Annotated in this window: 120 protein-coding genes, 3 tRNA genes and 2 pseudogenes; 67 read left to right on the forward strand and 58 right to left on the reverse strand. The window is 64.2% G+C overall.

Features of this window, described 5'->3' with window-relative positions:
* The 5 genes from FYC77_RS07795 to FYC77_RS07815 all read left to right on the forward strand — a co-directional run.
* Positions 1-420: transposase (locus tag FYC77_RS07795; RefSeq protein ID WP_238386835.1), on the forward strand; the 420-nt coding region annotated here is incomplete at its 5' end.
* Between the two features lie 215 nt (positions 421-635).
* Positions 636-1,475: a lipoate--protein ligase family protein gene (locus FYC77_RS07800; RefSeq protein ID WP_149080950.1), complete on the forward strand. Its 840-nt coding sequence runs from the start codon at positions 636-638 to the stop codon at positions 1,473-1,475.
* Positions 1,476-1,635: 160 nt separating this feature from the next.
* The gene (locus FYC77_RS07805; protein WP_149081080.1) at positions 1,636-2,505 is read left to right on the forward strand and encodes a deoxyribonuclease IV; all 870 of its coding nucleotides are present in this window, start codon (positions 1,636-1,638) and stop codon (positions 2,503-2,505) included.
* Positions 2,506-2,619: 114 nt separating this feature from the next.
* Positions 2,620-2,931, forward strand: a complete 312-nt coding sequence (locus FYC77_RS07810) for an ASCH domain-containing protein (RefSeq protein ID WP_149080951.1) — start codon at positions 2,620-2,622, stop codon at positions 2,929-2,931.
* Positions 2,932-3,012: 81 nt separating this feature from the next.
* A complete protein-coding gene (locus FYC77_RS07815) occupies positions 3,013-3,879 on the forward strand; it encodes a class I SAM-dependent methyltransferase (RefSeq protein ID WP_149080952.1) in 867 nt (288 codons plus the stop codon).
* Positions 3,880-3,942: 63 nt separating this feature from the next.
* Here FYC77_RS07815 and FYC77_RS07820 read toward each other — a convergent pair whose 3' ends face one another.
* The 3 genes from FYC77_RS07820 to FYC77_RS07830 all read right to left on the reverse strand — a co-directional run bounded on the left by FYC77_RS07820 (position 3,943) and on the right by FYC77_RS07830 (position 5,890).
* The gene (locus FYC77_RS07820; protein WP_394349016.1) at positions 3,943-4,239 is read right to left on the reverse strand and encodes an SUI1 family translation initiation factor; all 297 of its coding nucleotides are present in this window, start codon (positions 4,237-4,239) and stop codon (positions 3,943-3,945) included.
* A 399-nt stretch (positions 4,240-4,638) separates the two neighbouring features.
* Positions 4,639-5,349 carry a DUF7095 family protein gene (locus FYC77_RS07825; protein ID WP_149080954.1) on the reverse strand — a complete coding sequence of 237 codons (711 nt, stop codon included), beginning with the start codon at positions 5,347-5,349 and terminating at the stop codon, positions 4,639-4,641.
* Between the two features lie 67 nt (positions 5,350-5,416).
* Positions 5,417-5,890 carry a DUF4442 domain-containing protein gene (locus FYC77_RS07830; RefSeq protein ID WP_149080955.1) on the reverse strand — a complete coding sequence of 158 codons (474 nt, stop codon included), beginning with the start codon at positions 5,888-5,890 and terminating at the stop codon, positions 5,417-5,419.
* A gap of 166 nt (positions 5,891-6,056) precedes the next feature.
* Here FYC77_RS07830 and FYC77_RS07835 point away from each other — a divergent pair, with 166 nt between their 5' ends.
* A complete protein-coding gene (locus FYC77_RS07835; protein WP_149080956.1) occupies positions 6,057-6,791 on the forward strand; it encodes an alpha/beta fold hydrolase in 735 nt (244 codons plus the stop codon).
* A gap of 252 nt (positions 6,792-7,043) precedes the next feature.
* Complete coding sequence (ncsA, locus tag FYC77_RS07840; protein WP_149080957.1) at positions 7,044-8,003, forward strand: tRNA 2-thiolation protein NcsA; 960 nt, start codon at positions 7,044-7,046, stop codon at positions 8,001-8,003.
* A gap of 131 nt (positions 8,004-8,134) precedes the next feature.
* On the opposite strand, the gene FYC77_RS07845 is transcribed toward ncsA, so the two are convergent.
* The 4 genes from FYC77_RS07845 to FYC77_RS07860 form a co-directional block, all read right to left on the reverse strand.
* Positions 8,135-8,674 carry a DedA family protein gene (locus tag FYC77_RS07845; RefSeq protein ID WP_149080958.1) on the reverse strand — a complete coding sequence of 180 codons (540 nt, stop codon included), beginning with the start codon at positions 8,672-8,674 and terminating at the stop codon, positions 8,135-8,137.
* A gap of 196 nt (positions 8,675-8,870) precedes the next feature.
* On the reverse strand, positions 8,871-10,055 hold the full coding sequence (gene ftsZ, locus FYC77_RS07850; RefSeq protein ID WP_149080959.1) for a cell division protein FtsZ: 1,185 nt from the start codon (positions 10,053-10,055) through the stop codon (positions 8,871-8,873).
* A 2-nt stretch (positions 10,056-10,057) separates the two neighbouring features.
* Positions 10,058-10,237 carry a ribbon-helix-helix domain-containing protein gene (locus tag FYC77_RS07855; RefSeq protein ID WP_149080960.1) on the reverse strand — a complete coding sequence of 60 codons (180 nt, stop codon included), beginning with the start codon at positions 10,235-10,237 and terminating at the stop codon, positions 10,058-10,060.
* 193 nt (positions 10,238-10,430) lie between these two features.
* A complete protein-coding gene (locus FYC77_RS07860; protein ID WP_149080961.1) occupies positions 10,431-11,012 on the reverse strand; it encodes a double zinc ribbon domain-containing protein in 582 nt (193 codons plus the stop codon).
* A 130-nt stretch (positions 11,013-11,142) separates the two neighbouring features.
* Here FYC77_RS07860 and FYC77_RS07865 point away from each other — a divergent pair.
* Positions 11,143-11,216, forward strand: a tRNA-Tyr gene (locus tag FYC77_RS07865).
* A 516-nt stretch (positions 11,217-11,732) separates the two neighbouring features.
* Here the strand turns inward: FYC77_RS07865 and FYC77_RS07870 are convergent.
* The 4 genes from FYC77_RS07870 to FYC77_RS07885 all read right to left on the reverse strand — a co-directional run bounded on the left by FYC77_RS07870 (position 11,733) and on the right by FYC77_RS07885 (position 14,577).
* A complete protein-coding gene (locus FYC77_RS07870; protein WP_149080962.1) occupies positions 11,733-11,948 on the reverse strand; it encodes a hypothetical protein in 216 nt (71 codons plus the stop codon).
* 233 nt (positions 11,949-12,181) lie between these two features.
* A complete protein-coding gene (locus tag FYC77_RS07875; protein WP_149080963.1) occupies positions 12,182-12,775 on the reverse strand; it encodes a hypothetical protein in 594 nt (197 codons plus the stop codon).
* Positions 12,772-12,969, reverse strand: a complete 198-nt coding sequence (locus tag FYC77_RS07880) for a hypothetical protein (RefSeq protein WP_149080964.1) — start codon at positions 12,967-12,969, stop codon at positions 12,772-12,774. The genes FYC77_RS07875 and FYC77_RS07880 overlap by 4 nt, the downstream gene beginning before the upstream one ends.
* A 381-nt stretch (positions 12,970-13,350) precedes the next feature.
* Positions 13,351-14,577 carry a bifunctional DNA primase/polymerase gene (locus FYC77_RS07885; protein WP_162354499.1) on the reverse strand — a complete coding sequence of 409 codons (1,227 nt, stop codon included), beginning with the start codon at positions 14,575-14,577 and terminating at the stop codon, positions 13,351-13,353.
* A gap of 849 nt (positions 14,578-15,426) precedes the next feature.
* On the opposite strand from FYC77_RS07885, the gene FYC77_RS20385 reads away from it, so the two are divergent.
* Entirely contained in the window at positions 15,427-15,591 is a 165-nt protein-coding gene (locus FYC77_RS20385) for a hypothetical protein (RefSeq protein WP_202911789.1), read from the forward strand.
* A gap of 108 nt (positions 15,592-15,699) precedes the next feature.
* Here FYC77_RS20385 and FYC77_RS07890 read toward each other — a convergent pair whose 3' ends face one another.
* Both FYC77_RS07890 and FYC77_RS07900 read right to left on the reverse strand, forming a co-directional pair.
* Positions 15,700-16,722 (reverse strand): tyrosine-type recombinase/integrase, encoded by a 1,023-nt coding sequence (locus FYC77_RS07890; RefSeq protein WP_149080966.1) that lies wholly within the window; start codon positions 16,720-16,722, stop codon positions 15,700-15,702.
* A 660-nt stretch (positions 16,723-17,382) separates the two neighbouring features.
* Positions 17,383-18,057 carry a TIGR00266 family protein gene (locus tag FYC77_RS07900; RefSeq protein WP_238386837.1) on the reverse strand — a complete coding sequence of 225 codons (675 nt, stop codon included), beginning with the start codon at positions 18,055-18,057 and terminating at the stop codon, positions 17,383-17,385.
* Positions 18,058-18,312: 255 nt separating this feature from the next.
* On the opposite strand from FYC77_RS07900, the pseudogene FYC77_RS20645 reads away from it, so the two are divergent.
* The 11 genes and pseudogenes from FYC77_RS20645 to FYC77_RS07955 all read left to right on the forward strand — a co-directional run bounded on the left by FYC77_RS20645 (position 18,313) and on the right by FYC77_RS07955 (position 26,688).
* Positions 18,313-18,688, forward strand: a pseudogene (locus tag FYC77_RS20645) (DUF5789 family protein).
* A 99-nt stretch (positions 18,689-18,787) separates the two neighbouring features.
* Positions 18,788-19,399: a translation initiation factor IF-2 subunit beta gene (locus tag FYC77_RS07910; protein ID WP_149080968.1), complete on the forward strand. Its 612-nt coding sequence runs from the start codon at positions 18,788-18,790 to the stop codon at positions 19,397-19,399.
* 159 nt (positions 19,400-19,558) lie between these two features.
* A complete protein-coding gene (locus tag FYC77_RS07915) occupies positions 19,559-20,245 on the forward strand; it encodes an HAD family hydrolase (protein ID WP_238386839.1) in 687 nt (228 codons plus the stop codon).
* A 73-nt stretch (positions 20,246-20,318) separates the two neighbouring features.
* Positions 20,319-21,365, forward strand: a complete 1,047-nt coding sequence (cbiB, locus tag FYC77_RS07920; protein ID WP_149081081.1) for an adenosylcobinamide-phosphate synthase CbiB — start codon at positions 20,319-20,321, stop codon at positions 21,363-21,365.
* Positions 21,362-22,120 (forward strand): adenosylcobinamide-GDP ribazoletransferase, encoded by a 759-nt coding sequence (locus FYC77_RS07925; RefSeq protein ID WP_202911790.1) that lies wholly within the window; start codon positions 21,362-21,364, stop codon positions 22,118-22,120. Before cbiB ends, FYC77_RS07925 begins: the two co-directional genes overlap by 4 nt.
* On the forward strand, positions 22,120-22,734 hold the full coding sequence (locus FYC77_RS07930) for an NTP transferase domain-containing protein (RefSeq protein WP_149081082.1): 615 nt from the start codon (positions 22,120-22,122) through the stop codon (positions 22,732-22,734). Before FYC77_RS07925 ends, FYC77_RS07930 begins: the two co-directional genes overlap by 1 nt.
* 1 nt (position 22,735) lies before the next feature.
* Positions 22,736-23,791 carry a nicotinate mononucleotide-dependent phosphoribosyltransferase CobT gene (gene cobT / locus FYC77_RS07935; RefSeq protein WP_149080969.1) on the forward strand — a complete coding sequence of 352 codons (1,056 nt, stop codon included), beginning with the start codon at positions 22,736-22,738 and terminating at the stop codon, positions 23,789-23,791.
* Positions 23,781-24,833: a threonine-phosphate decarboxylase CobD gene (cobD, locus tag FYC77_RS07940; RefSeq protein ID WP_149080970.1), complete on the forward strand. Its 1,053-nt coding sequence runs from the start codon at positions 23,781-23,783 to the stop codon at positions 24,831-24,833. The genes cobT and cobD overlap by 11 nt, the downstream gene beginning before the upstream one ends.
* Before the next feature lie 112 nt (positions 24,834-24,945).
* Complete coding sequence (locus FYC77_RS07945; protein WP_149080971.1) at positions 24,946-25,764, forward strand: adenosylcobinamide amidohydrolase; 819 nt, start codon at positions 24,946-24,948, stop codon at positions 25,762-25,764.
* 209 nt (positions 25,765-25,973) lie between these two features.
* Positions 25,974-26,381: a hypothetical protein gene (locus FYC77_RS07950; RefSeq protein ID WP_149080972.1), complete on the forward strand. Its 408-nt coding sequence runs from the start codon at positions 25,974-25,976 to the stop codon at positions 26,379-26,381.
* Positions 26,382-26,484: 103 nt separating this feature from the next.
* Positions 26,485-26,688: a hypothetical protein gene (locus tag FYC77_RS07955; protein ID WP_149080973.1), complete on the forward strand. Its 204-nt coding sequence runs from the start codon at positions 26,485-26,487 to the stop codon at positions 26,686-26,688.
* A gap of 30 nt (positions 26,689-26,718) precedes the next feature.
* On the opposite strand, the gene FYC77_RS07960 is transcribed toward FYC77_RS07955, so the two are convergent.
* Positions 26,719-27,345, reverse strand: a complete 627-nt coding sequence (locus FYC77_RS07960; RefSeq protein WP_338016486.1) for a nucleoside-triphosphatase — start codon at positions 27,343-27,345, stop codon at positions 26,719-26,721.
* On the opposite strand from FYC77_RS07960, the gene FYC77_RS07965 reads away from it, so the two are divergent.
* Positions 27,344-28,390 carry an amidohydrolase family protein gene (locus tag FYC77_RS07965; RefSeq protein WP_149080974.1) on the forward strand — a complete coding sequence of 349 codons (1,047 nt, stop codon included), beginning with the start codon at positions 27,344-27,346 and terminating at the stop codon, positions 28,388-28,390. The genes FYC77_RS07960 and FYC77_RS07965 overlap by 2 nt on opposite strands.
* A gap of 34 nt (positions 28,391-28,424) precedes the next feature.
* Here the strand turns inward: FYC77_RS07965 and FYC77_RS07970 are convergent, their stop codons facing one another.
* A complete protein-coding gene (locus FYC77_RS07970) occupies positions 28,425-28,631 on the reverse strand; it encodes a hypothetical protein (RefSeq protein ID WP_149080975.1) in 207 nt (68 codons plus the stop codon).
* 70 nt (positions 28,632-28,701) lie between these two features.
* On the reverse strand, positions 28,702-29,430 hold the full coding sequence (locus FYC77_RS07975) for an SDR family NAD(P)-dependent oxidoreductase (protein ID WP_149080976.1): 729 nt from the start codon (positions 29,428-29,430) through the stop codon (positions 28,702-28,704).
* Between the two features lie 146 nt (positions 29,431-29,576).
* On the opposite strand from FYC77_RS07975, the gene FYC77_RS07980 reads away from it, so the two are divergent.
* From FYC77_RS07980 to FYC77_RS07990, 4 genes are all read left to right on the forward strand, one after another.
* The gene (locus FYC77_RS07980) at positions 29,577-30,305 is read left to right on the forward strand and encodes a hypothetical protein (RefSeq protein ID WP_238386841.1); all 729 of its coding nucleotides are present in this window, start codon (positions 29,577-29,579) and stop codon (positions 30,303-30,305) included.
* A gap of 121 nt (positions 30,306-30,426) precedes the next feature.
* Positions 30,427-30,912: a DUF456 domain-containing protein gene (locus FYC77_RS07985; RefSeq protein WP_149080977.1), complete on the forward strand. Its 486-nt coding sequence runs from the start codon at positions 30,427-30,429 to the stop codon at positions 30,910-30,912.
* A 180-nt stretch (positions 30,913-31,092) separates the two neighbouring features.
* Entirely contained in the window at positions 31,093-31,257 is a 165-nt protein-coding gene (locus FYC77_RS20390) for a hypothetical protein (RefSeq protein ID WP_202911792.1), read from the forward strand.
* A 125-nt stretch (positions 31,258-31,382) separates the two neighbouring features.
* Complete coding sequence (locus FYC77_RS07990) at positions 31,383-32,252, forward strand: carboxypeptidase-like regulatory domain-containing protein (protein ID WP_162354500.1); 870 nt, start codon at positions 31,383-31,385, stop codon at positions 32,250-32,252.
* Between the two features lie 53 nt (positions 32,253-32,305).
* Here FYC77_RS07990 and FYC77_RS07995 read toward each other — a convergent pair whose 3' ends face one another.
* From FYC77_RS07995 to FYC77_RS08005, 3 genes are all read right to left on the reverse strand, one after another.
* A complete protein-coding gene (locus FYC77_RS07995; RefSeq protein WP_149080979.1) occupies positions 32,306-33,463 on the reverse strand; it encodes an MFS transporter in 1,158 nt (385 codons plus the stop codon).
* 128 nt (positions 33,464-33,591) lie between these two features.
* The gene (locus FYC77_RS08000) at positions 33,592-35,319 is read right to left on the reverse strand and encodes a glutamate--tRNA ligase (RefSeq protein WP_149080980.1); all 1,728 of its coding nucleotides are present in this window, start codon (positions 35,317-35,319) and stop codon (positions 33,592-33,594) included.
* 268 nt (positions 35,320-35,587) lie between these two features.
* On the reverse strand, positions 35,588-36,241 hold the full coding sequence (locus tag FYC77_RS08005; protein ID WP_149080981.1) for a ribonuclease HI family protein: 654 nt from the start codon (positions 36,239-36,241) through the stop codon (positions 35,588-35,590).
* 468 nt (positions 36,242-36,709) lie between these two features.
* Here FYC77_RS08005 and FYC77_RS08010 point away from each other — a divergent pair, with 468 nt between their 5' ends.
* Positions 36,710-36,904, forward strand: a complete 195-nt coding sequence (locus FYC77_RS08010; RefSeq protein WP_149080982.1) for a cold-shock protein — start codon at positions 36,710-36,712, stop codon at positions 36,902-36,904.
* Between the two features lie 152 nt (positions 36,905-37,056).
* On the opposite strand, the gene idsA3 is transcribed toward FYC77_RS08010, so the two are convergent.
* Complete coding sequence (gene idsA3 / locus FYC77_RS08015; protein ID WP_149080983.1) at positions 37,057-38,127, reverse strand: geranylfarnesyl diphosphate synthase; 1,071 nt, start codon at positions 38,125-38,127, stop codon at positions 37,057-37,059.
* 1 nt (position 38,128) lies between these two features.
* A complete protein-coding gene (locus tag FYC77_RS08020; protein ID WP_149080984.1) occupies positions 38,129-39,481 on the reverse strand; it encodes a ribonuclease J in 1,353 nt (450 codons plus the stop codon).
* 399 nt (positions 39,482-39,880) lie between these two features.
* Here FYC77_RS08020 and FYC77_RS08025 point away from each other — a divergent pair, with 399 nt between their 5' ends.
* Entirely contained in the window at positions 39,881-42,199 is a 2,319-nt protein-coding gene (locus FYC77_RS08025) for an amino acid permease (protein ID WP_149080985.1), read from the forward strand.
* A gap of 118 nt (positions 42,200-42,317) precedes the next feature.
* Positions 42,318-42,974, forward strand: coding sequence for a hypothetical protein (locus FYC77_RS08030; protein WP_149080986.1), 657 nt, complete (start codon positions 42,318-42,320; stop codon positions 42,972-42,974).
* 19 nt (positions 42,975-42,993) lie between these two features.
* On the opposite strand, the gene FYC77_RS08035 is transcribed toward FYC77_RS08030, so the two are convergent.
* Together FYC77_RS08035 and mvk are read right to left on the reverse strand one after the other, a co-directional pair.
* Positions 42,994-43,746 (reverse strand): isopentenyl phosphate kinase, encoded by a 753-nt coding sequence (locus tag FYC77_RS08035; RefSeq protein WP_149080987.1) that lies wholly within the window; start codon positions 43,744-43,746, stop codon positions 42,994-42,996.
* Positions 43,743-44,726 (reverse strand): mevalonate kinase, encoded by a 984-nt coding sequence (mvk, locus tag FYC77_RS08040; protein WP_149080988.1) that lies wholly within the window; start codon positions 44,724-44,726, stop codon positions 43,743-43,745. Before mvk ends, FYC77_RS08035 begins: the two co-directional genes overlap by 4 nt.
* A gap of 156 nt (positions 44,727-44,882) precedes the next feature.
* Between mvk and FYC77_RS08045 the strand changes: the two genes are divergently transcribed.
* From FYC77_RS08045 to FYC77_RS08065, 5 genes are all read left to right on the forward strand, one after another.
* Positions 44,883-46,169: a hypothetical protein gene (locus tag FYC77_RS08045; protein WP_149080989.1), complete on the forward strand. Its 1,287-nt coding sequence runs from the start codon at positions 44,883-44,885 to the stop codon at positions 46,167-46,169.
* A 121-nt stretch (positions 46,170-46,290) separates the two neighbouring features.
* Positions 46,291-46,635 (forward strand): ArsR/SmtB family transcription factor, encoded by a 345-nt coding sequence (locus FYC77_RS08050; protein ID WP_149080990.1) that lies wholly within the window; start codon positions 46,291-46,293, stop codon positions 46,633-46,635.
* On the forward strand, positions 46,636-46,947 hold the full coding sequence (locus FYC77_RS08055) for a DUF7521 family protein (protein ID WP_149080991.1): 312 nt from the start codon (positions 46,636-46,638) through the stop codon (positions 46,945-46,947).
* A 112-nt stretch (positions 46,948-47,059) separates the two neighbouring features.
* Complete coding sequence (locus FYC77_RS08060; RefSeq protein WP_149080992.1) at positions 47,060-47,989, forward strand: thiamine-phosphate synthase family protein; 930 nt, start codon at positions 47,060-47,062, stop codon at positions 47,987-47,989.
* A gap of 86 nt (positions 47,990-48,075) precedes the next feature.
* Entirely contained in the window at positions 48,076-49,281 is a 1,206-nt protein-coding gene (locus tag FYC77_RS08065; protein WP_149080993.1) for a LolA family protein, read from the forward strand.
* Positions 49,282-49,332: 51 nt separating this feature from the next.
* Here FYC77_RS08065 and FYC77_RS20865 read toward each other — a convergent pair whose 3' ends face one another.
* The 14 genes from FYC77_RS20865 to FYC77_RS08130 all read right to left on the reverse strand — a co-directional run bounded on the left by FYC77_RS20865 (position 49,333) and on the right by FYC77_RS08130 (position 55,921).
* Positions 49,333-49,458 (reverse strand): hypothetical protein, encoded by a 126-nt coding sequence (locus tag FYC77_RS20865; RefSeq protein WP_255455267.1) that lies wholly within the window; start codon positions 49,456-49,458, stop codon positions 49,333-49,335.
* Positions 49,459-49,572: 114 nt separating this feature from the next.
* On the reverse strand, positions 49,573-50,373 hold the full coding sequence (gene rpsB / locus FYC77_RS08070; protein ID WP_149080994.1) for a 30S ribosomal protein S2: 801 nt from the start codon (positions 50,371-50,373) through the stop codon (positions 49,573-49,575).
* A complete protein-coding gene (eno, locus tag FYC77_RS08075; RefSeq protein ID WP_149080995.1) occupies positions 50,370-51,581 on the reverse strand; it encodes a phosphopyruvate hydratase in 1,212 nt (403 codons plus the stop codon). Before eno ends, rpsB begins: the two co-directional genes overlap by 4 nt.
* Positions 51,578-51,763 (reverse strand): DNA-directed RNA polymerase subunit K, encoded by a 186-nt coding sequence (locus FYC77_RS08080; RefSeq protein WP_149080996.1) that lies wholly within the window; start codon positions 51,761-51,763, stop codon positions 51,578-51,580. The genes eno and FYC77_RS08080 overlap by 4 nt, the downstream gene beginning before the upstream one ends.
* Position 51,764: 1 nt before the next feature.
* Positions 51,765-51,959, reverse strand: a complete 195-nt coding sequence (locus tag FYC77_RS08085) for a DNA-directed RNA polymerase subunit N (RefSeq protein WP_149080997.1) — start codon at positions 51,957-51,959, stop codon at positions 51,765-51,767.
* Positions 51,960-51,971: 12 nt separating this feature from the next.
* Complete coding sequence (locus FYC77_RS08090; RefSeq protein WP_149080998.1) at positions 51,972-52,370, reverse strand: 30S ribosomal protein S9; 399 nt, start codon at positions 52,368-52,370, stop codon at positions 51,972-51,974.
* Positions 52,364-52,813: a 50S ribosomal protein L13 gene (locus tag FYC77_RS08095; RefSeq protein ID WP_149080999.1), complete on the reverse strand. Its 450-nt coding sequence runs from the start codon at positions 52,811-52,813 to the stop codon at positions 52,364-52,366. Before FYC77_RS08095 ends, FYC77_RS08090 begins: the two co-directional genes overlap by 7 nt.
* A complete protein-coding gene (locus FYC77_RS08100) occupies positions 52,810-53,163 on the reverse strand; it encodes a 50S ribosomal protein L18e (protein ID WP_149081000.1) in 354 nt (117 codons plus the stop codon). The genes FYC77_RS08095 and FYC77_RS08100 overlap by 4 nt, the downstream gene beginning before the upstream one ends.
* A 201-nt stretch (positions 53,164-53,364) precedes the next feature.
* Positions 53,365-53,449 (reverse strand) — tRNA-Leu (locus FYC77_RS08105).
* A 128-nt stretch (positions 53,450-53,577) separates the two neighbouring features.
* The gene (locus tag FYC77_RS08110) at positions 53,578-54,327 is read right to left on the reverse strand and encodes a DNA-directed RNA polymerase subunit D (RefSeq protein WP_149081001.1); all 750 of its coding nucleotides are present in this window, start codon (positions 54,325-54,327) and stop codon (positions 53,578-53,580) included.
* Between the two features lie 4 nt (positions 54,328-54,331).
* A complete protein-coding gene (locus FYC77_RS08115) occupies positions 54,332-54,721 on the reverse strand; it encodes a 30S ribosomal protein S11 (protein ID WP_149081002.1) in 390 nt (129 codons plus the stop codon).
* Between the two features lies 1 nt (position 54,722).
* A complete protein-coding gene (locus FYC77_RS08120; RefSeq protein WP_149081003.1) occupies positions 54,723-55,244 on the reverse strand; it encodes a 30S ribosomal protein S4 in 522 nt (173 codons plus the stop codon).
* Complete coding sequence (locus FYC77_RS08125; protein WP_149081004.1) at positions 55,244-55,765, reverse strand: 30S ribosomal protein S13; 522 nt, start codon at positions 55,763-55,765, stop codon at positions 55,244-55,246. The genes FYC77_RS08120 and FYC77_RS08125 overlap by 1 nt, the downstream gene beginning before the upstream one ends.
* Before the next feature lie 73 nt (positions 55,766-55,838).
* Positions 55,839-55,921: transfer RNA gene (locus FYC77_RS08130), tRNA-Ser, on the reverse strand.
* A gap of 148 nt (positions 55,922-56,069) precedes the next feature.
* Between FYC77_RS08130 and FYC77_RS08135 the strand changes: the two genes are divergently transcribed.
* From FYC77_RS08135 to FYC77_RS08145, 3 genes are read left to right on the forward strand one after another with little or no spacing between them, the layout of a single operon-like run.
* Entirely contained in the window at positions 56,070-57,098 is a 1,029-nt protein-coding gene (locus FYC77_RS08135; protein WP_149081005.1) for a DUF4129 domain-containing protein, read from the forward strand.
* On the forward strand, positions 57,095-59,089 hold the full coding sequence (locus FYC77_RS08140) for a DUF58 domain-containing protein (protein ID WP_149081006.1): 1,995 nt from the start codon (positions 57,095-57,097) through the stop codon (positions 59,087-59,089). The genes FYC77_RS08135 and FYC77_RS08140 overlap by 4 nt, the downstream gene beginning before the upstream one ends.
* Complete coding sequence (locus FYC77_RS08145; protein WP_238386843.1) at positions 59,086-59,763, forward strand: DUF7519 family protein; 678 nt, start codon at positions 59,086-59,088, stop codon at positions 59,761-59,763. The genes FYC77_RS08140 and FYC77_RS08145 overlap by 4 nt, the downstream gene beginning before the upstream one ends.
* Positions 59,764-59,838: 75 nt before the next feature.
* On the opposite strand, the gene moaA is transcribed toward FYC77_RS08145, so the two are convergent.
* Positions 59,839-60,843 (reverse strand): GTP 3',8-cyclase MoaA, encoded by a 1,005-nt coding sequence (moaA, locus tag FYC77_RS08150; RefSeq protein WP_149081007.1) that lies wholly within the window; start codon positions 60,841-60,843, stop codon positions 59,839-59,841.
* A 266-nt stretch (positions 60,844-61,109) separates the two neighbouring features.
* Here moaA and FYC77_RS08155 point away from each other — a divergent pair, with 266 nt between their 5' ends.
* Entirely contained in the window at positions 61,110-61,322 is a 213-nt protein-coding gene (locus FYC77_RS08155; RefSeq protein WP_149081008.1) for a hypothetical protein, read from the forward strand.
* A 122-nt stretch (positions 61,323-61,444) separates the two neighbouring features.
* On the opposite strand, the gene FYC77_RS08160 is transcribed toward FYC77_RS08155, so the two are convergent.
* The 3 genes from FYC77_RS08160 to FYC77_RS08170 form a co-directional block, all read right to left on the reverse strand.
* The gene (locus FYC77_RS08160) at positions 61,445-62,911 is read right to left on the reverse strand and encodes an RtcB family protein (protein WP_149081009.1); all 1,467 of its coding nucleotides are present in this window, start codon (positions 62,909-62,911) and stop codon (positions 61,445-61,447) included.
* Between the two features lie 122 nt (positions 62,912-63,033).
* A complete protein-coding gene (locus FYC77_RS08165; protein WP_202911793.1) occupies positions 63,034-64,137 on the reverse strand; it encodes a DoxX family protein in 1,104 nt (367 codons plus the stop codon).
* A gap of 154 nt (positions 64,138-64,291) precedes the next feature.
* A complete protein-coding gene (locus tag FYC77_RS08170) occupies positions 64,292-64,741 on the reverse strand; it encodes an archease (protein ID WP_149081011.1) in 450 nt (149 codons plus the stop codon).
* A gap of 368 nt (positions 64,742-65,109) precedes the next feature.
* Here FYC77_RS08170 and FYC77_RS08175 point away from each other — a divergent pair, with 368 nt between their 5' ends.
* From FYC77_RS08175 to FYC77_RS08210, 8 genes are all read left to right on the forward strand, one after another.
* On the forward strand, positions 65,110-65,586 hold the full coding sequence (locus tag FYC77_RS08175) for a GNAT family N-acetyltransferase (protein ID WP_149081012.1): 477 nt from the start codon (positions 65,110-65,112) through the stop codon (positions 65,584-65,586).
* Positions 65,587-65,790: 204 nt separating this feature from the next.
* Positions 65,791-66,078, forward strand: coding sequence for a hypothetical protein (locus FYC77_RS08180; protein ID WP_149081013.1), 288 nt, complete (start codon positions 65,791-65,793; stop codon positions 66,076-66,078).
* Positions 66,079-66,147: 69 nt separating this feature from the next.
* Complete coding sequence (locus FYC77_RS08185; RefSeq protein WP_149081014.1) at positions 66,148-66,519, forward strand: helix-turn-helix domain-containing protein; 372 nt, start codon at positions 66,148-66,150, stop codon at positions 66,517-66,519.
* Positions 66,520-66,741: 222 nt separating this feature from the next.
* Positions 66,742-67,854: a hypothetical protein gene (locus FYC77_RS08190; RefSeq protein WP_149081015.1), complete on the forward strand. Its 1,113-nt coding sequence runs from the start codon at positions 66,742-66,744 to the stop codon at positions 67,852-67,854.
* 6 nt (positions 67,855-67,860) lie between these two features.
* Positions 67,861-68,445: a cupredoxin domain-containing protein gene (locus FYC77_RS20650; RefSeq protein ID WP_238386844.1), complete on the forward strand. Its 585-nt coding sequence runs from the start codon at positions 67,861-67,863 to the stop codon at positions 68,443-68,445.
* A 104-nt stretch (positions 68,446-68,549) separates the two neighbouring features.
* A complete protein-coding gene (locus tag FYC77_RS08200; protein WP_149081016.1) occupies positions 68,550-69,062 on the forward strand; it encodes a YkgJ family cysteine cluster protein in 513 nt (170 codons plus the stop codon).
* Between the two features lie 113 nt (positions 69,063-69,175).
* Positions 69,176-69,460, forward strand: a complete 285-nt coding sequence (locus FYC77_RS08205; protein WP_076609512.1) for a translation initiation factor eIF-1A — start codon at positions 69,176-69,178, stop codon at positions 69,458-69,460.
* 401 nt (positions 69,461-69,861) lie between these two features.
* Complete coding sequence (locus FYC77_RS08210) at positions 69,862-71,709, forward strand: DUF2339 domain-containing protein (protein ID WP_149081017.1); 1,848 nt, start codon at positions 69,862-69,864, stop codon at positions 71,707-71,709.
* A 1-nt stretch (position 71,710) separates the two neighbouring features.
* Here FYC77_RS08210 and FYC77_RS08215 read toward each other — a convergent pair whose 3' ends face one another.
* Positions 71,711-72,409: an SDR family NAD(P)-dependent oxidoreductase gene (locus FYC77_RS08215; protein ID WP_149081087.1), complete on the reverse strand. Its 699-nt coding sequence runs from the start codon at positions 72,407-72,409 to the stop codon at positions 71,711-71,713.
* Between the two features lie 315 nt (positions 72,410-72,724).
* On the opposite strand from FYC77_RS08215, the gene FYC77_RS08220 reads away from it, so the two are divergent.
* Genes FYC77_RS08220 through cruF form a run of 3 tightly spaced genes read left to right on the forward strand, consistent with a single transcriptional unit; the run spans position 72,725 to position 76,001 of the window.
* Positions 72,725-74,266: a phytoene desaturase family protein gene (locus tag FYC77_RS08220; RefSeq protein ID WP_149081018.1), complete on the forward strand. Its 1,542-nt coding sequence runs from the start codon at positions 72,725-72,727 to the stop codon at positions 74,264-74,266.
* Positions 74,267-74,275: 9 nt separating this feature from the next.
* Positions 74,276-75,145, forward strand: coding sequence for a prenyltransferase (locus FYC77_RS08225; protein ID WP_238386845.1), 870 nt, complete (start codon positions 74,276-74,278; stop codon positions 75,143-75,145).
* Positions 75,138-76,001, forward strand: coding sequence for a bisanhydrobacterioruberin hydratase (gene cruF, locus FYC77_RS08230; protein WP_149081020.1), 864 nt, complete (start codon positions 75,138-75,140; stop codon positions 75,999-76,001). The genes FYC77_RS08225 and cruF overlap by 8 nt, the downstream gene beginning before the upstream one ends.
* Positions 76,002-76,068: 67 nt before the next feature.
* Here the strand turns inward: cruF and FYC77_RS08235 are convergent, their stop codons facing one another.
* Positions 76,069-77,025: a phytoene/squalene synthase family protein gene (locus FYC77_RS08235; protein ID WP_149081021.1), complete on the reverse strand. Its 957-nt coding sequence runs from the start codon at positions 77,023-77,025 to the stop codon at positions 76,069-76,071.
* A 212-nt stretch (positions 77,026-77,237) separates the two neighbouring features.
* Here FYC77_RS08235 and FYC77_RS08240 point away from each other — a divergent pair, with 212 nt between their 5' ends.
* The 4 genes from FYC77_RS08240 to FYC77_RS20135 all read left to right on the forward strand — a co-directional run bounded on the left by FYC77_RS08240 (position 77,238) and on the right by FYC77_RS20135 (position 79,097).
* On the forward strand, positions 77,238-77,813 hold the full coding sequence (locus FYC77_RS08240; RefSeq protein WP_149081022.1) for an HTH domain-containing protein: 576 nt from the start codon (positions 77,238-77,240) through the stop codon (positions 77,811-77,813).
* A 187-nt stretch (positions 77,814-78,000) separates the two neighbouring features.
* Complete coding sequence (locus FYC77_RS20395; RefSeq protein WP_202911794.1) at positions 78,001-78,162, forward strand: hypothetical protein; 162 nt, start codon at positions 78,001-78,003, stop codon at positions 78,160-78,162.
* A gap of 61 nt (positions 78,163-78,223) precedes the next feature.
* The gene (msrB, locus tag FYC77_RS08245) at positions 78,224-78,649 is read left to right on the forward strand and encodes a peptide-methionine (R)-S-oxide reductase MsrB (RefSeq protein ID WP_149081023.1); all 426 of its coding nucleotides are present in this window, start codon (positions 78,224-78,226) and stop codon (positions 78,647-78,649) included.
* A gap of 274 nt (positions 78,650-78,923) precedes the next feature.
* Positions 78,924-79,097, forward strand: a complete 174-nt coding sequence (locus FYC77_RS20135) for a hypothetical protein (RefSeq protein WP_162354501.1) — start codon at positions 78,924-78,926, stop codon at positions 79,095-79,097.
* An 82-nt stretch (positions 79,098-79,179) separates the two neighbouring features.
* Here the strand turns inward: FYC77_RS20135 and thrS are convergent, their stop codons facing one another.
* Positions 79,180-81,132, reverse strand: a complete 1,953-nt coding sequence (gene thrS / locus FYC77_RS08250; RefSeq protein WP_149081024.1) for a threonine--tRNA ligase — start codon at positions 81,130-81,132, stop codon at positions 79,180-79,182.
* A gap of 360 nt (positions 81,133-81,492) precedes the next feature.
* Between thrS and FYC77_RS08255 the strand changes: the two genes are divergently transcribed.
* Together FYC77_RS08255 and FYC77_RS08260 are read left to right on the forward strand one after the other, a co-directional pair.
* Positions 81,493-82,203, forward strand: a complete 711-nt coding sequence (locus FYC77_RS08255; protein WP_149081025.1) for an HAD family hydrolase — start codon at positions 81,493-81,495, stop codon at positions 82,201-82,203.
* Positions 82,200-82,841 (forward strand): class II aldolase/adducin family protein, encoded by a 642-nt coding sequence (locus FYC77_RS08260; RefSeq protein WP_149081026.1) that lies wholly within the window; start codon positions 82,200-82,202, stop codon positions 82,839-82,841. The genes FYC77_RS08255 and FYC77_RS08260 overlap by 4 nt, the downstream gene beginning before the upstream one ends.
* Before the next feature lie 21 nt (positions 82,842-82,862).
* On the opposite strand, the gene pyrE is transcribed toward FYC77_RS08260, so the two are convergent.
* Positions 82,863-83,393 carry an orotate phosphoribosyltransferase gene (gene pyrE / locus FYC77_RS08265; RefSeq protein ID WP_149081027.1) on the reverse strand — a complete coding sequence of 177 codons (531 nt, stop codon included), beginning with the start codon at positions 83,391-83,393 and terminating at the stop codon, positions 82,863-82,865.
* 104 nt (positions 83,394-83,497) lie between these two features.
* On the opposite strand from pyrE, the gene FYC77_RS08270 reads away from it, so the two are divergent.
* Complete coding sequence (locus FYC77_RS08270; protein WP_149081028.1) at positions 83,498-84,502, forward strand: alpha/beta hydrolase; 1,005 nt, start codon at positions 83,498-83,500, stop codon at positions 84,500-84,502.
* Between the two features lie 81 nt (positions 84,503-84,583).
* Positions 84,584-84,862 (forward strand): DUF5808 domain-containing protein, encoded by a 279-nt coding sequence (locus FYC77_RS08275; RefSeq protein WP_149081029.1) that lies wholly within the window; start codon positions 84,584-84,586, stop codon positions 84,860-84,862.
* A gap of 107 nt (positions 84,863-84,969) precedes the next feature.
* Here the strand turns inward: FYC77_RS08275 and FYC77_RS08280 are convergent, their stop codons facing one another.
* Positions 84,970-86,637 carry an NADH-quinone oxidoreductase subunit D gene (locus tag FYC77_RS08280; protein WP_149081030.1) on the reverse strand — a complete coding sequence of 556 codons (1,668 nt, stop codon included), beginning with the start codon at positions 86,635-86,637 and terminating at the stop codon, positions 84,970-84,972.
* 85 nt (positions 86,638-86,722) lie between these two features.
* Between FYC77_RS08280 and FYC77_RS08285 the strand changes: the two genes are divergently transcribed.
* The 5 genes from FYC77_RS08285 to arsM all read left to right on the forward strand — a co-directional run bounded on the left by FYC77_RS08285 (position 86,723) and on the right by arsM (position 90,404).
* Positions 86,723-87,373, forward strand: a complete 651-nt coding sequence (locus FYC77_RS08285; RefSeq protein WP_149081031.1) for a helix-turn-helix domain-containing protein — start codon at positions 86,723-86,725, stop codon at positions 87,371-87,373.
* A gap of 41 nt (positions 87,374-87,414) precedes the next feature.
* Entirely contained in the window at positions 87,415-88,278 is an 864-nt protein-coding gene (locus FYC77_RS08290) for a hypothetical protein (protein ID WP_149081032.1), read from the forward strand.
* 131 nt (positions 88,279-88,409) lie between these two features.
* On the forward strand, positions 88,410-88,958 hold the full coding sequence (locus FYC77_RS08295; protein WP_149081033.1) for an XTP/dITP diphosphatase: 549 nt from the start codon (positions 88,410-88,412) through the stop codon (positions 88,956-88,958).
* Between the two features lie 222 nt (positions 88,959-89,180).
* On the forward strand, positions 89,181-89,567 hold the full coding sequence (locus FYC77_RS08300) for an ArsR/SmtB family transcription factor (RefSeq protein WP_149081034.1): 387 nt from the start codon (positions 89,181-89,183) through the stop codon (positions 89,565-89,567).
* 18 nt (positions 89,568-89,585) lie between these two features.
* A complete protein-coding gene (gene arsM, locus FYC77_RS08305) occupies positions 89,586-90,404 on the forward strand; it encodes an arsenite methyltransferase (protein WP_149081035.1) in 819 nt (272 codons plus the stop codon).
* 32 nt (positions 90,405-90,436) lie between these two features.
* On the opposite strand, the gene FYC77_RS08310 is transcribed toward arsM, so the two are convergent.
* The 5 genes from FYC77_RS08310 to FYC77_RS08330 form a co-directional block, all read right to left on the reverse strand.
* Complete coding sequence (locus tag FYC77_RS08310; protein WP_149081036.1) at positions 90,437-90,910, reverse strand: DUF7384 family protein; 474 nt, start codon at positions 90,908-90,910, stop codon at positions 90,437-90,439.
* Positions 90,903-91,082: a hypothetical protein gene (locus FYC77_RS08315; RefSeq protein WP_149081037.1), complete on the reverse strand. Its 180-nt coding sequence runs from the start codon at positions 91,080-91,082 to the stop codon at positions 90,903-90,905. The genes FYC77_RS08310 and FYC77_RS08315 overlap by 8 nt, the downstream gene beginning before the upstream one ends.
* Positions 91,083-91,163: 81 nt before the next feature.
* Positions 91,164-92,267, reverse strand: a complete 1,104-nt coding sequence (locus FYC77_RS08320; protein ID WP_149081038.1) for a putative sulfate/molybdate transporter — start codon at positions 92,265-92,267, stop codon at positions 91,164-91,166.
* A gap of 127 nt (positions 92,268-92,394) precedes the next feature.
* A complete protein-coding gene (locus tag FYC77_RS08325) occupies positions 92,395-94,014 on the reverse strand; it encodes a methyl-accepting chemotaxis protein (RefSeq protein ID WP_149081039.1) in 1,620 nt (539 codons plus the stop codon).
* Positions 94,011-94,610 carry a heme NO-binding domain-containing protein gene (locus tag FYC77_RS08330; protein ID WP_149081040.1) on the reverse strand — a complete coding sequence of 200 codons (600 nt, stop codon included), beginning with the start codon at positions 94,608-94,610 and terminating at the stop codon, positions 94,011-94,013. Before FYC77_RS08330 ends, FYC77_RS08325 begins: the two co-directional genes overlap by 4 nt.
* Positions 94,611-94,824: 214 nt before the next feature.
* Here FYC77_RS08330 and FYC77_RS08335 point away from each other — a divergent pair, with 214 nt between their 5' ends.
* Together FYC77_RS08335 and thiD are read left to right on the forward strand one after the other, a co-directional pair.
* Positions 94,825-95,832, forward strand: a complete 1,008-nt coding sequence (locus FYC77_RS08335) for an AIR synthase family protein (protein WP_149081088.1) — start codon at positions 94,825-94,827, stop codon at positions 95,830-95,832.
* A 112-nt stretch (positions 95,833-95,944) separates the two neighbouring features.
* A pseudogene (gene thiD, locus FYC77_RS08340) lies at positions 95,945-96,766 on the forward strand (bifunctional hydroxymethylpyrimidine kinase/phosphomethylpyrimidine kinase); the annotation flags it as partial.
* A gap of 94 nt (positions 96,767-96,860) precedes the next feature.
* Here the strand turns inward: thiD and FYC77_RS08345 are convergent.
* Both FYC77_RS08345 and FYC77_RS08350 read right to left on the reverse strand, forming a co-directional pair.
* The gene (locus FYC77_RS08345) at positions 96,861-97,877 is read right to left on the reverse strand and encodes a GNAT family N-acetyltransferase (protein WP_149081042.1); all 1,017 of its coding nucleotides are present in this window, start codon (positions 97,875-97,877) and stop codon (positions 96,861-96,863) included.
* Between the two features lie 197 nt (positions 97,878-98,074).
* Positions 98,075-99,331, reverse strand: a complete 1,257-nt coding sequence (locus FYC77_RS08350) for a prenyltransferase/squalene oxidase repeat-containing protein (protein ID WP_149081043.1) — start codon at positions 99,329-99,331, stop codon at positions 98,075-98,077.
* Positions 99,332-99,529: 198 nt separating this feature from the next.
* Here FYC77_RS08350 and FYC77_RS08355 point away from each other — a divergent pair, with 198 nt between their 5' ends.
* Positions 99,530-100,648, forward strand: coding sequence for a DUF354 domain-containing protein (locus tag FYC77_RS08355; protein ID WP_149081044.1), 1,119 nt, complete (start codon positions 99,530-99,532; stop codon positions 100,646-100,648).
* A 427-nt stretch (positions 100,649-101,075) separates the two neighbouring features.
* Here the strand turns inward: FYC77_RS08355 and FYC77_RS08360 are convergent, their stop codons facing one another.
* The 3 genes from FYC77_RS08360 to FYC77_RS08370 all read right to left on the reverse strand — a co-directional run bounded on the left by FYC77_RS08360 (position 101,076) and on the right by FYC77_RS08370 (position 104,293).
* Positions 101,076-102,398, reverse strand: a complete 1,323-nt coding sequence (locus FYC77_RS08360) for a hypothetical protein (RefSeq protein WP_149081045.1) — start codon at positions 102,396-102,398, stop codon at positions 101,076-101,078.
* Positions 102,395-103,495, reverse strand: a complete 1,101-nt coding sequence (locus tag FYC77_RS08365; RefSeq protein ID WP_238386847.1) for a polysaccharide deacetylase family protein — start codon at positions 103,493-103,495, stop codon at positions 102,395-102,397. The genes FYC77_RS08360 and FYC77_RS08365 overlap by 4 nt, the downstream gene beginning before the upstream one ends.
* Positions 103,496-103,663: 168 nt before the next feature.
* A complete protein-coding gene (locus FYC77_RS08370) occupies positions 103,664-104,293 on the reverse strand; it encodes a metal-dependent hydrolase (RefSeq protein ID WP_149081046.1) in 630 nt (209 codons plus the stop codon).
* Positions 104,294-104,441: 148 nt separating this feature from the next.
* Between FYC77_RS08370 and FYC77_RS08375 the strand changes: the two genes are divergently transcribed.
* The 3 genes from FYC77_RS08375 (at position 104,442) to FYC77_RS08385 (ending at position 106,732) form a co-directional block, all read left to right on the forward strand.
* Positions 104,442-105,155, forward strand: coding sequence for an alpha/beta hydrolase family protein (locus FYC77_RS08375; protein WP_149081047.1), 714 nt, complete (start codon positions 104,442-104,444; stop codon positions 105,153-105,155).
* A 218-nt stretch (positions 105,156-105,373) separates the two neighbouring features.
* Positions 105,374-105,808 carry a hypothetical protein gene (locus FYC77_RS08380; protein ID WP_149081048.1) on the forward strand — a complete coding sequence of 145 codons (435 nt, stop codon included), beginning with the start codon at positions 105,374-105,376 and terminating at the stop codon, positions 105,806-105,808.
* Between the two features lie 282 nt (positions 105,809-106,090).
* On the forward strand, positions 106,091-106,732 hold the full coding sequence (locus tag FYC77_RS08385; protein WP_149081049.1) for a hypothetical protein: 642 nt from the start codon (positions 106,091-106,093) through the stop codon (positions 106,730-106,732).
* A 41-nt stretch (positions 106,733-106,773) separates the two neighbouring features.
* On the opposite strand, the gene FYC77_RS08390 is transcribed toward FYC77_RS08385, so the two are convergent.
* On the reverse strand, positions 106,774-107,856 hold the full coding sequence (locus FYC77_RS08390) for a DUF1102 domain-containing protein (RefSeq protein ID WP_162354502.1): 1,083 nt from the start codon (positions 107,854-107,856) through the stop codon (positions 106,774-106,776).
* Positions 107,857-108,123: 267 nt separating this feature from the next.
* Positions 108,124-108,798: a hypothetical protein gene (locus FYC77_RS08395; RefSeq protein ID WP_149081051.1), complete on the reverse strand. Its 675-nt coding sequence runs from the start codon at positions 108,796-108,798 to the stop codon at positions 108,124-108,126.
* Between the last annotated feature and the right edge of the window lie 366 nt (positions 108,799-109,164).

Below are 109,164 nucleotides of genomic sequence, written 5' to 3' on the forward strand. Positions count from 1 at the left end.
CATGTGACGGAACGACGGCGAACCAGTGAATGGATCGGCTGTATGCAAGCGATTGCCGACGACTACCCGGATGCGGACTGCATCCGGGTAGTCTTGGACAACCTCAGCACGCACAATCCCGCCGCATTCTATCGATTTCACCCACCAGAGAAAGCACGCGACTATCTCGACCGGTTTGAGTTCTATTACACCCCCACACACGGAAGCTGGCTGAATATGGCCGAACTCGTCTGGAGTACGCTTCAGACACAGTGTCTCAACCGCCGAATTCCCGACGCAGCGACCCTCCGGTCGGAGGTCGCTGCGTGGGAAGCCGAGCGTAATGAAACGAACGTCACGATCAACTGGCAATTCACGAATGAGAACGCTCGAACGAAGCTCCACCGCCTCTATCCGACTCTCGAAGAGGTCGAGAACTAGTCACTCGACGCTTGGGAAGGTACTAGTACTCCGACAAGCGTCGACTGCAGGCTTGCCAAAGCACTAGGACGAGACACTGCCGTGCCGGAAACAGGAGAACGACACACTGACCTGGCGAAACCCACCGGTCGGACGGAGCGCTACCGAAAACACCCTTCATCTCCGGCAACCGGAGCGTCGCAACCACTAACACGATCGGCGACGACCCACCGTGTATGACGGATCTCGCCGACCGCCGATGGCGGCTCGTCGTCGACGACGCTCGCGACGGCGCGACCCAGATGGCACTCGAGGAAGTCGCCGCCCGGACTACAATCGCGGACGACCGCCGGACGGTCAGGGTTTACTCGTGGGAGCCGAGTACGCTCTCGCTGGGCTATCGTCAGGACCCAGACACTGTCGACTGGAACTACTGCGACCGTGAGGGAATCGACGTCACGCGACGCCAAACCGGTGGCGGCGGGATCTATCACGACCGGTACGCCGACATCTCCTATACGATCGTCGCGCCGGCTGACGAGGTTCCAGGGGACCTGATGGACTGTTACGCGCTGTTTTGCGAGCCGATCCTCGAGGGGCTCCGACGGATGGGGGTCGACGCGGATTTCGCAGCGGCCGAACAGGCGTCGATCTACCAACCATCGTGTTATCTCCGTGATATCAATCCAGCCCACGACGTCGTCGCGCCCGCATCGGGCGATCGCCCCGGAAAGATCAGCGGTAACGCCCAGTACCGCCAGCGTGACGTCGTTATTCAGCACGGATCGATCAGCTACGACCTCGAGCCCGAACGCCACGTCGGCGTCTTCGCGGGCGACCTCGAGCCCGAGACGTTCACCGACCGGGTGACGAGCATCCGCGAGCAGACTGGGATCGACCGTGAGGAAGCCGTTTCGACGCTCGCCCAAGCGTTGGGCGATTGGTGTGGCGCGGACGAGGGGTCGTGGCGGGAAGACGAACTCGAGGCCGCCGCGGACCTCGCAGAGGCGAAATACGGGTCGGACGCGTGGATCCGCAACCGGGAGCTCCGAGAGCAGGATGGCGGCCGACCGTGACCGGTGGGCGAGCGGATCGGGAGACGGTCGACATCGTCGAGGGCTGGGACGTTTGCGGTGCAACTCGAGACGTCGGGATCGTGCCCACCGAGTAACGCACCGGTGCTCGAGACGCTCCGGTATACCTATCACGAACCAGTACTGACGGGAGTTTATGACCATGAAAGTCGGCGCACACGTCTCGATCTCCGGCTCGCGCGTCTCCTCCGACGAGGAAACGCCGCCGTACGACGACATCCGCAACGCGGTTCACCGCCAGCTCGCCTTTGGCGGCAACTGCGGACAGGTGTTTACCACCTCGCCGCAGGTCTGGGCCCAGCCCGAGATCAGCGACGAAGCCGTCGAGGGCTTTCAGGACGAAACCGACGAGCAACTCGAGGGGCCGTGGGTGATCCACTCGGCGTACCTCGTCAACCTCTGTACGCCCAAAGAGGATCTCCGGCGCAAGTCGAAAGAGAGTATGCAGGCAGAACTCGACGCCGCCGAAACACTGGGAATTCCGTACGTCAACGTCCACCTCGGCGCGCACACCGGCGCGGGCGTCGAGGGTGGCCTCGATAACGCCGCGAGCGTCATCGACGACCTAGAGGTGCCCGACGGCGTCGAAATCCTCATCGAGTCCGACGCGGGCAGCGGCACCAAACTCGGCGGCGAGTTCGAGCACCTCGCGGGGATCATCGAGCGCACCGAGACGGACATCGGCATCTGCATCGACACCGCCCACACGCTCGTCGCGGGCAACGACCTCACGACGCCCGAAGCCGTCGACGAGACCGTCGGGCGCTTCGACGACGTTGTCGGACTCGAGTACCTCGAGTACATCCACCTCAACGACTCGAAACACGACGTCGGCACGCACAAGGACGAACACGCTCACATCGGCGAGGGGTACATCGGTGAGGACGGTATGGAGGCGATCGTGAATCATCCGGATCTGCGGGATCTGCCGTTCGCACTCGAGACGCCAACCGAGGACGGGCGCGGCTTCGCCTGGAACATCGAGACGGTCAAGGAACTCCGCGACCCGTAGAGACTCGAGCGTTCTCGAGGGCGAGCGTGGCCGAATTGGGGGATGTGCGCTCGCACCGAACCTGGATACTGTCCAGACGACAGTATATGTGTCTCCAGTGGCAACTCATCACCCATGACGCGAATCGACGCAGCCGAGTTGTTGCCGGCAGAACGGATTAGACGGAAAGCACTTCGCGGCGACATCACACAGTTGCATCGCGGGGATCCACACGCGACCGAGGGAGATACCTTCGTTATCGAGGAGACGACCTTCGAGGTCACGAACGTAGAACACCGGAAATTGGGTGAACTCACCGACGAGGACGCCCGTGCAGAGGGATCGCCGAACCTCGAAGCGTACAAGCGTCGCATCGAGGCAACGCATGACACCGAGTGGGACGACGAGAGCGAGGCAGTGTTACACGAGTTCGAGCCGCGGTCGTGACCAGTTATTTCGTACTCTCCGAAGCACCGACTGACGAGCGAAATCGACTCGTTTTTACTCGAGATGCGTGTATCGTCGTTCGTGCGCGAATTCTCCGAGGACTACCTCGAGCGAACCCGCGAGGGAATGTGGGACGACTCCCGCGAGGCCCTCGAAGCGCTGGCACTCGACTCCCACGAGCGCATCCTCGACGTCGGCTGTGGCACCGGCGAGTTGAGCCGCGTCCTCGCCGAGGAGACCCCGGAGACGACCGATGTGGTCGGCTGCGACGCCGATCCGACCCTGCTCGCGGTCGCGAGCGCCGGCGACGATCCCGTTACCGCGGTCGCCGGCGACGCCCTTCGCCTCCCGTTTCCCGACGACAGCTTCGATCTGGTCGTCTGTCAGGCGCTGCTGATCAACCTCCCCGATCCCGCCACGGCGGTCGCGGAGTTCGCTCGCGTCTCGTCGGATCTCGTCGCCGCCGTCGAACCGGACAACGCCGCCGTCGAGATCGACTCGAGCGTCGAAAGCGAGGGCAACCTCGAGCGACGGGCGCGGCGGGCGTACCTAGACGGCGTCGGGACCGACGTCTCGCTCGGCGCCGATGCCCGCGACGCCTTCGAGGAGGCCGATATCGCGGTGGTCGAGACCCGCCAGTACGATCACGTCCGAACGATCGAACCGCCGTACTGCGAGGGGGCTCTGGAGGCGGCGCGTCGGAAGGCGACGGGTGCCGGACTGGCCGACGACCGGGAGACGATGCTCGAGGGCGAGTTGACCGAGACGGAGTACGACGATCTCCGGAGCGCGTGGCGGACGATGGGCCGGGACGTGATCGACCAGATGGGGGCACGGGAGTACCAGCGCGAGGAGACGGTCCCGTTTTTCGTCACTGTCGGTCGCGTTCGAAGCACTGATCGAACCAGTTGGGTCGACGGTTCAACCTCGACGCCCAACGATGTTTGACAGTTTCGGGAGTAGCCGAAATAAAAACCGATTTCGTTCGGATCCCGCGAAAGACAGAGGTTCCTACTCCACGTCGTAGCCGTGGTCTTGGAGCAACTCGGGGAGGCGGTCGCGGTGGTCTCCCTGTAGTTCGATCGTATCGTCGGAGACCGTGCCCCCGGCCGCCAGCGATGACTTGAGAGATGACGCGAGCGATTCTATCTTCGATTCCGGAATATCAAGCCCTGACACCAGTGTGACAGCCTTTCCGTACCGCCGTTCATCAACAGTAATCGATACCTGTTGCTGGGCTTTGTCGAGCGCATCGTGGCCGTCAAGTTCATCCAGCAACTCGTCCAGGGAGTCATCCTCTCTCACGATGTTAACTCCAAGTCCCAAATTAATATATTTTTGTGATAGCACTGTGTGACGCTACAGAACATCATCTTCGGGACACTCTTTGTCCACGAACTCCGAGAGTTCTCGATTGCTCACTACCGGCGCTGTCGAAACGGTTGCCCGAAGATACCCAGAAAAGCCACCAACGACGTCCGATTTCACGAGGAAAACTTGCTATCGCCACTCAACCGAGGTGTGAGTCTTAGTTGAAGACGAATACCCACGTCGGCATCGTCTTACACAACACCACGACCCGATCGTGAGACGTCTCCGCCGCCTTCGGCGTCTCCACGGCCAGTTCATACGTTCTGCTGACCGCAGTTCAAGCGTAACCGCCGTCCGTGTCGCGGGTGCGCCGGAACTGACTGACAGCAAGCCGTATCAGACCACGTCGCCGCGAACCGTCGTCCCCTCCTGGTCGGCACGCCAGGTGTGAAGTTGCTGGGCCGCCTCGGTCGCCTCCTCGCCGTCCATTCCGAGCATCTCGAGGGCATCAGAGAGCGTCGGCAGGGCAAGTTCACTCTCGCGAAGCTTTCGGAACGCCTCGTCGCTTCGGGTGCCGTCGACCCAGAGACAGACCCCGCGGGGGTCGAGCAACTGAGTGTAATCCTCGCGCAGTTTCGCCCCGCGCAGGCGCTGGGTGACGTTGTCCTCGAAGGAGGCGTTACAGACCTCGAGGTGGACCGGTTCGTCCGTCTCGAGCAAGTGAGCCGCGAGGCACTTTTCGGGGGCAGCGTGCCCGTTCGCGTTCGCACGGAGATACTCGGGGTACGCTGTGGCCCAGTCGGCCCGGACCGACTTGCCGACGCCTTCGACCCCGTGGGAGTCCCGGAACGCGGCGTCGGGATCCTCGTTCGTCCGGCTCGAGTCGATCCCGTCGCCGACGTCCCCGCTACCGGTTGTCGCGCTGTCGTCTCGCACGAGAATGTCCTTCGTGAGGTAGACGTCGAGCCGGTCGACGGGGTCGAGTCCCAGCGCAACGTCACCGAACGCCCACACCTCCCGGACGGGAACGGGCATCCGCTCGTTCTCGACGGCGTCGACGATCTCTTCGAGCCGATCGACCGCCTCGGCGCGACCAAGGTCGCTCATTGGCGGACGTGGGGGCTCGATGTGCAAAACCGTTTCTCAGCGCGGCGGCGAACGGAGACCGTGGCGTTTACGCCGCCTTCGAGCCGTCGGTCGTCACGTACACCGTCTTCCGGACGGTCGCGTGGACGGTGCCGTCGGCGTCGACGAGGTCGACCGTGTAGTGGCGGTCGACCGACTCCGTCCCCTCGGTCTCGAGTTCGGAACGGATCGCGGCTATCTCCTCGTCGGTGATCGTAAACCGTGCGTACAGCGTGTCTCGCCCCGGCTTCTTGAACCGGATCTCCGCTTCCTTGTCCCAGACGACGTACTCGTCCCCGAGCGTTTTCAGGAGCATCATCATGTAAAACGGATCCACAGCCCCGTAGATGCTCCCGCCGAAGGTCGTCCCCACGTAGTTTCGAGTGCGCCAGTTCAACGGCAGTTTGATCCGGATTTCCTGCCAGTCGGGTGCGACGTACGTGACGCGACCGCCGGTTCGGCGGTACGCCGGAAAGAGGTTAAACCCGATCCGGTAGAGCCGAGAACGCAGGGACGAGAGCATACGCTCGGTACGACAACCCCCCTCGAAAGTGTTGGTAAACGGGGCGTCGGTGGCCAGGCGTTTTCCTCAAACGAGTTCCCCGGGTCGTTCCCACGGGAGATATCGAGACTGCGCCGGCTCCTGTCAAGAGATCAGGTTTTTATCGCTACCGGTCGAAGGGAGAACTATGAGACACCGCGTGTTCAACGAGGACGGCAACGAAGAACTCGTCTTCGTCATGGGCTGGGGCAACCGCTGGACCCACGAGAACGTCAGTTGGCTGATCGGGAAGCTGACCGAGGCCGGCTACCGGGTCCACGCGTTCGAACTCCCGACGACCATCGAGGACTTCAAAGCCGACTGGCTCGAGCCGGTCGCCGAGTACGTCCTCGATCTCGAGGAGTACCAGCTACTCGGGCACAGCGCGGGCGCGCTCGTTGCTCAAGCGCTAGACGGCGCGGACAACCACGTCTACCTGAGCCCGTGGTGGGGGTACGGCGACGACTACCCGGATCGGCTGCTCGAGGCCGTCTCCACCGTGCCGACGACGCTCCCGTGTCTCCCGGTCGGCGAGATGGACGAGTACACGCTCGGTGAGTTGGCGACCGACCACCAGATCGCGACGACGCCGCGGTGGGTCTCGCCCGCGTTCGTCCGTGAGACCCGCCACGCCCAGCGAGAATTGCTCGCCATCGATCACGACGCCGTCGTCTTCTGTTCGCTTCGGGACCCGATGATCGACCTTCGACCTATCGGCGAACGCGTCCCTGCCGAACACGTCGTTCTCTACGACGGCGGCCACGAACTGTTTTCCTCACCGAGCAGGGACCGGTACGTCGATCTCCTCCTCGAGTCGCTCGAGGGTGGCGCAGCGATCGTCGAAGAGCAGGCTCGAGTTCCGGCCCGCTACAGTAACAACTGAAACGATGTACATACCGATCGCCGATCCCTCTGGCGATCGGGTGTGCAATGACGTTCAGTGGCTACTATCGTGCTTTGGCACGCCTGCACTGCAGGGTCGAATTCGGTGGTGTGGTTCGATTCGACCCTGCAGTCGACGCCTGTCGAAGTACTATACTCCCGGGCGGTGTTCGAACGCCGAGATCGCGACGACCGAACAGTGTCCGACGGAGAGACGAAACGGTGATCCGTTCCGGTCGACAAGGACCCGTCGATGGAGTGTAACCGGTGTGACGGAGAGGCGATCATGCACGCCGCCTACTCCGGTGCCCACCTCTGTGCCGATCACTTTCGTGAGTCCCTCGAGAAACGGGTCCGCCGGCGGGTTCGACGCGACGATCTGGTCCCCCACGACGCGACGCCCGACGATCCGCAGACGTGGGTTATCGGCCTCTCGGGCGGGAAAGACAGCGTCGTACTCACGCGAATCCTCCACGACACGTTCGTCGACGATCCTCGCATCGAACTCGTCGGACTGACGATCCACGAGGGGATCGAAGGCTATCGCGACAAGAGCCTCGAGGCCTGCGTCGAACTCACGGACGACCTCGAGATTCGCCACGAGGTCGTCAGCTACGAGGAGGAGTTCGGGATTCGGATGGACGACGTCGTCGAAGACGATCCCGAAAATATGGCTGCCTGCGCCTATTGCGGGGTGTTCAGACGTGACGTCCTCTCGCGATACGCCGAGACACTCGAGGCCGATCTGCTGTTGACCGGCCACAATCTCGACGACGAAGCCCAGACGGCGATGATGAACGTCCTCGAGGGAGACGTCGCCCAGATGGCCAAACACTTCGATGCGAGCCTGGGTCCGCTCACCGAACGCGAGGAAACCGACGAGTTCGTTCCGCGAGCGAAACCACTGCGTGACGTCCCCGAGAAGGAGGTCGCTCTCTACGCCCACGTCGAGGACCTGCCCGCCCACATCACCGAGTGTCCACACGCGAGCGAGGCCTACCGCGGCGAGATCCAGCAACTGCTCTACAACCTCGAGGAGAACCATCCCGGAACGCGACACTCGATCCTCTCGGGTTACGAGGAACTCGCGTCGATCGTCGCCCGCGAGTACAGCGGCGAGGACGGGGCAGAACTTCGCGAGTGTGCCGAGTGCGGTTCGACGACGACGCGTGAAATCTGTCGCAAGTGCTCGTTGCTCGAGTCCCTCGCCTGATACTGACGGTCTTTCTCCCGTCGGACAGCCGATCCGATCGTCGAGAACGGCAGTAGTCGCCGTCGAGTCGATCGTGTACGACGTGTCTTACACGACAGACACAACCGAGATCCGACCAGCCGTCGGACTCGCTATCCGTATCCGAACAAGCGGGCGGCACCGAGCAGGCCCCACGCCGCCGCGAGCAAGAGTGCGACGTACAGGCCGTTGCCGACGCCGGAGGCGATCAAGAATCGGCGAACGGGGTACGCGCTTACTCCCGCGACCACGGTCATCAGTCCGCGGATTCCGGGGATCGCGTTCGTCGCACAGATCGCCCAGCCGCCGTAGGCGTCGAACTGACGTTCGACGAATTCGAGCCGACGCTCGCTGATACGTCCCTGGACGACGTCCGGAAGCCGCTCGAGGTAGGGCACCGTCCGACGGAGGCCGAACAGTTCCGGCGACTCCTCGTTGAATCCGCGATAGAGCGTCCACTGGCCGACGGTCGCGGCGAGGACGCAACCGAGGACTGTCGCCGTCGTCGCCGTCCGCCCCGGATCGGCCACCGTCACGTAGCCGACGAAAACGACCGGCGGCTGGAGGAGTTTTCCGACGACGAGCCCCTCGAGATAGAAGAGGGCAACGAGTACCGGGACGCCAATCGACACCACGAGCGTCACGAGGTCCATCCATCACCACGTCGCATAGTTCATCGATACGACTAATCGCGTATGTCACCTCCGATGATCGACTGGAACTCGAAGACGCCAGGGGCGGTCGACCCTCGAGTCGTTTGCACGGTTTCGAGAGCAGTATCGCCACTTCCCCTCCGAGCCAGCGCAAAAACGGACGTCAGATGTAAACTTCGTCCAACGGTGTCCGAAGTTACCGGATGACGTCGACGCCGTTTTGCTTCTCGAGTTCCTCGCGGCCGCCGTCGCTCTGGGCACCGAATTCGGGTCCTGACTCGACGTTGTTACTCGCGTCGAAGTCGGACTCGTTCAGTCCCTCGATACTCGCACGGGACTTGTCGGCCTGTTTCTGGGTCGTCGGTCCAAGAACCTGCGCGCTCTGGACGCCGGTCATAATCGCCATCACGCGGACCTTGCCCTTGTAGTTCTCCTGGATGCGCGCGCCCCAGATGACGTTCGCCGACGCCTCGAGACGTTCGGTGATGTTGTCGGCGATCCCTTCGGCCTCTTTGAGAGTGAGATCCGGTCCGCCGGTGATGTGGACGAGTCCGCCACTCGCGCCACGATAGTCGACGTCCAACAGCGGATGGTTCATCGCGTCTTTGACGACCTCGTCGGTCTTGTTCTTATCCTGTGTCTCCCCGACGAGCATCACCGCGACGCCGCCCTGATTCATGATCGTGGACATGTCCGCGTAGTCCAGGTTGATCAGTGACGGCTGGGTGATCGTCTCCGAGATTCCTTTGACGGTTTCGGCGATGATCTGGTCCATCACCGAGAACGCCTTGCCGATCGGGAGGTTCGGGACGTAATCGAGCAGCCGGTTGTTGTCGAGGACGATGATCGAGTCGGCCTGTTCGCGCAGTTTCTCGAGACCTTCCTCGGCTTTCACGGTTCGTGCCCGCTCGACGTTGAACGGCGTCGAGACCATGCCGACGACGATCGCGCCCTGTTCTTTGGCGATCTTCGAGACGACCGGAGCGGCACCGGTACCGGTCCCGCCGCCCATCCCTGCTGTAACGAAGACGAGGTCCGCATCCCCGAGGACCTCTTTGATGGTGCTCTGGGCCATCTCGGTGGCACGCTCTCCCATCGATGGATCTCCGCCTGCGCCGAGTCCGTTCGTCAGCGACTTGCCGACGAGGACCTTTGTGTCGGCTTCGATCATCTTGAGGTGCTGTTTGTCCGTGTTGACCGCCACGGTGTCGGCACCGTCGACGCCGATGTTGTACAGCCGGTTGATCGTGTTGTTACCGGCACCGCCACAGCCGACGATGACGATCCGCGGATCGCCGAACTCGTCGCCGTCCATGTCGGCGTCCATCTCGCGGGCTTCCTGTTCTGCGTTCTCGAGTGCGTCCTGAACGATATCCTGCATGATTACACCTTCGCCCACGTTCGTTTACCGGCCTGTTCGGTCTGCCCCTCGTACTGTTCGTTGATCATCTCTCGGACGGCCGACCGAATCGCCTCGCTTCGGTTCGGGAACTCGCCCGAGTCGACGAGCTGTTCTACCTCCTCGATCTGCTGTTTCGGAATTCGCAGTGTCACACGCTCCATGGTTGTATTCCCCAGTGGGTAAGACGTCGCGCGCCCCTGTCAGACGCAGCGTGTCTTACGCCAGAGATGCCCTTTTACGGGGTTTTTCGCCGCTTTTTCTCCTTTGTAAGACAACCGTCTTACGCGAGTAAACGGAATGTCTGCATAGGTAATAAAACTATCGTCAGACACGAGTGTTCGTGTCTTACGAAGGTCACATATTTCGACTGTCCGACTCGAGAACGTCCGCCGCGGGCGTTCGTCGACCACAGCTCGGACAGAACGCCCAGTCGGATCGAAGCTCGTCGCCACACTCACAGAACGACCGGTGTGTGGCCTTCTCGCCACAGTTCGGGCAGTATACGTGGTCTGCATCCACGTGTTCGCCACACTGGTTGCACTGCGTTCCGTCCGGCTCCGGTGTCGATCCCCCCCTCGCCCGGTCCGCGTCCGACGTCGTCGCATGGGTTCGCTCGTCGGACGCGTCGGTCCTCCGAGCCTCCGTCCCTTCGAGGGAGACCGTGACGTTGACATCTTGGGGCTCTCGCGTATGCGCGGGAGACTGCAAACGGGGAGCAACCGAGTCCAGTCGCTCGGCGAGCAACTCGTCGATCCGATCCTGTACGAGATCGTCGATTGCTGTCTCCGCGCGGTCACGTTCCGCCGAGTCCTGCCCGTCGGACGAGCCGCCGAGATACGATCGAAGCGCCTTGCGCATCGCTTCGCTCTTGGAGATCTCGAGCGCCTCGAGTTCCTCGACGAGGTCGTCGTCGGCGCGGAACGTGATCTTACTCATGCGGTTAGGATACTCCCATGTTAACAGTCATCCTATATCAATCATTCTTCCGTTCATCGATCCGTACACGTTCGCCACCGTCGGGAATGATAACCCTTATGTTTGCCAGCGGGTCTACGTTGAGGTGTAACCGCCCTTAGCTCAGACTGGTAGAGCAGTCGACTGTAGATCGACTTGCCCCCCGTTCAAATCGGGGAGGGCGGACTTCTTCCCAAGCCGATACCCATTCGCGGTACGGCGCTGACTTGCTTTTATACCTCTCCCACGCTCCGCGTGAGAGTTGGGCTTGTGACAAGCCACGCCCGTCCCCGTCATGCACTCCTAAGAGTTGAGAGCGCGGCATACGTCTTAGCTCTATGCGTCCCGCCAGAGCCTCCCTGAGCTACCCAAAGAGATTACTCAACCCTCCACTTACGAACGGGAGGAGCTGTATGCAAGACGGAAACGAACTTGCTCCGTGTCCCCGGTGTGGAGGCCGCTACAAGCGGATTGACCACACCAAGGCGGGGAACCTGTACATCCACCTCACAAAGGAGGGGGAGGAGCGGCGTTGTCTTGTTTCCAGATAATAGCCTCTCTCAGGTAATACTATCATGCACCCCGGAGCCCGGGTAAACTCCGTGGAGCGTCCCGGGGAGACGGGGACTCTCTACTACTCAGAAAAACAGGAACGCGCTCAGAGCGCAAATACGGCGCTCTGGTTGGACGTGGGAGGGAGGGCTACTCCTCCACGGCCTCCCGGAGGGCCCGCGTCACTTGTCCGCGGTAGTGGTCATACCACACTCCGTCAATAGCGGTCCGGCGGTGAGGGACGTAGATACCGGTGGCCTCCATGAGGTCTCCGCGGAGGGCTTGGATTCTTGCGGGACGCATACCGGCCTCCCACTCCTCCAAGAGGGCTCTGGCGTCGGTCTTGGGACTCTGTTTGGCGGTCATATCCAAGATACCTTTTATATACTTTTAATAGGTTGACTACCCCCGGAGGAGGCGGTTCAACTCCTCCGTCCGGCTTTCACGTCGGGGAGGAACGGGCGCGGGGTCTCCAAACAAGTAGTCCGGGAGGTCCTCACCACAAGAGGAGCACGTCTTACTCAGAGGGCTCTTGGCTGTGGTGGAGAACGACCCTCTCATGGGGACGCTGGCCCGACACTCCGGGCATTTGGGGACAGTCATAGATTGGCGTCGTCAATGTGGGTGAGTGTTGGGTGGTCCGGCTTGCCCTTGCCGTCAGACTTGCTCACGGCCTCCGTGGGCGTTCCAAGCTCAGCGTCCAAATGTTTCAACAGCATGTCCCCGGGGGAGTCCTCAGCGCCCTCCTCCGGCTCATAGGACGGCTCACTGTCAGACTTGGAGACCGGAGCCGTGGGGTTGCCACGGACACGGTTGAGAGTTGACCCACTCTCCGTAATAGCGGAGTTGACGGCTTTCTCCACGTCTCCACCGGGCTCAGAGCCCTCTACGTCGTCCGGGAGGTTGGACCCGTCCCCGGCCAGATACGTCCGAACGACCTCCCACACCTCCTCCGGGAGTAGCTCTTGGAGGTCTTGTGGGTCGTAGGTGTTGGCCTCCGCCTTGGTCTCCTCCACATCCTCAATGGAGCCGACACCGCCCTCCTCCGCCTTGGAGAGTTTGGTGTCAATCATGGCCTCCACATCGGACTTGGATACTACCTCAAAGTCCTCAAGGACCTCAGAGAACGTATCCACAAGCTCTCCCATAGTAAAGTCGGTGGAGTTGGACTTGTTGAGCTTGTGGCGGCTCATGCGTCCACCCCAAGGCGCTCCGTAACGGCCTCCGAAAACTCCTCCGCGGGAGCAACGCCAGCGTCCTCCGCCAGCTTGGCAACGGCCTCAATGGCCCGCTCTGTGTCCTCCCGGTTGAGGTCTCCCTCAAGGCCAAGGACCTCCCGGAAAAAGGCGTCCCACGGCGTTCCTCTTGGACGTTCAGCGTCCATCATAGCTTTCGTATCGGATTTTAGGGAGATAGTCGTATAGTCAGACATTGTAATCACTCTATGATTAGTGCTCCAATTAGATAAGCAAGAGGCGTACAAAAATCCACACATAGGGCATCTACTCTCCGTTTGCGGGCCAATTCCCTCTTGCCCCACGTCCAATCTGGGGGCCGTGTGCGCGTTCTCAGAGCGTTTGTGTTCGTCTCCGTATGATTGGCCTCCCGGAGTCTCCAATACTACACGGAGCGTTATCGGAACTCTCCTTGGGAGCATAGGGTGGGCACTCTCCGCACCACCTACGGGGTAAGAAAATCTGAGGGGTTGGACATAAGATACACAGAGGGAGGAGAGAGATAGTATAGTAGTAAAGAATAGAGTATAGTATTACAGACTATCAGGGATGTATAGGTCACTCAACCCAGTATCCACGTATTGAGTAGGGAACCCCGGAGATTTTCTGTCCTCAAGGGCTCCCGTTCGGACAAGGAGATGGAGAGCCCTCCTCACCCGGCGCTTTACGCTGGCCCCTTTGGCGTATCCGCGGGCTACCATATCGGTCTCCATTATATCTTGAACGGTGTATTGCTCCCGGTCTATGAGTATGAGGACGTTGTAGACCTCCCGGACTGACTCCAAGCTTACCGTTGGCCGTCCCCCGTTCTCTCTGGCGTCCTCCATGAACGCCCGCATGAGGTCCCGGTCAAAGGCCTCCACGTCAAGGAGCGCGGTCTTGCGGACTGTGGTGGCCACGTAGTCCTTTCTCCGCATTTTGGACTCAGAGCCCTCTACACGTCCCTCCCGGTCACGGTAGGCTTGGAGGAGCGCTCCCGTGGTGGCCTCATCAAATCGCCACAAGAGGAGGAGCCGGGCGGTGGCCATGTCGGCCTCACTCACGGAGTGATAGTCGTAGTCCCGGGGGAGGAGGTCAGAGAGGAGCCGGTCCAATTTCTCAGAGCGCTCACGTACCTCTTTGAGCGTCATACCTACGTCGTTTGTAGTCTCCGCGGGGTCGTCGGGGAGGCCAGCAACTTGGAGCGGCTCCACCTGTTGTCCTCCTTTCACTGTAGAGCCCTCTGAGTTGGAGCCGGGGAGTAGCTCCTTTGGGAGGTCCTCCTCACTCAGAGGAGCTATTGGGGTGTCCTTCGTGAGGTGGTACACTCCACCGGAGGGGTGTACGCTCCCCGGGAGAACAACATACCAGTTGGAGGCGCGGACCTCTCCCGCTCCATGGAGGTCTCCCGTCGCCTTGCTGTTGGCCACCTCCCCGTCATTACGGTAGGTGAGGTGATAGCCCCGGGCGGAGCCGGAGGTCACGGTGAGAGTCTCCGGGAGGTCCTCTGGCGGGAGTCGTTCGGGGTCGTCAATGTCCACAAAGAGGAGTCCCTCCGTCCCGTGCTCCTCCCGTCCGGCGTAGAGACAAAATCCCCGCTCACCTCCCGTGGAGAGGGCTCTTACCGCCTCCTCTGGCGTGTGGAGGAGAGCCCTCCCCGGAGGGGAGTCCAACTTAATCCCGCGGGAGGCTATGGCCGGGAGCTTGCCCTCTTGGTCCAAAGGCATGAGCCGGAGGTCTGACCACCCCTCTACGGCCAGTCGGTCAAGGTAGTCCTCCAAGAGAACCGCCCGGTCCTCCGCGGAGGTGTTACAGGTGCAAACGGGGTTGGAGTGGCTACAACCCTCAGAGACGCCCGCATTTGTCCCGTGGAGGCCTCCCGGTATGGTAGTGGTATGATTGGTCTCTTGCCTCCCGAAAATGCTCTCCGGGGACGTAGGGGCGTCTACGGGGCTATCAGGTTCCGTGTGTGAATTGTCGGTCATATCTCATTGGAGGAGTCAACCAATGAGACACGGAGGAGAGCCCGTTCAGCTTATGCTTGAGCGTCCCGTAAGGAGGAGTGAGGTTCCAAGGCCTCCTCAACAGGGTTTTCCGGGGCCCCCACCCCGGGTCTCATTGGATTGACTTGGTAGAGCTACGGGCTCCGTTGTATTTAGCATAACCGGCGGTGTAGAGGGCTCTACATCCATAATATGTAGAAATTGGTGTCGCAGTTGGCGATACCCTCTTGCTGATTGACCTCTAAGGGTAGAGTACGGGTCACGGACCCTCCAAGGCCCCTCCCGGAGCAAAATACACAGGTACAATGGCCCGGTGGGAAAGGAGACGGGCAAGAATCCGTCCCCGGTGGCCTTGGAGGGTTCTGGAGACCCGTATGCTTTCACTCCAAGCCAACACCGGCCCGTTGGAAAGGTTGTTTTGCATGGCTGGCAACGTCGTCGGAGCCTCCCGGGGTTGATACACCGGGTCCCCCGCTCCGGTCGTTGCCTCTATACAATGAATACCCGCCAGTGTTCCCTCAGAGCGCCGTATCCGGCCCGTATTGAGCCGGGAGTGACTCCAAGAGTGATTAGTCGTCCCTACCCGGCATGTGAAATTTTAAATAATCTGAATACCGTTCTCTGGGCATGGTCTCCACAGCCACAAAAATCACTGGCGTATTCATTGTTATCGCCGTGATACTATGGTATGCCTCCCTGTCAGTGACAGAGAACACCATTGTGCAAGCGGCGGTATTACTTGGAGTCGGAGTAGTGATACCGACGCTTATCAACGAAATAAGGAGTGAGTAAGCTCCCTCCAAATTAGGGTCCCGGGAACGCCCGGCGTTCAAGGGGGTTGGGTCCCGGTCGTTGCTAAACGGGGATAGATAATAAAGATATTTGATACCTTAGAGGGCTCTACACGTGCTCAAGCCATGAGCGGCGTTGCTCCATTTTCTCCTCCTCCGTCATTTCGTTGTAGTGCTTATCTAAGATGTCCCTTGAGGCGTTTACCCGGTCACTCACCACGTCTACAGGGACCTCCTCCCGGAGCATGTGTGTGATAGCTCCACGCCTCACGTCGTGAGGAGAGACCGCGGAGGGACACTTGCTTGCTACAACTCCCTTGGAGGCGGGTTCACATTCAGAGGGGTCTCTACCGATTGGACACTCTCCCCACTCACATGGACGGGTGGACCGGTAGGTGATACCCCGCATTGAGGACTTTGCCAGCCTCCCGTTGGACGTAGCAAGTAGGGGCTCACGTCCGTATTCGTCCGTCACGTCCGGGCGGGAGTGTTCTATCCAATCCTCTACTACCTCACACACTTGAGGGGAGAGTGCTACGAACCGCTCCCCCTTTTTGCGGTTCTTGAGATTGGTTCCGTCCTCTGGCCGGTGACGGACCTCAAGAGCCTCCTTGTCGGGATAATAGTCCTCCACGTCAAGGGAGTGGAGGCTCCCCATGCGGAGGCCCGTATGCCACATTAGCTCCAAGAGGACGTGCTTGAGAGAGGCGTACTCAAATCGGCGGAGGCGGGCCAGCATATCCCGGGCGTCCTCCGTCTCAAGGAGACGCTCCCGTTGGTCCTCCCCTTCCGACAAATTGGGTATGAGGAGCTTGTCGTGGAGACCGGGCTCCACCGCGTCAATCCGCTCAAGGAACTTGAGGAAAACACGGAGTGTCTGTAGTTGAGTCCGCAAGGAGACGTTGTTGAGGTCTCCGTCGTCACGTCGCCAGAGGCGGAATTGGTGGAGCTTGCGCCCCGTGAGGTCGTTGAGGTTGTCTATCCGCTCCTCCTCCTCACACCAACGGAGGAAATGCACAAGGCGGTAGTAGTGGGCGTCAAGGGTGTTTTGCGATACGTCGGTGCTACGCTCCCGGAGATAGAGGTCAACAGCCTCCTCCGGGCGGATTGGTTCAAGGTCCGTGGTTGTCATGGTTGGTTCTCCACGGAGCACATGCGGAGACTGTAGGTCGGCTTGTGAGCCGCCGTAAGGCGGCGAAAGAGCCAAGCGGAGCTTGGCGCGCCCCCCGTTCAAATCGGGGAGGGCGGACTCGTTTTCCAGCCGATTTGTGGTCGACTGTAGATCGACTTGTCCCCCGTCCTCGTGAGCGAAGCGAACGAGGGCTCGGAAGTCGCAGGCCCACGCAGCCGAGCGAAGCGAGGTGAGTGGGAACGCCTTCCATCTGTCCAAATCGGGAAGGGGATATCTACCTTCCTGTCGAAGTATAGCAAACACCAATAGTGGCGTTTACAGGCGCGAAAAGGCGTCAAATGGCTCTTTCGCGTTCGTGCGGGTAGGACAAATTCGGAGTGGAGTGTGGTTCAAGTCGCGGGTGTACGCCTGCTGGCGAACTCGAGAAATCCGTCCGAGCCACACTGCTTGGCGATCGAGCGCAAGGTTCCGGTGGGGTCCTCGGATTTCATCCGGACGGTTACGATACGGACTCGTCGGTTTCCGGGCGTTCGTACCGGTGTTTCAGGTGACTCCCCGTCCGCCCAGCTCGTCGAAACCCGTGGTTCTGCAGGACGTTCGCAATTTCACGTCCGGAAAACGACGTCCGGGTTCTCCCATTGGTCGACGTTTAGCGGAGTACTAGTTGGTGTTGATCCGGGACATGATCTCCCCGAGGAAGGTGTCGTAATCACGCGTCTGCAGGTAGACGGTTCCGGGTCCGGTAAACGTCACGACGTACCCTTCACCGCTCAACATCGTCTTCTTCAGTCCGCCGACGCGGTGTGCGTTGAACTCGACCGATTCGTCCCACGCGACGGAGTGACCGGCGTCGACGGTCAGCCGCTCTCCGGGCTCTAGCTCCTGCTCGAGGATGCCGCCGTAGCTCCCGATGAACAGTTCGCCCGTGCCGCTGGCCTCGAGGAAGAAGAGTCCTTTTCCACCGAGTATCGAATCGAGTCCTCCCGAGGCTGAATCGGTGGAAATACCCGTTTCGTTCGCGACGTACGACCCCGACTGGACGTAGACGGATTCCGAATCCAGGCTGACTCCCGTGACGTCTCCCGGTTGCGTGTGTGCAAAGCGGACCGTCTGCCCGTTGGCGGTCGCAGTGAACGTGTTCCGGAACAGCGTTTCACCGCTGAGGACGGAGTTTTTCACCGACGAGAGCAGCCCGTCGGAACTGCTGTGGGTTTCCATCTCGACGTGCTCGCTGTAAGACATCATGGAGCCGGCTTCGACAGTTATCCGTTCACCAGAGTCGAGGTTCGCCGAGACGATGGTGTAGGACGGGTCGTGTGTGAATTCATACTTCATTTGACTAATATCCATTTAGAATACAATACCAAATACATTTCTGTCGTGAGTGGTAGCCAGATCGTCTCGTACCTGCCGACGTCGTTCGTGGACGAGCGGGGTCAGTAGCGCGTAAACGTCATCATACCAACGCCATCAAGATTCGCCGATAGTATAGCAGCCACTGAACTCGTTGTACACCGATCGCTGAGCCACCACGAAAGCCGACTGCACATGCTGGCCAGTTTCTTTTGACGCGCTGTTGATAGACGGGGTGTGAGCGAGGAGAATCCGACCGTCGACCGCACACAGGACCGGGCCGAACGGCGAAGAGTCGACGCGCGGGTCACGCCGAATCGATTCTCGAGGACCGTCTCGGCGATCTCGAGTATCCCATCAGAAGCGAAGAGATCCCGGCGGAGTACGGCAACGAGCCGATCGACTTCCCGAACGAAACGGAGTCGTTCGGAAGCGTCTTCGATCGATTCGCCGGCGAGCAATACGATAGTCCAGCGGAGGTCCGCGAGGCGGTCTACGGGGAGATCACGGGCGAGGCGGGCGATCACCACGAGGCGAACCCGGAACGCGAATCGAGCACCTCGACGAGGAGAAGCAGGTGTCGCTCGGCGAGAGCGGGAGCGACACGCTCTAAGGGGCCAGAGGAGCGGTCCGCGGCGTCGGACGATCCCCGCGTCATCCCCTGGATTGTGAGAGCAGAACCGATTTACGTCAGCGACGTCTGTCCTCGCATATGGATTACGAGTCGAGTCTCGACCGAGCGATGGACGACGTCCCCGACATCGGGGGCGACGAACAACGGTTACAGATCCCCGACGCGCAGATGCAGAAAGACGGCGCGTTTACGCGGTTTACAAACCTCGACGAGATCGCCGACGTCCTCTCACGGGAGGACGAACACCTTCACCGGTTCGTCCAGCGTGAGATGGGGACTAGCGGGAAACTCGAGGACGGACGTGGGCGGTACAACGGGACGTTCTCCGAGTCAGACTTCGACGCGGCGATCGACGCCTACGTCGACGAATACGTCCTCTGTTCGGAGTGTGGGCTGCCCGACACCCGTCTCGTTCGCGAGGACCGAACGCCGATGCTTCGCTGTGACGCCTGTGGTGCGTTCCGACCGGTGACCAAGCGGTCGACGAGCAGCCAGCAACAACAACAGGCCGACGCCGTCGAGGAGGGCAAAACCTACACCGTCGAGATCACCGGCACCGGACGAAAGGGCGACGGGGTCGCGGAGAAGGGGAGCTACACGATTTTCGTCCCCGGTGCCGACGAGGGCGACGTCGTCGAAATCTACATCAAGAACATCTCCGGCAACCTCGCGTTCGCTCGACTCGCTTGAACGAGTATCAAAGCGCTGCCCCCTGAGGCGGACTTCCGTCCGTCAGGGCGAACATACCCGCGATCCGTCTCCAGGTGCGCCGGTTGGGGCGGTCGTCCGCACGAATCGGCGACGATCCGGACCGCGAATCTAAAGTCGAATTGGGCTAGTTACACGCACGTGGGAGTTTCGTTCGATCTCTTTGGAACGCTCGTCACCGCGGATAGACCGGCGGAGCCGGCGAGAGCCGTCGCGTCCGAACTCGAGGACCGCGACGTTCCGGTTCCCGACGACTGGACGGCGGCCTACGGCGAGTGCCACGTCGACGCGCCCAACGGCGCGGAGGTTCCCCTGCCGGCACACGTCGCACACGGCCTCGCGAGCCGAGGCGTCGATGCACCCGGAAGCGTGATCAGGCGGGCGGTCGTCGCTGCGTTCGATCCGGCGGTCGAGACGAATCCCGGCGCACTCAAGGCGGTCGACGCCGCCCGCAATCGGGGATCAGTGGCGATCTGTTCGAACTGTAGCGTTCCGGAGTTAGTGGGACGAACGCTCGTCAGGTCCGCGTTTGAGCGCGACGACTTCGACGCAATCGTGACGAGCGTCGGCTGTGGGTGGCGCAAACCCAGCGCCGAGATATTCGAACTGACAGCGGAGGTCCTCGACGTCGAGCCGGACGATCTCGTCCACGTCGGCGACGACCCGCGGACCGACGGTGGCGTCGAGCGCGTCGGCGGAACCGCGTTGCTCCTCGAGGAGACGTCCCTGGAGACGGTCCCAAAGCGGCTGGCCGAGCGAACGAGCGGGGACGGACGGGTCGACGACGAACAGTCCGAGAGAAGACGGGCCGGCGGAGGGGACCCGTGACTGCCGGCGGTCGAATCGTCGGTTGGCCGGAATCGAGACGCCGGAGACGACCGAGACGACGGAGGGCCGGGCGGTGGCGCTGACGACGCTCGCGTTGCTCGCGTTCGCGTTCAGTCTCGACTTGCTCGTCGGCGAACCACGAAACGCCGCTCACCCGGTCGCCTGGTTCGGACGACTCGTCGGCGCGGTCGATAGAGAGTGGAGTGCCGACGAACGCCGGCAGCGCTTCGTTGGCGTCGGAATCGCGTTCGTCTTCCCGCTCGTTCCCGCCGTGATCGCCGGCGGACTCGTCTCACTCGGACTCGCCGTGGAGCCACTCGTCGGCGCGGTCGTCGCGGGCGTCGTCCTCTTTCTGACGATCAGCCTCCGGTCGTTGCTCGAGCTCACGGGGGAGGTCGTCGCAGCGACCGACGGTGACCTCGAGACGGCCCGTGAGCGAGTTCGCGGGCTCGTCGGACGCGACGCGTCGGCGCTTTCGCCCGGCGAGCTTCGAAGTGCGGCCGTCGAGAGCGCGGCCGAGAACCTGTCTGACGGACTGGTCGCGACGATGCTCCCGTTTGCCCTGCTCGCGCCGGTTTCGTTGCCGCTCGCGGCGGCGGCTGCAGCGTGGGTGAAGGGAGTCAACACGCTCGATTCGATGCTCGGCTATCCGTCGAAGCCGATCGGAACCGCGAGCGCTCGCCTCGACGACGCAGTGATGTGGATTCCCTCCCGGCTCACGGCGGGCGCGATCGCCGTCGCGGCCGGGGATCCACTGGCGCTCCGGCGGGCTCGATCCTGTGCGAAGACGACGAGTTCGCCGAACGCCGGCTGGCCGATGGCGACGATCGCACACGTCCTCTCGGTTCGGTTGGTGAAACCCGACGTCTACGAGTTGAATCCCGCTCGTGAGTTACCCAGCGTCGAGGACGGGAAGCGGGCGCTGACCGTCGTCGGTTTAGCGGCTGTCGTCGCAGTCCTGATCGCGGCTGTGGGCGCGATCGTGATCGAGGCCATCGCAGGGGGACTCGAGAGTTCGACGCTCGAGACCCCCGTTAGCGTTGCCGTCCAACAGCTCGAGTCAGTCGCGACGTCAGAGGCTGAACTGCTCTCTCGAGGGGCCGTGGTGGTGGAACCGTGATCCGCCGTTGGCTTCGTGCGATTCGCGGTGGATTCGCGTTTCTGACGCGATTTCCGGTCGGGAGCCGGGAGGGCGACTGGACGGCGTTTCGTTCGACGCCCGCCGCGTTCCCGGTGGTGGGTCTCGTCGGCGGAGCGATCGCGGCGCTCCCCCTGCTTGCGGCCGACGTGCTGGCACCGGCGACCGTCGGGTTCGGCTATCTGCTCGCGATCTACCTCGTAATGGGGATCAATCATCTCGACGGAGTCGCAGATCTGGGCGATGCGTTCGTCGTTCACGGCGACGCCGAGCGCCGGCGGGAAGTGTTGAAGGATACGACGACCGGCGTCGGCGCGTTGCTCGCACTCTCGGTCGTCGTCGCCGGCGTCGCCCTCGGGGGGGTCGGACTCGCGAGAATGGCTCCGCTCGAGGCGGTTGCCGTCGCCGTCGCGGTCGAGGTCGGGGCGAAACTCGGGATGGCGACGATGGCCGCGTTCGGGGCGGCGAGTCACGACGGGATGGGGCGGCAGTTCACCGACTCGTCGACGGTCGGCGGCTACCTCCCGGCCGCGGTCGTCGTGGTCGTCGGCGCGACACTCGTCTGGCCCCACCCCGCCGTGATCGGTCTCTGCGGTGCGATCGCGGGCGTCGGCCTGCCCTGGTACTGGGCGAACCGCAACCTGGACGGGATCAGCGGAGACGTCTTCGGCGCGGCCAACGAGATCGGCCGCGTCGTCGGTCTCCACGTGGGGGTGATCGCGTGGACGCTATCGTGATGTGTGGCGGCGAGGGGACGCGCCTCGAGAGCGCTCACGAGAAGCCGCTTCACCCGATCGCCGGGGTTCCGATGATCGACCGCGTAATCGCGGCGCTGGCGGCGGCGGATCGCGTCGAGACGATCGTCGCCGCGGTCTCGCCGAACGCGCTCGAGACGCGGAACCATCTCGAGGACGGCGATCACGGGGGATTCGAGTCCGAAGGGGAACCCGACAGCACGCTCGAGGTCGTCGACACGCCGGGCGATGGTTACGTCACCGACCTGCAGGCGCTCCTCGACCGACCTGACCTCGAGACGCCCGTTCTCACGGTCGCGGCCGACCTGCCGTTGCTCGAGGGAGACGTCCTCGACGGAATTCTCTCGGCGTACAGCGACAGCGACGCCTCGTGGACGGTCTGCGTTCCGCAGGCACTCAAACAGCGACTCGGCGCGAGCGTCGAGTCGCGGTACGACGCGACCGATCGCCCCGTGCCGACCGGGGTCAACGTCGTCGGCACCGACGGTAGATCTATGACACACGTACACGACGACTACCGACTCGCAGTCAACGTGAACCGACTCGAAGACGCCGAACTCGCGACCCGTCTGCTCGACCGGCAGGAGGGGGACTGAGATGCGCCTGCTTTTGCCCGCGGGGACGACCGAAACGGCGCTGATCGACGGGATCAGCGCGGCCGGGGCGACGCCGGAGTTGATGGTCCAGACGCCGTCGGCGGACGTCGAGATCCTCGAGTACGGGGAGCCGACGACCGCACCGGTGACGCCGGTGAGTCCGACGGGCTGTCCGACACCCGCGGCGGTGACCCGCGCCGTCCGCGAAGTGATCGACTTCGACTGCGTCGTGATCGACGCCGGCCTCGCCCGGTCGACGGGCGCGCCCACGGTCGACCTCGGCGTCGAAGCCGGCGAGGACGTCCGCGAATTCGAGGCCGTCCCGGACGCCGCGGCGGTCTTCGATCGCGCCCACGGCTTCGGCTCGAGCCTGCCCGACGACGAAATCGTGATCGGCGAAACCGTCCCCGGCGGGACGACGACGGCCCTCGGCGTCCTCACCGCGCTCGGCGAACCCGCCAGCGTCTCCTCGTCGCTCCCGGAGAACCCGCTCGAACGCAAACGGCGCGTCGTCGACGACGCTCTCGAGGCGAGCGATCTCGAGGCTGGCGACTGCGCCGGAGACCCCCTCGCCGCGGTCCGGGCCGTCGGCGATCCGGTCCAGACGACCGCCACGGGGATCGCCGCGGGTGCACTCGAGTCCGGTACCCGAGTCACGCTCGCCGGGGGCACGCAGATGGTCGCCGTCGCTGCTCTCCTCCGCCACGCGGACGTCGACGCGCCGCTGTCGATCGCCACGACGTCGTTCGTCGCGGACGAACAGGGCGATCGACTCGAGCGGGCCTGCGACCGACTCGACTGCAAGCTGACCGTGACCGATCCCGGCTTCGACGAGGGCGATCACGTCGCGATGGAGCGCTACTGCGCCGGCGAGGCGAAAGAGGGCGTCGCGATGGGCGGGGCGCTCTCGATCGTTCCCGACGGCGAGATGGGAGCGGTTCGGGACCGACTCGAGGTCGTCTGTGATCGGCTCGGGATCGACGCGAACGGGGCCTCCCCCGCCGTCGGGGACGATCCCGAATCGGAACCGAGGGCGGAGGCGGATCGTGAACCCTGAGTCGATCCGTGCCGCGAGTCGGGTCCCCCACGGCGGCGAGACCGATCCCGACGTGCTCGATTTCTCGGCGAATACGAACCCCCGAACGCCGAAGGGCGTCGAAGAACTCTACGCGGCCGCACTCGAGGGGTCCCGCCGGTACCCCGACGACGACTATCCCACGTTTCGGGCCGCCGCGGCCGAATTCGTCGACTGTAGTCCCGAACGAGTGGTTCCGACGCCCGGCGGACTGGCGGCGATCAGACTCGCGATGGAGATCACACTCGAACCCGACGACGAGGCATTGGTCCCCTACCCGAGTTTCGGCGAGTACGCTCGCGAGGTTCGCCTCCAGGGGGCGAGGCCGCGGTTCGTTCGATACGACGAACTGACCGAGTTGCGCACCGCGGCCCTCGAGTCCGCCGCGCTGGCGGTGGTCTGTACGCCGAACAACCCGACCGGCGACGCGGCCGATCCAGACGCACTCGCCGCATTCGCCGATCGCTGTGGGGACGCCGGAACGACGCTGCTCGTCGACGAGGCCTTCCTGGGCTTCACGGATCTACCGTCGGCTGCGGGATTCGAGCGGGAGAACGTGATCGTCGCACGTTCGCTCACCAAGCTGTTCGGCCTGCCGGGGCTGCGGGCCGGCTTCGCCGTGGCGACCGAAGACCGCAGAGACACACTCGAGACGGCCCGGCGAACGTGGTCGCTCGGAACGCCGGCCGCTCGAGTCGGCGCACACTGCCTGCGGGACGGCGAGTTCGTCGCGGAAACCCGCGATCACGTCGAACGCGAGCGCGAGCGGATACGCGAGGCACTCGAGCGACGGTTCGACGTTCATCCCTCGGACGCGCCCTTCCTCCTCTGTGACGTCGGCGACCAAAACGTCGACGAGCTCCTCGAGTCGGCACGTGAGAGGGGCGTCGCGATCCGCGACGCGACGACGTTCCGGGGCCTCGACGCCCACGTTCGCGTCGCAATCAAGGATCGAGAGAGAAACGACCGGCTGCTCGGTGCGCTGGGCGTCGGCGAATCGACCGATCGACACGGACACAAATGAGGTCAAAGGGTGAGAAACGAATGAGGAGGACGAACGACGCGATCCGAAACCGAACGACTGCGAGCGAGAATTGGACGAGCGAAACGAGTGTGGACGACGGAGGGCAGAACCGGTGACCGACGGCGACCGCGCGTACCGGGCGACCCGACGCGACGGCGTCCTCCGTGTCGGACAGCCGGGCGCGGAGTGGTTCTCGAGTGGCTGGAACGGCGGCCGGCGACGCGTCGACTGCGCCTACAACGTCTCGGTTCCCGACGGCTGGAACCGGACGGATCTCGAGTCGTACGCCGACGACCGGCTCGAGCGTGCCGAATTCGGCCGACTCGAGGGAACCGCTGCAGGGTACAACCGTGACGGGAGCGTCGGACGGAACGACGACCCGCTCGTCCTGTTCACCGGCGTGGATCTCGAGCACGCCCGCGGCGCGCGGCGTGGCTCGGTGACGGTCTACGCGACGGCCGGGCTCTCGAACCCGGCGGCGTTGCCGATGGATCCGGCTGGCGGATTGTCCCCCACCGAATCCGACGCGGAGTCGGCGGCCGATCCCTCCTTCACCGGCGCGGGAACCGTCAACCTGATCGTCGGTACGACGCGGGCGCTCGCCCCCGGCGCGCTGGCGAACCTGCTCGCGGTCGCCGTCGAGGCGAAAACCACGACGCTGCTCGGGGAGACCGGGTTTCCCGGAACGACGACCGACGCCGTCGTCGTCGGCCACGATCCGGACGGATCGAGGGCCGAATTCTCGGGGAGCGCAACGCCAGTCGGCGCGGCAACCCGAGCCTGCGTCCGGGAGGCCGTCCGAGCGTCGCTCCGGTCGCGGTACGGAGACGGAACGGAGATTCCGGAGTCGGTCGCGGACGCCGAACACGGCATCTCGACGGATCGACGGGCGCGGGTGTTTCGCCCGCTCCTCGAGGGCAACGGAGACTGATACGGTCTGCTGTACCGGTGTCCCGGCGCACCCGCAACCCCTGGGCGGGTGCGCCGGAACCGACTGACAGTAAACCGTACGAACCGGAGGACGGGAACTCGATGGGGACGATCGAACCGGAGGACGGGAACCCGATCCGCATCTGCCTCACTGTGGAGGGGGTTCTGGCTACAGTACGGTTAACCGACACCGGTCCCAACGTACGGTCGATGACCGGGGACGACCCCACGCCGATCCGCTCGCTCGCGGTTTCAGCCGACGACGTCGCGGACGCGTACGCGTACTCCCACGAGAATCCGGGCCGGGCGATCCTCCGGGTGACCCCGCCGTTTCACGGCCGAATGCGCGCGCGAATTCACGTCTATCGGGTCGACGACGCGGCGCTGACCGACGCGGTCCACGTCCCACCCGAAGAGCTCCTCGAGGACGACGTCGTCGCCGCCTATCCGAGCCTCGAGGACGCACTCGTAACCGATTCGGAGACCGAGGAGGTTCGCACGCGCCACGCCGAAGCCGTCGACGCCTGGCGCTCGAGGGCACGCGAGTCGATCGTCGACGCGGTCGAACTCGAGATCGGCGACGAACCCCACCGCGTCGACGTCAAACGGCTCGGCTAGCGGCTTCGATCGGGAGAATCGTCCACGTCAGCGGCTATTCGGACCACTTTCACTTTCACCACGGACGGATCGGTTTGACGTACTGATAGTCCAACGAACGCGTATGACACTGATCGTCGATCGAGGTGCCGGCCACCAGCGCACGGACGACGGTTCGACCCTCGAGAACGAAACGGAACGAAAACGCATCGACGTCACCGACTTACACGCCGCGGGCATCGAGGAGTTCGTCGAAGAGAGCGTCGACACCGAGTACGTCTCGCTCGAACAGCGCGGCGCACGGACCTACCTCGTACTCGAGGAGTAACGTCGATTCGCCTGGCGGAGCGCCGTCACGTCATCGAGTCCGAATCCACTCGCAGAGTCGCTCGGGGAGGTCGTCGCGCGTCTCTGTGTCGACCGCGAACCGGTCGACGTCCGACCGCCGCTTCACTGCGCCGAGAACGCCGTCCGTCGGTCCCGCTTTGATCGCGGCTACCACCGGTACCGACGAGTCGAGCGCCGAGCGAGTCGCCTCGACGAAGCGCTCGCTCTCGAGTTGCATTGGGGCGATCTCGTCGATTACGAGACAGTCGACGTCGGTCCGATCGACGGCGTCGACGAGGGCGACCGCGGACAGCCGATCGACGGCCGACACGTCGACACGGTACGTTCCGACGCGAGGGCCCGACTCGAACCGGACGTGGGCCATCACCGCACGCTCGTCACCGCCGACTCGAACGATCTCGAAGCCGACCCGATCGCCGCCCTCGCGAATCTCCGGACACGAGAGTCCGTCTATCGAGTAACCATCCTCCCGAAGCGAGGCGGCGGTTCGCTCGAGAGCGGTCGTCTTGCCGCTTCGAGGTGGTCCGACGAGGAGTGCGTTGGCTGGCACGGGTTCGATCGAATCCGTGGACCCGCCGGGGCTAATTTCGTTCGGTCCCCCGGAGTTTTTCACCGCGCTCGGTGGAGGGCGTGGCATGACTCGATCGACTGACGAGAGCCGAGACGGTGGGCGACGACCGGCGACGCATTCGGCATCGACGCGGCGGCGAGTCCTCGAGGGTACCGCTTGGGTCTCCCTCGGAATCGTGGGGACGGCGGGCGGAGTCGGTGCGACTGAGGACGCTCGATCCCCCGAATCGGACATCGCCACAGCCGGACGGAGTCGGCGGGACGATTCCGTCGGTGATCTCCCGCTCTTCGATGCCCACACGCACGTGATCCCCGAGGAGACGCTGGATCGTCCGCCGCTGGACGCCGACGGACTCGTCGACTGGATGGACGAGGTCGGTGTCGACCGCGCCGTCGTGCTCGCGCTCGACTCGCCCGAGAGCTACCCGGTTCAGGCCTCGAGCTGGTGGGTACTCGAGGAAGCCGAGGCGTACCCGGACCGGCTCGCTCCGTTCTGTACCGTCGATCCGCGGACGCTGGTGTACGGCGACGAGCCCGTCGAGAACCTGATCGAACGGTACGTCGAACGGGGGGCCCGCGGCTTCGGTGAGTTGAAAGCCGGACTCCCGATCGACGACTCGCGCCTCGAGACGCTCTACGAGTACTGTGCCGAGTACGACCTGCCGATCCTGTTTCACACCGACGAGAAGGCGATGATGGACGAGGTCGGTCTCCCTCGACTCGAGGACGTGTTGGCCTCGTATCCGGAGGTCGACTTCCTCGCGCATGCCCACGCCTGGTGGGCACACATCTCCGCGGACGTGAGCTGGGAGGATCGTGGTGGGTACCCGGACGGGCCGATCGAACCGGGCGGTCGAGTGGCCGAACTACTGGAAACGTACGACAACGTCTACGGCGACCTCGGCGGCCACTCCGGCTGGAACGCGCTCACGCGGGACGAGGCGTACGCCCAGGAGTTCCTCGAGGAGCACTCGGATCAGCTGGTCTTCGGGACGGATTACATCTATCCCGGTCAGTCGATCGACCACTTCGAGCTATTCGACCGGTTCGACCTCGAGCGCGAGGCGTGGGCCGACCTCAGGTATCGGAATCTCGAGTCCGTGCTTCGATGAACCACGGACCAGCGGGTGGGAAACGCGTCGAGCGTCACCGCAATCGGCGGTACGCCCGGAGTACGACCGAGACGGCGGTGCCGAAGCCCGGAACCCGCGAGGAGATTACGGCCGCGCCGACCAGGAGGGCACCGCTCCTGTGACGCCCCTTCGAGAACTCCATCGCGGCGTCGAGAAGCGTCGTGACGACGCCCGCGTTTTTCAGCAGTTTCGTTCGATCGCGCGTGGCTGTCGTGGACATACCGACCGAGACGGGTACTGGTCGGAAACGGTTCCCGCTTGCGTACGCCGCGTCAGCTGGTGGTGCAGGGTCACGAGAGTACACGACGAACGATCGACTCCGGCATCGCCGTCAGGAACCAGGCGACCAGCCGCCACCGGCGAGTGACGTACACGTGATCGCGGCGCTTGCGAATCGCTCGGGCGATCTGAGCGGCCGCGGTTTCGGGCGAGGCCACCCAGAACAGGTCGTCGTCATCTCCCATCGCCATCTCGGTGTCGACGAACCCCGGCTCGACGGTCGTGATCGATATCTCGGTCTCGCGTGTCGCCTGTCGGTTTCGAAGCCCCTCGAGGTAGGTCGAGACGAACGCCTTCGAGGCGTTGTACGCGGGTGCGCCGGGATTGCCAAACCTCGCAGCGACGGAGGAGATGCCGACGAGGTGGCCGCCGCCGCGGGAGTCGAAGTGGTCCATCGCCGCCGTCGCAATTGCGGTAAAGCCACGGACGTTGACGTCGATCGTCTCCCGCTCTGGACCCCACTCGAGGTCACGGTTCAGGTGGCCGACGCCGGCGCTGATCACGACGAGGTCGACCGACCCCATCGCCGAGACGAGTTCGGCGAACGCCTCGCGGGCGTCTGCGGCGTTCGTGACGTCCATCGTCGCGACGTACGCCTTCGTCGGCAACTCGGAGCCGATCCCGGTCAGCCGTTCCCGGCGGCGAGCCGCCAGTCCGATCTCGTACCCCTCCGCGGAGAGCTCCCGAGCCAGCGCCTCGCCGATTCCCGACGACGCGCCGACGATGATCGCTCGCTGCATACGCCCTCGTTTTCGAACGGGCGACATAACGGTGCTGATCGGGTACGCGACCCGACGGCACACGGTATCTGGTGTACGCCCGTCGGTCGCCCGCTATTGGTTGGCGGTCCAATACATATATGGGCGTTCTCGAGAGAGCGTCGTGTATGTCCCCGCGACCTCCCCTCCGATCCGGCTTCGATGGCGGGCGCTCACGACTCGCCCTCGATAGCGGGCGCTTCCGGCTCGCTTTCGGTTGTGTCGTCGTCGCGATGATGCTCGCGGCCAGCACCGTCGGTTTCGCCGGCACGCCGTCGCTGTCCGCGACCGAGTTCGATCCCGAAACCGACCACGACGAACTCACGAGTGGCCCGAGCATTCACGATGCGGATGGCGCCAGTCCCCCGAGCGACGACGTCCGCGACGCGTTCGCGGCCGCTGCCGCCGACGGTCACTACGAAGGGACGATCGAGAACGCGTCCGACCGGTACACGTTCCTCGGCGACGAGCGATACGAGTTCGTCCGCTTCGAGGGGACGTTCTACGAGTTCGCCGCCGACATCGACGGTGATCGGGTCGTGATCGACGCCGAGGAACGCGACCCACAATCGATCGCCGACGAACTCGCGGTCGACTTCGCGGACGCTCCCGACCCCATTCAGGAGACGATCGAAACCGGCGAACCGGTCGAGCTTACCGGTGACACTCCGGGGCGGATGATCGTCGTCGACGACGGTACCTACTACGTGGTGACGCTCGGACCGCCACACCACGGCTCGAGCGGGGTCGGGTTGACGTTCCTCGCGGGCGTTGCGATCCTCGGCGGCGGTCTGCTGATCGTCGGAATCGGCGTCGTCGGAGGGCTCTGGCTTCGTCGCCGTCGTCGTGGGACCTGAGCACTCACGCGGTCTGCTGTCGCCATCCCTGATCACGAAGAGTGAAACGAGCGAGGGAGTCAAGCGACCGCCAGCTGCGAGCAACGACAGGACTTTGACTCGATACGCCATCCGATCGGGTATGGTCGAGGCCGTCGCCGTTCTCGCGGTCGCGTTGCTCGTCGCCGGAATCGTCGGGACACTGATCCCGCTCGTCCCTGGCGGTCTGCTCTCCCTGTCGGGACTCTACCTCTACTGGTGGCACACCGGATTCACCGAGCCGGGGCCGATCGCACTCGGCGTCCTCACCGCGCTGGGCCTCCTGACGCTCCTCGCCGAGTTCTTCGGCGGCTCTGCCGCCGCGAAAGCCGGCGGTGCCTCCTGGCGTACGACGGGTGCGGCCGCGCTCGTCGGCATCGTCCTCATGATCGTCACCGGCCCGCTGGGGCTGCTGGTCGGCCTCTTCGGGACCGTCTTCGCCCTCGAGTACGTCAGAAACGGCGAACTCGAGCGAAGCGCTCGATCGGCGCTCTACGCGACGGTCGGCATCCTGGCGTCGACGGCGGTGCAGTTTCTGCTGGCGCTGTCGATCCTGCTCGGGTTCGCCGTCGCCGTCGTCGTGCTGTGAACCGTTCGGGCTGTGCTGTCTGTCGACGGCGTGGGGAGACGTTTCCGAGTGATCGACCACCGTCAGCGCGGAGTCGGAGAACCACCGTCAGCGCGGAGTCGGAGAACCACCGCCAGCGCGGAGTCGGAGAACCACCGACTCCGGGAAAACACTGACGTTCTGGCCCGCGTTCGCACGGGTATGGAGTGTTCCGAAGACGACTGCGACCGGCCCGCGGCGGTCGAGTTGCACGTTCCCTGGGACGAAAACCGCCTCGTCTGTGCACCCCACGCTCGCGTTCTCGGTCAGCAAGACGGGGTCGTCGCCGATCCACACCCCGACAGCGCCGACGACCTTCTCGAGTGACGAGTGCGATTCCAGTTCGCGTCAGAAGTACCGATACTTTTCGAAAAATGACTGTATCGTTCCCGTATCGTTATCAGTACACAAAGATTATGCCCGAATGTAGTCGTGTATCGCTCGAGCATTGTATGAGATACGAGAGACGGACGCTGTTGAAGGGATCGACGCTTGCGGGTGCGAGCGTGCTGGGTCTGCCGGCGACGGTCGCCTCGAGGCGAGCGGCGGCTGACGCGGAGAATCGGGTCGCCGGGACGGTGTCGTACTTCGGCGAACCCGTCGAGGACGCCGTCGTCTCCCTCGAGGGAGTCGACGAGACGACCGACGAGGACGGCCGCTATAAGGTGGCCACCGACGCGGACGAGGCGCGTCTCGCGGTCGAGGCCCCCGGGTACGCCGAGTGGTCGAGAGAAATCGATTTCGCAGACGACGAGGCAGTGACGGTGAACGCCTCGCTCGGACGTGCGTGGGGGGACGAAACAGGTGAACTCCGCGTCTACGCGACGGAACCCGAGGGCGGATCGGGAATTCCGTGTCGAATCACCGCCTACGGCGACGAGGTCTATCAGGCGGACGCCCCGGAAGGGGGCATTCCCGACTCCGGCAGCTGGGACCGTGGGCTCAGGGTGAGCGAAGGCTGGTGGGAGGTCCGGATCACCGACGCCGCCGGCTACGACGACGGCTACGACGAGGTGTACGTCGAGGCGGGCGAGACCGAACTCGCGTGGGCCAAACTCGAGGAAGGTGATGCCACGATCCCTGCCACGGGCCGGGTGTTCGGTCGAGTCGTCGACGAGCAAACCCAACCCGTCGAGAACGCGACGGTACGAATCGCCGGGGAACAAGTGCCGGTCGACGACGATGGGACGTTTGACGTCGACCGGGAACACGGCCAGCACGCCGTCGAGGCCGAGGCACCCGGCTACCGGCCGCTACGCGGTGGCGTACTCGTCAGGTTCGGTCGGGAGACGGAACTGATCGTTCCACTCGAGTCGGAGTAACGATCTCGATCCCCGTCGAACCGGTAGACGTTCGATCTCGAGGAGCATCGATCTCAACCGGGGAGCCATCCTGCGCGTTCGATAATCACGAGGACGACGACCGACGTCCCGAGGACGACGGCAGCGCTGACGAACAGCGAGTCGTACGTGAACCCGGACTCGAGGAACAGGCCGAGTGCGAACGAACCGAGCGACTGGACCAGCATCCAGACCGAACTGAAGACGGCGTAGGCACTGGCCCGAGCGGAGTCGGGGAGCGTCGCGAGGAGGTAAGTGTCGACGGCGGGAAACAGCGCGTGGACGACGAATCCGATGAGTGCGGAAATGGCGATCAGGGCGACGAACCCCTGGGCAGCCGTCAACAGGAGCAAGCACGCCGAGAACGCGCCGACGATCCCGAGCAGGTACGGGACCTGTGGAAGTCTATCCGCCAGGTCACCGCCGAAGTAGAACGCGGGGACGCCGGCCGCGAAGACGATCGTGAGCATGGTGCCGGCCGCCTGCGGGGAGAGACCTTTCGATTGCATGTACAGTTCGTAGAAGTTGAACACGCCCTGCCAGACGAACGAAGCCAGCCCCGCAATCGCGAGTGCTGCCACGATGATGCGCCACTCCGAGAGCGCACCGGCGACGAAATCACGGTCCGCTTCGCCCGCCGTCGGCATCTCGGTCCGCCTCGAAACGACCCCGGTGTAGACCGTCACTACCGCAGCGCCGACGGCGATCGTCCACAGCGAGAGTCGCCAGTCGATCAGGAGCGTGAGGACGACGAACGGCGCTGCGATCACCGCAGCGATCTGACTGGCGGTTCCGTGGATCCCTACGACCCGACCGACGCGGTCGGGGTACAGCTCGCTCAACAGCGGGTTCGCCGAGACGAAGTAGATGCCGGAGGCGATACCCATGAAGAAGGCCCCGACCATGAGCTGGGGCACCGTCGTCGACGTGGCGGCGATCGACGACGAAACCGCAAGAACGACACCGGAGCCGATCACGACGTGGTGTCTCGGGACTTTCGTGAGGATCCACCCGGTCGGAAGTCGGAGGGAGGCGCTCCCGATCCACGCGAGCGTAGCGATGAGACCGGCCGTCGCCTCGCCGATCCCGAACTCCGCGATAAAGACGTCGAGAAGCGGTGCAAAGATGATTCTGGCGAGATTGAGGAAGAAGACGAGTGCACAGAGAGACGCGAACAGACGAGCGCGGGCCACGGCCTACGTTTCCGACAGGCGCTATCAAGGGTTCCGAAACCGGAACGTTCCACCCCCAATCCGGACCGCGGATCGAGTCCCCCCACAACGGCGACGTTTGGGGCCTCGAGACGGCTGTGTAACTCCCGTTAGCTGTGGGTGTAGTACGCGACCGTCTCCCCGTCCGCTTCGTCCACCGGACGGTCGATCCGGGCGAACCCGACTCGCACGAACTGGACCAGCTCGTCGGCCTCGAGGTCGGCGACGCCGGGTTCGGCCCGTCCGGTGACGTCGCCGTCCATCGTCCGCATTTGGACGGGGACGCTCTCGCGGGCGGGAACCCAGTGTACGACGTCGACGTCGCCCTCGCGGACCACGTCGATCTCCTCGCCGGTGTACTGGAGGACATCTCGGGTGTACTGGAAACAGCCCAGTCCCTTGAGCCAGACGCGCTCCTCTCGGTCCGGGACGTCCTCGGGCTCGAGCAACACGGAGTCGCCGACGGGGATCTCGCGGACGCCCCGATCCTCGTAGTCGGGGTGCACCGGCGGGTTGGCCTCCTCGGGTGGGCTGCCGCCGAGGGGAAGCTGGTTGCCGTCGCGGACGAGGAACCGTCGATCGGTCTCGTCGTCGATTAGATCTCGGTTATTAGCGTAGACGGCGCTCATCGCGAGGTCGACGTCGCTGCTCGAGGTACCCAGTCCGATCATCGACTCGACGATGGCCTCGCCGCGGATACCCCGCCGGCGGAGACTCTTCAGCGTCGGTGCCCGAGGGTCGTCCCAGCCGTCGAGTTCGCCCTCGGCGATCAGTTCCGAAATCGTGGAGGTGCTCATCTTCACGTCGTAGGCGTCGACCTGGACGTGGCCCCAGTGGACGACTTCGGGGTACTCCCAGCCGAAGTAGTCGTAGACGAACCCCTGTCGTTTCGCCGAATCCTGGAGATCGATGCCGCGGATAATGTGGGTGATGCCGAGCAGATGGTCGTCGATCCCCGACTGGAAGTCGAGCATCGGCCAGCAGCGGTACTCGCTGGCCTCCTCGCGGGGGTGGGGTGTGTCGATCATCCGGAAGGCGACCCAGTCACGCAAGGCGGGGTTTTTGTGTTCGATGTCGGTTTTCACCCGGAGGACCATCTCGCCGCTCTCGTACTCGCCGTCGATCATCGCCTCGAACTCGGAGAGTACCGTTTCGGGATCCTTGTCGCGGTTCGGCGACGGCTCCCCGGCGTTTTTCAGCTCGCTGAACTCCTCGCCCGGCAGATCGCAGGTGTAGGCCCCGCCCATCTCGATTAGTTCGCGGGCGTGGTCGTAGTAGGTCTCGAGGCGGTCGCTCGCCCGATAGACGTCGTCGGGCTCGAAGCCGAGATACTCGAGATCCTCGAGGATGGCATCGTATGCCTCGAGATCCGGCCGCTTCGTTTCCGGGTCGGTGTCGTCGAAGCGGACGCAGAACCAGCCGTCGTAGCGCTCGCGGTAGCTGCCGATGACGGCGGGCATCCGGGCGTGGCCGACGTGCCAGGGGCCGTTGGGATTGGGCGCACAGCGCATCCGGACCTCGTCGTACTCCTCCGGGTTGGGCAGCGAGGGAAGGTCGTGTTCGTCCGCTTCGTCCTCGGCCTCGATCTCTTCGAGTTCCTCGGGTGCGAGGTCCTCGAGGCGGGCGCGTTTTTCCTCGTACGAGAGGTCGTTGACTCGAGCGATGACGCCGCCGATGACGCCCGGAATCTCGTCACCGTGGGGGCGGAAGTCCGGATTTTCGCCCATCAGCGGCCCCATAATCGCACCGACATCGGCGTCGCTCTCGTGTTTGACGGCGTTCAACAGCGCGTGTTTCTCGGCCTCGCGCTCGACGCGCTCTCGTAGATCGTCGTTCATTGGCCGTTGGTATTCGTGCCCGAACCAAAACCCCCGCGGTGTCGGCCCGCGACTCGAGGGGGTCGACGACCCGTTTCGATCGTGAGTTCGCGGTCGAGCCCATACAACGCGTCGTCGCCAAACAGGTTTCACATCCCCTGGAGACTGTCAAGCGAACGGACGGGGTAGACGTTGAACCAGTTCGCCATACTCACACTCGAGAGCCCAGCACGGCTGTTCAGGGGAATTCGTAAACTGTAGCGCTATAGCCGTTAACAACAACAGTTCTCTACCCAGGTCCGAAGGCCGCGATATCGGCACCCACTGTCGCCAGTGCGTCGGCGGGGTTCGGGTCGCTGTCTGCCAGATGCGCATACCGGTGGTCCGGAACCCTCGAGAGTGCCGCCGCGACGGCCTCGCTGTAGGTCTCGACGCCCGGTTCCGTCGGCTCGTCGCCACCCCAGACGTCCCGGATGACCGTCATCGAATCGATGCGCACCTCTAACCTGCGTGGCTCGTAGCGAGCCAGTAGTTCGGCGAGTCCGAGCTGGAGGGCGACGTATTCAGCGGTGTTGTTCCCCGTACGGGAGCCCACGGGGCGGCCGAGACGGGCGAGTTGCTCCCCCGAAGCGTCCACGATGACGGCGCCCGCTCCTGCGGGGCCGGGGTTGCCGCGTGAACTCCCGTCGACGTAGAGGACGAAGCCGTCGCTCGTCGACTCGGGGACGGATGGCCGGGTGAGTCCAGACTCGAGCAGGGACTCGAGCGCCCGACGCAACTCGTCCCGGGACGTCCCGGGGTCGAATAGCCCGCCGTAGCCGGGGACGGCGTCGTCGATGGCGTCGGTGGCGGCCGCCACCTCGTAGCCGACGCCCGCGAGAACCTCGTCGACGAGGGTGGCGAGCGGCGAGCGGTGTTCGGCCGGGAGGGGATCGTCGGTCACGTCACGTGCACCCTCGATCTTCGGTTCGAGGCCCTCAGACGGTCTGCGATGACTGATTTCCGGTCGCTCGCCCGCCGTTTGGCGGTCGGCCGGGACAGACTCAGAGCAGTCCGTAACACACCCTCGAGCCCGGACGATCCCACTGGTTGGTCGCACCACTCCATACAGATCCTCGGTGGTCGAGCGGGATAATTCCTGTCGGTGCCACCGGTAGCAGGTCAGTTTGAATCGGGCGGCTCCTCGAGATCGTGCAAGGAGTGCACAAACGGCCAGCGGAACGTTGAAACTATAGATACATCGAAAGTCACCCAGTGTTATTCTGAATCGGACACTATCTGACTAACTGTTGCTAGGTAGTGAGGTGTTTGAGCCACTATGACGAATTTGCGGACATATGGATGTTTTCCACTGAGATTTGAAGACAAGTTCGGAATGCTTATCCGTGTACTCCTGCTTTGATGTATTGTAATGGCAAACGGTAACGTTGATTTCTTCAACGACACAGGCGGCTACGGTTTCATTTCGACGGACGACGCGGACGATGACGTATTCTTCCACATGGAAGACGTCGGCGGCCCGGACCTCGAAGAAGGCACCGAGATCGAATTCGACATCGAACAGGTCCCCAAGGGTCCACGCGCGACGAACGTCGTCCGCAACTAATTCCCGCTTCATTGTCGCTTCGGCGACCGTGAATGACGGTTTCATTTCTGAACGCGTACGGCTCAGTTCCGGAAGCGACATCTCGTCACCTGTACTGAGCGGTCGCCACGTTCCTAGACCAATCAGAATCTCGAGGGACAACCACCGAGCGGTCAGTAGCCGCGCTCGATGAGGTAGTCCGCGATCTCGAACAGCAGATCTCGAGCCTCGTTGTCCGGCAGGACCTCGAGTCGGTTCTTGCCTCGATCGACGAGGTCGCGGGCCATCTCGTTGGCGTAGCCGATCGAGCCCGCCTCCTCGAGTTTGGCGACGGCCTCGTCGATTTCGGCTTCGGTGACGGCGTCGACGTCGGTCGTATCGATTAGGTTCTCGACGTCGACGCCCTGCTCGCGGGCGTGGACCGTGATCAGCGTCTGTTTGTTCTCGACGAGATCGCTTCCCCGTTGTTTGCCGAGTTTCTCGCTGGGAACGGTCAGATCGAGGACGTCGTCTTGAATCTGGAACGCACAGCCGACGTCGAGTCCGTAGCCGTAGAGTGCGTCGACAGTTTCGTCGTCGGCACCCATCAGGACGGCCGGCAGACACGCCGACGCCGCGTACAGGACGGCCGTTTTCTGCTCGACCATCTCGAGGTACTCCTCGGGTGAGACGTCCTCGCGCTCCTCGAAGGTGACGTCCAGCGACTGGCCCTCACAGATCTTCGTACACGTCGTCGCGAGGATGTCGAGTGCCTCGACCGTCCGCTGGGGGTCGGCACCGGCGTCGAGCATGATCTCGAACGCCTTCGAGTAGAGCGTATCCCCCGCGAGGATCGCCGTCTCGAGGTCGTAGGCCTTGTGGACCGCGGGGACGCCCCGCCGGAGGTCGTCGTCGTCCATAATGTCGTCGTGGATCAGGGTAAACGACTGGATGACCTCGACGCTGACTGCTGCGTTCATAATGTCGATGGTCGCAGGTGTCTCACCCGGCTCGCCGCGGTTCAGCGTGGGAAACTCCCGATAGTCTCCCTCGAGCGGTGGGACATCGGCTAGGGCCTCGCCGGTCGTGAGCAACACGGTCGGACGGAGGCGCTTCCCGCCGGCGTCGAGTAAGTATCGCGACGCCTCGTAGAGCCGTTCGGGGCGACCGATCGGCAACTCCTCGGGAATCGCCTCGTTGACTCGCTCCCGGCGTTTGCGGACTGCCTCGAGCACCGCTTCTTCCCGTGCCTTGGGACTCGTCATATCAGTCGACAATCTGGATGAGGTTACCGTTTCGCGTGACGTGGAGGTCCCGTCCCATCTGGTAGCCCTCGTTCTCACAGAGGGTGACGTAGCTCGAGAAGCCGCTCAGATCCTGGTGGGCCGGAATGACGTGCTGTGGCTGGAGGGCATCGAGCATCTCGTAGTGGCCCTCCTGGTTGAGGTGCCCGGAGACGTGGATGTCGTCGTAGATGCGGGCCCCCTGCATTCCCAGCAGCTTTTCGGCCTGGTAGCGCTGTCCCTCGTTTGTCGGTTCGGGAATCACTCGCGCGGAGAAGACGACCTTGTCGCCGTCGTCCAGTTCGTACGGCGTCTCGCCGCGGGCCATTCGAGTGAGCATCGCTCGTGGCTCACCCTGATGGCCGGTGACGACGGGCAGGAAGTTCTCTTTCCCTTCGTTCATGATCCGTTTGAACGTCCGGTCGACCGATTTTCGGTGGCCGAACATCCCCAGGTCGCTGGGGAAGTCGACGAAGTCGAGTCGTTCCGCGGTTCCAGAGTACTTCTCCATCGACCGGCCGAGCAAGACGGGCTGGCGGCCGATGTCCTTGGCGAACTCGACGAGGGAAGTGACCCTGGCGATATGGCTCGAGAACGTCGTGGCGACGATCCCGCCGTCGTAGTCCTCCATGCTGTAGAGGACGTCCCGGAGGTGTTCACGGGCGACGTTCTCGCTGGGCGTGCGGCCCTTCTTGCCCGCGTTGGTACAGTCCTCGATGTAACACAGCACCCCGTTGCCTTCGCGGCCGATCTCGCGAAAGCGCTCCATGTCGATCGGATCGCCGATGACGGGCGAGTGGTCCATACGCTTGTCGAGACCGTAGACGATTGCGCCCTCTGGCGTGTGGAGAACCGGGTTGATGGCGTCGATGATCGAGTGGGTGACGTTGACGAACTCGAGGTCAACCTTGCCGGAGTCACCGATGGACATCGTCTCGCCGGCGTCCATCTTGATCAGGTCGTTCTCGACGCCGAACTTCTGTTCGCCCTCAATCTGCTGTTTGACGAGTTCGATCGTAAACGGCGTCGCGACGATCGGTGCGTTGTACCGGTGTGCAAGCTTCGAGATGGCTCCGATGTGATCGAGGTGACCGTGGGTCGGCACGATGGCCTGGACGTCGCCCTCGAGATCGGACATGATCCGGTCGTCCGGGATCGCACCCATGTCGATCAGGTCGAGACTGTGCATTCGCTCGGTTTCGACGTTGTCGTGGATCAGAACCTGCGAGAGGTTCAGTCCCATGTCGAAGATGACGACGTCGTCACCGGCACGGACGGCAGTCATCTGCCGCCCGACCTCTTCGTATCCGCCTATCGTTGCGATTTCGATTTCCATAGTTCGTAGCACTGAAAGCCGCGTGGTGGACTCTCATCGAAACGGTCCGCGGACTCCCGGTTGTGCGGCCCCGGCATCTCACAGCGCGTCGGCCATCCCGCTATGCGCCCGGGAGGTCGTCCTCCGGATCGACTCAGGATAAGTCCGTGAGTCTCGAGCGCACTTGCCCGCGGGTTCTCGCTACGCGTACCTACACGCCCGGGTGTTAAAAACACAGTGGGTTGGCTACCGACTGGAGAGCGGGTCGACCACGACCCGATCGTCGCCCACTGTCGAGAAGTGACCACACGTTTTCATACTGTTCAATTTGTACCCTAGATTTTCATTCTTGGATGGTTCTTCACACACTCAGTTCCGAAATGCGAAGCTTTCTAAACTTCCGTTCGAAAGCGCCAGGTGATGACGAAGGATCTCGAGCGAGACCTGGGGCTGTTCGCCGTAATCGCGATCAGTATGGGCGCGATGATCGGGAGCGGGATCTTCATTCTCCCCGGGATCGCGATGGCGGAGGCGGGGCCGGCCGTCATTGTGGCGTTCGTGATCGCCGCAATTCTCGTGGTCCCGGCCGCGTTGAGCATCGCCGAACTCGGGACGGCGATGCCCGAGGCCGGCGGAGACTACGTGTTCATCGAACGCGGTCTCGGACCGTCGTTCGGAACGATCGCCGGGCTCGGGACCTGGCTCATGCTGATGTTGAAGGGGTCGCTCGCACTCTACGGCGGGATGTTCTACATCAACTTCATCTACCAGCTGCCGACGTGGGATCTCGCCGTCCCCGTAATCGGCGCGACACTTCCGATTCCCGGCGTTCGTGCCCTCGGAATTACGTTCGCGCTGATTCTCATCGCAGTCAATCTCGTCGGTGTGAAACAGACCGGCGGGCTCCAGCTCGTGATGGTGATCGTTATGCTGATCATCCTCTCGGGGTTCGTCGCCGGCTCGATCGTCCAGGTCGAGGGCGCGAACTTCGAGGGCTTCTTCGACGATGGAATCGACGGCATTCTCACGGCAACCGCGCTCGTGTTGGTTTCTTACGCGGGTGTGACGAAGGTCGCGGCCGTCGCCGAGGAGATCGAAAACCCTGGTCGGAATCTCCCGCTCGGACTGCTCGGCTCGCTGACCGCGACGAGCTTTCTCTACGCGTTGATCGTGTTCGTCCTCGTCGGCGTGATGGACGGCGACCAGCTCGCCGACACTGAAGAGCCGATGGCGGAGGCGACCCAGATCCTGTTCGGCGGGATGACGGCGTCGGTCCCGGGACTCGGTAGCGGCGTCCCGATCGGTTTTCTCGCAGTGATTACGATCATCCTCGCCGCGTTGCTCGCACTCGTCAGCACCGCCAACGCGGGAATTCTGACGGCCTCTCGATATCCGCTCGCGCTCAGCCGTGACGACCTCTTCTTGAAGAAATTCGAGTATATCCACCCGCGATTCAACACGCCCTCGGTCGCGATCCTCACGACCGGTGCAGTCATCGTCTTCATCGTCGCCACCCAGGAAGTCGACGAGATCGCGAAGATGGCCGGCGCGTTCCAGATTCTCGTCTACATCCTCGTCTGTGGCGCGTTAATCGCCTTCCGGGAGCGCGACCTCGAGTGGTACGATCCCGACTTCTTTACGCCCGGCTACCCCTGGGTCCAGCTGTTCGGGATCGTCTCGGGCGTCTTCATCATCTCACAGATGGAGATCCGTGAGATCGCCGGCTCGATCGGGATCGTCATCGTCGGCTTCCTCTGGTTCAAACTTTACGCCCAGAAACGGATCGAACGCGAAGGCGTCGCGAAGGGACTCGCCCGCCGCGAGACCGGCCGGCAGTTCGTCCGGGACACCGAAGAACAGCTCGAACGCACGGATCAGTTCGAGGTGTTGATCCCGATCAGACAGGACGTCACTCGCGAACAGGAAGACGCCCTGATCCAGATGGCGGCACCGATCGTTCAACGGCGTGGCGGTCGCATCCGCGTCGTTCGTTTCGACGAAGTGCCCGACCAGGTGCCACTCGACACCGCCGCCGCCGAACTCTCCGAGGCCGACGTCGAGTTCGAAGAGCGCACAGACGAACTCGTTCGCTACCTCGAGGTGCCCGTCGAGGTTGGCGAGATCGTCAGCCACGATACTCGACACGCGGTTGTCAACTTCGCCGAGCGAACGGGTTCGGACCTCGTCCTCGCCCGCCAGGAAGCGACGAGTCGCCTCGGAACGCTGTTCGGCCGGGACACCGACTGGATCATGGATCACGCGCCGTGTGACGTCGTCTTCGTCCAGCACGAACAGCGCGTCGACGTCGACGAGATCGCGGTCGTCACGGACCGAAGCCCGTTCAACGATCCGCTCAAGGTCGAACTCGCCGACGCGATGGCGGACGTCCTCGGCGCGCGTCTCCGCTTCCTCTTTGCCGTCTCCGAGGACGCGCCCGAGGAACTGATCGGAACGATCGAGGAGTACCACGACGAACTCGACGACCTCTGTACCGTTCCCGTCGAGTCGACGATCGTCCGCGCGGACGACGAGGTCGACGATCTGTCGCGCGAACTCGAGTCCTCGGATATCGTCATGCTGAGCACGGTCACCCACCGCCGGCTTCCCGACCTGGTGGTCGAACAGCGCTCCGATCGCATCGCCGCCGCGATCGAACAGCCGGTGTTGCTCGTCCACTCCAAGAAGACCCGCCGCGGATCGTTCCTGCGCCCGATCCTCGAGCGCGTCCTGTTCGATTGATCGGTCCGCACGCTTCTTCGATCCTCGGGAGAGGCCGCTGGATCCCCCGATCTTCGACGGTTTCTGAGCTGGGGTACCGTTCAGAAAGCATTTAGGTTCGACCGAAAACGTCGGTAGTATGCCTTCCAGACGGTCGATCGTCGCGGGCTGTTGTGCCGTCGCGATCGCGGGGTGTCTGGACGAAGACAGCCCGGAATCGGAACCCGGGTCGACGGACGATGACGACACCGACGATTCCCCGAACGACGTCTCGGAACCCACGTACCGGACCCTCGAGGAGGAACGGAAACGAGGGCAGGCGGAGGCGATCAGCGCGTCGAAATCCGAGTGGGACAGGTGGGTCGAGTACCAGTCGGACGACGACGAAGTCCGGTACGTCGGTGCCAAAGGTCCCTCGAGCAACGTCGACCCCGACGAGTACGACCAGGAACCGCCCGACCGCGACCTGGAGTTCGAGACGACGCCCTGGGATCGCTGGAAGCACATTCGGGCGAACGACGTCGCAGGGGAGGCCGCACTCGAGGCGGTGACAGCCGAATTAGGGATCGAACACGTCAGCCGACCGATAGCAGTCAGCCAGGATCCAGCGGATCGCCGGACGGCCGTACGCGTCGAGACCGTCGTCGACGGCGACGGAGACATCATCGACGGTGAGTCGACCGATATCGACGCGGTCGCGGCGGCGACGCCGAAATCCGTCGACGTCACCTACGAACTGGACGAACAAACCTTCGAAACCACTCGCGAGGTCTTCGCGGAGTATCGAACGATGTGACTCGAGTGAACGACCGACGTTACTGTTCGACAGTAGTGATCGTCGTTCCCGGCTCCTCGCCCGCGAGAAACGCCTCGAGATCCTCGAGCCCGAAGATCGACGCCTCGGCCTCGAGTGCGAGCAACGCCCGGACCTTCGCGGCCATGCCGCCGGTGACGTCGGTCGCGTCGCTCTCGCCGAGAACGCCCGCGGCGTCCTCGAACGCCGCGATTTCGTCGATCACCTCGTCGCTCTCGTCGAGGACGCCCGGCACCGTCGAACAGAGGCCGATCCGGTCGGCCTCGAGGTCGCGGGCCAGTGTGGCGACGAGTTCGTCGCCGCTGACGACCGTCGCTCCCGCGCCAGCGTGGGCGACGAGGTCGCCGTGGAGGACGGGGACGAACCCTTCGCCGACCAGCGTCTCGACCTGCCCGGTCGGTAACGCGAGCCGGCCGTTCCCGTCCCGGTGTGCCGCCGAAAACGGGTGGACCGGTACGGCCGACACGTCGCGCTCGAGCAGTCGCTTGCGGACGAACCCGTTCAGGGTTCGCATCGCACCGTGGATATCACCGATCGCCGCGACGTCCCGGGTTCCCTCGGTCGTACTCACACCGTGTTCGCTGGCGTTGTGATGGCCGAAGCTCCCGCCGCCGTGGACGACGACGAGGCCCTCGAGCCCGTCATCCAGCGCGTTCGAGATCGCGTCGGCTGCGGACGCGAGCGCCTCGCCGTCGACGGTTTCGGGGCGTTCCTTGTCGGTGATCGCGCTCCCACCGAGTTTGAGGACGATCATTCGAGTCGTTTCACCCCCGTTTCGGCCAGTTCTGCGCGGAACGCCTCTTGACAGCCGGGCGTAAACGACAGCGCGGTCTCGGCCTCCGGCGTGGGATCGAGCGCGACGATACAGCCGCCACCGCCTGCACCCGTCAGCTTCGCACCCAGCGCGCCGGCGTCTCGGGCCGCCCAGACCATCGTATCGAGCGAGCGCGAGGAGACGCCCAGTGCCGACAGCAGTCCGTGGTTGAAGTTCATCAGGTCGCCGACCTCCTCGAGGTCGTCGTCGACGAGCGCCTCCTCGCCGTTTCTGACGACGTCGCCGATCGCCTCGACCGTGTCGGCGGCGAAGTCGTACTCCTCGCGGAGGGATCGAACGCCCGAGACCAGTTCGCCGGTGTCGCCCGCACCGCCGTCGAACCCGATGACAATCGGCACGTCGGGCGATTCGGTCGGCCGACAATCGTCCCCCTCGACCCGGACCGCACCGCCGGTCGCCGAGCAGAACGTGTCCGCACGCGAGGCCTGTCCCTCCTGGACTTCGTACTCAGTCCGGTAGGCTCGGTCGGCGAGTTCGTCGGACTCGAGGGTAGTTCCCAGCGCACGCGTGCCGGCGTCGATGGCGGCGACGGCGACCGCGGCCGACGAGCCGAGACCCGCTCCGAGCGGGATGTCGCTTTCGATGGTCACGTCGAATCCGACCTCGTCGCCGGTCACGTCACGGACCTGTTCGATCGCGCTGTCGACGTACTGCGTCGCCGCCGTCACCAGCGACTCCGAGACGTCGACGTCGGGTCGATCGTCCGCGGCCGCCCCGTACTCGACCGTGAACCCGTCCAGGCTGAGATCCTCCGCGTGGACCCGTAGCTTGCCGTCCGACCGCTGTTCGACCTCGACCTGCGCTCGCCGTTCGATCGCACACAGCACGGCTGGTTCGTCGTAGACAACCGCGTGCTCCCCGAACAGATAGACCTTGCCGGGAGCGCTCGAGCGTGTCATAGCCGGCCGTTCGCACGACGACGGTTAATAGCTGTCTTCTCGAGTCACCGTCGAATTCGGTCGAAACGGTTCGGAATACAAGTACGTTTCGGCGACTTGCCGGCCGGCGGAGTCGACGATTCGGTATAACTCCCCGCCGTTCGATGCTCGAGACGAATGCGAACGCCAAACCGACTCGAGAATTCGGGTAGACGGCGACTGCTCCGGGCGGTCGGCGCGGGACTCGCCGCGGGGACGAGTGCGTCGACCGCGGGCTGTCTCGCCTCGATGCCCACCCTCGGCCAGCAGATCAGATACGCCGACGTCGACGTCCCCACGTCCGGCGAGCCGATCTACCGCGAGTGGATCCCCGCGCGCTCGGCGCTCGAGCACGCCGACGGCGGGTGGCGAACCGTCCGCTACGCGACGCCGAACGCGATGGGCGAGGACGTCGTCGGAGCGACCGATCCGCTCCCCGAGCAGGTTCTGAGAGCGCGCCTCGACTACCTCGGCGTCGGCTACGACACCTACGATCACGTTCTGAGCGTCGGCCCGGTCACCGTCTGTCTCGGCTCGTTCGACGCGGCGACGGTCCGTGACACCGTTCTGGAAACCGGCTACGAGGAACGCGGAGACTACGCGGGGTACGACCTGTTCGAACGAACCGACCTCACGCGCGGCGTCGCCGTCCGCGACGGAGCCGTGCTGTTTCGGCACAGGGCGAACGCGTCGGGACCGCTCGAGCCCGCGGATCTCGAGGTCGTGATCGACGCCGAAGCCGGACGGGTTCCGCGTCGCGCCGACGAGGACGACGATTTCGACGCGGTCGTTCGTGCGACCGGCTCTCATCCCACCGTCCAACTGTTCGAGGGCTGGGGACCGATCGTTCGGGACCTCTCGGAGGGGTTCGCCGCCCGGAGTTCGTCGATGGCCTACGCCTACGACGAGGAGTACGTCTACCACCGGACCGTCTGTCGCTTCGAGGCGAGTGCGGGGCTCACGGCTCGAGAGGTCGAGGACGTCCTCACCCGGCAGAACAGGGTCGTAGAGGCAGACGGGGTCGAGGTCGTGATCGACGAGCCGTTTCTGTGGGTCGATCTGCGAGAGAGCCACGAGGAGTTCCGATCGCGCGTCGGCGACGACCGACGGTATCCTCAGATCACGTGGGGCGTCTCCGTCGACGGCGACGGAACGGAATTCACCCTACGCCACGACGGCGGCGATCCCGTCGACACCGACCGCCTGACGCTCTATCTCGACTCCCGGTCCCGCGTCGATCCCGGAATCGCCCCCCAGTTCGACGACGAGTTCGGCGTCCTCGAGCCGGGCGACTCACTGACCGTCGACTCGTTCGAGGGTGACCGAGACGACTCCGTCGCGCTGCTGTACAGCCCGCCGGAGACGAACGACGGAACCGTGATGGTCAGGTTCGTCCCCGAGCGCGTCGCTCAGAACGGTGAGTGAGTTGTGTCTCTCGAGTGCCGGTCCGACGGTCTCGTTTGCCGTGGTGGCCACACCGATACCCCCGCGTGGAGTCGGTCCGTCGGTCGAAGCGATTATAGGGCGAATGTCCGATCGAGTAGCCGTGAGTGAGGATCCGCCCCTCGAGGCCGTCGTTTCCCTGCTCGACGACGAGTACGCCCGCGCGATCCTCGAAGCCACGCGTACCGAACCCATGTCCGCCAACGAACTGACCGACCGCTGTGACGCCGCGCTGTCGACCGTCTGTCGCCGACTCGAGGCACTCGAGGACGCGAACCTCGTCCGCGAGCGGACCCGACCGCGACCCGACGGCCACCACGACACGATCTACGTCGCGACGCTCGAGGAAGTTCGCTTCCGCCTCGATGAGGACGGCTTCTCGTTCGACCTCCATCGGCGCGATGAGGACGCCGCCGATCGCCTCCAGCGGCTGTGGGGTGATCTCTGAATGCTCGAGGCGATCCGTCCGATCGAACTCGTCGTGGGCCTGCTCGCGGCGGGCGCGACGGTCATCGGGCTCTACATCGGCTACCAGGCGTTCCGGGCGTGGGGTCGCCACCGCGATCCGTCGATGCGGTATCTCGCCCTCGGATTGATCCTGCTGACGGCAGTCACCTACTCGACGTCGTTCGTCGGCACGGCGTTGATCCACCTGCGCCTGCTCTCGCTCCCCCAGCAAGACTGGTTCTGGCTCGCCGTCCACGCCTCGCAGTTTGCGGGCCTGGCGCTGATCGCCTACGCACTCCATCGTCGACCCTGACCGCCTACGCGACCTTCTGGTTCGACGCCGTCCGGCCCCTCTTCGGTCCTCTCCCCACCTCGAGTCGCTCCGGGTAGTCGGACTTATGCCCGTGTCGTTCGAACGCGGCCGTATGTCCCTCGTGCTGCCGAGCGAACTCGTCGTCGACCGCTTTCTGCCGACGGTGCGAGCGATGCTCGCGATGCGACTCGCCGACCGCGGGCTGACCCAACGGGAGATCGCCGCCGAACTCGGCGTCACCCAGGCCGCGGTCAGCAAGTACGTAAGCGGCGAGAGCGGCGGTGACGACCGCTTCCGGGACGACCCCGAGACGGTCGCGACGGTCGAGCGGATCGCCGACGGCTTGGCGAGCGGCGAGATGGACGGCTACGACGCGCTCGCGGACCTTCTCTCGCTCGTCCACAGCCTCGAGGACCGCGGGCCAATCTGTGAACTCCACGAGGAGGAGATGCCCGAACTCCGCGGGCTGGGCTGTGATCTGTGCGTCCGCGGGCTCGATCCCGACCTGCGCGCCGAGCGCGACGTCCTGACGAACGTCCGGGCGGCCGCACGGACCCTCGCCTCGACCCCCGGGATGGCCGACGTCGTGCCAAACGTCGGAACGAACGTCGGGATGGCCCTGCCCGACGCCAGCGACGAGACCGACGTCGCGGCCGTTCCCGGACGGATTTACGCCATGGGCGGCCGGATCGAGATCCCCGCCAACCCCGAGTTCGGCGCGTCGAAACACGTCGCCACCGCGATCCTCGCGGCTCGAGCGACCGATCCCGACGTCCAGGGTGCGGTCAACGTCGCCACCGACGACGCGTTGCTCGATGCCGCCCGCGAGCGCGGCATCGATCCCCTCGAGTTCGACGCCGACTACGAGGATCGGGCCACGCATCTCAGCGATCGGTTCGGAGAACGCGGCTCGGTTCCGCAGGTCGCCTACCACCGCGGCGCGTTCGGTATCGAACCCGCGACGTACGTCTTCGGTGCGACGGCCACCGACGCCGCCGAGCGCGTCGCCGCGTTGCTCGAGGCGTCGACGTCGAGTCGGTGATCCGTCGGTCGTCTCGAACCGACCCCTGACTCGAGTTCCGGTACCACCAGCGTCATATCGCTCGTTCAGAAATACCCGGTATCGGAATGGGTCGTTCAAACGGACCGCTGATCGGGATGCTGGTCGTCGTTCTCGCGGTCGTCGCGTTCAGCGTCGGCGGCGCGATGGTCGTCGACCAGCTCGAGGACGACCCCGATCCGGACGAACTCGTCGCCGACGTCGTCGACGACCACGGCGGGATCGAGACGCTCCAGGCTACCGAACGATCCGAGCACGAACTCCACCACGTCGACGACGACGAGCCGACCGTCGTCGCCACGGACGCGCGCGTCGAGTTGCGTCCCCCCGACCATCGCCGGACGGAAATCGTCTCGAAGACCGGCTCCGCGGACGTCCCGGACGTCACGGTGGTCAACGACTCCACGCGAATCAACTACATCGCTGACGACGATCGAGTGATCGTCGACGACGACAGCGATTGGGAGGCAATCCAGTACTCGCCGGAGACGTTCCTCGAGTCGACCGAACCCGAGTACGTCGGAACGGACACCGTCGACGGTCGCGAGACACACGTCGTCGAGATTCACGCAGTGGAGAACGCGACCGACGACGGCGGACTCGGAGTGCTGGTCGGCGACACCGAGTACGTCCTCGGATCGGCGGACGACGTCGACGCAGCGAACGTCACGACGACGGTGACCTGGTGGATCGACGTCGAGGCGACGTACCCGATCAAAGAGCAGGTCGTGACGGAGTACGACGAGCCGCGCCAGCACGCCCTCGAGCGCGAGCGGACGGTTCGGACCGTCACCTACGAGGACGTTCGGTTCGACGAGCCGATTCCGGACGACCGGTTCGCGTTCGATCCGCCGGCCGGAACCGACGTCGTCGAACCCATCGACTCGGTCGAGGTCTCGACGATCGACGAGGCAGACGACGCCGTCCCGTTTTCCGTTTCGGAGCCGACGCTTCCCGACGGCTACGAACTGGTCATCGTGACGGCGAGTGAGTTCGATGGCGACGCGACCGTTCAGTTTCTCTACCGCGACGGGGACAGCCTCGAGGACGACGAGATCCTGGGTCGGATCACCGAACGACCGCCGGCGTACGACCCCGAAGACGTCGACAGGGACGGCGTCGGCGACGTCGACGGCGCGTTCGTCTCGACCCCGATGGGGACGACACTCGTCTGGCACTGTGGCGACGTTCGGTACGAACTCACGCCTGACGTCGACGACGGCGGCGAGGAACTCGCTCTCGAGGCGGCCGAGTCGATGGGCTGTCCGGCGTGAGGACTCGAGAGTCGTCGTCAAATCTCCGGAACCCGGGTACAACAGTCCGTCTCAGAACAGTCCGACGGCCAGCCGGTACGGGATCCCGATCGCGAAGATCGCGATCAACGCCGCCGTCGCACCGAGGACGGCGGGCGGGAGCGTCCCTTCGTCGAACTGGAACAGGATGTCGTTCATACCAGGGCTCTCGAGGGCATTCACCTAACTCCTTCGCTCTCCACACGTCGCCACCGCTCGAGGAACGAACACAGTACGCGAAAACGGCCGAAACGATATCGAAATCGAACCGGGTTAGACGACGCTCTCGAAGTCGTCGAGCGAGTACGATGGCTCGGCACCGCGGCGGTCGAGAACCTCGTTCGCGAGCAGCCAGTAGACGACCGAGAGGGCCTTTCGACCCTTGTTGTTCGTCGGGACGACGAGGTCGACGTTGCTGGTCTGGTTGTTCGAGTCACACATCGCGATGACGGGAATACCTACCGTGATCGCCTCCTTGACCGCCTGGGCGTCACCGATGGGGTCAGTAACGACGACCACGTCGGGTTCGATGTAGCCGTCGTACTTCGGGTTCGTCAGCGTGCCGGGGATAAAGCGGCCCGTGCGGGCTCGAGCGCCGACCGCTTCCGCGAACTTCTCGGCGGGGAAGCGACCGTACTGGCGACTCGAGGTGACGAGGATCTGTTCGGGTGAGTAGTTCGCGAGGAAGTCCGCAGCCGTTCGGATACGGCCGTCGGTCTTCGAGACGTCGAGGACGTAGAGGCCGTCGGTCCGGACGCGGTGGATGAACCGCTCCATATCCTTGGTCTTCTGCTGGGTCCCGATGTGAGCACCGGCACCGAGGTAGTCCTCGACGGGGATCAGCAGGTCGGCTTCCTCGTCGCTCATGACGTCGTCGTCGAGCGTCGGTCCTGCGTCCTCGTCGGGTTCGGCGTCGGCGTCGGCCCCCTCGGCCTCGGCGTCGGCGGACTGTTCGTCTACTGGCTCGACGTCCTCGTTGGGTTCGGCGGCGGGGCCAGCCCCTTCGGCTGGCTCCTCGTCGATCTCCTCCTCGGCGGCGTCGAGCCCTTCTTGGGTTGCGTCGTTGTCGGTCATGTCGCGTCGTCTGCGATTCTGATGAGCTCGTTCAGTTTTGCGGTTCGCTCGCCGCCGACGGCACCCGTCTTGATGAAGGGTGCGTCGGTCGCGACGGCGAGGTGTGCGATCGTCGTATCCTCGGTCTCGCCCGAGCGGTGGGAGATGACCGAGTCGTAGCCGTTCTCGGTCGCGAGTTCGATCGCGTCGAACGCGTCGGTCAGCGTCCCGATCTGGTTTGGCTTGATGAGGATGCTGTTTGCCGCGTCGATCTCGATTCCTTCCGCCAGCCGATCGGTGTTGGTGACGAACAGGTCGTCACCGCAGATCAGCGTTCTGTCGCCGACTTCGTCCGTCAGTTCGGCGAAGGCCTCGTAGTCGTTCTCGTCGAGTGGGTCCTCGACGTATGCGAGATCGTACTCGCGGACGAGGTCGGCGATATATTCGATCTGCTCGGCCGTATCGCGGCTGATGTCCGCGGACTCGTACTCGTACGTTTCGGAGTCGGCGTCGTACATCTCGGCGGCCGCGACGTCGAGACCAAAGCGGATCTCGAAGCCGACCTCGTCTTCGACCGTCGAGACGGCTTCGTCGACGATCTCGAACGCCTCCTCGTCGTCGACCGACGGTGCCCATGCGCCCTCGTCGCCTTTGCCCGACGGAACGCCGCGTTCCTCGAGTAAGTCTGCGACTTCGCCGTGGACGGCTGCGTTGGCGAAGACGGCGTCTTCGACGCTCGGTGCGCCGACGGGCGCGGCGAGGAACTCCTGGATGTCGGTCGCGTCCGCGGCGTGTTCGCCGCCGCCGACGACGTTCCCGAGCGGCGTCGGGAAGTTCCGGCCACGGAACGCACCGCCTAAGTGCTGGAACAGCGGTGCGCCAAGCACGTCGGCACCCGCCTTCGCGGCGGCCATCGAGATGGCGACTGCGCTGTTGGCACCGATCTCCGAGAAGTCGTCGGTGCCGTCGGCGGCCCGCAGGATCGAGTCGACTTCACGCTGGTTGCCGGCGTAGGCCTCTCCGACGAGTCGCGGGACGGCGTGTTCGCGGGCCGCAGCGATCGCCTCGGTCGGCGCTCGTTCGATCGCTTCGAACTCACCCGTGCTCGCGCCACTCGGCGCGGCCGCACGGCCGAATCCGCCGCTTTCGGTGAGTACGTCCGCCTCGACCGTCGGATTTCCTCGCGAGTCGAGGATGCGCCTGAGCCGGACGTCGGTGATGAGCGTCATTGGAATCGCTCCCCCCGGTTGACGGTAAACGGCAACACGCCGGCGTCGTACTCTTCGGCGGCGATCAGGATCGGCTGGGTCTGGTCGGTCTCGATCAACACCGGTGCACCGTAGGACACCTGAAGTGCCCGCGCACCGAGGATTCGTGCCTTCTCGTAGCGATTGTGGTGTTGCTGTTGCATGTTACTGGTACGGCGAGACGACGTCGACTAAGTCGGTGTGACTGACGAGCATGCGCCGACAGCAGTAGCGCTCGACGCCGAGTTCGTCAAGGACCTCCTTTGGGTCCTCCTCGCCCTCGTTCGCTCGCTCGTCGAACTCTTCCCAGTGTTCGCCGACGACAGTGCCACAGGTGAAACACCGAACCGGTACCATCATACTTGTCTCACCTCAGCGGTACGATTTCTGGTAACGTGCCCGAGCGCCCGGGCCGCCCCACTTTTTCGGTTCGGACTGGCGAACGTCGTTGACCAGCAGCGAGCGATCGAACTCCATGAACGCATCACGGAGTTCGGCGTCGTTCGTGTGCTGGACGATCCCGCGAGCGATGGCGGTGCGGACGGCGTCCGCTTGCCCGGCGATACCGCCACCCTCGACGCGAACGTCGATGTCCATCTCGTCGCGCAGATCATCACCGGCGATACGGAACGGCTCGAGCATCTTGAGCCGGGACATCTCCGGTTCGACCAGTTCGACCGGTTTCGAGTCGATTCGGACGCGGCCCTCGCCCTCGCGTACGGTGGCGCGGGCGACGGCGGTCTTCTTCTTGCCGCTCGTGTTCGTTACCATGTGACGTTAGCACCGAGTTGTTCGCTCACTTCGTGTAGGTGGACGAAGCGGATGTTCGAGAGTCGATCCAGCGACGTATCCTCGAGGATCTCGGCCTCGCGGTCGTCATCTCGCTCGTAGGGATTACCGACGTAAACGCGGACGTTCTCGAACGCCTCGCGGCCACGGGGCTTCTTGTACGGAAGCATGCCTCGTACCGAACGCTTGAAGATCGTGTCCGGACGTCGCGGGTAGTACGGCCCGCTGTCGGAGCCGAGCTGGAGCCGCGTTCGGTAGGTCTCGAAGACGTCTTCCTTGCCGCCGGTGATGACGGCGTCTTCGGCGTTGACGATGGCGATGCGCTCGCCGGCGAGTGCACGCTGTGCGACCTCGCTGGCGACGCGGCCGAGGATACAGTCACGAGCGTCGACGACGACGTCCGCGTCGAACTCGGCGACGCTCATCGGATCACCCGCACGTTGGATCCGTCTGGATTCTCTTCGAGCACTTGCTCGAGCGGTACTGGTTCGCCGACCTGTTCGATCTTGGTCTCCGCCGAGGACGAAAAGTCGACGGCCGCGACGGTGACGTTCTTCTGTAGCGCGCCGGATCCCAGCACTTTGCCGGGAACGACGACGGTCTCTTCTTCGCGTGCGTACCGCTCGATGCGGCCCAGGTTCACCTCTGCGTGGGTGCGCCGGGGCTTCTCGAGTCGATCCGCGACATCTCGCCAGACGTCGGCGTCCTCGCTGCGGGACGTCGACTTCAGCTCGGCGATGAGATCGGTGAGCCTCGGATTAGTCTTGCTACTCATAGATTTCCTCCAACTGCAGTGAACGCTCGGGGAGATCGTCCTCGAGCGGTCGTGGAATCGGTCCGACAGAAGTGATGCAGGGAGCAGGATTTGAACCGCCGGGAGACGATCGGTCTCGCATGCGCTCGACCGCTTCGACTCCCGTGGCTCAAACCTGCACATTCCATTTTCGCGGCTCTTCGGTCGGTCGAGCCGGAAAAATGCAGGGAGCAGGATTTGAACCTGCGGACTCCTACGAGACAGCGCCCTGAACGCTGCGCCGTTGGCCAGACTTGGCTATCCCTGCTCGCACTTCCAGATACCCGTCGCCCCTTCAAACCCCTTTCGATTCCAGTGGACGAACCGCCGTCGGTCTCGTCGCTGACGGCGCCGGCAAGCGGTTCGCGTCGGTCGGGTCGGGGGCGTCGGTTCATTTTAAAGCTGTACTGCCTCTTCGAGTTCGGTCGCGCGCGCTTCGATCGTCTCCGCAGCACGCGTAACCAGTTCCTCGACCGTGAACGAGCCGTCGGTCTCGACGTGGAAGACGAAGGCGTTCGGGACGTCTTCGATTGCGACCTCCTGGTCTGGATACCGGTTCGTGAGGTCGTGGTCGAACTCGCTCGTCGGAACGAGTTCGCCGTCGTCTTCGATCACGCCGCGAACGATCCGTTCGTCGGGTTCTTCGAACTCCGGCACGTCGCCGACGACCTCCACGCGTTGAAGGTGTCGGTAGCCGACCGCCACACCGCCCTGGTGTTTGGCGTGGTTCTTTCCGCGGTCGAGAACGACTTCCGCCTCGGCCTCGAGACGTTGTCCGTCTTTGAGATCGATGATCGGAACGTTCTCGTCGGCGGGCTGAACTAAGCTGTCACTCGAGACGAGATTGCCCGAGTAGGCGGTCGCCGGTCCTTCGACGTCGATCGAGAGCGTGACGGTGTCGTCCTCGACGAACTCGCCGACCGGCGGCGTCGTCAACGGAACGAGTCCGAGTCGCAAGGCGAGTTGCTCGTCGAACATAACCGACGAGTTCTCGACGAACCTGACGGTGTCGATCGCCATGGTCGGCACGTCGGCGATCATCGCCCGACGGATGCCGTTTGCGAACGCGGGCGTCACGCCGCGGACGAGAAATCTGGCTTCTCGATCCTCGCGTTCGACGAACTCGACGTCGTACTCCTCTGTCATGGATCTAGTAGCCGCCTTTGCCTTTCGGTGCGCGCGATCCGTCGTGTGGGATCGGAGTCACGTCCTCGATGCGACCGATTTCGATGCCCGAACGGGCCAGCGCACGAATCGTCGCCTGCGCGCCGGGACCGGGGGACTTCTGGAGATTGCCGCCTGGGCCGCGAACGCGGACGTGTAGGCCCGTGATGCCAGCCGCTTTGACCTCGTCGGCGACGGACTCGGCCATCTGCATCGCCGCGTACGGCGACGCCTCGTCACGGTTCTGTTTGACCGCCGTCCCGCCGGAGGACTTCGCGATCGTCTCCGCGCCCGTGAGATCGGTGACGGTCATGACGGTGTTGTTGAACGATGCGTGCACGTGGGCGACTCCCCACTTGTCGTCGTCCTGGCTCATGTTATTGTCCCTCCGCTCGTTCCGGGTGGAGTTCGTCCGCGAGCGGACTGTTCTCCTCGAACTCGATGCGGTCTTCCTCGTCGACGTCGACGACGTACGACGGGATTCGGTTGCGCTGTCCGTCGATGACGATGTGGCCGTGCGAGATGAACTGGCGGGCCTGCTGGGTCGTGTTCGCGAGTCCCTTTCGGTAGACGACCGTCTGGAGACGACGCTCTAAGACGTCCTCGACCTCGAGGCCGAGAATGTCGCCGAGTTCGTCCGCTTCGTCGAGGATGCCGACGCGTTTGAGCCGACCGAGGAACTCCTCGGAGCGGCGGATGACGGTCTCGTCGCCCTGGGGCTGACCGAGTAGGTCTCGAGCCTCGCGGCGGTAGGAGCGTAGCTCGGACTGTGCACGCCAGAGTTCCTCCTTGTTCGCGAGCCCGTACCGGTCGACCAGCGAGTGTTCGCTCGCGATGCGCTCGCCTTGATACGGATGGTTCGGCGTCTCGTACAGTTTGGTGTTCGTTCCGAGTGGCATTATTCGTCATCCTCCTCGGCGGCAGCTTCCTCCGCCTGTTCCTCCCGGATCTCCTCGACGTTGACGCCGATCGTCCCTTCAGTTCGGCCGGTGGACTTGGTTCGCTGTCCGCGGACCTTCTGTCCGCGCTTGTGGCGAACGCCTTTGTAGGAGTCGATCATCTTCATCCGGTTGATGTCGTGTTGACGGGTCAACTGGAGATCGTTGCCGGTCTCGTGGCTCGTCTCGCCGGTGTAGAAGTCCGCCTGGCGGTTGTTGAGCCAGTTAGGAACTTCGTCGGCGTAGTTCTCGACGAGCGTGACGACCTCGTCGATCACGTCGTCCTCGAGTCGACCGAACGTCGCCGTCCGATCGACACCCGCTTCCTCGGCGATGATTCGGGCGGTTCGTCGACCGATCCCGTTCATCTCCGAGAGCGAGCGCTCGACGGACTTCGTCCCATCGAGGTCAGTCTGACCGATGCGGACGAAGTACCGAAGGTCTTCGTCGTCCTGTTGTTCTTGAGGGTCTTCCTCGCTCATGTGTCGTGTATCTGTGTCTGGTCTGCGCGCGTTGCAACGTCGGCTGACGGAAACATCAGCCTCGTGTATCCGACGTCGTGGCGGGGATTCGAACCCCGGAGGCTTGACGCCACATGGTTAGCAACCATGCGCCTTGGGCCGCTTGGCTACCACGACACCGTGTCTCTATCATCGCCCTCGCGGACTCGGGGACCGCGTCCCCTACACGTATCGTACTCAAACGTACCCCGGTCGGGTACTTAAGCGCAACGAAACTCCCGGACCGATGGAACTTATTATCCGTCGATCGAGTAACAGTTCGTAGATGTCTCGCGCTCGAGGGGCCACCCGACTCGTGGTCGCGATCCTCGGTATTGCGGCGGTCGCGATCGCAGCAGCGACGATCTCCTCTACCGTCGAGTACGGCGGGGACGGTGATCCCGGCGAGGTGGGGCCGGAGGGTATACCGGTCGAGGAAACGGGAGAGCCGGCGCTCGAGATGCCGCTGTTTCTCGAATTGCTCGTGGTCGCCCTCGTAATTCTCGCCGTCGCAGTCGTCGTCTGGTACCTCGTGACTCAGTACGAAGTGATCGCGAAACGGTTTGCGGTCGCGTTCGTGCTCCTGTTGCTCACCGGCGCGTTCGTGTACCTGCTCGGTCGGCTCGGCGTGTTGAACCCCGAGGCGCTGGAATCGCCGCCACCACCTCCCGAAGGGACACCCGGCGACGGCGATCCGGGCGACGGCGAGGGCACCCAACAGCCGTTCCCGATCGGCCCGTTGTTCTTCGTGATCACGGCGCTTGCAGTTGGGCTGGCCGTCGCGCTCGCCTGGACCGGCGGGAAGCGTCGGGCGTACGCGAGCGAGGAGGGTGCCGACGGAGTCGACGAAGCCCCCACCGAGCAGTCCCACGCCGCAGTCGGCGCGGCCGCCGGTCGTGCCGCCGAACGGATCGAAACGAGCCGCGACGTCGACAACGAGATCTACCGTGCCTGGCTCGAGATGACTCGACCGCTCGAGGTTGACCGCCCGGAGACGAGCACACCGGGGGAGTTCGCAGGTGCGGCGGTCGAGGCAGGACTCGCCCGGGAGGACGTCGACCAGCTTACGTCGCTGTTCGAAGACGTTCGGTACGGTCACGCGGAGACGACCGACGAGATGGAATCCCGTGCGATCGCCGTACTGCGCCGAATCGAAGACGAGTACGCGGACGTCACCTCGGAATCGATCGCGGACGCAGGCCCGGAATTCAGCGCCAACGTGGGCCCCGAGCCCAGCGTCGACGCCAGCCCCGATTCGACCGACGATGCCGGTCTCGAGTCGCCATCCGAAGACGAACCGGGTGATCGACGGTGAGCGATCGGCCGGAAGGCGGGAGAGTCAGACCGATCCCCGTCGTGGCCACCGTCCTCGCGTTCGTCGGTGGAATCGCTGTTCTCGCCGGACTCGGGACGCTGACGCTGACGCAGGCCTCGGTCGGTATCATCGGAGCCATCTCGTTGATCGCCGCGTTCGTGAGTTTTACTCACCGGCGCGACGCTCGTCAGTACCGGTCGACGCCGGACCCCGAACGGCGAACCCCGGCGTCGATTCCCGGCGGCCGCCTTACCGATGCGATCGCGCAGTTCAACTCCCGCGAGGTCGGCCGGAGCTACGTAACCCGTCGGAGCGTCAACGGGCTTCGATCCGCCGTGACGGCAGTTCTTACACGATTCCAGGGACGGTCCGAGGAGGAGGCGTCCGCGGCGATCGACGACGGCTCCTGGACCGAGGACCCGATCGCGAGCGCGTTTCTCTCGGAGGACATCGATTCGCCACCCCAGTCGGTTCGCGATCGGATCACCGACCGGATCGGCCGCGACGATCCGTATCGCCGCGGCATTCGACGAACCGCGGTCGAGATCGCCCGAATCGGCTACGGCGAACTGGGCGGACGACCGACCCCCGAGAACGTTCCGATCGAAAACCGGGACGCGACGGGAAGCCGCGTCGACGCACGAACCACGGATCGACGCCTCGAGGCCGGAAGCGTACACGAGCTTCCAATGCGACCGACCGGCCACTGGACCGGGGTCGGAGTGGTTGCGCTGGTCGCGATCGGCATCGGAACGTTCGCCGAACTCTCGGCGCTGGTCCTCGCCGGCGTCGTCGGGATCGGCTACGCCGGGTTCGCGTACCTGAGTTCGCCGCCGTCGCCGACACTCGAGATCGAACGGACGCTGAGCGACGACGATCCGGAGCCGGGAGACGAGATCGACGTCGTGGTCTCCGTTAGGAACGTCGGATCGGGGCCGATTCTCGATCTCCGATACGTCGACGGCGTGCCCGCCGACTTGCGCGTCATCGAGGGCACTGCCAGGATCGGAACGGCGCTTCGACCCGGCGAGACCGCCACGCTCGAGTACGGGTTGACGGTCACCACTGGAACCCACGAGTTCGATCCGGCGCTCGTCGTCACGCGGGACCTCTCGCGGTCGGCCGAACGCGCCCACTACGTCGGCGCACCGACGACGATCGTCTGCGAACCGGTGTTTCGCCCGATCGACGCCCCCGTCCCGTTACAGGCAGCGACGACCCGGTTCACCGGCCGACTCACGACCTCCACCGGCGGCTCCGGCACCGAGTTCCACTCCGTTCGGGAGTACCGGCGAAACGACCCGCTCAACAGAATCGACTGGAATCGACACGCCCGGACGGGAGAACTCGCGACCATCGAGTTCCACCAGGAGCGTGCCGCCCGCGTGTTCGTCCTCGTCGACGCGCGGAAAGCCGCCTACGTCGCACCGTCTACCGGCGCTGTCCACGCGGTCGAACGCTCGACCGACGCGGCGGCGAGGATCGCGGCGACGTTGCTCGAGTCCGGGGATACGGTCGGCCTCGGGGCGATCGGTCCGACCTCGCGCGCCGAGCGAGGGGAGGAAGACATCTGTTGGCTCCCGCCCGCGTCCGGGAGTCGCCACCGGATACAGCTTCGCGAGACGCTTGCAACTCATCCGCAGTTTTCGCCAGTCGCTCCGTCGCGGGATGGCCGGTGGGTGAGCCAGCTTCGAACCCTTCGGCGACGACTGTCGGCCGAAACGCAGATCGTCCTGTTGACTCCGCTAGCCGATCGCGCAAGCCTCGTCATCGCTCGACGGTTGGCCTCTCACGGTCACGCGGTGACCGTCGTGAGCCCCGATCCGACCGCCGAGGAGACGACGGGCCAACAACTCGCACGGGTGGCCAGACGGGTCCGGCGGTTCGATCTCCAGCGATCCGGTATCCCGGTCGTCGACTGGGGACGAACCGATTCGATCGACGAGCTGTTCGCCCGATACGAGGCGACGATCGCCGGTGGTCGACGATGAGCGAGGTCCAGAGCGCCGACTCGGCGGACGCCAGCGCGGCTCGAACCGCCGGAGAGGGAGACGAACGCCGGAAAGAAGCGGACTCGAACGAAGATGCAGACGGTACTCCGCGGGCTGAAGACGGTGCCCGCGAACGGTCCCTCGAGTCCGACGGTATCACTCGGCGGCCGACAGTCGTCGCCAGTACCGTCGCACTCGCCGCCGTCGCGCTCGCGCTGGTGATCGTCGCCTCGGCTTCGCTCACAGGGGGCGGGGTCGTCCTCGCCGGTGGCCTCGCGCTCGCCTGGGGGCTGATCGGGCCCGTCCCCGGGAGCAGACGGTGGCTCGTCGACGCCGGATCGCTCGCCACGTTCGCCGGCGTCGTCGTCTCGGGACTCGAGGGGGCGCTCGTCGAACCGACGCTGGTCGCGACAGTGTGTACCGTCGTCGCGTGGGATCTCGCCGGAAGCGCGATCGATCTCGGCGACCAGCTCGGCCGCGAAGCCGACACGCGGCGGCTCGAGGGGGTTCACGCGGTCTCGAGCGTTCTGGTCGGGCTGGCAACGATGGCGATCGGCTACGGGACGTTCGTGTCGGCGGCCGACGGTCAGCCCGTCGCCGCGGTGGCGTTGCTGTTGCTCGCGGGTACACTTGCAACGATCGCGCTGGGGATCCGTCGAAGCTGGCGTGGGTGATCGGTTCGTGCCTCGCCGGTTCCGGACGGCGAAAATATCGGGTCAGGGGCGGACGGAGTCGACCGACGTCCCAGATCAGGCCGGCAAGTCGAGATACTCGTCGTTGAGTTCCCACTCGCCGTCGCCGTTTCGGATCATATACTCTCCGTAGTAGGGAACGCGGTTCGCGACGACCTCGCGGAACGCCTCGCGAATTTCGGGTTTGGTCATCTCGCCCATCGACTTGAGATCGTCGTTGCGGTTCAGACAGCCCTTCAGATAACCCTCGTGGGTGACCCGCACCCGATGGCAGTTCGCACAGAACGTCGGGTTCTCGACCGGGTCGACGATCTCGACCATCCCCCGACCGGCGTTCTCCGACGACGAGCGCTCCGCGTCGTCCGCCGCGATCCAGTAGCGCTTGCGGTCGTGCATCTCCCGGTGTTCGACCTCGTCGGCTTGCTCCTCGAGCCAGCCGTGGACGCGTTCGATGTCGACGTTCCACTCCGGCTTGCCCGTCAGTTCGGGCATGTACTCGATGAGCTGTAACTGGAGGCCGTCGTTCTCGGCGACGTGGTCGACCATCTCCGGCACGTAGCCGGCGGTGTGCTCGAAGACGACCATGTTGAGCTTTACCGGGTCGAGTCCCGCCTCGAGGGCGGCATCGACGCCCTCGAGTACCTTCTCGTAGGCACCGCTTTTCGTGACGGCGGCGAAATCTTCGGGGTCGAGGGCGTCCTGAGAGACGTTGACTCGCTCGAGTCCGGCCTCGACGAGGTCCTCGGCGCGGCCCGGAAGGAAGGTACCGTTGGTCGTCAGCGAGACCTCCATCTGGTCGGGCGTGCGTGCGATGATCTCTTCTAAGTCCTGTCGGAGCATCGGCTCGCCGCCGGTGAACTTGACCGCATCGACGTCGAACTCCGCGGCGACCTCGAGAAAGCGCACGACGTCGTCGGTCTCCATCTCGTCGTCCTGGGGGTCCATCGGTCCGCGAGTATCTCCGAGTCCCTCGTTGTGGCAGTAGACACAGTCGAAGTTACACCGATCTGTAAGAGAGACGCGGACGCCGGTAACCTCGCGTCCGAAATCGTCGGTGAGCATGTAAATCGGTTGCAGCCGGATCCGCTTAAACTCGCCGGATATATCGGAGGTTCGTAACCAATTTCAGTTTCCCCACGGACCGTGATCCGAGTGGACAGATCCCCAGACCCAAAACATCAAAGATTTATTATTTTGTATCGGTCCTCGACTCGAGTCGGTCGGCCCACGCGAGACGGACGACACCGACGACGGCGTGGTCGGGCAGACGCGACCGATACACAGGCGTCGGCAGAAGACCTACCCCCTCGAGTCGCAAACGACACACCATGGACGACGACATGCTCGACGATCAGCGACGGCTCGTCGAACTCATCGAAGAGGAGGGGTGGGACGTCACCGACCTCGAGATTTCGGCCTACGACAGCCCGTGGTCCGACGAGGACGATCCCGAGGCGACGGTGACGATCACGGCTCGAAAACCGTACGAGAGCGACGGAGAGGGAGGTGAAGACGACGAGAATCCGTTCCGTTTTAAGTAGACGATTTCGCCGACGGTCTTCAGACGGACAGCAGACCGTATCAGACGGATTGTTATCGCGTGGTACCGGTTATCGCCCGGACGAGGTCGTCGATCACCGATACCGAACGACGGCGGTCCGTATCAGCCCTTGATGTTACAGATGGGGAACGTTCGCGCCACCTTGTCGCCGATGCCCAGCGCGTCCGAGATGCGAACGACCTCGTCGACGTCCTTGTAGACGCCGGGGGCCTCCTCGGCGATCGTCGCGCCCGACTGCGCTTTCACGTAGATCCGATCCTGCTCCTCGAGTGCGTCCTGGACGTCGCCGCCCCAGTACTCGTTTTTCGCCTGCGTGCGGCTCATCAGTCGGCCGGCGCCGTGGGCCGTCGAGCCGAACGTGAGGTCCATCGAGTTCTCGCCACCGCGCAGGACGTAGCTGCCCGCGCCCATGCTGCCGGGGATGATCACCGGCTGACCGACGTCGCGGTACGCGTTTGGAACGTCGGGGTGGCCCGCGGGGAACGCTCGCGTTGCGCCTTTGCGGTGGACGTAGAGCTCTCGGTCCTCACCACCCACGGTATGGGTCTCCTTTTTGGCGATATTGTGGGCCACGTCGTACAGTAGCTCCATCTCCATTTCCTCCCACGGCCGATCGAAGACGCGCTCGAAGACCTGCCGCGTGCGGTGCATGATCAGCTGGCGGTTGACCCACGCGAAATTGATCGCGGCGTTCATCGCCCCGTAGTAGTCTTCTGCGAGCTGTGAGCCGGCAGGTGCGGCCGCGAGCTCCTTGTCCGGCAACTGATCCAGCAGGCCCTGATGTTGCTGCTCGATCTTGCGCAGGTAGTCGTTACACGTCTGGTGACCCAGTCCGCGCGAGCCACAGTGGATGAGGACGACGATCTGGTCCTTCTCGAGACCAAAGGCTGCACCCACCTCCTCGTCGAACACGTCCGTCACGCGCTGGACCTCGAGGAAGTGGTTGCCCGACCCCAGCGAACCGATCTGGTTCTTGCCGCGGTCTTTGGCCTTCTGGCTGATCTTGTCCGCGTCGGCACCCGCGCGAACCCCCTCGTCCTCGCAGTGCAGCAGGTCTCCCTCGACTGCGTGACCGTTCTCGAGAGCCCAGTCGACGCCTCGTTCCAGAATTTCCTCGACGGTGTCGACGCCGGACTCGACGATGCCGCCACCACCGAGACCTGACGGAATATTGGTAAAGAGGGAGTCAACGAGTTCCTCCTCGCGGCCCTGCAGGTCGTCGTACGTGAGATTCGTCCGCATCATCCGGACGCCGCAATTGATATCGTATCCGACAGATCCGGGCGAGATACAGCCATCTTCGGCGTCGATCGCGCCGACCCCACCGACCGGGAAGCCGTAGCCCTGGTGGCCGTCGGGCATACAGATCGCGTAGTTCGTGATCCCCGGCAGATGGGTCGTGTTTTTGATCTGCTCGAGTGTCTTGTCCTCTTTGATCTCCTCGAGAAGCGCTTCGCTTGCGAACACTCGCGCAGGTGCGCGCATGTCCCCCTCCGGGGGAATCTCCCAGACGTACTCACGCACTCTCTCGAGCGTGATGCCGTCGGCGTCGAACGTGACGTTGCTCATACGCGACACTCCGACCGCGACGATGAAAGATGTTCGTCTCTCCGGTCAGTTCGTTTCCAGTTCGGATCTGTCTCACGGACGGTAGCGACTGGCACACGTTGCGTCGGAGTCGACCGGCGGGATCAGTCGGCCTCCGTCGGCGTCGCATCCGCGCGCTCGAGGTTACTCTCGAGGCGCTCGAGGTGACTGTCCACCGCGTAGGGGCCGCTCCCCGTAATGAGAACTGCCGAGGCCATCCCGAACAGTGCGACGTGGGCGAGAACGGGGTCGTCGGGGAGGGCAAACAGCGTCAGCGTGAACATGCCGATCGCCGTCGCCGCGCTCGCGCGGGTGAAAACGCCGAATAGCAGCGCCAGTCCGAGCGCGGTTTCGGCCAGCCCAGCACCCAGCACCCACAACTCCGGCGCGACGGGGATGACAGCGGTGAGGTCGTACCGGTCGACGACCGAGAGCGCGAGTCCCGGCTGAAGGATCTTCTGGGTCACGCCGAGGAAGACGAACGTCGCCCCCAGCCCGATCCGCAGGATCGTCGGTAGAAACCGCTCTGTGGAGTCGATCCGCGACCGAAACGCTCGCGCGCGATCGTGGATCGGATCGAGCCGCCGGGAGAGCGTTCCCGGCGATCCCGCCACTCGCCCGAGGACGTGGTCGGCACTCGGCCGTCCGGCCCCGATCAACGCAATCGCTGTGAATCCGCCGACGAACTCGAGTTGTAACAGCAACGTCGGCCAGATCGCGACGCCGACGAGATAGACGGCGAGGCCGAGAAGGGCAACGAGGCGGGTCGCGAGCCCGAACAGCAACAGGAACCCGAGCCCGACCTGGAGGATCCGAAACTCGACCTCGACGGCCGGACTGACGAAGTAGCCGCCGAATCCGGCACCGATCAGCGGGATGCCAATCGAGATCCGCAAGAGCCAGGGGACGTACTCGACGTACTCCCGCATCGCGGACCGAAACGCCGCGAGGTCACGCTGGAGTGGCCGAAACGCGAGGTAGCCGGCGACGACGGCGAGGACGACGACGGCACCGCTCACCAGCGGCCCGACGACGGCGGGATCGGCCAGCGCGTCGCCGAGAAACTCCGAGAAGGCGACGTCTCGCTCCTCGTCGACGACGTACTCCTCGTGAGCGGCGGCCGGGACGACGGTCCAGACCAGCGTGGCGAGGACGAGTAACGCGAACCTGACGCCGACCCTCGAAACGCGAGCGAAGCGGCTGATCACGCTCGAGGATATCACTGTGGGAGTCAAATAGCACCACCAGGCGGATCACTGCTCGAGAACGGACAGCGATCACCACGACGGGCCCTTGAAGATTGTTCCCACACCACCACGACTCCCCGCCGATTGCACCGACAAACAGTTCCACCAGTCCATCTCAGACGTCGAAGACGACGTACGCCTCCCAGCCGCCGTCGACGCGCTCGAGTCGCATCTCCGAGTACGTGACCGCCTTGATCTCGCGGGCGTCGATCTCCGTCAGCGGGACGCCGCGGGCGCTGGCCTCGAGTGACCACTCGTCGGTGCCGGTGTCCGACCGTTCTCCCGTACCGGATCCGGGGCCACTGACCGCGTCGACACGGTGATCGACCGGGAGTTCGCCCCGAATGTCACGGCGGTAGATCAGTTCGTCGAGATAGTCGAACAACAGCGCCTCACGGCTCTCCGCGTCGACGGCGACCGAGAATCGCTCGCCGCCGGCGTCTTCGAACTCGTCACAGGAGGCCGCCGCCAGGCCGTTTGCGACCGCCGCGAAGGCGGACTCGAGGGAATCCCCGGTGGCTGCGACGGCGATGTCGGCGGTGTGATCGCACAGTTCGTACCTCATGACCACAACGTAGAACCGACGTGGTCGTATGCTCGTCGCTTCCGGTACCCAAGAGCGCATCTACTCGTCCGTTTTGGCTCACAGTGTTCGGCGGTCGTCGGTTCCGTCTCGAGCCGTCGTTCTCGTGGTCGGTTTGCGATGAGTGGGTGCCAGTCGATCGCTCGCCGGTCTGCGATCGACCGGGACCGATACTGACTCCTGTCTCGACGTCCCGGTGCAGCCGCCGCCTAGGTCGTGGATGCGCCGGCACTGACTGACAGGGGACCGTATGACGGATCGCAGTCCGTATCAGTCGGTGGTGGATGTCCGACGTTACGGATCGCTGTCTGCCGGTGGAATTATATTGACGACGGTGGTAGGGTGTGGTAGTGAGCGTCAACATCGACAGCCGCGTCGTCACGCCGGGGAGTGACGACTTTGTCGACGAAGCCTGGCAACTCAAAGAGGAGATCAACCGCCAGGAAGGCGTGCTCAAACAGCGGTACGACTTCTTTACGGACGCGTACCGTCGCTCGAAAGTACACTGCTACGTACGAGAGGGGGAACTGATCGGGTTCGCGGCGGTTCGACGCGATGGCTACGTTCTCTTTCTTGCCGTCAACCGCGAGTGTCGCGGCCAGGGGATCGGGAAGCGACTCATCGCACGGGTCGCCGACGACCACGATACGATCACCTGCCACGCCCGGACGAGCAACGAGAACGCCCTCCAGTTTTACGAACACCTCGGGTTCGAGATCAAACGCCGAATCGATAACTACTACGAGGACGGCGGAGACGCCTACTACCTAAAACTCGGCTCCGACGTCGGGATCACCGACCGAATCTCAGAGATGATGCGGCGGTGATAGCCGTGTCGTCGGCGGCCGTCGATCCGCGGATCGGTCAGTGAGACGATCTGTGAGGACTGATTGCCGGTCGATCGCAGACCGGCGAGCGATCGACCGGGACAGACACATAGCGGCTCGTGTGGGGGACGCGATATCGTGTCCGTTTCCGATACAAACGATCGGCACGACAACCTATTGCACTGGAGGTCGTTAGTGCAGACGATGCCCGAGACGATCCGCGTCGGACGAAAGGAGCTCACGTCGACGGAAGTCCTCCGGGAGCTCAAGGATGGAAATCGTGTGATCGTGGAGATGAGCGTTCTCGGAAAGACGATGAACATGGCCCTCAGACGCCACGCGGGGACCTACTACTGCGATACGCCGATGAAGTTGCTCACGTACGAAACCGACGAGGAGATGCAAGCCTGTCTCGAGCGATATCGCCTCGCCACACCGGATTCAGCGACACCAGCCGAGGAAACTAGCTCGTCGCCGTCTGCCAAGGAGTGATCACTCGTGGAAGCGACGAGACGCGACGAACCTCCACAGACTTAGGTGCTGGCGCACGAATCACGGACTATGTCCGACCGCGAGCAGCAGATGGAAGACCTCATGCTCGTCGAGCGGCCGGAGTTCGAACGGATCATGGAGTGTGTCTTCGGAGTCCAGGCCCACGAGACGCGCACGTACTTCCAGTTACACGAGCTTCCGGGGAGTACGGTCGCAGAGCTCGCCGACGAACTCGAGCGCGACAGGAGCAACGTCAACCGTTCGCTGTCGACGCTGCGAGAGACGAACCTGGTCGAGCGTGAACGACGCCTCCTCGACGGAGGTGGGTACGTCTACCAGTACTTCGCGATTCCGGTACCGGACGCACAGGAACGGATGCACGAAGCGGTCGACGAGTGGGCAGAAACCGTCCACGAACGGATCGAGGAGTTCGGTCCGTGAACTGACTTGATACGGTTTACTGTACGTCATTTCCGGCGCAACCGCCGCCCGGGTCGCGGTTGCAACGGTGGACTCGCTACACTCCTCCACCGAGACTCGTCTCACACGGTTCGACTCACCGCCGGTACATCGGTACAGGAATCCGTATGAGTGGAGGGGTGTTTGGTATCGGTCACACACGACCGGGATAGGTCCATTCTTCTAACTCCGGAATAGACGGGTATGGTACCCGAACCCACACGCCCCGTCGACCGAAGACGACTGCTCGCTGCGATCGGAGCCGGCAGCGCCCTCACCATCGCAGGGTGTCTCGGCGAGGAGGAAACGGACGCCGAGACGGACGACGGCCCGAGAGAAGAGGACGAATCCGAAGGCGAAGCCGACGACGGAGACGAGGACGAAGCGGCCGAACTCACGAGCCTCGAGCCGGGTCCCGACGGTCAGTCGCTTTCCGAGGAAGATCTCGCGTCGCTCGTCGCCGACTTCGACGACCAGCCGATGAACGACGACCAACACGAGATCGAGGGAGAGGACCGAAGCTACACGCCGCGACACGTCTGGAAGTGGGTCAGCGACGAAACCCTGATCGGCCTCCATTTCGACGAGCCGAATCCGGAGGAAGCCACGGCGCTCGATTACATCACGATCGGCAAGAAGGGGGTGTTCACCGAAGAGAGTCAGCCTGACGAGGAGTTTACGCACTTCCACCAGCACACCGCCGACGGCTGGGAGGCCGGACACGGCGGCGAGACGGGCGACGAAGGGTACTGGCTGACCCACATCGCTGTCCGCGAGATCGAGTACCCGTTCCACGACGAGCCCATCGAGCCGATGGTCGACTACGGCTTCATGCCGACCCCGCCCGAAGACGGAAGCGACGGTCACGACACCGACTGGGACGCACCCGGCGGCGGAGAAGGTGGACTCTCCGACGAGCAACGAGACGAACTCGTCGACGTCTTCGACGACGAGTGGGCGAACGATGCCCAGCAGGAAGCGAACGGCTACACGCCGTCACACGTCTGGAAGTTCGTCGGTGATGACGTGCTGGTGTTCCTTCACTTCGACGAACCCAATCCGGAAGAAGCGAACGACCTCATCTACTTCGGGATCGGCGTTCGCGGCCAGTTCCTCGACGACGATCGTCCCCAGTCGGACGATTTTACCCACTTCCACCTCTGGGAGGCGGACAGCTGGGAAGCCGGCCACGGTGGACAGGATCCGGACCAGCACGGCTTCTGGCTCGTCCACCACGCCGTCCGTCCCCTCGAGATGCCGTGGGGTGACGTCGAGGTCGGCATCGACCGCGAGTTCATGCCGACCCCACCGGAGTAACGACCGATGGACGCTACTCGACCGAATCGTCGTCGGTTGTTGGCGGTCGTCGGCGGGGTTGTCACCTCGAGCGTTGCGTTCGCCGGCTGTCTCGACGATGGCCAGCAATCGGAAGAAAGCGACGGGAGGACGGCCGAGAACAGGGATCCGGAGGGGACCGATGTGACGGCCGACGACGGGATGGAGGACGCTGCCGATGGAGAAAACGAGGAACGAGCTGCGGAAGGAAACGACGAGGGCTCGACCGACGCCGTCGAGGAAATCGACGAGGAGTTCGTCGACCGGACCGGCGAGGAGACCGTCGAAATCGAAACTCGCGAGGGGACGGGCGACGAACCCGCGTTCGTCTTCGATCCGGCGTTCGTCCGCGTCGACGAGGGATCCGTGGTCGAGTGGGTCAACACGGACGGCGTCTTCCACACCGTCACCTCGAGCGACTCCATCGACGACCGAAGCGGCGGGGAGGAGTTCGACGAAACCATCGCGAGCGAGGGTGAGACGTTCGAGTGGGAGGCGACGGAGGCCGGCGTCCAGCCGTACTACTGCTCGCCTCACGCCGGATTCATGTACGGCGCACTCGAGATCGTGTAGACGATCGGATTCCGGTAATCGAGGTCTCGGATACGACGGACGACGCCTCGTCCGTGTCCGTCGAGAAGAGAAGGCACTTGCCCGCGCGGGCCGTCGGTCCGTCCGTGAGCGAGGTGTCCCCACGACGCGTCGAAGTCTATCCGGGCCGCGAGGTAGTCGTCGAGTTCGATCCCGACCTCACGTTCGAATGCGTCGACGACTGCACCTGGTGTTGTCACCACGGCGTCTTACTCTACGATCGGGACCTCCTCGAACTCGCCCAGCGGGCGAACTTAGCGGAGACGACGACCGACTTCCGCGGCGAGAAGTTCGTCACTCGCGAGGCGAAAGACCGGGACGACCACGTCGCCGAGGACGACCACGCCTGTGCCTTCCTCCGCGAGGATGGGCTCTGTTCGCTTCACCTCGAGGAAGGGTGGAAACCGACGCGGTGTTCGGTGTTTCCGCTTGCGGTCTGGCTCGAGAATGGCGACCTCCACGTCGACATTCGGGAGTCGGCACACGACCACTGTGAGGGGTTGAACGTCAGCGACCGCTCCGTCGTCGACAATTTGGAGGCGTTTCTCCCCGAATTGCTGTGGGAACTCGAGAACCCGGATTCGGATCGCGAACTCTGAGCGGAGGTCGGCTGTATCGGTACTCGACGTCCCTCCACGCGCGAGACGCTAAGTACGAGGGTTGGTATCATGCATCTCCAATGATTTAAACGTACACCACCCGTAGTAAGTGTGTGACAGAAGAATCCGGGCGTCGGAACCTCCGTATGCCCAACAGCGATGAAGTATTCGCCGTCGTAACCGAACACCTTGGTGGCAACCACGTGCAGCTCCGTTGTGAAGACGGTGAAGAGCGTCTGGGCCGAATTCCGGGTCGAATGAAGTACCGTACCTGGATCGAACAAGACGACATCGTCGTCGCCGAACCCTGGGACTGGCAGGACGAAAAGGCCACCATCGAGTGGCGCTACACCAGCCAGGACGCAGACCAGCTCCGCCGCGAAGGTCATATCGACTAAAATTGCCGAATTCTCTCGAGTGCATCGCCCGATAGCGCGTGCTGTGTCGGTCCGTAAGAACGGGACCGAGACATCCTCGAACAACGACGGTCCAGTGGTCTCACCGGCGACGAGTTCCGACAGTTTCTGAGCCCCGCCGAAACGCCGTCCGAGAGCCCCTAGAACAGGGAACGATCAGCTAGCCCCAGCCAGGTATAAACCACATATCGAGATATAGAAAACGGTGAGTTGCCACTGAGTAAAGTCGAACAGGGTGATTTCTACGAACGTACCGCAACGAACGGGATCGCACCGGCCGTCGACGGGTTCGACTCGAGAAATGCATTCGGGACGGCCCGAACCGAGCCGAACGGACCACTCCCCCGAACGTTATACGACCGACGAAGGAAATGTAACCGTTGATGAACGACGACGAACTCCGTCGCGAGGTCGAACGACTTCGCAACGAGGTCGACGCCCTCCATCGTCGGCTCGAGGCGGTCGAGTCGGAACCACCGTCCGAGTCCGGCGAAAGTGACGGCGTCGACGGCCCGGACGAACAAACTGCCACCGGGGAGATCGAGACAACAGAAGCCGAATCAGACGATCCGTCAGCGTCGCCGGACAGTGCGGTGACGAAGTCGACCGGCGGCGAGACGCTCAGCGACCGGCTGGCAGCCGACCGGGACTGGGAACTCGCGCTCGGGGTTCGCTGGCTCGGGCTCGTCGGCGCGCTCGCGCTCGTCGTCGGCGTCGTCTTCTTCGTTCGCCTCGCGATCGAGATCGGGCTGCTCGGACCGGGCGGACGAGTTGCACTCGGTACGCTCACCGGCGTCGGGTTGCTTGCAGGTGGCCGCTTCGCGGCCACCCGACAGGGATACCGTCGCTGGGGACGCATCGCCGCAGGGACCGGGCTGGCGATCGCCTACTTCAGCGTTTACGCCGCCTACGGCTTCGAGAGCTATCGCGACGCGATCGGAACACCGCTGTGGGCAGCCCTCGCCGCGCTGACGGCGCTCGTTGCGGTCGCAGCGATCGTTTCGGTCCGCGACCGAGCCCCGTTCGTCGTCGGCGAGGCCTTCTTGCTCGGCTACGTGACTGCCACGCTGAGTACCGACGCCGCTACTGTCGTCCTGACCCCAGCGTACGTCCTCTTGCTCGGCGGGGGGATCGTCGCAATCGCGACGGTCCGACCTTGGGGTCGGCTCCTCAGCGCCAGCACGTTCGCCACATACGGCGTCCTGTTGTTGTGGCTCGTCGATCTCGAGCCACCCGCCACCGCCATCGGTGTGGCCGGCGTCGCCGCCTTCGCTCTCTTCTTGGTCGGGGCGTACGTGCTCCGCCGGTCGGATGTCGACCCCGAACTCGAGTCCACGCACAGCCGGATCCATCGCGCCCGGTTGGCCGTCACCACCGTCGCCAACGCCGGTTTCGCGACGCTGTTTCTCGAGATCGCTCTCCGGGAAGGGTTTCCCGAGGTAGCGATCGACGGGGTCGGTGCGATCGCGGTCGCCCTCGCGCTCGCCGCGACCTACGTCGTGACGGACCGCGCCCCGGTTCGACGCGACGGAGCGGCGGCCGCGGGGTCCGTCGCCTTCCTCGCCGGCGGGGTCGCGATGGCCGTCGGAACGTTCGCGACCACCGTCGGCGCACTTGCCGTGATCTGTGGCGCAGTGATCGTTTCGAGAATCGCCGACGCGCCGGCGTTTCGGGTCGGCGCCCACGTCGTCGCGGGGGCGCTCGTCCTGAAACTGCTCACCGTCGACGCGACGGATCTCCCGGCGTTCGATCCCACCGAGCCGATGGCGACGCTTTTCGGTCGTCCCGTTGCGTTCGCGCTCGCGACCGGCGCGTTCTACGCGCTCGCGTGGTGGTACTCACGAACCGACGTGCTGACCGATCTCGAGCGTCGGTTCCTGCCCGCGACGGTCGCGAACTACGCGATCGTTGCGACGGGACTCGGCGTGATCGTCTTCGCCCTCGAGCTATCGGGGCTCGGCGTGTCGGTGGCGTGGATACTGTTCGGCTCCGTCCTCCTCGGAATCGGACTGGCGACCGACGTTCGGGGCGTCCGCGCGCTCGGAATTGCCGTCCTGGGACTCGCCACCGCGAAGGTGTTTCTCTTCGACACGCGGGATCTCGACACCGTCGCCCGGACGCTCTCGTTTCTCGTCCTCGGGGCCGTGCTGTTGATCGCCTCCTACGTCTACGCGCGGTCGCGGGGCGACCTCGAGATCGGTCTCGAGTTGCCGGAACGCCGGGAGGAGTAGCTCACCGGCTTGCACGTCGCCACGCCTTCAGGTCGACGACGGCGCCGTCGATCGAGGACGGATCGGCCTCGGTCGCCGCCCAGACGAACATCGGCGCGACGGTCTCGGGGTCGCGTCCGGTTCCGTCCGTCAGCTCCGTCGCGACCTGTCCGGGATCGAGACAGCCCACGGTCGCGTCGGTATCGGCGGCGAACCCCCGGACGATCGCCTCGGCGGCGGCCTTCGAGACGGCGTACGATCCGTATCCCGGCCGGCCCTCGCGTGCGACGGCACCCGTCGGAACGAGGACCCGTGCACCGTCGTTTAAGTGTGCGAGCGCTTCCCGGACGGTCGCGAAGACGCCGCGCGCGTTCGTCCGCCAGTGGTCGTCGATAGAGGAGTACGACTCTTCGTCCGTCGGCGTCTCGCCCGGATCGCCGTGATAGACGCCGGCGGCAGCGACGACGACATCGATCCCGGACCCGTCTCCCGCTTTCGACGCAACCTCGACGAGGCGTTCGACGTCGAACTCGTCGCGAACGTCCGTTCGAACGCCCGCCGCGTTCCCGCCGGTTTCCTCGAGTGCCTCGACCGTCCGCTCGAGCGCCTCGCCGTCTCGAGCGCCGACGACGACGGTTGCACCCTCGGTCGCGAACGCGCCCGCGACGGCGCGGCCGATGCCTCGGGTCCCACCGGTGACGACGGCAGTTCGTCCGTTCATAACGCTCGTACGACCGCGAGCATCAAGGAACCACCTGTGATCGAAGCCGACGTGGACGATCGATTCCGGTGCGAGCCGATTGGCGTCCCGAACGACCCAGCCGTCGACGGCTCGCGACGGGCTCGAGAACGAGCGGTACGGAGCACGGCCGGCAAACCACAGGCCATTCGCCATCGGATCACCAGTGACTGACGGCAACCCGGACGAAACAGACCGTCCCGGACGAAGCGGACGACGCGAATCCGAGCCGTGAATCGCCGACACCCTACATTCGTGTGAAACAGATTTATCACCGTACATATGGTCACTCGAGATATGCAATCGCTGGCCGACGAGTCCGTCGTCGTGATCGGAGCCGGAATCGGGGGACTCTCGACGGCGTGTTACCTCGCTGACGCGGGTGCCGACGTTCGCGTCGTCGAGAAAAACGAGCAACTCGGCGGCCGGGCGAGTCGCCTCGAGCGCGACGGCTTCCGGTTCGACATGGGGCCATCGTGGTATCTGATGCCCGACGTCTTCGAGCGCTTTTTCGCCGACTTCGACCGGACGCCGAGTGAGTACTACGAGCTGACTCACCTGGATCCTCACTACCGGATTTTCTTCAAGGACGGTGACGGACGTGGAGTTTCGGACGGATCGAACGAGTCGGAAAACGCCGAGTACGTCGACATCACCCCCGATCTCGAGCGAACGAAGGAGCTGTTCGAGGCGTACGAACCGGGTGCGGGTGAGAGGCTAGAACGGTACCTCGAGACGTCCCGGGAGAACTACGAGGTGGGGATGAAACACTTCGTCTACGAGGACCGGTCTCGACTGCGGGACTACGTCGACCTCGACGTCGCCCGCCACGCGAGGGGGTTGACGCTGCTCGGCTCGATGCAGGGCCACGTCGAGAACTACTTCGACCATCCACGGCTTCAACAGATCATGCAGTACACGCTGGTGTTTCTCGGCGGTTCGCCGTCGAACACGCCGGCGCTGTATAACCTGATGAGTCACGTCGACTTCAACCTCGGCGTCTGGTATCCCGACGGCGGGATCGGTGCGGTGATCGACGCCGTGGCAGCGCTCGGCGGCGAACTGGGCGTCGAGTACGAGACCGGTCGACCGGTGAGTGAGATCAAGGGCCGGGAAGGTGCGTTCCTCCTCGAGACACCTGACGGACCGATTCGGGCGGATCTGGTCGTCAGCAACGCCGACTACGCTCACACCGAACGCGAGTTGCTCACGCCGGAACGGCGAGGCTACGACGCCGACTACTGGGAGTCCCGGACGTACGCCCCCTCTGCATTCTTGCTCTATCTGGGCGTCGAGGGCGAGGTCGACGAACTCGCCCACCACACGCTCGTCCTCCCCGCGGAGTGGGAGGACCACTTCGATCGGATCTTCGAGGAACCGGCGTGGCCCGAGGATCCGGCGTACTACCTCTGCGTTCCTTCCGAGACGGACGACTCCGTCGCGCCGGACGGCCACAGCGCCCTGTTCGTCCTCGTCCCGATCGCACCCGGACTCGAGGACACTCCGGAGATTCGCGACCGGTATCGCGAGAAGATTCTCGCGGACATCGCCGAGAACACCGGTGCCGACCTCCGCGACCGGATCGTTCTCGAGGAGCGATTTTGCATCGAGGAGTTCGCCGACCGCTACAACAGCTTCCAGGGGACGGCACTTGGACTGGCGCACACGCTCCGACAGACGTCGCTGTTCCGCCCGCCACACCGCTCGGAGGCGGTCGACGGACTCTACTTCGTCGGCGGCGACACCACTCCCGGAATCGGGATGCCGATGTGTCTCATCAGCGGCGAGTTGACCGCCGAGGCGGTGCTCGAGGATTACGGTCGGCAGGACCGGCGGTGACGAACGATCGTGTCGAACCCGGAATCGACGGAACGACCGGCGACGCTCGAGGCGCTCTCGTACCTGCTGGTGCTCTCGCGGCCGCGCTTTTGGCTCTATCTCGCGGGGCCGGTACTCGTCGGTGTCGCGTACGGCGCTGAGACGGTGAGTGAGCTGGGTTCGCCGGCCGGGATCGCGCTCGTTGCGTACTTCCTGCTCCCGGCGAACGTCTACCTCTACGGGGTAAACGACGTCTACGACCGCGGGATCGACGCGACAAACCCGAAAAAAGACGGTCGCGAGACGCGGTATCGCGGCCAGCGGTACGTCCCGGTCGCTGTCGTCGTCTGCGGGGCGCTTGCGCTTCCGGTCGCTGCCATCGTCCCGCGGGTGGCCTGGCCGTGGATCGGCACGTTTCTCGTCCTCGGTGCGGCCTACAGCGCGCCGCCGACCCGGTTCAAGACGACCCCGTTCCTGGATTCGCTCTCGAACGGGCTCTACGTCGTTCCGGGCGCGGCGGCCTACGCGGCGGTCGCCGGCGTCCAGCCACCTCTACTGGCCGTCCTGGGAGGCTGGCTCTGGGCGATGGGAATGCACACGTTCTCGGCGATCCCTGACATCGAACCCGACCGCAAGGCGGGTATCCGGACGACCGCGACGCTCCTCGGGGAACGCCGGACCTACGCCTACTGCGGCGCGTGCTGGCTCGCGAGCGCCGGTGCGTTCGCGCTTCTCGACCCGCGGTTCGGGGCAGTGCTACTCGTCTACCCGGTCCTCGTGGTGGCCATCACCGCCTCGAGCGTCGCCGTCGACCGAGCCTACTGGTGGTTTCCGGCGATCAACACCGTCGTCGGCACGGTACTGACACTGGGCGGCCTGTGGGGGATGACGTATGGATAACCGAGTCTCGGGCGTTCGCGACGGGATCGACTCGAGGGCGGCCGTCCAGCGTCGCCTCGAGGAGATCGTTCGGGAGAACCGCTTTACCATCGCGGTCATCTTTCCGTTCGTCGGCGCGGTGACGCTCGTCGCGAGCGCGGAGGGACTGTTGCCACCGGCACTCGAGTACAACCCGCTGTTGATCCTCTTCGGGACGGCCGTCATGCGCTCGCCGCTGATCGTCGGTTTGCTTCCGCGGATCGGGTGGTGGGCGCTCGGCTATCTCGGTGTTCTCACCGCCTACACGTACGTGATCGAGGTCGTCGGTGTGCGGACCGACTGGCCCTACGGCGCCTTCGAGTACACGATCCAACTGGGTCCGATGCTGTTCGGCGAGGTGCCCCTCGCGCTCCCGCTGTTTTTCATCCCGCTGGTCCTGAACGCGTACCTGCTGACGCTGTTGGTGCTCGGTCGCTGGAGCGAGCGCATTCTGGTTCGGGTTCCGGTCGCGATCGTCGCCGTCGTCGCCATCGACCTCGTTCTCGACCCCGCAGCGGTGGCGATCGGCTTCTGGGCGTTCGTTCCACCCGGCGTCTACTACGGCGTCCCGGTCTCGAACTACGTCGGCTGGGTGATCTCGGGGACCGTCGCCGTCGTCCTCGTCGACCTCGCGTTCGACCGCGAGGCGGTACTCGAGCGCGTTCGCGACTGCGAGTTCGTCCTCGACGATCTGGTGAGCTTCGTCTTGCTCTGGGGGACGATCAACCTCCTGTACGGCAACTGGGTGGCGGCGGCCGTCGCCGGCGCGTTCTGTCTCGGCCTGTTCAGGACGGACCGCTACGACCTCGAGATGGTGCGGACGGCACTCCCCGGATGATCGGGAGGCCGATATCGGCGCAACCGGGAGATCGCGGTTCTCTCCGCGACTCCTGGACCGGTCCGTTTCACCGGGTCGGCACGCCCCCGCCGTGGCCCGACCCTCGAGCGTCCGCCTCTCCCTCGGCCATCGGAACCGCAGAGACCCGTTGAAACACTGCTTCGGGATCGCGGTTCCAGTGCCAGTGCCAGCGCGTTTTCGCGACGCAAACGAGCTTTCGCGTCGTCGACAGCGACGGCTCGGTCGAGAGAACGTCGTACCCCTGCTCTCGGATGAGGGCGTGGTGTTCGGCGTAGAGGACGGCGGCGAGCAAGACCGGAAGCTGACAGTCGGCGGGCAGGTAGCGAATACCGGCGACGCCCTCCCGGTAGAGGCGTTCTGCCCGGTCGAGTTCGTCTGCCATCGCCGTGGCGAACTCCTCGGAGAACTCGAGGCGCTCGATCTGTTCGCTCGAGGCGCCGTGGGTTCGGAGCGTCTCCTGTGGAAGGTAGATCCGGTCGCGGTCGACGACGTCCTCGCGGACGTCGCGAAGGAAGTTGGTAAGCTGGAATGCCTCCCCGAGTTTGATCGCGTGGGGGAGCGCCGTCTCCTCCATCTCCGGTTCCATGATCGCGGTCATCATCACGCCGACCGCGGCCGCCGAACCGCGCATGTACGACTCGAGGTCGTCGTACGTCTCGTACCGGCTCGTGGTGATGTCGGTCGCCATCGCGTCGAGAAACTCCGCGACCTCCTCGTCAGCGATACCGTATCGGGATTTCAGTTCGACGAACGCCTCGAGGACCGGCTCGTCGGGCTCGGTCTCGCCGAGTGCCTGTGCGCGAAGCGACTCGAGTTCGGCCCGCTGTCGGTCCGGGGAGACGCCTTCCGCGTCGTCGACGACTTCGTCCGCGATACGGAAGAACGCGTAGAGCACGTGCGTGGCGTGTCGAACCCGCTTCGGGAGAAACCGCGTTGCGAGGTAGAACGTCTTTCCGGTCCGCTTCTGTATTTCCTTCCCTGCGTCGATGTGTTCCTGTTGCATTCTCTTTCTCGCTGGCTCCGCCCGATAGCAGCCGGATAGCGGGCATACCACAAATAGACATAAAATAACTTGCCCTCACTAGTAGGGCCGTCCCCGCGTTCCAGTCGATCGACCTCCCACACGAGCACCCAGCGAGTCGAACAGTTTCGTACGTTGAGTGGCCGGGTAATACTTTTATACGCGGTCGTGGACAGCCTCGACGGAGATCACACGTGCAGAACACAGACCCTTCATCTCGGACTGTCGAGTTGTGGATCCGATCGTTCGCGCCGGCGACGACCGGCCCGACACAGGAGCGTGCACTCGAACGCCTCGAGCGACTCGAAGCGACGACGAGCGTCGAGGTCGCCGACGTCCGGATCTGGGGTCCGAAGGTCGAACACACGGGTCGGTCGGAGCGAATTCCACAACTAGCCCGAATCCAGAACCGCCTCGAGGCGTTCGAATCGTGGGCGGCACAGACCGGGCGACGACTGGAACCGTTTTTCAAACGGAGTCGCTGCGAATCGACGATCACGGGCGACCGCCACGACGTCCACCGCCTCCCCACCATCGCACTCGCCGAGTTCGAAGACGGGGAACTCGTCCACGTCGCTCCCTGCGTCGACGGCGATCGGGCGATCGACGTCTTCGACCGGTTCGACGCCCTCGAGTGCGGCCGCTCGGACGATTCGGTCGTTCGGTTCAGCGACGGTCGAGCGACCGACGGCGTGGTCTCCGATCGGAGCGACGCGAAATCGGATCGATCGACAGCCGCAGTAGAGTCGTCTCCACCCGACCCAACCTGATGCAGCCACGTATACCGCCGACTCCACGGTCCGCCCATGCGGTCGCCGGTATCGAATCACAGCGGGTCCGACGAGTACCTGTCATACTCGTATTACGAACTGTCACACGCTCGCTGTCGTGACGTCTGGCTTCGCGTTCGCACCGGTCGTGGGAACATATATGACGTACGGTATCGTAGCACACAGCATGTCCAGTGAGACAGCCACGGCGAATCAATCGCGGTGTCGAAACTGCGGGTTCGAAGCACCGGGTGGCAGCGAGGAGTGGCTCCGGCTCGAGGTGCCAAAGCTGGGCCGGATGACGCAGTGTCCGAACTGTGAAAGCACCGATATTATAACGGCCCGGTGAGCGGAAACGGGCGACCGACGTCGAGGACAGACTCTTGGTCGTCTCGGTTCTAGAGGTGCGTATGAGTCACGAATCCGAGCGACAGGAGGAATCCGGTGTGGATCGCCGGGGCGAATCCGACGGCGAGTGGCGGTCGAAGCTCAGCGACGAGGAGTACCACGTCCTTCGGGAAGCCGGAACCGAACAGCCGTTCAGCGGCGAGTACGTCGACCACAAGGAAGACGGAAGCTACGCCTGTGCCGGCTGTGGCGCGACCCTGTTCGACTCCGAGACGAAGTTCGACTCGGGCTGTGGCTGGCCGAGTTTCTACGACACCGACGACGACCGGATCGAGACGAGACTCGACACCAGCCACGGAATGCGCCGCACCGAAGTGTTGTGTGCCGAGTGTGGCGGCCACCTCGGCCACGTCTTCGACGACGGCCCCGAGCCGACGGGGAAGCGCTACTGTATCAACTCGGTAGCACTCGAGTTCGACGACGAGTAACCCGTCGGCCGCGTTCTGACGTCCTCACCAGCAGTGGCTACGATAGAACGTAGCGAGTGCACCAGGCGAGGGCCCGGACGACCCGGCGTCCTCCCAGATCATGTACGCGAGAAAGACGAACAGCGCTACGATTGCCATTTTCTCGATCGGTGAGTGCCGTTCCGCCCAGCGATCGAACCGAGGTGAACGGTCCCTGGCGACACCGGTGAACCCGGCAAACGCCATAAACCCACTCGCGAACGTCGAAACGACAGTTCCCATCCACACGCCCTGAATGAGACCAATCGAACCCGCTATTGCGATGAAAGCCCAGGCTCGAGTCGACATCGACTCCCTCTCACGATCCGGGTTCGCCATCGATGGTACCGACGGCTACGCAATGGACGCCCAAAACAGTTCACGATGCCAACGTGTTCTCGGTCGCGAACTCGATTCCGGGACGGTGTGATCGCGGGCGGAGGGCACTCGAATTCACCGAGAGACGTACTGCGATCCGAAATCGCTACTTCGAGGGCCTGGTAGCCGAGACGCTACTGCAGGAAGTCCGGCTCGGTCCGTTTCTCGTCGCGTTCGGCCTCGAGGTGGGCTTCGAACGCGTCGATCTCGACATCGTACTCCTGGTCTTCGAATCGATCACGCACCGAGATATTTCCAGCTTCTTCCTCGTTGTCGCCGACGATGATCTGGTAGGGGACCCGATCGTCGTGGGCCGCACGGATCTTGCGCTCGAGCGTGGAGTCGCGGTCGTCGACCTCGACGCGGAACGCGTCGAACCGGTCGGCGATCTCGGAGGCGTACTCGAGGTTCGCATCCGAGATGGGGAGGACGCGAATCTGCTCGGGTGCGAGCCACAGCGGGAAGTTCCCCTCGTAGTGCTCGATGAGCATCATGAAGAAGCGCTCGTAGGAGCCGTACAGCGCCCGGTGGATCATCACGGGGCGGTGTTCCTCGTTGTCCTCGCCCACGTAAGAGAGGTCGAACCGCTCGGGCATGTTGAAGTCGAGTTGGACGGTCGGACCGTCCCAGCTTCGGCCGATGGCGTCCTCGAACGCGAAGTCGATCTTCGGGCCGTAGAAAGCGCCGTCGCCCTCCTCGAGGTCGTACTCGAGGTCGCGTTTCTCGAGGACCGACTCGAGTTGCGACTCGGCCTGTTCCCAGATCTCGTCCGAGCCGGCCGACTTCTCGGGCCGGGTCGCAAGCGCCATCTCGTACTCCAGGTCGAACGTCTCGAGGACGTCGACGATCATGTCCATGATGGCTTCGACTTCCGCCTCGATACCCTCCGGGCTGACGAACAGGTGTCCGTCGTCGATGGTAAAGGCCCAGACTCGCGAAAGTCCCGAGAGTTCGCCGCGCTGTTCTTTCCGATACACCTTGCCGTTCTCGGCGTACCGGATGGGGAGGTCCCGGTAGCTCCAGGACTGGTCCTGGAAGATGGCGGCGTGGCCGGGGCAGTTCATCGGCTTGAGGCCGAACTCGTCGTCGCCGACGTCGAAGATGAACATGTCGTCTTCGTAGTTCTCGTAGTGGCCCGACCGGTGCCAGAGATCCGTCTTGAAGACGTGGGGCGTCTCGACGTAGTCGTAGCCTGCATCCTCGTTGAGATCTTCGACGAACGCCTCCAGTTCTTTGAGAACGGTCTTCCCCGGCGGGTGGTAGAGGGGAAGGCCGGGACCGGTGACGTCCTGGATCGAGAACAGGTTCATCTCGTTGCCGATCCGGCGATGATCGCGTTCCTGGGCCTCCTGGCGGCGTTCGAGGTACTCCTCGAGGTCAGACTCGTCTTCGAACGCGGTGCCGTAGATCCGGGTCTGCATCGTGTTCTCCTCGTCACCGCGCCAGTAGGCGCCCGCGATCTCGAGGAGGTCGACCGCACCGATCTCGCCCGTCGAGTCGACGTGGGGGCCGGCACAGAGGTCCTCCCACTCACCCTGCCTGTAGAACGAGACCTGCTCGTTCTCGTCGGCGAACTCGGAGAGCAGTTCGAGTTTGTACGGCTCGTCCGCGAGGCGGTCTTCGGCTTCCTCGATCGAGACGTCCTCGCGTTCGATCTCGTAGTCGGCCTCGACGATCTCCTCGATCTCGGCTTCGAGGTCCGCGAGGTCGGCCTCGTCGATCTCGAGGTTGTCGAAGTCGTAGTAGAAGCCGTCGTCGGTCGGCGGCCCGATCGCGAGGTCGACGTCGTCGTAGTGGCGTTCGACCGCTTGTGCGAGACAGTGCGAGGCGGAGTGGCGCATCACCCGCAGATACGCCTCGGAGCCGTCGGTGACGATCTCGAGTTCGACGCCGTCGGAGACGGGTTCCTCTTTGGCGACCAGTTCGCCGTCGAGTTTCCCGGCGACCGTATCCCGACCGAGGCCGGGGCCGATCTCGTAGGCGCAGTCTTCGACCGTGGCGTCCTCGGGGACCTCGAGTTCGGATCCGTCGGGGAGGACGACCGCTATCGACTCGGCTGACTCCGGTTCTGATTCGGATTCTGACATGGATGTGAGGGTTCCGGTGGGTCGTCCGCGACCGGGTTCGTCGCCCGGACCGTCCGCTGATCGTCGTCGGAGTTCGAGTTCGACACAGCGCACGGTAGGTGTGAGTTAAAAGCGGGCTGACGCCCCTGTAAAGCGGACACCTACCATCGTAGCTATTGATAAACTCGTTCGGGATAAAAGCGTTGTGATGGTGTACGATCGACCGGCTCGATCGGATCCCGGACCGCCCTCGTTCCGTCAGAGTGGCCCAGACCGGGTTCGAAGCGTTCGCCATGTCGGCCAGTCCACCGACTCGAGCGGGCGTCGCCTGGGGGCGAACGACCGGTACTCGTTTTGCGTCTCGGTGAACACGAGACACATATGACCGTAACGACCGTGTTGCTCGACCTCGACGACACGCTCTATCCGTACCCGCCGTGTAAGACGGCAGGAATGGAGGCGGCGCTCGAGGAGGCTCGCGACCTGGGCTACGATCTCGACCGAACCGAGTTCGAGGCGTTCTACCAGTCCGGCCGACGCGAGGTGAAACGCGAACTCTCGGGAACTGCCGCGACCCACGAGCGCTTTCTCTACTTCAAGCGTGCGCTCGAGGAACACACCGGCGAACCGCGAGCCGGCGACGCCCTGGCGCTCGGCGAGGCGTTCTGGCAGGCCTACCTCGAGGAGATGGAACTCTTTCCGGGCGTCGAGGAGACTCTGACAACATTCGGCGAGACGGGCGTCGACGTCGCCGTCGTGACGAACCTCACGACGCGCATTCAGCTCGCGAAGGTCGAACGGCTGGGCCTCGAGGCCCAGATCGACGTGCTTCTCACCTCCGAGGAGACCGGCCGCGAGAAGCCCGGATCAGTCATGTTCACGCTCCCGCTGGCTCGCCTCGAGCGGACGCCGTCGGAGGCGATGATGGTCGGTGACAACGTCGACGCGGATATCGTCGGGGGCAACGCAGCCGGGATCGAAACAGTGCTGTTCGATCCCGACGACGAGTGGGCTGGCGAGCGCCTGGAGGGACGCCGGAACCCCGATCACAGAATAGATGCGTTCGGGGAGCTAACGGAGCTGGTAGGATGATCCTCGAGTCCCAGCGGCGGGCCGTCGTCGACGGTGCACCCGACCTCGCCGCGCTGACGCCGGGGCGGACCGGCAACCTGAGCGTTCGGGACGGCCGCGACGGCGACGCGTTCGCGATCACCCCGACCGGCGTCCCCTACGACGGGTTCGACGCCGCGGACGTGCCGGTCGTCGGCCTCGACGGCGACCAGCGCGGCGGCGAGATGGCCCCGAGCAGCGAGGTGCCGATGCACACCTCGATCTACCGGCGCGAGGACGTCGGCGCGATCGTTCACACCCATTCGCCGTGGTCGACGGCGATGGCGGTCGCCCGCGAGCCACTGCCGTCGATCCACTACATGATCGTCGCCGTCGGAAAACGGGTTCCCGTCGCCGAGTACGCACCCTACGGCACCGACGAACTGGCCGAAAACATCGTTCGCGCGATGGACGAGGCCGACGCGACGGCTTCGTTCATCGAGAATCACGGCCTCGTCGTCACCGCACCAGACCTCGAGACCGCCGTAGAGAACACCCACCACGTCGAGAGTCTCGCGCGACTCTACCTTCAGACGCGGGCGGCTGGGCTCGAGCCGACGACGCTGTCGGACGACCAGTTGGAGACGGTCCTCGAGAAGTTCGAGTCGTACGGACAGTAACGCGTTCGTCGCTGGGAACGTCTATTCGTCCCGGTCCGCGAGCAACTCGCTTGCGGTCACGAGCGCCTCCATCTCGACTCCGGTCTCCTCGACTGCCTCTCGGCCGCCTTCCTCGCGGTCGGCGACGACCAGCGCGCGCTCGACCGTCGCGCCGGCGTCGCGAAGCGCCTCGATCGCGTCGACGAGGCTCTTTCCCGTCGTGACGACGTCCTCGAGGACGACGACTTCCTCGCCCTCCTCGAGTCGCCCCTCGATCAGGTTGCCGGTGCCGTGATCCTTGCGCTGTTTGCGGGCGATGACGTAGGGGACGCCCGCCTCGACGCTGGTCGCCGCCGCGAGGGGGACGCCGCCGAGGGCGACGGCACCCAGCGTGTCGTCTTCCTCGAGGTGGTCGGCGAACGCCTCCGCGACCGCCTCGAGAGAGCGCGGATCCGTCTCGAAGAGATACTTGTCGATGTAGTACTCGCTGGTGTCGCCGGAAGACAGTTCGAACTCGCCGAACGACACCGCGTCCGCTGCTCGGAGCGCGTCGATGAGATCCTGGTTGACCATCGCTCGAAGGGCCGCTCCGAACCGAAATAAGTGGTGTGAAACGGACCGGCGGGAGCAGTCCGGGTGACGACCTTTTTGCGCGACGGCGAAGAACGTCTGAGGGTATGACGACACGCGCCGACGAACTCCACCCCGACGTTCGGGAGTTCCTCGAGCGGTACGAATCGATCGACGCCCCGCCTCTGTCCGAACTCGCGCCCGCCGACGCCCGTCGGATGATAGAGCAGTTCCGAGCGCCCGCGGAGCCGACGGTCGATCTGCCGACGGAAGATCGGACGATCGACGGCCCGAACGGCGAGATCACGATTCGGATCTACGAGCCCGAAACCGACGGAAGCGACGATCACCTCGAGCCCAACAGAACTGAGGCGGGAACGAGCAACGAGATCGGTAGACCCGTCGTCCTCTACGTTCATGGCGGCGGCTGGGTGATCGGGAGCCTCGAGACCCACGACGGAACCTGCCGCAAACTCGCCGCCGACTCGGGCTATCCAGTCGTTAGCGTCGACTACCGCCTCGCCCCCGAACACCCGTTTCCCGCAGGGCTGCTGGACTGTTATGCCTCCCTCGAGTGGCTCGCAGAGACCGCACCGGACTTCGGTGGCGATCCCGACCGGATCGTCCTCGCGGGCGACAGCGCCGGCGGCAACCTGGCGGCCGCGACGGCGCTACTCGCCCGCGATCGCGGCGGGCCCGAAGCTGCCTACCAGCTGTTGATCTACCCGAGTACGGGCGACCTCGAGTCGGCCGATTCCGACGAAGAAAACGCCGAGGGGCACTTCTTGACAACCGACGACATACAGTGGTTCAGCGATCACTACTTCGAGCGCGAGATCGATCGCGGGAACCTCTACGCGGCCCCCCGCCGCGCGGCGGACCTCTCTGGACTCCCGCCTGCGACGGTCGTCACGGCCGGCTTCGATCCGCTCCGGGACGACGGCGCCGCCTACGCCGACCGACTCGAGGCTGCCGGCGTTCCCGTCACGTATCGGAACTACGACGACGTGATCCACGGCTTCTTCAGTATGGTCTCGGAGCCGGCGAACTTCGAGCGAGCCCACGAAGCCTACGACGACGTGATCGGAGATCTACGGACGGCACTCGAGTGAGGCGAGGACGCCGTCTCTCGAGTAACTCGCGAAACGAACCGTGACCCAATACTCATATCAGGCGAGGACGTACGTCCGGCCATGGCAGACAAGCCGACCTCCGGAGAGATCCTCGGAGTACCGTACAACTTCGACCGACCGAGCCTGAGCCGTCTGATCTCGGCGTACTGGCAGCCCGGCGAGGGGATGCTCGTCGAGAAGCCCTTCGGCGTCGGCTACTCTCTGAACCTCGCGAACTGGCGCTCGTGGGTCGTCGTCGCCGTCGCGGGTGCACTCCTCTGGCAGCAAGAACAGAGTTCATCGACGAGCGCGGACGAGAGCGAGGACGAACCGGTCGAGGTCATCGTCGACGACGACTGATCTGACGGGCAGTCCCAACCGACTGATCGAGTCGCGACCGCCCTGCAGTTTTTCGAACCCACGTCCAGCGACCCCCACTGGCGGTTGGAAGACCGCCAGTAACGCCGTCATCGGTCGACCTCGCCCATGATACAGTCGAGACTCCCGATCGCCGCGATGAGGTCGGGGAGATACTCGCCGCGAACGATCTCGGGGAGCACGGAGAGGTTCGAAAAGGATGGGCTCCGAATTTTGAATCGGGCGGGCGTCTCCGTTCCATCGGCGCGGACGTAGATCCCGAGTTCGCCTTTCGCCCCTTCGACGGCGCGGTAGAGCTCCGCGTCGGGATCGGGTTTCAGGGTCCGCGGGACGTTCGACTGGATCTCGCGGTCGCCTTCGGGCCACTCCTCGAGTACGTCGAGACACTGCTCGACGATCTTCGCCGACTCCTCGAGTTCGCCCATCCGGACGAGCAGGCGCGCGTAGTTGTCGCCGGCGGACTCGGTGACGACGTCCCACTCGAGTCGGTCGTAGTAGCCGTAGGGATCGTCCCGTCGGAGGTCGTAGTCGACCCCCGAGCCGCGGGCGACCGGTCCGGTACAGCCGTACTGTTTGGCGACGTCGGCCTCGAGAACGCCGGTGTCGACGCAGCGGGCCTGGAATATCTCGTTGGTCACCACCAGGTCGTGGTACTCGTCGATCTTGGCCGGGAGATCCTCGAGGAGGTCCCGGACCCCCTCGAGAAACTCCTCGCGGGGTTCGGGCAGATCCCAGGCGACGCCGCCCAGTCGGAGGTAGTTGAACATCATCCGCTGGCCGGTCAGCTCCTCGAGACAGTCGAGGACGAGTTCCCGGTCGCGAAAGGCATACTGGAAGGTGGCGGTGAACTCGCCGTGGACGTCGAGCGCGTAGGTGCCGAGTGCGACGAAGTGGGCCGCCATCCGGGAGAGTTCCGCGCCCATGGTGCGGATCACCTGCGCGTACTCGGGAACCTCGAGGTCGGCGAGGTCCTCGGCGACGCGGGCGTAGGCCCACTCGTTCAGCAATCCGGAAGAGACCCAGTCCCAGCGGTCGGGGTAGGGCATGATCTGGTGGCGGTAGGTACTTTGCTGGCACATCTGCTCCTCACAGCGGTGCATGTAGCCGATATCTGGGTCGGCGTCGACGACGGTCTCGCCGTCCAGCACCACCTTGACGTGCATGACGCCGTGGGTCGCCGGGTGGTGTGGTCCGACGTTCAAAAAGAGCGTCTCCGGTTCGGATCCGTCTTCCCCGGCTACGGTCGGGGAGTCGTGTTCGGAGAGCGTGACGATCTGGGGCGTTTCCCGATCATACTCGAGCGACAGCGGGTGACCCTGCCAGGTTTCGGGCAGGAGGATGCGGCGGAGATCGGGGTGGCCCTCGTACTCGATCCCCACGAGGTCGTACGCCTCGCGTTCGTGCCAGTTTGCCGTCTCGAAGACGGGTGTCACAGACCGGCTCACGGGATCGTCGATCGGCGTCGGCACGACGACGCTCACCTCCTGGGTCGGATCGGCGTACGACCGGAGGTGGTAGATCGTCTCGTACCGGTCCTCGTATTGCTGGGCGGTGACGCAGGCACAGTGGTCGAACCCGGCCTCGTCGCGGAGATCGGCCAGTGCCGCCGTAACCTCGTCGGGCCGGATCACGAACGCGGGTGCGTTCAGGTGATCGTCCCGGCCGAGTGCGTACGCCTCGAGGACGGATTCGGCCGCGGTAGACGATTCGGTAGCTGAAGACGACGCACCCGTTTCGAGTCCCGTCTGCGAAGACATCCCGTTCGTTTCTCGAGACCGATACCGGGAATTCATTCTGCGTCACTCACGAGGGCATTTATACCGGGCGTTCGAACCACGATCGATGAAGTCAGTTCGGTTGACACTCCAGCACGGTCCGGAGAACGTCCACCCGATGCACCGGTTCGTCGCGGAGCACGACGGGTTCGACCGCTACCGCATGGTCGCCTCGAACTTCGCCCACGAGGGACACAACGCCTTCATCTTCCACGTCGTCGGCGACCGGGAAGCCTACCGCGACCGACTCGAGACACTCGGGGGGTTCATTTCGGTCGACGTCACCGCCGGCGACGGCGACGCCTTTTACGTCTACGTCCGCGAGGAGCCCGGGGAACTCAGCGAGCAGCTGATCGCGGCGTTCTCCCGAGAGAGTCTGGTTCCGATCCCGCCTCTCGAGTACCGGATGGACTGGTCGGTCCGGTTCGGGCTGGTCGGCGAACCCGACGACATTCGAGCGGCGCTCGAGGCTGTCCCCGACGGGATCGAGACGACGGTCGAGCGCGTCGGCGAGTACCGCGGTGGCGACCACGCGGTCGAGACGCTGACCGAGCGCCAGCGGGAGGCCCTGCGCGTCGCCCGAGACCGAGGCTACTTCGCAGTGCCGCGGGAGGCGAGCGTCGAGGAGGTCGCCGACGAACTCGGCTGTGCGCCGGGGACGGCCGCCGAACACCTCCGGAAGGCACAGCAGCGGGTCGTCGGCCGGCTCGATCTGTAAAGACAACAGCAGTTATTGGGGACGGCTCTCTACTCGAGCGTATGCGCCCTCCGAGGCGTGAGCGCCTCGCTCTCGCCGCCGCCGCAGTTCGCCGGTCCCCGCTTTTCGGAGCGACAGTCGGCGGGCTCGCCCTCCCGGCCGCGGCGACGGCGTACTTCGTCGCGACGGGGTACGGTCTCGAGGGGATCGTCCCACCCGGGGCCCTCGGCGCGTTGCTCGTCGCCCTCGGCGCGTTGCTCGGCGGGGCAGCCGTCATGGGATACCCGGCAACCGTCGGCCTGTCGGTTCTCGCCCTCGTCGTGCTCGGTTCGCTCTTGACCGTTCCGGTGGACCTGCCACCGTCAGAACCCACGGCCGCGGCCGCGACCGCGCCGGTGCTCGCGGCGACGATCCTCGCGATCTACCTCTTCGCGGGGGAGTGTGCGGTTCGAAATCGACGCGCGGTGCTCGCGTCGCTCACACCGCGGACGGTCTCCGTGGGCGTCGCTGCCGGCGCGGTTCACGCGCTCGCAACCATGTGGGCGAGCGCGTACGTTCGCCAGGAGCCGGTCCTCGAGGCGGTCGTGCCGACCCACCCACTCGAGGCCATCGCGCTCGTCTACGTCGTGGTGGGTCTCGGCCTCCTCGGCGCGGTCCCCGCCGTCGCGCTGTACCGGCTCCGGCTGGTGACGCCGACGGTCGCACTCGTGGCGTCGTTCTCGTGGACGTATCGAACCGCCTGGGACTCCCTTGCGGTCCACCGAGAAACGGGCGGGGCCGCGGCCAGCATTTCGCCGGAGGTCGACACGATTTATACCGTTCTGTGGATGGTTCCGCTCGCAGTCGTCCTCGCGGTCGGGTTCCTCGAGTACGCCCTTCGATCGGTCGTTCCCGACCGCCGACGGCTCACGTCCCGGGAGGGGTGATACGGAACGCTGTTCCGGTGTGACCGCAGAACGGGTCGCGGTCGCCCCGCAACTGACTGACGGCAGACCGTATGACAGAGCGCCGGCGCGCAACCGACGACTATATTCGCCCGGAGCGCGCCGCCTCGCACATGTCCGTACGGTTCGTCACCGGAAACGAGGGGAAAGTCAAGGAAGCCCGCGAGTATCTCGAGGGGATCGAGCCCGTCGAGCAGGTCGAGTACGACTACACGGAGATCCAAAGCGACTCGCTCGAGGAGATCGCCGCCCGCGGCGCGCGGGAGGCCTACGAGGGAGGAGACGAGGGGGAACCGGTTCTGGTCGGGGACGCGGGGCTGTTCGTCGACGCCCTCGACGGCTTTCCGGGGCCGTACTCGGCGTACGTCGAGGAGACGGTCGGCGTCGAGCGCCTCTGGCGACTCGTGCGCGAGGAAGAGAACAGGCGGGCACGGTTCCGAACGGTGCTCGCGTTCGCGGACGGGGAGCAGACGGAGACGTTCGAGGGCTCGGTCGCCGGCACGATCGTCGCCCCCCGCGGTGAGGGCGGGTTCGGCTACGATCCGATCTTCGAGTACAACGGGCAGACGTTGGCCGAGATGAGCACCGAGGAGAAAAACGCGATCTCCCACCGGGGGCGGGCGCTTTCGACGTTCGCCGAGTGGTACGCCGATCAGCACTGACGTATCGGCTATTCTCAATCTGTCGTGCAGTAGCGTTCGAAGATACCGTCTCCCGACAGGACATCCAAGCGTGCAATCGTCCCGCCTCGTGGCCAAACTCTGTTCAGACCGAGCTCTGACCGAGGCCAAACCCTGGCCATAGGTCGGAATCTGGTTTCAACGGAAACGGTTATATTGAAGAACGTCGTTTTTGCTGTCGACGTTAAATCGGAAATTCACAATATGAGTGATGGAACGGATACCCTCGAGCAGGCCTGTCGAGCGCTCGAGGACCTGTACGAAGATGACGATCCGATCGCTGGTCTCGAAGCCCGACGACCAGACGACGACGCGGTCGCGACGCAGGCGACCGTCTTCGGCGCACTGGCGAACGAACACCGCATTCGACTCCTCGAGGCGCTCCGGGAGGGAGAACTCTGTGGCTGCGAACTGCAGGTGGTTCTCGAGGCTCCGCAGTCGACGGTCGCGAGCCACCTCCGGACGCTGCGTGAGGCAGGGCTGGTGAAGAGCCGAAAGAACGGCCGGTGGACGTACTACCGGATCGCCGACACGGCTGTCTTCGAACTGCTCGACGTCGCCGAGGCCGTCGACGTCCCGCTCGAGAAGTGACCGATACGACCAGAACTGATGACCGACTCATCCACCACCGACGACGCGACCGACCGGAGTACCGACGGAGAGACCACCCGACCGACGAACCGACGTAGTCACGTCCGCGAGGAGTACGGGGAGATCGCCGCGACGACCGACGGCTGCTGTGGATCGTCCGCGGCCGACGCGACGAACGAACCGGAACCGACGGCGGCCGACGATCGCGCCCGCTCGATCGGGTACGAGGCGGACGACCTCGAGACCGCCCCCGAGGGCGCGAACCTCGGGTTGGGCTGTGGCAACCCGGTGGCGATCTCGCGACTCGAGGCCGGGAAGACGGTGCTCGATCTCGGATCCGGCGGCGGGTTCGATTGTTTTCTCGCGGCGCGCGAGGTGGGCCCCGAAGGCCGGGTGATCGGGGTCGACATGACACCGGAAATGATCGACAGAGCGCGAGGGAACGCCCGCGAAAGCGAGTTCGAGAACGTCGAGTTCCGCCTCGGCGAGATCGAACACCTGCCGGTCGCCGACGGCACCGTCGATACGATCATCTCGAACTGCGTTCTGAACCTTTCACCGGAAAAACCACGAGTGCTCGCGGAGGCGTTTCGCGTCCTCGACGCCGGCGGATCGCTCTCGATTTCGGATCTCGTCGCGACCGCGCCGTTACCCCAGGAGGTCCGGGAGGACCCGGACGCGATCGCCGACTGCGTCGGGGACGCAGCGCAGATCGAGTCACTCGAAGCGTGGCTCGAGGACGCGGGATTCGTCGACGTCTCGATCGTGACGGAAGACGACTGGAGCGAGGCGTTGCCGGTCGTCTCGGCGCGAATCGAGGCCAGAAAGCCAGCGTAGGCTGGGTGGTCGGCGAACGGGTCGACGAGTGGTTACACACGCGGATCGCAGTCGGGTCCCGGATACTCGCCGTCCTCGACCGCCTCGTAGAGGCTCTCGGGAACGAACAGTCGCGCGAACGCGTCCGGCGGACGGGCGCTGACCGACACCCTGGGTTGGATCGTGAGGCCGGCTTTCGCCGACGTGAGCCGGTCGTCGTACGTGAGGAGATGCGCGGCACCTCCCTGGTAGGCCGACGCCAGCGCTGGATGGTCCTCCGGCGGATGCTCGACGGGAACGCGTTCGTCCTCGAGTCGCGTTCGGTGGTCCGCCGCGAGGGCGGCGTCGCCGAGTTCGGCGACGAGCCGTTCGGTCTCCTCGAGTAACGGATCGCTCGCGACGAGGTCGACCCACGAGTGACGACGGACGTGGTCGAGGGCGTCTCGAGCCGCTCCATCGACGAAGAGGTCGGCGGCGAGGACGGCGGGATCGGCGACGACGCGTGCGGGGTTTGGCTTTTCAGCCATCGTCACCCTCCTCCGCCGCGTTGCCACGGGTTGCCGTCGAACCGTCACCAGCCGCCGTCGAATCGTCGCTCGCTCGCTGTCTCTCGAGGCCGTCGTACGTGCTCCGAACGCGGTCGTCGTCGACGTCGTACGCCCCAGCACGGTCGAACAGATCGCCCCAGCTCGCGGTCATCGATCGAGGTTGGTGCTCGAGGGCCAAAGAACGACTGGCTTCGACCGGCGACCTCGTTTCTCCGGCTACGAGTGTCACCGGTTACGTCTCACGTGAGAGCAACCAGAACGCGACGGCGCCGAGAACGAACGCGACGCCGACGTTGACGGCGAGTCCGACCGCACCGACGCCGACCACGACCGCGAGCGACCGGCGTCCCGAGACTGGCTCGAACGCGGCCCGCGCCAGTTCGACGGCGACGACGACGAGTAACGCGCCGAGGACGGCCATCGGGAACGCCGCGAGCACCGCCCCGGCGGCGACCAGCGCGATCGCGAGGTAGCCGACGCCGAGCAGGACGTTCGCGCCACCGGTTCGCGCGCCGAAAGCGTGCTTACCGGCTAACCCGCCGCTCCCGTGACACATCGGGACCCCGCCGATCGGGACCGCAGCGAGACAGGTTACGCCCATACTCTTCGAGAGCGAGTCCGCAGAGACGTCCCGGTCGTAGAGATCGCCACAGAGAAGTTCGGTCGCGATCGCCGCGTTGCCGAGTGTCATCCCCAGCTGAGCGACCGTCCCCTCGAGGGCCGCAGTCGATAGCGTCGGCGTTCCGGCGGGAAACAGCGCGGCTGCCGGGAGTCGCGGCGTCGGCACACCGGCCGTCACGAGCGCCGCGAGCCCGCCCAGCGCGAGCACGATCAGGATGCTCACGCTTCGATAGCCAGCGACGGCGAAGAGACCGACGACGGCGAGTCCGGCCACCGCGACGGGAACGTTACCCGCGGAGAGTCCAACCGCCGCCTCGAGCAACAGCAAGGCGACCGCGAACTGGACGCCCCGGACGACGGGTTCGCCGACGACTCGCTGGAGGTGTCCGACGAGCCCGAACGATCCGATCGCGAGCAAGACGGCCCCGGCGAGCAATCCGGCCGCGGCGAGTTCGGGATACGAGAGCGATCCCACGATGGCGAGGCCGACTAACGCCTTCATCGGTTCGATCGAGAGCGGCATCCCGTAGTACACCCCCCATACGATCTGGAAGATTCCGAACCCGACCAGGACGTGGGGAAGCGAGACGGACGTCGTCGCCGCGAGCGCGACGAGCAGCGGGAGAACAGTAACCGAATCCCCTAGCGCACCCGTGAGTTCCGAGCTCGAAAACTCGAGACCCGAATCGACGGATCTGCCGATCAGGTACGCCATCGACAGTGGATTTAACGAGTAACTGTTTCACTGTTTCGAGTAACCAAAAGTGGTGTCTCTCTCCGGCCGACGAACCGACGTCCGGTTACGGGCACGCACGGATCTGCCGTCCAACCACGACGGGGACTCACCGTGGCTCGTCCGACGCGTGAGGGATCGTTTCGGGCGTCGGCTCGGCCGTCGAGACCGCCTCCGGATCGACGTCGTCTGCGGCTCTCGCCTCGGGTAGATCGTAGCCGCGTTCGGTATCGTATCGCTCGAGGTGGCGATTTAGCTGCCCGGACTGGTCGGCGAGGACGGTCGCACTGTGGGCGACGTGGGAGAGCGCATCGGCCTGTGCGGACGCCCGCCGGGCCGCTCGCTGTGCCGACAGGGCGGTCTCGTCGCTCGTCTCCGCCGCCCCCTCGACCATCGCGACGACTTCCTCGGTCGACGCCGCCTGCTGTTGGGTCGCCGCCGAAATCTCCTGGATTCCCTCGTTCGTGCGTTCGGAGAGGTCAGCGATCCGCTCGAGTGCCTCGGCGGCGTCCTCGACGTCGTCGACACTCCCCTCGATACGTTCACGACTCCGCCGCACCTCGTCGGCCGCCGACAGCGCCCGCGTTCGAAGCCCCTCGAGGCGTTCCTCGACGTCTTTGACCGAGTCGTAGACCTCCTCGGAGAGGTTCTGAATCTCGTCGGCGACGGCAGTGAAGCCTCCCTCGCCACCCTGTGTCGATCGAGAGGCTTCGATGTTAGCGTTCAACGCAAGCATGTTCGTCTGTTCGGCGATTCCGCTGATCGAGTCGATGAGACCGTCGATTCGTTCCGCCTCGTCCTCGAGCGCTTCGATCTCCGCGACGGCGCGTTCGGTCTCCTCTTCGATCACCGCCATTCCCTCGATGGCGTCGGACGCGGAGCGACCGCCATCCTGTCCGACGCGAGCCGTTTCGTCCGCGGTGTCGGCGACCTCGGACGCCGTCGCGGCGATCTCCTCGATCGTCGTCGAGAGCGACTCCATCTCCGCCGTCGCCGACCTGAGCTGTTCGTTCTGTTCGTCCGTGTCGTCGGCGACCGTCGAGAGGGCTTCACGGGTCCGCTCGCCCTCCGCCCGGACGGTCTCGATGCTCATGTTGAGTTCGCGGCTGTACGTGACGACCTCCCCGGAGAACGACTTCAGCGTCGAGAACGTCTCCTCGATCTCCGCGAGCATCTCGTTTGAGTTCCGTGCGAGGTCGCCGATCACGTCGTGGCTTCCCTCGGGATCGAACCGCTCCGTTAGATCGCCGTCAGCGACCGACCGCGTCACGTCCGCGTGGACACCGACCGTTCGCTCGAGATCCGAGAGCGTCCGATCGGTCCGCTCACTCTCCTCGAGTCGGTCCCGGATCGACGCGAGGTCCGTTGCGAGGTCGGCGACGACGTCACTCCGGTCCGTCTCGAACTCAACGTCGTGGTCTCCGTCTTCGAGTCGAGTCGTTCGCTCGCAAAGCTCCGCGACCGCGGTTCGGAGTTCGTCGCGTTCCTGTGGGGCCGACTTCGCATCCGAAACCGACGCGATCAGTATCGCGATGAACCCGGTCGCGACGACACCGCCCACACCGGCGGCAAGCGTCGGCGTGGCAGGTTCGCCGAGTCCGAACGCGACTCCGGTGGCGACGGCCACTCCGACGAGCACGATGACGACGCCGAATCCGAACGGGCGGTCGGTCTGGATCGCCGCGGGAAGCGGCGACGTCGAGCCGGTACTCGAGTGCTGTGCGGTCATTGCGTCACCTCGGTTCGGCGTTCGGTCGACGCCTCGTCCGCCGACGCGCCCTCCGCGACGGGCCGTTCGACGACGAACCGACAGGCGTCGTCGCCCTCGAACATGCACGTCGTCTCCTCGACGAGGAGCGTCGCGTCGAAGTGGTCGGCGACCCCCTGGATCGCACCGCGGGCGATATCACACAGCTGTCGATCCGAATCGTACGTGATTCGAACCCGGTTCTCGTCCAGCCACTCGGTTTTGACACGCGGTGTCGTCAACTCGGTGAGATCGCGCGTCCGCAACGACGTGTGAAATCGCTGGATATTCGCGAGCAGTTCGAGGGCGTCCCACTCCTCGTCGATGTGCAGGTCGTACGTCTCGAGCAGGGCCGGGACGACCCAGCGGCCGTACTCTGAGAGGATCGTTCGCGGGCTCTCACCCGTCAGGCTTCCCGCAGCACGAACGAGTTCGTAGACGTCACCGTCGGGATAGACCGTCACGGGAACGTACACCTTCTCGTCGACGTCTGCTTCGCGTTGAATCTCGAGCCACCTCTCCTCGTCGTACGTGTCGACGACGAAATCACGAAGCGTTTTCAGTATGATTCCGTGCATTCCTCACCCCCCGATCGTCTCCAGCAGTGCGCTTGCCAAACTGTTACTCGATCCATGTTCCATAATATTTTACTCGTTTTAGACGAAAACATAATAACAGTTTCGGGAATAGTGTCATCTTAACTATGTCTGTCTGGCGAACGACAGCTGCGGGTGACGGAGGCCACGAAACTGGAACGGACGATATAAGGTGTCGAGTCCAGATCGGTCGAACGTGACCAACCTCGGCAAGATCGATCGGACGGTCTTCGAGAACGCCGTCGCGGCGAACCTCGGTGCCAGCCGCGACGACGTCGCCCTCGGACCGCAACACGGTGTCGACTTTGGCGTGATCGATGTCGACGGAACGGCGCTCGTGACCGCGACGGATCCGCTCTCGATCCTCCCGGCGCTTGGCCTCGAGCGCGCGGCGCGGTTCGCCCTCGATCTCGTGCTCGCGGACGTCGCCGTCAGCGGCGTTTCCCCGTCGCATCTCTCGATCTGTTTCACCCTCCCGGCGACGATGACCGACGACGAGTTCGCGACGATCCAGTCGACGATCCACGAGGGGTGTGTCGACCTCGGCGTCGCCGTCGTCACCGGACACACTGCCCGCTACTCCGATTCGTCTCACCCCTGGGTCGGCGCGGCGACCGCGATGGGCGTCGGCGGCCACGACGAGATCGTTTGCCCCGACGGCGCACGGCCCGGTGACAGACTCCTGTTGACGACCGGCCCCGCCGTCGAGTCGGTCGGCCTCCTGAGCACCCTGTTCGGCGATCGAATCGCCGTTTCCGAAGACGTGCTGGCCGACGCCCAGGAACGCCTCGAGGACGTCTACTGCGTCCGAGACGCCCTCACGGCGGCCGCCGCGGGACCGGTGACGGCGATGCACGACGTGACCGAAGGTGGCCTCGCGGGCGCACTGAACGAGATGGCCGACGGCGCCGGCGCCCGCTTCGAGATCGACCGCGAGGCCGTCCCGATGCGTCCTGGCGTCCGCGAAGTGTGTGAGACACTCGAGATCGATCCGTGGGCCGCCACAAGCTGTGGGTCACTCGCCATCGCGGTCGATCCGGCGGGCGTCGACGCCGTTCGCGGAGCGCTCGAGGATCGCGGGACCGTCGTCGCCGAAATCGGACGCGTCACCGAGGGAAAAGGCGTCCTCGTCGACGGTGATCAGCTCGAGCATCCGAGCGTCGATCCGTCGTGGGCGGCCTATGCGGAACTGGCATCGCAGTAACGCACTCGAGACGGAGAGGATGGCGGTACTACCACTGGAACAACGGCGGCACCATCTCCGGAGAAACGCTGGGACCATCATCGATTTGTATAACCGAGGTATACACGGAGGTATGCGAACGCCCACACCCGAATCCAGACCGGTCGCGTTGACGATCGCGGGCAGCGACTCCGGCGGCGGCGCCGGGATCCAGGCCGACCTCGCGACGTTCGCGACCCACGGCGTCTACGGCACGTCGGCGATCACCGCCGTCACCGCCCAGCACACCCGCGGCGTCGACTCGTCGTTCGTCCTGCCGACCGACGAGATCGCCGCCCAGATCGACGCCGTCGTCGGCGACGTCGAGGTCGGCGCGGCGAAGACGGGGATGCTCGCGACGACCGAGGTCGTCGAACTGGTCGCCGACCGCGCTCGAGGGTTCGCGTTCCCGCTCGTCGTCGACCCCGTGATGGTCGCCACCTCGGGTGACCGGTTGCTCGACGAAGCGGCCGAGCGCGCCTACGAGAACCTGATCGCCGAGGCCGCGGTCGTGACGCCGAACGCCGACGAGGCCGACGTGCTGACCGGGATCGAGATCGACGGCGAAGAGAGCGCTCGCGAGGCCGGTGAGACGTTACTCGAGATGGGTGCCGACGCCGCGCTGATCAAAGGTGGTCACGTCCCCGGCGAGACGGTCCGGGACGTGCTGGTCCGTCCCGGCGACGGCCCAGCGGGCGTCGAGGGATCGACGAGTACAGTGTTCGAACACGAGCGCGTCGACACCGACGCAACCCACGGCTCCGGCTGTACGCTCGCGGCCGCCATCGCCGCGAGGCTCGCGTCCGGCGACGGACTCGAGTCCGCCGTCGAGGGCGCGACGGACTTTCTGGCTCGAGCGATCGAACACCACTACGACGTCGGGCGCGGACCAGGGGCGGTCAATCACTCGGTCGATCGGTGAGCACCGTCGGATTCGCGGACGGCAACCCAAAGAGCGTTGGTGAAGCGCTCGAGCGCCGTTTTCCTCGAGGGGTATCGCCCGACAGAAGTCACTTCATCCCGGCGAACGTCCGGTAGGCCGTCTTCGCGAGCGACATCTCGAGGCCAGAGGATTCGACGACGTAGTAGGGGCGCAACTCGCCGTTGAACTTCCCTTTGTACTCACAGAGACGTTCGGTGTTCGCGCCGACGAGATCGTAGCCGGTCACCGACTCGAGGTCGGGGTCAGTGACGACGTCCTCCAGGATGGCACGGTGGAGGAGGTTGTTCACGCTGACGTGGTCGTAGGAGGCGGTGACGCCGCCCTGCCAGTAGTAGGCGAGTTCCGGCGCGAACAGCGTGATGATGCCGCTCTGGTAGGTTCCGTCCGGTGCTCGAGCGACGTAGACGCGCCACTGATCGTCCTCGAGCGTCGAGAGGAGATCCCGCAGGAAGGGACGAGACATCGGCGCGGTGTCGTCGTACTCGGCGTACTGGTCGACGACGTCGTCGTACACCCGCAGCGCCGCGTCGATTCCCTCGGTCTGGATCGTGAGATCCACGTCGTCGATCCGGCGCATCTCGTTTCGCAGGCTCTTGCTGAAGCCGGCCATGGCGTCCTCGACATCGGAACAGCCCTGGAGGTCGACGACGTAGGTGAACTTCGGTTCGACGGAGAGGTCGTTCCAGGCGAACGGTCTCGGATCGTCGTAGTAGATGTGACAGGACGATCGGAAGAGCGTCGATCGGTTGGCGACCGCGAGGTCGTCGACGACGGCGGAGATCAGTTCGCCGTTGATCCGTTCGGCCTTGCGGGGTTTCGGGCTATTGGGGTCGAGGATCGGGCCCAGACGAGGAACGCCCAGCGAGACGGGTGGCGAGAATGCCGTCCGCCCGATCGAGCGCTCGCCGACGAAGACGGGGAGGAGACCGACCGACTGCTGTCCCTTGTAGGCGCCGTACAACCGAAGCGTCGCGTCAGTGTGATCGTCGAGAACGCGGAGTGCGTCTGGCTCGTGGAAGATCTCGTATCCGGACGACGGGAGGGCCTCGCGCCAGTCCTCGAGATCGATTCGTGTGACGTCCATGCTGGGACACCGTTTGGCTCCCGACGACGTTGTTATCCACACAGTAATCGGCCGAAGAGTGTCACGAAATCCGTTTGGCGCGTGCGTACCTCGCTGTCAGTCGAGTCACAACAAAGAGCATACTCGAGCGGACGACCTCGACGATCGGTTGCAGAGAACTGAACGGACGATGCTACCGTCTCAAACCGTCCTACCACTCAAACCGACGGAAAACGGTCCGACTCACTGCGGGCGAGGAGGTACTCCGAGAGCGCGTAGGCCATCCACCCCTGACACCACCGCATCAGCGTGACTCGCTTGGTGTGGTGGCGAAACTGGCGGTAGTAGAATCGCCCCTCCTCGACCTGCAGGTTCGCGAGCACCCACCGGAGGATTCTGTCGGCGAGTTCGAGGTCGCCCTCGCGGGTGAACACCAGCATGCCCTGCGTGCTCGCGTGGATGTCGCGGGGGTAGCCGTTGGATTCGTCGAAGTTGGGCGCACCGTCGAGTTCGAACAGTTCGGTGCGGTAGAACTCGAGAGCGTCCTCGAGCGTCTCGCTGTACCGATCTTCGTCGACGACGTCGCGATAGCGCTGGAAGGACTCGATGATGAAGCCGTTGTGGTGGCTGTCCATCGAGAGATGTGAGGCGTCGGCCGGAAGCCGGTAGGGCCAGCCGCCCACGTCGGTCTGGTTGGCGGCGACGTGATCTAAGATCTTCGTCGCGCGGTCGCGAAGCGCTTCGTTTCCGGTCCGGTCGTAGAGGTCGACGAACATCCCGGCCCCGAGGGCGGCGGCGTTCAGCGTGTAGGAGTCGTCGGGGTGGTTCATGTGGTAGTCGATCTTCGCACCGTCGGGGACCTCCCGGTAGTTCAGGTCCTCGATCACGAACGACGGTGCGGTGCGTGCGAGTTCGGCGTACTCGGGGTCGAGATCGGCGGCCTGAAGGAGCGCCCTGACGGCGTACGTCGTCGAGACGACGTCCGGATCGCTCGGGACGCCTTTGGTATGAACGTGTTGCATCTCGTGGCGATGCCCCCCACAGAAGCCACTGTACCCCGTGATCCGTTCCTCGACGAGCCAGTTTGCGAGCCTGTCGGCTTCGCCGATCGGGTCGAACGCCGGCTCGAGCGGGGCGTCGTACTCGCGGATCAATCGGTGGTAGTTCAGGTTGGCCATCGCGAACAGCGCGGCTCCCTTGTAGTTTCGCCGGTGTTCGACGCCCAACAGCGGTCTGACGTCGACCGGCGTCCGCTTGACGACCTCCTGGACGACCAGGTTGAGCACCCGGTTTTCGAACGGAAGCGACTGGAGGAGCTGGCTGCTCATTCCGTCGCCGTAATCGGGGCCGATGTAGTCTCGTCTGCGTGCGTACGCAAGCGTCGAATCGAGGACGGAGGCGTACGACTCGAGCGCTCGAGTCCGCGTTTCCGCCGGTTCCGCCGGGTTCGTCTCTGAAACGCCGTATGACTGCATCTACCGTCCTCTGGAAACATATCCACATTATTATACGCTTGCTACCCCTCGACACGAGGTCGCCGTGACGCCGTCGCCGGCGTCTGAATCCGAGTACTCGCGGACTGTAGTCGATCCACCGAGTCGTTCCGGAGGGTATGTCCCAGATAACAAACCGCGCTCTCCCCCACTCGTCGAACAGGATACCGTGGGCTCCACATGAGATACCTGTTTTTCACCAACACACCGGCACACGTCCACCTGTACAAACACGCGGTACAGCGGCTTCGCGACCAGGGCAACGAGGTGCTGGTTCTGGCTCGCGATTACACTTGCACCGTCGACCTGCTCGAGTGGTACGACCTGCCCTACGAGGTGTACGGCAGCTGCGGGACGACGAAGGGGTCGCTCCTGAGCCGTCTCCCGGCACACTACGCCCGGGCGATCCGTCTCGCACACCGGTTCGATCCCGACCTCGTCTTCGGGATGGGCGGGTACGCGGCCCACACGGGCGCGGTCGTCGGGACGCCGACGGTGTTGCTCATCGACTCCGAACCCGCGTCGTTCGATCACACGATCTCGACGCCGTTCGCCCGGACGATCATCACGCCAAACACGTTTCGAAAAGACCTCGGCGATCGACACTACGTCTTCCCCGGGTTCAAGGAGTGTGCCTACCTCCACCCGGAGATTTACGAACCGGATCCGACGATCAGGGATCGACTCGGCGTCACACGAGACGAACCGTACGTCATCCTCCGGCTCAACGCGTTCGGCTCCCAACACGACGTCGGAAAGCGCGGAATCACCGGGAGCGCCCGTCGACGAATCGTCGAACGACTCGACGAGCACGCGACCGTCCTCGTCTCCGACGAGGGTGAGAACACCGACCTCAAGGCGCTCCCCGCTCGGCCGTTCGACCTTCACCCAGCACTGATACACGACGCGCTCGCCGAGGCGGCGTTGCTGGTCGCTGACACACAGACGATGGTCACCGAGGCGGCGTTGCTCGGGACGCCCGCGATCCGCTCGAACTCGTTCGTCGGCGACGACGACATGGGTAACTTCGTCGAACTCGAGAACCAGGGGCTGATTCACAACGTCGCCTCCGTATCGGAGATCGTCGACCGATCGCGGACCGTCCTCGACTCGGACGGCGTCGGCGAGACGTGGCAACGGAAACGCGACGAGTTCCTCGCCGACAAGGCGAACCTGACGGACGTCATCGTCGACGTCGCGACGGCTCACGGCCGCGTCGGCGCACTCGATTCACTCCAGCGGTTTGGCGGAGCCTCGAGGCCAGAACCCACCGGATCGGTCGGCGTCGGGAGCGACTGAGACGGACTGCTGTCCGTCACTGGCGGTAGGTCTCCAGGGAGTCGCGGGCCTCCCGAGATATCGTAAGCACACTGTATGCGAGAAATCGGTGTCGGGTTCCGGTGCAACCGTCGGCCGATCGCGGTGTACCGACAGGTACGAATCACGTTCTCTCCGCCCCAGACCGGCGGGTTGGAGAAATTCTCGAGTACGAACTGACCGAACGAGCGTCGTGCGATCAGGTGTGAATTGACGTGCAGTGGCTACGATAGTACTTCGCCCCGCGTCGACTGCCGGGTCGAACCGACCCGACGCCACCGAGTTCGAGCCTGCAGTGATACGGTTTACTGTAAGTCGTTACCGCCGAAACCGCGACCCGTCTGCGGGTTCGCCGGTACATTGTTACAGCAATCCGTATGAGGCGTGGGACGCCACTAGTCCGAGGCCGCTATCGGTCCCCTCGGTACCGCCGCGTCACTGCGGCGAGTGCCAGCAGCGTCGCGATGGAAACGGCGACGTGGGCAACTCCTGGGGAGGGGAGTGCGTCGGACTCCTCGTCGATCGGCTCTGCATCCTGTGTGGGTGCGATCACGAGAGCCTCGAGCGAGTCGACGTCCGCTTCGAACTGGTAGCTCCCGCCGGAGTCGTCGACAACCGTCGCGTTCGACTCGGTCCACTCGGTTCCGTCAGTCGCGTAGAGTGCGACGTCCTCGGGGTGGTAGCCGATCTCCTCGAGGGTGTCGGCCGAGACGCTGAACGCCACCGTCGCCGAGACGTCGTCGTGGTCGCTCGTCACCGTCAGGTTCGACAGCGACGCGACCTCGTGGGGTGAGTCGGTCCCGGCCGGTTGTCCGTTCTCGAAGGAGAACGCCGCGTCCTCCTCGAGGCCGGTGACGTCGATCCGGTCGAAGCTACCGTTGTCGTTCGAGTCGTTCGACGGACGGAGGGTGATTGGATCGCCGCCAGATACTCCGGTCACACTGGCAGTGAACCCATCGTCCGTCCGGTCGTACGTGACCGACGGTTCGTCACATGCACCCGTACGGATGGTTACCGGCTCGTCGAGTGCCAGTTCGAACCGTTCCGGATCGTCGGCGTCTCCCGAGAGGAACTCCCAGCTGTCGATCTCGCCGTCTTCGTGCCACTCGGGGTCGTGAAGGGACTCGTTCTCGTGGAAGTCCGACGCCTCGTTGAATCCGGGCTGGATCGTCACGGCGAACTCGTCGCCGAGTCCGCCCTGGATCGCGCCGCCGTCGGTTCTGGCGTCTCGCCAGATCCAGGAGGCGTACGCCCAGCCGTCGCCGCTATCCCATTCGACCATGTTCGTCTCGGCCTCGTACTTGTCGTCCTGGACGACCCACTCCGACTCCGAGGGGAGCCCGACGATATCGAACGTCACGATGCCACCACTCGAGTTGCCGTGGAGCTGGTCGTGGACCATCACGAGGCTCATCCCGTCGGTCCCCTCGTGGAGCATCAGGATGCTCGTGTCGTCCTCCTGGAGGTGTGTCGTCCCGTAGGAGCTGTACTGTCTATCCTCGGGATCGGTGTCGGGATGAGTCACGTGGTTCCGATAGTCGTAGAACGATTCGACCGTCTGAGACGTCTGAAGCGGTTCGATCGGCTCGCAGTACGTCCCTTGCTCGATGACGTACGACTCCGGCGACGCGTCCTGGGCGGTGTTACCGGCCGCGAGCGGAGCGACCCCCGTAATCGCACTCGCCGCGAGCAGTCCGGCAACGAACACGACCAACAGTCGATTCCCGCTCATGGTTCACCGCGAGCTTTCGCCGGTTCGTTCGTCGCCGTCGGTTGCTCGACATCGTACTCGTCGTCGGGGAGACGGTCGCCGACGGATTCTCTCGACGTACTCGCTCGCTCCACCGGTTCGGTCGCCGGACGCCGATCTGGCCCCCGACTCGAGGCCGCCGCGGAGTCGCCTCGTGCTCGCTCGTACGCGTCGACCAGTCGGGCGGGCGAGCCGACCCAGGCGTCGAGCTCCTGGGCCCGTTCGACGAGCCAGCGGTAGAGTCGGCGGTGACCGGGAAACTCCCGTTCGTTGAAAAATCGTGGATGCCAGAGGACCGTCATGACGGCGTCGTTCTCGGCCGCCTCGAGCAGGAGCCGATCACAGACGCGACGCGCGGCGTTCGGCCGCGTTCCGGGGTCCGGAAGCGCCTGGTCCATGATCGTCAGCGGGAAGACGAGGAACTCGTCGTCGAACGGTCGGATCGGTCGGTATCCCGCGTGGAACCCACACTCCGTCGTCGAGCCGAGACTCGCGTCGTACTCGAGACCGATCCGGCGGTGGTGTCGCCAGGTGTCGGAGCCGAGCCGAAGGTGGTGTTGGCGTCCACCAGTCACGGGACCGTCGAGCAGCGACTCGAGGATAGCCTTCTCCTCCCGGAGTCGGTGCGGATCGTCGGGGGAGTGATAGGAACCGTGGAGTCCGACCTCCCAGCCCCCGTCCTCGAGGTCGCAGACGACGCGAGCGATCTCGTCGCTTCGGACGTCGTACCGGCCAAGATGTTGGATCCAGTTCGACGGGGACAGCCAGTCGCTCATCGGGCGGTTCGCGAGCAGATGCTGTTCGTTCAGGAAGTAAAACGCCGAACGGACGCCCAGTTTCTCCTCCAACGTCATCAGACTCTCGAACTGCCAGTAGGGGTTCGTGTCCGAGAGCGCAGTCCGGAGGTGGTAGGTCGGTCGCCCGTTCGCCGCGTAGTAAAGCGACCGAAACCCCTTGTACGGGCGGTCGACGTCGTGGGTGAGACAGAGTGCAAACTCCCCATCGACGGGCACCGTCTCGACGCGGGAGCCCTGCGTCCACGCCCCCGGAGAGTCCTGGCTTCGAGTCGTATCGCTCATCACGTCTGTACACTCATCCGTACCGATACGATAGTAAATGACAACGTACCCGAAAGACCCCGATTGCACACGGACGTTCGATCCGGTAGCTCCGGCCTACTCGAGGGTCAGCCTCGATGAACGGTCAGGTATTCGCCGATGAACAGTCGGCTGCTCGTCGACGACCGGTCACTCTCGTTCTTTAGTCGCCGCGTCGGGGCGGCTCGATCGGCCGATCACCGTCCCGAGAGTCCGCCGTCCGAAGCCGAGACACTCCCGGAGCACCGGGGCACCGTCGGCGAGCCACAGCAAAAATACGAATCCAGCGAGGCCGAGTTGGACCCACATGTACGTCGTTAGTTCGCCGGCGAGAAGGGCCTCCTGATAGGTTCCGAACAGTCGAGTAAACTCCCCGACGAATCCGGCGGGTTCGCCCGGCGATTCGATTGGATCGACAGGCCAGAGCATCACCTCGGTTCGAACGCCTTCGCCCCCGATCGAGTGATAGAGGACGTCGGACGGAAGGTGAAGCAGGTAGCCGAGTCCGAACGCGACGCCGACAGCCGGCCGGCCGATCCGTTTCGCGAGCAGCCCCACGAGTATCGACAGCGGAACCGCGAAGAATATCGAGTGTCCCAGGGCGTATCCCGACTCGAAGACGCCGAACTCCCACGCCAGCGGTTTGTCGATGAGATCCGGCAACAGCGACGCGAAGACGACCGCGAACGCCTCGAGTCCGGTTGGCGCTCGCCGGTAGTACGCGCGGCTGAACAGAGAGTACGCGAGATAGCCGACGATCGCGTGTTCCCATGGCCACATCGGCGTGAACTCGCGCCCTCGAGGGGTTAGTTATGGAGGTTCTACGGCCGTTCCTGGCTGGCTATAGCTCCGGCAGTCGGCGAATCACCCGGACGGCCGTCGGGGCGAACCGGCAACGGTTACGGGCTGGCGCGCCACCGTTTACAGGATGGTCGAGCATCACGAGGTACCGGTCGCCGGCGGCGAGTCGATCGCGGCAGTCCACCACGAGGCGCCGTCGGACCGCTGGTTCGTCTGCTGTCACGGCTTTCTCAGCGACAAGTCGGGGAGCCACGAGCGACGGTGCAGGCGGGCGGTCCAGGAAGGATACAACGGCGTCAGGTTCGACTTCAGAGGGTGTGGCGAGTCCGACGGCGCGTTCGTCGACCAGGGGGTAAGCGAGAAGATCGCCGACCTCGAGGCGGTCGTCGACGACGTCGAGCCGTCGTCGATCGTCCTGTTCGGCTCGAGTTTCGGCGGGAAGGTGGCGTTTCACGCGGCGACCGGCCTCGATCGGGTCGAGGCGGTCGTGACGCGAGCGCCCGTGACGGACAACCGAGCGTTCGACGATTACCGATCGAGCGTCGCCGCCGACGGCGAGCACCGCTTCGAAACGGGGGATCGGATCGACGACCGCTTCTTCGAGGACCTCGATCGCTACCCCTTCGACGACGTGGTGTCGACGCTCGATGTGCCGGTCGCCATCTTCCACGGCGCGGCGGACGAATCCGTCGACGTCGACGACAGCATCGACGCGACGCGGCGACTCGAGACGGACGTTCTCCTCCAGACGTTCTCGGCGGAGGGACACCGGTTTTCGGCCGCCGCCGAGAGCCGACTGCTCGCGCTGACGTTCGACTGGCTCGAGTCGATCCAAAGCTGACTAACCGACCGTCGACTGGCGCTGGTCGACTCGAGGTCGATAGGGATCAGCGTAAACCCTCGTACGTTCCAGTCTGCCAAATATCGATCCCGTTCATCGTAGAAACGGCTATTCTTCTCCGTAGTGTGCAATCGTGATCATGGTCGAGGAGTTGTAAGTAAAGCCGTTCGAGTTACCCGACAAGACGGTCACATTCGACAGTGGTCAAGGCAAAAAAGGTGCAATGTGGGGACGGAACGGTCTGGCTGTACAGGCTCGGTTCGGGACGGCAACGCCGACGACTTGCTCGTGACCGCCAAGAGGCGGGACGTCTCGGTTCTCGCGTCGCCCACGACCTCGATGGCACACCCGACGGGAGCGAACTGATCGACACCCCCTTCGGCCGCCTGCGAGTACGCCGGCGTGGGCAAACTCGCCGTAACGGCCGGACCGCAAGCGGACACGTCGCGCTGCTCGCGGTTATCCACCGCCTCGTTAGCGACAGCAAGACCGTCGCGATGGCGCCGATGGCCGAGGCTGGCCGTCACACCCGGACCCATCACCCCTGTCCGCGGTTCGCGGTCATCTACGCACCCATCGATCCCACCAATGCAACCGCCTCCGGACAGTACGACCTCGAGACGCTCGCGGGGCTTGTGTCAGACCTCAGTTAGGCCTCGTCCCACGGCCAGTCCGTCCGGTTCGCCGGGTCGTTTTTGAAAAGTAACGGCTTTCGTCACGGTAATGATTCTATACCAATAGGTGGTTTCGGCGTAGGAGGTCGTATGCAGACGACAGTAACAGATCTTCTCAAGTCGATTCGGCGTCCGGAGTACACGGGTGAGAACCGGTGTCTCCCTTGTACCACCGTAAACGCGCTCATCGCCGTTGCTCTGGCAGGACTAATTTCAGTTTTTGCGAACCCGATAATCGGAGGAGTAACCTTCATCACCTTCGTGGCCGCGATCTACCTCCGAGGATACCTCGTCCCGGGCACGCCAACGCTCACGAAGCGATACCTCCCCGACCGCGTCCACCGACTGTTCGACAGCCACGTCGAGGACACTGAAACTGCCGTCGACGGGGAGGATGAGGACGACGTCGAATCCCTGCTCCGTGCTACTGGCGCCGTGATCGATTGCCCCGAAGCAGACGACCTGTGTCTCGAGACGACGTTCCAGATCGCCTGGCACGACCGAATCGCCGCGCTGGAAGACGAAGAGAAACGACTCGAGGCCCTGGCCGCGCGTCTCGACCTCGAGACGGCGGATCTGGCCCTCGAGGAATCGACTGGCGGGTACATCGCCCGGTACGAGAGCGATCGGATCGGCGTCTGGCCGTCCGAAGCGGCGTTTCTCGCCGACCTCGCGGGCGCGCCGACCCTGGACGAACACGGCTCTGGCTGGCAGGAACTAACGGCCGATGAACAGGGAGTCGTGTTGACTGGTCTTCGGGCGTTCCTCGAGAAATGTCCGACCTGCGGGGGCGAGATCGACGGCAACGAAGAGACCGTCGAGTCGTGTTGTTCGACGGCGATGCAAGCGACCGTCGAGTGTGGACGGTGCAGTGGAACACTCCTTCGAAGCACCTACCGATAGTCCACCTCGGCGTTATGCCGTGGCAGGCCTCCGTGGAGGGACTATTCGACTACGCCATGAAGGGCGATTATGAGTTCGTCACCCTCACTAAGGTTCTCGCGGACATCATCGAGAGGTATGGTGTACTGCATCGCACCGGGGTCGTACTCGTCTGACGTATTTTTGTAGTCGAACGCACCGGGTGCGGCTTTGATTTGTCGGAGTCTGTCGGTATCCGTATCGACGTAGAGTTGGCTCTCGGTCAACGTGAACTCAGGGTCCATCTCGATGTCGACGACGAGGTCGTCACCGTCGTCGGAGATTTCGACATCGCCAACGTCCGTTCCGGCGTTGAGGTTATTCCTACCTGCGCCCGCGTAGAACTCGGCGAGTACCGGGTCGGTGTCAGAACCCGAACTGATGTCGTAGGGCATGAACCAACCCCACTTGGAAATGTTGGTGAGGGAGTTTAGCCGGTTCTCGTCCGGATCGGGCTCGTCGTTCAGGATCGCCCATGCGGTTTGCCCGCTCACTGGCGGTTCATCGACCGGACAGTCCTCGTCGGCGTGGATGACGATTTCGTCACCGAGATCGGAGAGGAGCTGCTCGCTGTCACTCAGTCCTTTCGTGTTCGTATGGATCCCGATGCAGATACATTCGCCGACACCGAGGAAGAAAGCGTTCTCCGAGCCGAGAATCGACTGCTCCCTGTTGTCGCCGACGTAGAAATCGACCCGGAGATCACCGTCGTACTCCGAGTAATCACCCTCGAGTTCACCGTCATCTACTTTCGGCCAGTTTTCATCGTCGATCCAGACACAGATGTCCTGCTTTCCCTGATTACAGATCTGGAAGACGTTGTCGAACCAGGTTCTCGAGTCCGAATTGATCCCCTCTCCACCGGCGTCGGTGGGGTTCTCCGACGACATGTCGACCTCGAGGTGACCGCTCTCGTCGATGTTCGTATAACTCGCGTTCGGCGAGTCGGGACAGCCGTCAAGGCCGAGATATGCGTGAGGATCCTTGGCGACCTCGATCTTCACCCGTCGTTGCGATTCGATCCGACTGAACGCGCCGGAACCGATGAGCATGCTCGCACCGATGCCCGAGCCGCCCACGCCGGCTATGAAGGTACGTCGTTTCATGTGTGGTTTACTAGCGCAGCCCGCAAGATTGGACCGTGCGTACACCTGAAGCGACGAGAACATCCGGTATGTGTATACACCGCGTGCAGTCACGGAAGAGAACGCGTACAAGAATTTTAGGTTGCGACCAACGAATCGAAGTAAGGTCGTATCCTCGAGAACGTGGTTCGTTCTAGAAACTGAGTCTACCGATTATCGGTCGGAGTGGTACAGTTCAAACGGTCTACGACGGGGAGAGTGGCAGTTGAACAGTCGCGCTCTTCGCGCTCACTCGTCCGTCTCCGCGTCGGCCTGGTCGATCACTTCGGAACTGGATTCGTCCGTCGCGTTGATCTCGTCCGTTGATTCGGTCTCCGACTCGCGGTCTGTGTCAGGCTCCGTACTCGATTCCGCTTGCGCGTCGGATTCCTCTCCACCGTCGGTATCAGTGTTAGGCCCTGGGGGAGACGGGCAGCTCTCTTTCGTGGCTTCGGGGTTACTGAAACCGTCGTCGTACTCGAGTTTGGTCCCCGTTTCGCCCTTGCAGGGCGACGGTGGACAGCGGTTGGAGTCGTCCCCTTCGACCCGGTTAGGCCAGTCAGGAGAGATCAGAACGCCACCGTCCTCTTCAGCCATGATTGCCGTCCCAGACGTCGCACCTGCGGTGTCGAACCGGTACCATTCCTGTTCTCCTTTGAGAATTACTTCGTCCACGGGGTCGTCGGTCGACCACTCGATCTCGACCGGTTCGCCCTCGTCGTTGGCGGTCAGAACCTCGATGCTCTCGATTCCGACCTCACCACAGAACGCGACGAAACTGATGCCCGTCAGGTCCATGACCGGAGCCACCTCGAGTTTCACGCGACGCTGTGCTTCGATTCGAGAGACGCTCTCTGTTCCAACGAGTGCACCTGCAGTAATGCTTCCAGCACCGATCGCAGAGAGGAACGTTCTTCGTTTCATCGTCTCACCGCGCCCGAGAACCGACGCCCTCGTGTCGGTGCATCCAGTTTCATACCAGGACGAGCGATACGTGAAGTCTTTTGTATTGACTGCATGTCGAACTGACAGGTCGTCCAAAACGATTTTCAGAACCTCCGTACCCTCATTGATCTGTGAAAAATCAGCACCGTTACCACTCACCCAGTAGTCGATGCCGGCTGCACGTCTCCCGACAACTCGCCGAGCTGTCTAACGGTCGGTGGATAGAAGCGCTGGTGGGAAACAACATTTCTGTATAAGAGAACGTAATGAGTTCGAATCTCTCCCGGCTGCAGTTAGTTGTGCGATAGAGACCTGCACCCACTGTTTGTCGAACCTCCTGTCAGT

Source organism: Natrialba swarupiae (assembly GCF_008245225.1).
Lineage (GTDB): Archaea > Halobacteriota > Halobacteria > Halobacteriales > Natrialbaceae > Natrarchaeobius > Natrarchaeobius swarupiae.

What these genes read in the sequence shown, in the direction of transcription:
- FYC77_RS07800 (WP_149080950.1), top strand. Translation starts at nt 636, where the DNA reads ATGACGGATCTCGCCGACCGCCGATGGCGGCTCGTCGTCGACGACGCT.
- FYC77_RS07805 (WP_149081080.1), top strand. Translation starts at nt 1,636, where the DNA reads ATGAAAGTCGGCGCACACGTCTCGATCTCCGGCTCGCGCGTCTCCTCC.
- FYC77_RS07810 (WP_149080951.1), top strand. Translation starts at nt 2,620, where the DNA reads ATGACGCGAATCGACGCAGCCGAGTTGTTGCCGGCAGAACGGATTAGA.
- FYC77_RS07825 (WP_149080954.1), bottom strand. Translation starts at nt 5,349, where the DNA reads ATGAGCGACCTTGGTCGCGCCGAGGCGGTCGATCGGCTCGAAGAGATC.
- FYC77_RS07830 (WP_149080955.1), bottom strand. Translation starts at nt 5,890, where the DNA reads ATGCTCTCGTCCCTGCGTTCTCGGCTCTACCGGATCGGGTTTAACCTC.
- FYC77_RS07835 (WP_149080956.1), top strand. Translation starts at nt 6,057, where the DNA reads ATGAGACACCGCGTGTTCAACGAGGACGGCAACGAAGAACTCGTCTTC.
- ncsA (WP_149080957.1), top strand. Translation starts at nt 7,044, where the DNA reads ATGGAGTGTAACCGGTGTGACGGAGAGGCGATCATGCACGCCGCCTAC.
- FYC77_RS07845 (WP_149080958.1), bottom strand. Translation starts at nt 8,674, where the DNA reads ATGGACCTCGTGACGCTCGTGGTGTCGATTGGCGTCCCGGTACTCGTT.
- ftsZ (WP_149080959.1), bottom strand. Translation starts at nt 10,055, where the DNA reads ATGCAGGATATCGTTCAGGACGCACTCGAGAACGCAGAACAGGAAGCC.
- FYC77_RS07855 (WP_149080960.1), bottom strand. Translation starts at nt 10,237, where the DNA reads ATGGAGCGTGTGACACTGCGAATTCCGAAACAGCAGATCGAGGAGGTA.
- FYC77_RS07860 (WP_149080961.1), bottom strand. Translation starts at nt 11,012, where the DNA reads ATGAGTAAGATCACGTTCCGCGCCGACGACGACCTCGTCGAGGAACTC.
- FYC77_RS07870 (WP_149080962.1), bottom strand. Translation starts at nt 11,948, where the DNA reads ATGACCGCCAAACAGAGTCCCAAGACCGACGCCAGAGCCCTCTTGGAG.
- FYC77_RS07875 (WP_149080963.1), bottom strand. Translation starts at nt 12,775, where the DNA reads ATGAGCCGCCACAAGCTCAACAAGTCCAACTCCACCGACTTTACTATG.
- FYC77_RS07880 (WP_149080964.1), bottom strand. Translation starts at nt 12,969, where the DNA reads ATGATGGACGCTGAACGTCCAAGAGGAACGCCGTGGGACGCCTTTTTC.
- FYC77_RS20385 (WP_202911789.1), top strand. Translation starts at nt 15,427, where the DNA reads ATGGTCTCCACAGCCACAAAAATCACTGGCGTATTCATTGTTATCGCC.
- FYC77_RS07890 (WP_149080966.1), bottom strand. Translation starts at nt 16,722, where the DNA reads ATGACAACCACGGACCTTGAACCAATCCGCCCGGAGGAGGCTGTTGAC.
- FYC77_RS07900 (WP_238386837.1), bottom strand. Translation starts at nt 18,057, where the DNA reads ATGAAGTATGAATTCACACACGACCCGTCCTACACCATCGTCTCGGCG.
- FYC77_RS07910 (WP_149080968.1), top strand. Translation starts at nt 18,788, where the DNA reads ATGGATTACGAGTCGAGTCTCGACCGAGCGATGGACGACGTCCCCGAC.
- FYC77_RS07930 (WP_149081082.1), top strand. Translation starts at nt 22,120, where the DNA reads ATGTGTGGCGGCGAGGGGACGCGCCTCGAGAGCGCTCACGAGAAGCCG.
- cobT (WP_149080969.1), top strand. Translation starts at nt 22,736, where the DNA reads ATGCGCCTGCTTTTGCCCGCGGGGACGACCGAAACGGCGCTGATCGAC.
- FYC77_RS07950 (WP_149080972.1), top strand. Translation starts at nt 25,974, where the DNA reads ATGACCGGGGACGACCCCACGCCGATCCGCTCGCTCGCGGTTTCAGCC.
- FYC77_RS07955 (WP_149080973.1), top strand. Translation starts at nt 26,485, where the DNA reads ATGACACTGATCGTCGATCGAGGTGCCGGCCACCAGCGCACGGACGAC.
- FYC77_RS07965 (WP_149080974.1), top strand. Translation starts at nt 27,344, where the DNA reads ATGACTCGATCGACTGACGAGAGCCGAGACGGTGGGCGACGACCGGCG.
- FYC77_RS07960 (WP_338016486.1), bottom strand. Translation starts at nt 27,345, where the DNA reads ATGCCACGCCCTCCACCGAGCGCGGTGAAAAACTCCGGGGGACCGAAC.
- FYC77_RS07970 (WP_149080975.1), bottom strand. Translation starts at nt 28,631, where the DNA reads ATGTCCACGACAGCCACGCGCGATCGAACGAAACTGCTGAAAAACGCG.
- FYC77_RS07975 (WP_149080976.1), bottom strand. Translation starts at nt 29,430, where the DNA reads ATGCAGCGAGCGATCATCGTCGGCGCGTCGTCGGGAATCGGCGAGGCG.
- FYC77_RS07980 (WP_238386841.1), top strand. Translation starts at nt 29,577, where the DNA reads ATGTCCCCGCGACCTCCCCTCCGATCCGGCTTCGATGGCGGGCGCTCA.
- FYC77_RS07985 (WP_149080977.1), top strand. Translation starts at nt 30,427, where the DNA reads ATGGTCGAGGCCGTCGCCGTTCTCGCGGTCGCGTTGCTCGTCGCCGGA.
- FYC77_RS20390 (WP_202911792.1), top strand. Translation starts at nt 31,093, where the DNA reads ATGGAGTGTTCCGAAGACGACTGCGACCGGCCCGCGGCGGTCGAGTTG.
- FYC77_RS07990 (WP_162354500.1), top strand. Translation starts at nt 31,383, where the DNA reads ATGAGATACGAGAGACGGACGCTGTTGAAGGGATCGACGCTTGCGGGT.
- FYC77_RS08000 (WP_149080980.1), bottom strand. Translation starts at nt 35,319, where the DNA reads ATGAACGACGATCTACGAGAGCGCGTCGAGCGCGAGGCCGAGAAACAC.
- FYC77_RS08010 (WP_149080982.1), top strand. Translation starts at nt 36,710, where the DNA reads ATGGCAAACGGTAACGTTGATTTCTTCAACGACACAGGCGGCTACGGT.
- idsA3 (WP_149080983.1), bottom strand. Translation starts at nt 38,127, where the DNA reads ATGACGAGTCCCAAGGCACGGGAAGAAGCGGTGCTCGAGGCAGTCCGC.
- FYC77_RS08020 (WP_149080984.1), bottom strand. Translation starts at nt 39,481, where the DNA reads ATGGAAATCGAAATCGCAACGATAGGCGGATACGAAGAGGTCGGGCGG.
- FYC77_RS08025 (WP_149080985.1), top strand. Translation starts at nt 39,881, where the DNA reads ATGACGAAGGATCTCGAGCGAGACCTGGGGCTGTTCGCCGTAATCGCG.
- FYC77_RS08030 (WP_149080986.1), top strand. Translation starts at nt 42,318, where the DNA reads ATGCCTTCCAGACGGTCGATCGTCGCGGGCTGTTGTGCCGTCGCGATC.
- FYC77_RS08035 (WP_149080987.1), bottom strand. Translation starts at nt 43,746, where the DNA reads ATGATCGTCCTCAAACTCGGTGGGAGCGCGATCACCGACAAGGAACGC.
- mvk (WP_149080988.1), bottom strand. Translation starts at nt 44,726, where the DNA reads ATGACACGCTCGAGCGCTCCCGGCAAGGTCTATCTGTTCGGGGAGCAC.
- FYC77_RS08045 (WP_149080989.1), top strand. Translation starts at nt 44,883, where the DNA reads ATGCGAACGCCAAACCGACTCGAGAATTCGGGTAGACGGCGACTGCTC.
- FYC77_RS08055 (WP_149080991.1), top strand. Translation starts at nt 46,636, where the DNA reads ATGCTCGAGGCGATCCGTCCGATCGAACTCGTCGTGGGCCTGCTCGCG.
- FYC77_RS08060 (WP_149080992.1), top strand. Translation starts at nt 47,060, where the DNA reads ATGTCCCTCGTGCTGCCGAGCGAACTCGTCGTCGACCGCTTTCTGCCG.
- FYC77_RS08065 (WP_149080993.1), top strand. Translation starts at nt 48,076, where the DNA reads ATGGGTCGTTCAAACGGACCGCTGATCGGGATGCTGGTCGTCGTTCTC.
- FYC77_RS20865 (WP_255455267.1), bottom strand. Translation starts at nt 49,458, where the DNA reads ATGAACGACATCCTGTTCCAGTTCGACGAAGGGACGCTCCCGCCCGCC.
- rpsB (WP_149080994.1), bottom strand. Translation starts at nt 50,373, where the DNA reads ATGACCGACAACGACGCAACCCAAGAAGGGCTCGACGCCGCCGAGGAG.
- eno (WP_149080995.1), bottom strand. Translation starts at nt 51,581, where the DNA reads ATGACGCTCATCACCGACGTCCGGCTCAGGCGCATCCTCGACTCGCGA.
- FYC77_RS08080 (WP_149080996.1), bottom strand. Translation starts at nt 51,763, where the DNA reads ATGCAACAGCAACACCACAATCGCTACGAGAAGGCACGAATCCTCGGT.
- FYC77_RS08085 (WP_149080997.1), bottom strand. Translation starts at nt 51,959, where the DNA reads ATGATGGTACCGGTTCGGTGTTTCACCTGTGGCACTGTCGTCGGCGAA.
- FYC77_RS08090 (WP_149080998.1), bottom strand. Translation starts at nt 52,370, where the DNA reads ATGGTAACGAACACGAGCGGCAAGAAGAAGACCGCCGTCGCCCGCGCC.
- FYC77_RS08095 (WP_149080999.1), bottom strand. Translation starts at nt 52,813, where the DNA reads ATGAGCGTCGCCGAGTTCGACGCGGACGTCGTCGTCGACGCTCGTGAC.
- FYC77_RS08100 (WP_149081000.1), bottom strand. Translation starts at nt 53,163, where the DNA reads ATGAGTAGCAAGACTAATCCGAGGCTCACCGATCTCATCGCCGAGCTG.
- FYC77_RS08110 (WP_149081001.1), bottom strand. Translation starts at nt 54,327, where the DNA reads ATGACAGAGGAGTACGACGTCGAGTTCGTCGAACGCGAGGATCGAGAA.
- FYC77_RS08115 (WP_149081002.1), bottom strand. Translation starts at nt 54,721, where the DNA reads ATGAGCCAGGACGACGACAAGTGGGGAGTCGCCCACGTGCACGCATCG.
- FYC77_RS08120 (WP_149081003.1), bottom strand. Translation starts at nt 55,244, where the DNA reads ATGCCACTCGGAACGAACACCAAACTGTACGAGACGCCGAACCATCCG.
- FYC77_RS08125 (WP_149081004.1), bottom strand. Translation starts at nt 55,765, where the DNA reads ATGAGCGAGGAAGACCCTCAAGAACAACAGGACGACGAAGACCTTCGG.
- FYC77_RS08135 (WP_149081005.1), top strand. Translation starts at nt 56,070, where the DNA reads ATGTCTCGCGCTCGAGGGGCCACCCGACTCGTGGTCGCGATCCTCGGT.
- FYC77_RS08145 (WP_238386843.1), top strand. Translation starts at nt 59,086, where the DNA reads ATGAGCGAGGTCCAGAGCGCCGACTCGGCGGACGCCAGCGCGGCTCGA.
- moaA (WP_149081007.1), bottom strand. Translation starts at nt 60,843, where the DNA reads ATGCTCACCGACGATTTCGGACGCGAGGTTACCGGCGTCCGCGTCTCT.
- FYC77_RS08155 (WP_149081008.1), top strand. Translation starts at nt 61,110, where the DNA reads ATGGACGACGACATGCTCGACGATCAGCGACGGCTCGTCGAACTCATC.
- FYC77_RS08160 (WP_149081009.1), bottom strand. Translation starts at nt 62,911, where the DNA reads ATGAGCAACGTCACGTTCGACGCCGACGGCATCACGCTCGAGAGAGTG.
- FYC77_RS08170 (WP_149081011.1), bottom strand. Translation starts at nt 64,741, where the DNA reads ATGAGGTACGAACTGTGCGATCACACCGCCGACATCGCCGTCGCAGCC.
- FYC77_RS08180 (WP_149081013.1), top strand. Translation starts at nt 65,791, where the DNA reads ATGCCCGAGACGATCCGCGTCGGACGAAAGGAGCTCACGTCGACGGAA.
- FYC77_RS08185 (WP_149081014.1), top strand. Translation starts at nt 66,148, where the DNA reads ATGTCCGACCGCGAGCAGCAGATGGAAGACCTCATGCTCGTCGAGCGG.
- FYC77_RS08190 (WP_149081015.1), top strand. Translation starts at nt 66,742, where the DNA reads ATGGTACCCGAACCCACACGCCCCGTCGACCGAAGACGACTGCTCGCT.
- FYC77_RS20650 (WP_238386844.1), top strand. Translation starts at nt 67,861, where the DNA reads ATGGACGCTACTCGACCGAATCGTCGTCGGTTGTTGGCGGTCGTCGGC.
- FYC77_RS08210 (WP_149081017.1), top strand. Translation starts at nt 69,862, where the DNA reads ATGAACGACGACGAACTCCGTCGCGAGGTCGAACGACTTCGCAACGAG.
- FYC77_RS08215 (WP_149081087.1), bottom strand. Translation starts at nt 72,409, where the DNA reads ATGAACGGACGAACTGCCGTCGTCACCGGTGGGACCCGAGGCATCGGC.
- FYC77_RS08220 (WP_149081018.1), top strand. Translation starts at nt 72,725, where the DNA reads ATGCAATCGCTGGCCGACGAGTCCGTCGTCGTGATCGGAGCCGGAATC.
- cruF (WP_149081020.1), top strand. Translation starts at nt 75,138, where the DNA reads ATGGATAACCGAGTCTCGGGCGTTCGCGACGGGATCGACTCGAGGGCG.
- FYC77_RS08235 (WP_149081021.1), bottom strand. Translation starts at nt 77,025, where the DNA reads ATGCAACAGGAACACATCGACGCAGGGAAGGAAATACAGAAGCGGACC.
- FYC77_RS20395 (WP_202911794.1), top strand. Translation starts at nt 78,001, where the DNA reads ATGTCCAGTGAGACAGCCACGGCGAATCAATCGCGGTGTCGAAACTGC.
- msrB (WP_149081023.1), top strand. Translation starts at nt 78,224, where the DNA reads ATGAGTCACGAATCCGAGCGACAGGAGGAATCCGGTGTGGATCGCCGG.
- FYC77_RS20135 (WP_162354501.1), top strand. Translation starts at nt 78,924, where the DNA reads ATGAGACCAATCGAACCCGCTATTGCGATGAAAGCCCAGGCTCGAGTC.
- thrS (WP_149081024.1), bottom strand. Translation starts at nt 81,132, where the DNA reads ATGTCAGAATCCGAATCAGAACCGGAGTCAGCCGAGTCGATAGCGGTC.
- FYC77_RS08255 (WP_149081025.1), top strand. Translation starts at nt 81,493, where the DNA reads ATGACCGTAACGACCGTGTTGCTCGACCTCGACGACACGCTCTATCCG.
- FYC77_RS08260 (WP_149081026.1), top strand. Translation starts at nt 82,200, where the DNA reads ATGATCCTCGAGTCCCAGCGGCGGGCCGTCGTCGACGGTGCACCCGAC.
- pyrE (WP_149081027.1), bottom strand. Translation starts at nt 83,393, where the DNA reads ATGGTCAACCAGGATCTCATCGACGCGCTCCGAGCAGCGGACGCGGTG.
- FYC77_RS08270 (WP_149081028.1), top strand. Translation starts at nt 83,498, where the DNA reads ATGACGACACGCGCCGACGAACTCCACCCCGACGTTCGGGAGTTCCTC.
- FYC77_RS08275 (WP_149081029.1), top strand. Translation starts at nt 84,584, where the DNA reads ATGGCAGACAAGCCGACCTCCGGAGAGATCCTCGGAGTACCGTACAAC.
- FYC77_RS08280 (WP_149081030.1), bottom strand. Translation starts at nt 86,637, where the DNA reads ATGTCTTCGCAGACGGGACTCGAAACGGGTGCGTCGTCTTCAGCTACC.
- FYC77_RS08285 (WP_149081031.1), top strand. Translation starts at nt 86,723, where the DNA reads ATGAAGTCAGTTCGGTTGACACTCCAGCACGGTCCGGAGAACGTCCAC.
- FYC77_RS08290 (WP_149081032.1), top strand. Translation starts at nt 87,415, where the DNA reads ATGCGCCCTCCGAGGCGTGAGCGCCTCGCTCTCGCCGCCGCCGCAGTT.
- FYC77_RS08295 (WP_149081033.1), top strand. Translation starts at nt 88,410, where the DNA reads ATGTCCGTACGGTTCGTCACCGGAAACGAGGGGAAAGTCAAGGAAGCC.
- FYC77_RS08300 (WP_149081034.1), top strand. Translation starts at nt 89,181, where the DNA reads ATGAGTGATGGAACGGATACCCTCGAGCAGGCCTGTCGAGCGCTCGAG.
- arsM (WP_149081035.1), top strand. Translation starts at nt 89,586, where the DNA reads ATGACCGACTCATCCACCACCGACGACGCGACCGACCGGAGTACCGAC.
- FYC77_RS08310 (WP_149081036.1), bottom strand. Translation starts at nt 90,910, where the DNA reads ATGGCTGAAAAGCCAAACCCCGCACGCGTCGTCGCCGATCCCGCCGTC.
- FYC77_RS08315 (WP_149081037.1), bottom strand. Translation starts at nt 91,082, where the DNA reads ATGACCGCGAGCTGGGGCGATCTGTTCGACCGTGCTGGGGCGTACGAC.
- FYC77_RS08320 (WP_149081038.1), bottom strand. Translation starts at nt 92,267, where the DNA reads ATGGCGTACCTGATCGGCAGATCCGTCGATTCGGGTCTCGAGTTTTCG.
- FYC77_RS08325 (WP_149081039.1), bottom strand. Translation starts at nt 94,014, where the DNA reads ATGACCGCACAGCACTCGAGTACCGGCTCGACGTCGCCGCTTCCCGCG.
- FYC77_RS08330 (WP_149081040.1), bottom strand. Translation starts at nt 94,610, where the DNA reads ATGCACGGAATCATACTGAAAACGCTTCGTGATTTCGTCGTCGACACG.
- FYC77_RS08345 (WP_149081042.1), bottom strand. Translation starts at nt 97,877, where the DNA reads ATGGACGTCACACGAATCGATCTCGAGGACTGGCGCGAGGCCCTCCCG.
- FYC77_RS08350 (WP_149081043.1), bottom strand. Translation starts at nt 99,331, where the DNA reads ATGCAGTCATACGGCGTTTCAGAGACGAACCCGGCGGAACCGGCGGAA.
- FYC77_RS08355 (WP_149081044.1), top strand. Translation starts at nt 99,530, where the DNA reads ATGAGATACCTGTTTTTCACCAACACACCGGCACACGTCCACCTGTAC.
- FYC77_RS08360 (WP_149081045.1), bottom strand. Translation starts at nt 102,398, where the DNA reads ATGAGCGGGAATCGACTGTTGGTCGTGTTCGTTGCCGGACTGCTCGCG.
- FYC77_RS08365 (WP_238386847.1), bottom strand. Translation starts at nt 103,495, where the DNA reads ATGAGCGATACGACTCGAAGCCAGGACTCTCCGGGGGCGTGGACGCAG.
- FYC77_RS08370 (WP_149081046.1), bottom strand. Translation starts at nt 104,293, where the DNA reads ATGTGGCCATGGGAACACGCGATCGTCGGCTATCTCGCGTACTCTCTG.
- FYC77_RS08375 (WP_149081047.1), top strand. Translation starts at nt 104,442, where the DNA reads ATGGTCGAGCATCACGAGGTACCGGTCGCCGGCGGCGAGTCGATCGCG.
- FYC77_RS08390 (WP_162354502.1), bottom strand. Translation starts at nt 107,856, where the DNA reads ATGAAACGACGTACCTTCATAGCCGGCGTGGGCGGCTCGGGCATCGGT.
- FYC77_RS08395 (WP_149081051.1), bottom strand. Translation starts at nt 108,798, where the DNA reads ATGAAACGAAGAACGTTCCTCTCTGCGATCGGTGCTGGAAGCATTACT.